The organism is Flavobacterium caeni, from assembly GCF_900101895.1.
GTDB lineage: Bacteria > Bacteroidota > Bacteroidia > Flavobacteriales > Flavobacteriaceae > Flavobacterium > Flavobacterium caeni.
The window spans coordinates 1-105139 of record NZ_FMVF01000003.1; the positions used below are offsets into that span (position 1 = coordinate 1).

Annotated in this window: 97 protein-coding genes and 1 tRNA gene; 49 read left to right on the forward strand and 49 right to left on the reverse strand. The window is 50.0% G+C overall.

Annotation, left to right across the window (positions count from 1 at the left end):
- Positions 1-476: 476 nt before the first annotated feature.
- From BLP55_RS02345 to lpdA, 6 genes are all read right to left on the reverse strand, one after another.
- The gene (locus tag BLP55_RS02345; RefSeq protein ID WP_091140731.1) at positions 477-953 is read right to left on the reverse strand and encodes a hypothetical protein; all 477 of its coding nucleotides are present in this window, start codon (positions 951-953) and stop codon (positions 477-479) included.
- On the reverse strand, positions 950-1204 hold the full coding sequence (locus BLP55_RS02350; protein WP_139149567.1) for a hypothetical protein: 255 nt from the start codon (positions 1202-1204) through the stop codon (positions 950-952). The genes BLP55_RS02345 and BLP55_RS02350 overlap by 4 nt, the downstream gene beginning before the upstream one ends.
- 189 nt (positions 1205-1393) lie before the next feature.
- Positions 1394-1786 carry an energy transducer TonB gene (locus BLP55_RS02355; RefSeq protein WP_091140733.1) on the reverse strand — a complete coding sequence of 131 codons (393 nt, stop codon included), beginning with the start codon at positions 1784-1786 and terminating at the stop codon, positions 1394-1396.
- Between the two features lie 11 nt (positions 1787-1797).
- Entirely contained in the window at positions 1798-2232 is a 435-nt protein-coding gene (locus BLP55_RS02360; protein WP_139149568.1) for a hypothetical protein, read from the reverse strand.
- Between the two features lie 165 nt (positions 2233-2397).
- A complete protein-coding gene (locus BLP55_RS02365; protein ID WP_244503401.1) occupies positions 2398-3552 on the reverse strand; it encodes a tyrosine-type recombinase/integrase in 1155 nt (384 codons plus the stop codon).
- 475 nt (positions 3553-4027) lie between these two features.
- Positions 4028-5416 carry a dihydrolipoyl dehydrogenase gene (lpdA, locus tag BLP55_RS02370; protein ID WP_091140735.1) on the reverse strand — a complete coding sequence of 463 codons (1389 nt, stop codon included), beginning with the start codon at positions 5414-5416 and terminating at the stop codon, positions 4028-4030.
- A gap of 211 nt (positions 5417-5627) precedes the next feature.
- Here lpdA and BLP55_RS02375 point away from each other — a divergent pair, with 211 nt between their 5' ends.
- Positions 5628-6281: a CPBP family intramembrane glutamic endopeptidase gene (locus tag BLP55_RS02375; RefSeq protein WP_091140736.1), complete on the forward strand. Its 654-nt coding sequence runs from the start codon at positions 5628-5630 to the stop codon at positions 6279-6281.
- Here BLP55_RS02375 and BLP55_RS02380 read toward each other — a convergent pair.
- Both BLP55_RS02380 and truA read right to left on the reverse strand, forming a co-directional pair.
- Positions 6272-8038: an ABC transporter ATP-binding protein gene (locus tag BLP55_RS02380; protein WP_091140737.1), complete on the reverse strand. Its 1767-nt coding sequence runs from the start codon at positions 8036-8038 to the stop codon at positions 6272-6274. The two genes, BLP55_RS02375 and BLP55_RS02380, sit on opposite strands and share 10 nt — an antisense overlap.
- Positions 8039-8275: 237 nt before the next feature.
- Positions 8276-9025, reverse strand: coding sequence for a tRNA pseudouridine(38-40) synthase TruA (gene truA / locus BLP55_RS02385; RefSeq protein WP_091140738.1), 750 nt, complete (start codon positions 9023-9025; stop codon positions 8276-8278).
- 190 nt (positions 9026-9215) lie between these two features.
- On the opposite strand from truA, the gene BLP55_RS02390 reads away from it, so the two are divergent.
- Positions 9216-9713, forward strand: coding sequence for a metallophosphoesterase family protein (locus BLP55_RS02390; RefSeq protein WP_091140739.1), 498 nt, complete (start codon positions 9216-9218; stop codon positions 9711-9713).
- On the opposite strand, the gene BLP55_RS02395 is transcribed toward BLP55_RS02390, so the two are convergent.
- From BLP55_RS02395 to BLP55_RS02410, 4 genes are all read right to left on the reverse strand, one after another.
- Positions 9710-11428 carry a tetratricopeptide repeat-containing sensor histidine kinase gene (locus tag BLP55_RS02395; RefSeq protein ID WP_091140740.1) on the reverse strand — a complete coding sequence of 573 codons (1719 nt, stop codon included), beginning with the start codon at positions 11426-11428 and terminating at the stop codon, positions 9710-9712. The genes BLP55_RS02390 and BLP55_RS02395 overlap by 4 nt on opposite strands.
- A 30-nt stretch (positions 11429-11458) precedes the next feature.
- Entirely contained in the window at positions 11459-11737 is a 279-nt protein-coding gene (locus BLP55_RS02400; RefSeq protein WP_091140741.1) for a hypothetical protein, read from the reverse strand.
- 11 nt (positions 11738-11748) lie between these two features.
- Entirely contained in the window at positions 11749-12405 is a 657-nt protein-coding gene (locus BLP55_RS02405; RefSeq protein ID WP_091140742.1) for a response regulator, read from the reverse strand.
- 157 nt (positions 12406-12562) lie between these two features.
- Entirely contained in the window at positions 12563-12970 is a 408-nt protein-coding gene (locus tag BLP55_RS02410; protein ID WP_091140743.1) for a DUF4293 domain-containing protein, read from the reverse strand.
- A 208-nt stretch (positions 12971-13178) separates the two neighbouring features.
- Here BLP55_RS02410 and rho point away from each other — a divergent pair, with 208 nt between their 5' ends.
- Positions 13179-14840 (forward strand): transcription termination factor Rho, encoded by a 1662-nt coding sequence (rho, locus tag BLP55_RS02415; protein WP_449403946.1) that lies wholly within the window; start codon positions 13179-13181, stop codon positions 14838-14840.
- A 71-nt stretch (positions 14841-14911) separates the two neighbouring features.
- Here the strand turns inward: rho and BLP55_RS02420 are convergent, their stop codons facing one another.
- The 5 genes from BLP55_RS02420 to BLP55_RS02440 all read right to left on the reverse strand — a co-directional run bounded on the left by BLP55_RS02420 (position 14912) and on the right by BLP55_RS02440 (position 21947).
- Entirely contained in the window at positions 14912-16009 is a 1098-nt protein-coding gene (locus BLP55_RS02420) for an endonuclease (RefSeq protein WP_091140745.1), read from the reverse strand.
- A 120-nt stretch (positions 16010-16129) separates the two neighbouring features.
- Positions 16130-17212, reverse strand: a complete 1083-nt coding sequence (locus BLP55_RS02425; protein WP_091141039.1) for an endonuclease — start codon at positions 17210-17212, stop codon at positions 16130-16132.
- Positions 17213-17222: 10 nt separating this feature from the next.
- Positions 17223-18437, reverse strand: a complete 1215-nt coding sequence (locus BLP55_RS02430; protein WP_091140746.1) for an RsmB/NOP family class I SAM-dependent RNA methyltransferase — start codon at positions 18435-18437, stop codon at positions 17223-17225.
- 96 nt (positions 18438-18533) lie between these two features.
- Positions 18534-20492: a KUP/HAK/KT family potassium transporter gene (locus BLP55_RS02435; protein ID WP_170826773.1), complete on the reverse strand. Its 1959-nt coding sequence runs from the start codon at positions 20490-20492 to the stop codon at positions 18534-18536.
- 132 nt (positions 20493-20624) lie between these two features.
- The gene (locus BLP55_RS02440; protein WP_091140748.1) at positions 20625-21947 is read right to left on the reverse strand and encodes a hypothetical protein; all 1323 of its coding nucleotides are present in this window, start codon (positions 21945-21947) and stop codon (positions 20625-20627) included.
- Positions 21948-22087: 140 nt separating this feature from the next.
- Here BLP55_RS02440 and BLP55_RS02445 point away from each other — a divergent pair, with 140 nt between their 5' ends.
- On the forward strand, positions 22088-23116 hold the full coding sequence (locus tag BLP55_RS02445) for a sialidase family protein (RefSeq protein ID WP_139149569.1): 1029 nt from the start codon (positions 22088-22090) through the stop codon (positions 23114-23116).
- A 48-nt stretch (positions 23117-23164) separates the two neighbouring features.
- Here BLP55_RS02445 and BLP55_RS02450 read toward each other — a convergent pair whose 3' ends face one another.
- From BLP55_RS02450 to BLP55_RS02465, 4 genes are read right to left on the reverse strand one after another with little or no spacing between them, the layout of a single operon-like run.
- Entirely contained in the window at positions 23165-23614 is a 450-nt protein-coding gene (locus tag BLP55_RS02450; protein WP_091140749.1) for a sensor of ECF-type sigma factor, read from the reverse strand.
- A gap of 2 nt (positions 23615-23616) precedes the next feature.
- Entirely contained in the window at positions 23617-24003 is a 387-nt protein-coding gene (locus BLP55_RS02455) for a hypothetical protein (RefSeq protein ID WP_091140750.1), read from the reverse strand.
- 30 nt (positions 24004-24033) lie between these two features.
- Positions 24034-24573 (reverse strand): RNA polymerase sigma factor, encoded by a 540-nt coding sequence (locus tag BLP55_RS02460; protein WP_244503402.1) that lies wholly within the window; start codon positions 24571-24573, stop codon positions 24034-24036.
- Positions 24574-24614: 41 nt separating this feature from the next.
- A complete protein-coding gene (locus BLP55_RS02465; RefSeq protein ID WP_091140751.1) occupies positions 24615-25724 on the reverse strand; it encodes an SRPBCC family protein in 1110 nt (369 codons plus the stop codon).
- Between the two features lie 126 nt (positions 25725-25850).
- Here BLP55_RS02465 and BLP55_RS02470 point away from each other — a divergent pair, with 126 nt between their 5' ends.
- Positions 25851-27875, forward strand: a complete 2025-nt coding sequence (locus BLP55_RS02470) for a dipeptidyl-peptidase 3 family protein (RefSeq protein ID WP_091140752.1) — start codon at positions 25851-25853, stop codon at positions 27873-27875.
- Positions 27876-27915: 40 nt separating this feature from the next.
- Here BLP55_RS02470 and BLP55_RS02475 read toward each other — a convergent pair whose 3' ends face one another.
- The gene (locus tag BLP55_RS02475) at positions 27916-28104 is read right to left on the reverse strand and encodes a hypothetical protein (RefSeq protein WP_091140753.1); all 189 of its coding nucleotides are present in this window, start codon (positions 28102-28104) and stop codon (positions 27916-27918) included.
- Between the two features lie 77 nt (positions 28105-28181).
- Between BLP55_RS02475 and BLP55_RS02480 the strand changes: the two genes are divergently transcribed.
- Positions 28182-28571 (forward strand): pyrophosphohydrolase domain-containing protein, encoded by a 390-nt coding sequence (locus BLP55_RS02480; RefSeq protein ID WP_091140754.1) that lies wholly within the window; start codon positions 28182-28184, stop codon positions 28569-28571.
- Positions 28572-28640: 69 nt separating this feature from the next.
- Here BLP55_RS02480 and BLP55_RS02485 read toward each other — a convergent pair whose 3' ends face one another.
- Entirely contained in the window at positions 28641-29708 is a 1068-nt protein-coding gene (locus BLP55_RS02485) for a branched-chain amino acid aminotransferase (protein ID WP_091140755.1), read from the reverse strand.
- Positions 29709-29969: 261 nt separating this feature from the next.
- Here BLP55_RS02485 and BLP55_RS17250 point away from each other — a divergent pair, with 261 nt between their 5' ends.
- The 5 genes from BLP55_RS17250 (at position 29970) to BLP55_RS02510 (ending at position 32541) form a co-directional block, all read left to right on the forward strand.
- Positions 29970-30608, forward strand: coding sequence for a DUF4920 domain-containing protein (locus BLP55_RS17250; protein WP_244503403.1), 639 nt, complete (start codon positions 29970-29972; stop codon positions 30606-30608).
- Positions 30608-31063 (forward strand): hypothetical protein, encoded by a 456-nt coding sequence (locus tag BLP55_RS02495; protein WP_091140756.1) that lies wholly within the window; start codon positions 30608-30610, stop codon positions 31061-31063. The genes BLP55_RS17250 and BLP55_RS02495 overlap by 1 nt, the downstream gene beginning before the upstream one ends.
- Before the next feature lie 9 nt (positions 31064-31072).
- The gene (gene mnmD / locus BLP55_RS02500; RefSeq protein WP_091140757.1) at positions 31073-31750 is read left to right on the forward strand and encodes a tRNA (5-methylaminomethyl-2-thiouridine)(34)-methyltransferase MnmC2; all 678 of its coding nucleotides are present in this window, start codon (positions 31073-31075) and stop codon (positions 31748-31750) included.
- 149 nt (positions 31751-31899) lie between these two features.
- On the forward strand, positions 31900-32097 hold the full coding sequence (locus BLP55_RS02505) for a hypothetical protein (RefSeq protein ID WP_091140758.1): 198 nt from the start codon (positions 31900-31902) through the stop codon (positions 32095-32097).
- A gap of 249 nt (positions 32098-32346) precedes the next feature.
- The gene (locus BLP55_RS02510) at positions 32347-32541 is read left to right on the forward strand and encodes a hypothetical protein (protein WP_091140759.1); all 195 of its coding nucleotides are present in this window, start codon (positions 32347-32349) and stop codon (positions 32539-32541) included.
- 44 nt (positions 32542-32585) lie between these two features.
- On the opposite strand, the gene BLP55_RS02515 is transcribed toward BLP55_RS02510, so the two are convergent.
- A complete protein-coding gene (locus BLP55_RS02515) occupies positions 32586-33533 on the reverse strand; it encodes a LysR substrate-binding domain-containing protein (protein WP_091140760.1) in 948 nt (315 codons plus the stop codon).
- Positions 33534-33638: 105 nt separating this feature from the next.
- On the opposite strand from BLP55_RS02515, the gene BLP55_RS02520 reads away from it, so the two are divergent.
- The 5 genes from BLP55_RS02520 (at position 33639) to can (ending at position 37600) form a co-directional block, all read left to right on the forward strand.
- Positions 33639-34118: a Dps family protein gene (locus tag BLP55_RS02520; protein WP_091140761.1), complete on the forward strand. Its 480-nt coding sequence runs from the start codon at positions 33639-33641 to the stop codon at positions 34116-34118.
- Positions 34119-34198: 80 nt separating this feature from the next.
- Positions 34199-34477, forward strand: coding sequence for a hypothetical protein (locus BLP55_RS02525; RefSeq protein ID WP_091140762.1), 279 nt, complete (start codon positions 34199-34201; stop codon positions 34475-34477).
- A gap of 72 nt (positions 34478-34549) precedes the next feature.
- Positions 34550-36187 (forward strand): SulP family inorganic anion transporter, encoded by a 1638-nt coding sequence (locus BLP55_RS02530; protein ID WP_091140763.1) that lies wholly within the window; start codon positions 34550-34552, stop codon positions 36185-36187.
- A gap of 16 nt (positions 36188-36203) precedes the next feature.
- Positions 36204-36887 (forward strand): carbonic anhydrase family protein, encoded by a 684-nt coding sequence (locus tag BLP55_RS02535; protein WP_091140764.1) that lies wholly within the window; start codon positions 36204-36206, stop codon positions 36885-36887.
- 77 nt (positions 36888-36964) lie between these two features.
- Positions 36965-37600 (forward strand): carbonate dehydratase, encoded by a 636-nt coding sequence (gene can, locus BLP55_RS02540; RefSeq protein ID WP_091140765.1) that lies wholly within the window; start codon positions 36965-36967, stop codon positions 37598-37600.
- 26 nt (positions 37601-37626) lie between these two features.
- Here the strand turns inward: can and BLP55_RS02545 are convergent, their stop codons facing one another.
- Entirely contained in the window at positions 37627-38820 is a 1194-nt protein-coding gene (locus BLP55_RS02545) for an LETM1-related biofilm-associated protein (protein ID WP_091140766.1), read from the reverse strand.
- 88 nt (positions 38821-38908) lie between these two features.
- Complete coding sequence (locus BLP55_RS02550; protein WP_091140767.1) at positions 38909-39445, reverse strand: superoxide dismutase family protein; 537 nt, start codon at positions 39443-39445, stop codon at positions 38909-38911.
- A gap of 152 nt (positions 39446-39597) precedes the next feature.
- On the opposite strand from BLP55_RS02550, the gene BLP55_RS02555 reads away from it, so the two are divergent.
- Entirely contained in the window at positions 39598-40800 is a 1203-nt protein-coding gene (locus BLP55_RS02555; RefSeq protein WP_091140768.1) for an NAD(P)/FAD-dependent oxidoreductase, read from the forward strand.
- Positions 40801-40975: 175 nt separating this feature from the next.
- On the forward strand, positions 40976-41134 hold the full coding sequence (locus BLP55_RS16680; RefSeq protein ID WP_139149570.1) for a lmo0937 family membrane protein: 159 nt from the start codon (positions 40976-40978) through the stop codon (positions 41132-41134).
- A 247-nt stretch (positions 41135-41381) separates the two neighbouring features.
- On the opposite strand, the gene BLP55_RS02560 is transcribed toward BLP55_RS16680, so the two are convergent.
- Positions 41382-41906, reverse strand: coding sequence for a hypothetical protein (locus BLP55_RS02560; RefSeq protein WP_091140769.1), 525 nt, complete (start codon positions 41904-41906; stop codon positions 41382-41384).
- Positions 41907-42004: 98 nt separating this feature from the next.
- Here BLP55_RS02560 and BLP55_RS02565 point away from each other — a divergent pair, with 98 nt between their 5' ends.
- Positions 42005-42439 carry an META domain-containing protein gene (locus BLP55_RS02565; protein WP_091140770.1) on the forward strand — a complete coding sequence of 145 codons (435 nt, stop codon included), beginning with the start codon at positions 42005-42007 and terminating at the stop codon, positions 42437-42439.
- Positions 42440-42495: 56 nt separating this feature from the next.
- Here the strand turns inward: BLP55_RS02565 and BLP55_RS02570 are convergent, their stop codons facing one another.
- The 6 genes from BLP55_RS02570 to BLP55_RS02595 form a co-directional block, all read right to left on the reverse strand.
- Positions 42496-44295, reverse strand: a complete 1800-nt coding sequence (locus BLP55_RS02570; RefSeq protein WP_091140771.1) for an acyl-CoA dehydrogenase family protein — start codon at positions 44293-44295, stop codon at positions 42496-42498.
- Between the two features lie 37 nt (positions 44296-44332).
- Positions 44333-44686: a four helix bundle protein gene (locus BLP55_RS02575; RefSeq protein ID WP_091140772.1), complete on the reverse strand. Its 354-nt coding sequence runs from the start codon at positions 44684-44686 to the stop codon at positions 44333-44335.
- 97 nt (positions 44687-44783) lie between these two features.
- Positions 44784-45965, reverse strand: coding sequence for an acetyl-CoA C-acyltransferase (locus BLP55_RS02580; RefSeq protein ID WP_091140773.1), 1182 nt, complete (start codon positions 45963-45965; stop codon positions 44784-44786).
- Positions 45966-46039: 74 nt separating this feature from the next.
- A complete protein-coding gene (locus BLP55_RS02585; RefSeq protein WP_091140774.1) occupies positions 46040-48430 on the reverse strand; it encodes a 3-hydroxyacyl-CoA dehydrogenase/enoyl-CoA hydratase family protein in 2391 nt (796 codons plus the stop codon).
- On the reverse strand, positions 48414-48863 hold the full coding sequence (locus tag BLP55_RS02590) for a MarR family winged helix-turn-helix transcriptional regulator (protein WP_091140775.1): 450 nt from the start codon (positions 48861-48863) through the stop codon (positions 48414-48416). The genes BLP55_RS02585 and BLP55_RS02590 overlap by 17 nt, the downstream gene beginning before the upstream one ends.
- Before the next feature lie 115 nt (positions 48864-48978).
- Complete coding sequence (locus BLP55_RS02595) at positions 48979-50757, reverse strand: AMP-dependent synthetase/ligase (protein ID WP_091140776.1); 1779 nt, start codon at positions 50755-50757, stop codon at positions 48979-48981.
- 160 nt (positions 50758-50917) lie between these two features.
- Here BLP55_RS02595 and BLP55_RS02600 point away from each other — a divergent pair, with 160 nt between their 5' ends.
- On the forward strand, positions 50918-52852 hold the full coding sequence (locus tag BLP55_RS02600) for an LTA synthase family protein (RefSeq protein ID WP_091140777.1): 1935 nt from the start codon (positions 50918-50920) through the stop codon (positions 52850-52852).
- 36 nt (positions 52853-52888) lie between these two features.
- Here the strand turns inward: BLP55_RS02600 and purL are convergent, their stop codons facing one another.
- On the reverse strand, positions 52889-56548 hold the full coding sequence (gene purL / locus BLP55_RS02605) for a phosphoribosylformylglycinamidine synthase (RefSeq protein WP_091140778.1): 3660 nt from the start codon (positions 56546-56548) through the stop codon (positions 52889-52891).
- Positions 56549-56633: 85 nt separating this feature from the next.
- Complete coding sequence (locus BLP55_RS02610; RefSeq protein WP_091140779.1) at positions 56634-58193, reverse strand: hypothetical protein; 1560 nt, start codon at positions 58191-58193, stop codon at positions 56634-56636.
- Between the two features lie 142 nt (positions 58194-58335).
- On the opposite strand from BLP55_RS02610, the gene BLP55_RS02615 reads away from it, so the two are divergent.
- The 4 genes from BLP55_RS02615 to BLP55_RS02630 all read left to right on the forward strand — a co-directional run bounded on the left by BLP55_RS02615 (position 58336) and on the right by BLP55_RS02630 (position 60665).
- The gene (locus tag BLP55_RS02615) at positions 58336-58764 is read left to right on the forward strand and encodes a hotdog fold thioesterase (RefSeq protein WP_091140780.1); all 429 of its coding nucleotides are present in this window, start codon (positions 58336-58338) and stop codon (positions 58762-58764) included.
- On the forward strand, positions 58764-59807 hold the full coding sequence (locus BLP55_RS02620; protein ID WP_091140781.1) for an isochorismate synthase: 1044 nt from the start codon (positions 58764-58766) through the stop codon (positions 59805-59807). The genes BLP55_RS02615 and BLP55_RS02620 overlap by 1 nt, the downstream gene beginning before the upstream one ends.
- A gap of 1 nt (position 59808) precedes the next feature.
- Positions 59809-60525 carry a bacillithiol biosynthesis deacetylase BshB1 gene (bshB1, locus tag BLP55_RS02625; protein ID WP_091140782.1) on the forward strand — a complete coding sequence of 239 codons (717 nt, stop codon included), beginning with the start codon at positions 59809-59811 and terminating at the stop codon, positions 60523-60525.
- A 64-nt stretch (positions 60526-60589) separates the two neighbouring features.
- A tRNA-His gene (locus BLP55_RS02630) sits at positions 60590-60665 on the forward strand.
- A 986-nt stretch (positions 60666-61651) separates the two neighbouring features.
- On the opposite strand, the gene BLP55_RS02635 is transcribed toward BLP55_RS02630, so the two are convergent.
- The 4 genes from BLP55_RS02635 to BLP55_RS02650 all read right to left on the reverse strand — a co-directional run bounded on the left by BLP55_RS02635 (position 61652) and on the right by BLP55_RS02650 (position 64816).
- Positions 61652-62668 (reverse strand): M28 family metallopeptidase, encoded by a 1017-nt coding sequence (locus BLP55_RS02635; RefSeq protein WP_091140783.1) that lies wholly within the window; start codon positions 62666-62668, stop codon positions 61652-61654.
- A gap of 51 nt (positions 62669-62719) precedes the next feature.
- Positions 62720-63712, reverse strand: a complete 993-nt coding sequence (locus BLP55_RS02640; protein ID WP_091140784.1) for a DUF3667 domain-containing protein — start codon at positions 63710-63712, stop codon at positions 62720-62722.
- A 36-nt stretch (positions 63713-63748) separates the two neighbouring features.
- Positions 63749-64510 (reverse strand): dienelactone hydrolase family protein, encoded by a 762-nt coding sequence (locus tag BLP55_RS02645; RefSeq protein WP_091140785.1) that lies wholly within the window; start codon positions 64508-64510, stop codon positions 63749-63751.
- Between the two features lie 72 nt (positions 64511-64582).
- Positions 64583-64816 (reverse strand): hypothetical protein, encoded by a 234-nt coding sequence (locus BLP55_RS02650; RefSeq protein WP_091140786.1) that lies wholly within the window; start codon positions 64814-64816, stop codon positions 64583-64585.
- Between the two features lie 240 nt (positions 64817-65056).
- On the opposite strand from BLP55_RS02650, the gene BLP55_RS02655 reads away from it, so the two are divergent.
- The 11 genes from BLP55_RS02655 to BLP55_RS02705 all read left to right on the forward strand — a co-directional run bounded on the left by BLP55_RS02655 (position 65057) and on the right by BLP55_RS02705 (position 73489).
- A complete protein-coding gene (locus BLP55_RS02655) occupies positions 65057-66241 on the forward strand; it encodes an AI-2E family transporter (protein WP_091140787.1) in 1185 nt (394 codons plus the stop codon).
- A 27-nt stretch (positions 66242-66268) separates the two neighbouring features.
- A complete protein-coding gene (locus BLP55_RS02660) occupies positions 66269-67096 on the forward strand; it encodes an MlaE family ABC transporter permease (RefSeq protein ID WP_091140788.1) in 828 nt (275 codons plus the stop codon).
- Complete coding sequence (locus tag BLP55_RS02665; protein WP_091140789.1) at positions 67093-67869, forward strand: ABC transporter ATP-binding protein; 777 nt, start codon at positions 67093-67095, stop codon at positions 67867-67869. Before BLP55_RS02660 ends, BLP55_RS02665 begins: the two co-directional genes overlap by 4 nt.
- Before the next feature lies 1 nt (position 67870).
- Complete coding sequence (locus tag BLP55_RS02670; RefSeq protein WP_170826774.1) at positions 67871-68647, forward strand: MlaD family protein; 777 nt, start codon at positions 67871-67873, stop codon at positions 68645-68647.
- 77 nt (positions 68648-68724) lie between these two features.
- Complete coding sequence (locus BLP55_RS02675; protein ID WP_091140791.1) at positions 68725-68946, forward strand: hypothetical protein; 222 nt, start codon at positions 68725-68727, stop codon at positions 68944-68946.
- Positions 68947-69127: 181 nt separating this feature from the next.
- Positions 69128-69784, forward strand: a complete 657-nt coding sequence (locus BLP55_RS02680; protein WP_244503404.1) for a porin family protein — start codon at positions 69128-69130, stop codon at positions 69782-69784.
- 194 nt (positions 69785-69978) lie between these two features.
- On the forward strand, positions 69979-70245 hold the full coding sequence (locus tag BLP55_RS02685) for a YtxH domain-containing protein (RefSeq protein ID WP_091140793.1): 267 nt from the start codon (positions 69979-69981) through the stop codon (positions 70243-70245).
- Positions 70246-70269: 24 nt separating this feature from the next.
- The gene (locus tag BLP55_RS02690; RefSeq protein ID WP_091140794.1) at positions 70270-70623 is read left to right on the forward strand and encodes a phage holin family protein; all 354 of its coding nucleotides are present in this window, start codon (positions 70270-70272) and stop codon (positions 70621-70623) included.
- On the forward strand, positions 70620-71018 hold the full coding sequence (locus BLP55_RS02695; protein WP_091140795.1) for a hypothetical protein: 399 nt from the start codon (positions 70620-70622) through the stop codon (positions 71016-71018). Before BLP55_RS02690 ends, BLP55_RS02695 begins: the two co-directional genes overlap by 4 nt.
- Before the next feature lie 57 nt (positions 71019-71075).
- Positions 71076-72908 (forward strand): BamA/TamA family outer membrane protein, encoded by a 1833-nt coding sequence (locus tag BLP55_RS02700; protein ID WP_139149571.1) that lies wholly within the window; start codon positions 71076-71078, stop codon positions 72906-72908.
- Between the two features lie 161 nt (positions 72909-73069).
- Positions 73070-73489, forward strand: a complete 420-nt coding sequence (locus tag BLP55_RS02705) for a hypothetical protein (RefSeq protein WP_091140797.1) — start codon at positions 73070-73072, stop codon at positions 73487-73489.
- A 53-nt stretch (positions 73490-73542) separates the two neighbouring features.
- Here the strand turns inward: BLP55_RS02705 and BLP55_RS02710 are convergent, their stop codons facing one another.
- Positions 73543-74679 carry a glycosyltransferase gene (locus BLP55_RS02710; protein ID WP_091140798.1) on the reverse strand — a complete coding sequence of 379 codons (1137 nt, stop codon included), beginning with the start codon at positions 74677-74679 and terminating at the stop codon, positions 73543-73545.
- Positions 74680-74711: 32 nt separating this feature from the next.
- On the opposite strand from BLP55_RS02710, the gene BLP55_RS02715 reads away from it, so the two are divergent.
- Both BLP55_RS02715 and BLP55_RS02720 read left to right on the forward strand, forming a co-directional pair.
- Positions 74712-75806 (forward strand): glycosyltransferase, encoded by a 1095-nt coding sequence (locus tag BLP55_RS02715; protein WP_244503405.1) that lies wholly within the window; start codon positions 74712-74714, stop codon positions 75804-75806.
- Positions 75803-76207 carry a sugar 3,4-ketoisomerase gene (locus BLP55_RS02720; RefSeq protein ID WP_091140799.1) on the forward strand — a complete coding sequence of 135 codons (405 nt, stop codon included), beginning with the start codon at positions 75803-75805 and terminating at the stop codon, positions 76205-76207. The genes BLP55_RS02715 and BLP55_RS02720 overlap by 4 nt, the downstream gene beginning before the upstream one ends.
- Here BLP55_RS02720 and BLP55_RS02725 read toward each other — a convergent pair.
- Positions 76193-77119, reverse strand: coding sequence for a glycosyltransferase family 2 protein (locus BLP55_RS02725; protein ID WP_091140800.1), 927 nt, complete (start codon positions 77117-77119; stop codon positions 76193-76195). The two genes, BLP55_RS02720 and BLP55_RS02725, sit on opposite strands and share 15 nt — an antisense overlap.
- Between BLP55_RS02725 and BLP55_RS02730 the strand changes: the two genes are divergently transcribed.
- Positions 77118-78317: a glycosyltransferase family protein gene (locus BLP55_RS02730; RefSeq protein WP_091140801.1), complete on the forward strand. Its 1200-nt coding sequence runs from the start codon at positions 77118-77120 to the stop codon at positions 78315-78317. The two genes, BLP55_RS02725 and BLP55_RS02730, sit on opposite strands and share 2 nt — an antisense overlap.
- Before the next feature lie 133 nt (positions 78318-78450).
- On the opposite strand, the gene BLP55_RS02735 is transcribed toward BLP55_RS02730, so the two are convergent.
- Positions 78451-79134, reverse strand: coding sequence for a cell division ATP-binding protein FtsE (locus BLP55_RS02735; protein WP_091140802.1), 684 nt, complete (start codon positions 79132-79134; stop codon positions 78451-78453).
- Positions 79135-79557: 423 nt separating this feature from the next.
- Between BLP55_RS02735 and BLP55_RS02740 the strand changes: the two genes are divergently transcribed.
- From BLP55_RS02740 to BLP55_RS02750, 3 genes are all read left to right on the forward strand, one after another.
- Positions 79558-82572 carry a tetratricopeptide repeat protein gene (locus tag BLP55_RS02740; protein WP_091140803.1) on the forward strand — a complete coding sequence of 1005 codons (3015 nt, stop codon included), beginning with the start codon at positions 79558-79560 and terminating at the stop codon, positions 82570-82572.
- A gap of 86 nt (positions 82573-82658) precedes the next feature.
- Positions 82659-84434 (forward strand): TonB-dependent receptor, encoded by a 1776-nt coding sequence (locus BLP55_RS02745; RefSeq protein ID WP_091140804.1) that lies wholly within the window; start codon positions 82659-82661, stop codon positions 84432-84434.
- Between the two features lie 196 nt (positions 84435-84630).
- Positions 84631-85080 carry a hypothetical protein gene (locus BLP55_RS02750; protein ID WP_091140805.1) on the forward strand — a complete coding sequence of 150 codons (450 nt, stop codon included), beginning with the start codon at positions 84631-84633 and terminating at the stop codon, positions 85078-85080.
- 131 nt (positions 85081-85211) lie between these two features.
- Here BLP55_RS02750 and BLP55_RS02755 read toward each other — a convergent pair whose 3' ends face one another.
- Together BLP55_RS02755 and BLP55_RS02760 are read right to left on the reverse strand one after the other, a co-directional pair.
- A complete protein-coding gene (locus BLP55_RS02755) occupies positions 85212-86723 on the reverse strand; it encodes a phosphoethanolamine transferase (RefSeq protein ID WP_091140806.1) in 1512 nt (503 codons plus the stop codon).
- Positions 86701-87726, reverse strand: a complete 1026-nt coding sequence (locus BLP55_RS02760) for an acyltransferase family protein (protein ID WP_091140807.1) — start codon at positions 87724-87726, stop codon at positions 86701-86703. Before BLP55_RS02760 ends, BLP55_RS02755 begins: the two co-directional genes overlap by 23 nt.
- Positions 87727-87964: 238 nt before the next feature.
- Between BLP55_RS02760 and asnB the strand changes: the two genes are divergently transcribed.
- The 7 genes from asnB (at position 87965) to BLP55_RS02795 (ending at position 98497) form a co-directional block, all read left to right on the forward strand.
- A complete protein-coding gene (gene asnB, locus BLP55_RS02765) occupies positions 87965-89581 on the forward strand; it encodes an asparagine synthase B (RefSeq protein ID WP_091140808.1) in 1617 nt (538 codons plus the stop codon).
- A 71-nt stretch (positions 89582-89652) separates the two neighbouring features.
- On the forward strand, positions 89653-90702 hold the full coding sequence (locus tag BLP55_RS02770) for a dipeptide epimerase (RefSeq protein ID WP_317040273.1): 1050 nt from the start codon (positions 89653-89655) through the stop codon (positions 90700-90702).
- Between the two features lie 110 nt (positions 90703-90812).
- Positions 90813-92753 (forward strand): DNA topoisomerase (ATP-hydrolyzing) subunit B, encoded by a 1941-nt coding sequence (gene gyrB, locus BLP55_RS02775; protein WP_091140809.1) that lies wholly within the window; start codon positions 90813-90815, stop codon positions 92751-92753.
- Positions 92746-93768 carry a DUF6588 family protein gene (locus BLP55_RS02780; RefSeq protein WP_091140810.1) on the forward strand — a complete coding sequence of 341 codons (1023 nt, stop codon included), beginning with the start codon at positions 92746-92748 and terminating at the stop codon, positions 93766-93768. Before gyrB ends, BLP55_RS02780 begins: the two co-directional genes overlap by 8 nt.
- 27 nt (positions 93769-93795) lie before the next feature.
- The gene (gene mdh, locus BLP55_RS02785; protein ID WP_091141045.1) at positions 93796-94731 is read left to right on the forward strand and encodes a malate dehydrogenase; all 936 of its coding nucleotides are present in this window, start codon (positions 93796-93798) and stop codon (positions 94729-94731) included.
- A 221-nt stretch (positions 94732-94952) separates the two neighbouring features.
- Positions 94953-97934, forward strand: a complete 2982-nt coding sequence (gene secDF, locus BLP55_RS02790; protein WP_091140811.1) for a protein translocase subunit SecDF — start codon at positions 94953-94955, stop codon at positions 97932-97934.
- A 32-nt stretch (positions 97935-97966) separates the two neighbouring features.
- Complete coding sequence (locus tag BLP55_RS02795; protein ID WP_091140812.1) at positions 97967-98497, forward strand: DUF4269 domain-containing protein; 531 nt, start codon at positions 97967-97969, stop codon at positions 98495-98497.
- A 48-nt stretch (positions 98498-98545) separates the two neighbouring features.
- Here BLP55_RS02795 and lgt read toward each other — a convergent pair whose 3' ends face one another.
- From lgt to folE, 5 genes are all read right to left on the reverse strand, one after another.
- Positions 98546-99481, reverse strand: coding sequence for a prolipoprotein diacylglyceryl transferase (lgt, locus tag BLP55_RS02800; RefSeq protein ID WP_091140813.1), 936 nt, complete (start codon positions 99479-99481; stop codon positions 98546-98548).
- 61 nt (positions 99482-99542) lie between these two features.
- Positions 99543-99785: a membrane protein insertion efficiency factor YidD gene (gene yidD, locus BLP55_RS02805; protein WP_091140814.1), complete on the reverse strand. Its 243-nt coding sequence runs from the start codon at positions 99783-99785 to the stop codon at positions 99543-99545.
- Positions 99785-101260: a cysteine--tRNA ligase gene (gene cysS / locus BLP55_RS02810; protein ID WP_091140815.1), complete on the reverse strand. Its 1476-nt coding sequence runs from the start codon at positions 101258-101260 to the stop codon at positions 99785-99787. The genes yidD and cysS overlap by 1 nt, the downstream gene beginning before the upstream one ends.
- 106 nt (positions 101261-101366) lie before the next feature.
- Positions 101367-101735, reverse strand: a complete 369-nt coding sequence (locus tag BLP55_RS02815; RefSeq protein WP_091140816.1) for a four helix bundle protein — start codon at positions 101733-101735, stop codon at positions 101367-101369.
- Between the two features lie 43 nt (positions 101736-101778).
- Positions 101779-102450: a GTP cyclohydrolase I FolE gene (gene folE, locus BLP55_RS02820; RefSeq protein WP_091140817.1), complete on the reverse strand. Its 672-nt coding sequence runs from the start codon at positions 102448-102450 to the stop codon at positions 101779-101781.
- 152 nt (positions 102451-102602) lie between these two features.
- On the opposite strand from folE, the gene BLP55_RS02825 reads away from it, so the two are divergent.
- On the forward strand, positions 102603-105139 hold a 2537-nt coding region (locus BLP55_RS02825; protein WP_170826775.1), incomplete at its 3' end, for a hypothetical protein.

The following is a 105139-nucleotide window of genomic DNA, read 5'->3' on the forward strand; positions in this document are numbered from 1 at the left end:
GTTCGTGAAACTAAAACGTTCCGGCTACCGAAAACCAGCGATCACGTAAATGCGCTGTTATAAGAACCTTGCAGCAAAGCAATGACAACGAATGTCTTGAAATTATTTTTCACGAAGACGTCAAAAAATGATTTCCCATAAAAGGAAATCATTTGCAAGATGTTCCGAATTTATAAGTTTTAGCGAAACTCAACGAGGCAAATTGTCAAAGCTTTTTTGGCAACGAAACTCATATAAAAACCTTCGGCATGAGAATCATATTTCAAAAAAATAAAGAAGGAAAATTGTTATTCCTAAATCAGCGGTTCGTAGCTTATGGGGAAAAACAAGGTTCTTATAACGTTTCGCCTGTAACCGTAGTCGCGGAAAAAGCGAGGCGAGTTCTCTCTGCCGAAGATAAACAATGTTCGTGAACTAGCAATTTCCGGCTACCGAAATCTTAGCGATTGCGGTTACAGGCTGTTGGCTGCTGGCCGTTATTTAGAAACCATTTTTGATATGTCGTATTTAGAAAGCAATTCCATATTTTTTTTTGAAATATTTATTCCCCATTCAGGTTTACTTTTCTGTCCTGGTTTATCATAAAGTTTATCTTTAAATAATTCGTTTGGATTTAACCAAACCGTTGAAGGAATAAAATAGACAACTGGCATCTTGTGGTTTTGCATTAACACAAGTGCTAAATATAAGTTTTCTTTTAAGCCGTCTTTCCAAGAATCTTTAGTCACGAAAATATATCCAGTTTTTTCTCGTATAGTTTTAACTTGAATATCAATATGCTTATTGTTGTCTGTTCTTATAATAAAATCAATCCCTCTATCATCTACTTCAGATGAATAAATATCTAAACCAGCAAAAGTTAGCCACATTTTCGTCCAATATTCACCAATTTTTCCTACTTGTAAATGTGTAAGATGGTCATATTTATAACTTTCAAAATCTTGCGAAATCATACCTTTTGAGTTAAATATTCATTCCAATAATCTTTAATATCAATATGGTTATCTCGCGCTGATTCATAACTATGGAACTCTTTAGAGATTGATTCGCTTATTTCGCTTTTTTCAATTTCTCCGGTAAATGGATTTTTGGAGTATTCAATCCTTGCGTTATATTCAATTATTAAAAATTCTGATTCTTGTCGAATATTTCTTATTCTTTCAAAATCAATTGTCAAACCGTTTACAGTGTTAATTCTTTCCATAATATTTCTTGGTTGTAGTTTTCCGCGATCCTCGCGGCTTGCAGCCAACGTTAGGCGCATTTGCGCAAACGCGGCGCCAGCGAACTGAGTTCTCTCTGCCGAAGATAATGTTTCTTCGTGAAACCACAACTTTCCGGCTACCGAAAACCAGCGCTTTGAGTAAATGCGCGGTTGAGCGACGTTATCTTCCTATGAGTTTATGGGAATTGAAAATAAAGACCTAACTTTTTTCCCATCCTTTTCGGCAGGAATCCATTTTGGAGACATTTTCAGTACTCGTATGGCTTCATTTCCGAATTCTGCATCAACTTCATTTTTTACAATTCTTACCTTTTTAATTGAACCATCCGATTCTACAACAAAAGATAAAAATACTTTTCCAGGAACCCTTTTCTCAGGTCGTTTAAAATTCTTGATTAAATATTCATAAAACTTACTCATTCCGCCTGGAAATTCAGCTTTTACATCAACTTGATCTGCTCGATATACTGGTTCTTCTTCTACCACAATTTCGCCTGTGGTGTTTTGTGAAAAAGCATTTTGGACAAATAATATAAATAATATGAGATAGATTTTTTTCATGTTTATATGTGTTACCAGGTTCTTCCAGTAATGTCGCTCAACGTTTCGCCTGTAACCGTAGTCGCGGAAAAAGCGAACTGAGTTCTCTCTGCCAAGATAGAACTTTCTTCGTGAACTAACAATTTCCGGTTACGAAAATCTCCGCGATTGCGGTTACAGGCTGTTAAGTAACGGCGCGAATTTATGACAAAGCTGATTTTTTTGAATTTTAAGCCGTGAAAACCGTTTTGTATTAAAAAATGACAAAGATTTTCCACAAAGTTTTCAATAGGAATGAATGTCACGTAAAACAATTGACAGAGATTTTCCACAAAGTTTTCAATAGGAATGAATGTCACGTAAAACAATTGACAAAGATTTTCCACAAAGTTTTCAATAGGAATGAATGTCACGTAAAACAATTGACAAAGATTTTCCGCAAAGTTTTCATTAGGTTTGAATGTCACGAAAGAGAATCATTTTTCCTTTTCGAGTTTTGACGATTTTCACGATATTTACGACGGTCGCGTGCGCTGTTACTTAACTATCTTATCCACGCAACTCCACCCCACCAAACACCCCAAATCAGCACGTTATGCGAATAAAATTACGTATAATAAAATACAAGTATACTAAAAATTCAGATGGTCGGGCAGGGGTTGGGTGTTTAATTCCATCGTGTCGAACGGATTGCGTATTTTTTGGACCGCCATTTCGCTCACGTGCGTATAAATCATGGTTGTTTTCGGGCTGTTGTGGCCCAGCAGATTTTGTATGTAGCGCAAATCGGTACCGTTCTCCAGAAGGTGCGTCGCAAAACTATGACGCAAGCTGTGCGGCGTGATGTGCTTGGTGATTCCGGCGCGCGTCACCGCTACTTTTACCACATTTTGAACCGATCGCGGCGAGTAGCGTTCGCCATTCGGGCCTTCGAACAAATACACCTTGGGCGTATAAACGTTGCAGTATTCGCGCATTATGGCCAGCGCCTTTTGCGAGAGCAGCGTATACCGGTCCTTGCGCCCCTTGGCCGCCTTGATGTGAATCAGCATCCGTTGGCTGTCGATATCGGCGAGTTTCAGGTTGATCGCTTCGCTGAGCCTGAATCCGCCCGAGTAAATCAAGCACAGCAGCGTTTTGTGACGCAAGTTGTAAGCAAACGAGATAATGCGGTTCACCTCGTCCAGACTCAACACCACGGGCAGTTTCTTCTCGCGCTTCGGACGCTCGATTTCGCCAATCTCGACCTCGATCCCGCGGTATTCAAAAAACTGTTTGATTGCGTTGATGGCCTGGTTCTGATAGGAAATCGATTTCCGGGGCAAAACGATGAATTCATAGTTGAACCGCGGCACAATCATGGGCGTAAGCGCGGTACAATGCCGTTTGTGCAGGTATTTGCAGAAAAACACCACCAGCGAAACATAGGTCGTCACCGTCGAATCACTGTAGCGCTTGGTCAGCATCCATTTCCTGAACCGGTCGATCTCGTCGCGCATCGCCTCGGGCAGCACCACATCGTGCATGTTGTGCGCGTCCTTTTCGGCCTTCGATTGCACACGCGAGGCATCGACGGGCGCATACCGCTGCATCACCGCCAACACCTGCGCCTTGTTGTTTTGCGAATAAGGCAAATACCAAACCTTGCGCGTCTGGCTCCATTTGGCCCCGAGGGCTTGTTGCGCAACGGTCGCCAGCGCACGGCTGCGTTCGAATGCAATGGTAAGTATGGTTTGATTGCGGTGAACCGCACGGTCCAGCACGACAGTAGGAAGTGGCGTTTGCATAAAAAATCTATTTGGCGTATACGATATAAAAATACGAATTTTTTGTATCGGTTGATTTTTTAGGAGCTGTTTCCCGCTTTACGTTGCAATCTTTTATTGCGTCCCGAAGCGTCGGGACTCCATAAAAGGATTTCCACTGCAATCGGGGCTAGGGACTCGAGAAACTATGGTGTATTGCGGTTTGATCGCCACCGCGCAAGGATTATTCTCTATTTTTTATTTTTATTATCTATTCGTCGCTTGCGGTTCGTCATTCGTCATTCGTCGTTCGTCGTTCGTCTTTCGTCTTTCGTCGTTCGTCATTCGTCATTCGTCATTCGTCATTCGACAAAAAAAAATCCGTCCGGCGCTCACCAAACATTTGAGATTAAGAGGAGAATGTCCAGTGGACATTCGGTTTTGCTAATGACAGTCAAAAAAAATCCGCTTTACTCTCGCAAAACGGATATTCTATCAAATCGTAAAGTATAATAATCTACAAGTGTATCACCTCGCCATACGCGTCGGCGGCGGCTTCCATGATGGCCTCGCTCATCGTCGGGTGCGGGTGCACCGATTTGATGATTTCATGGCCTGTGGTCTCGAGTTTGCGCGCCACGACCGCCTCGGCGATCATATCGGTCACGCCCGCGCCAATCATGTGGCAACCGAGCCATTCGCCGTATTTGGCGTCAAAGATTACCTTGACGAATCCGTCAGGCGCACCGGCAGCCTTGGCCTTGCCCGATGCCGAAAACGGGAATTTCCCGATCTTGAGCTCGTAGCCTTTTTCCTTAGCCTGTTTTTCGGTAAGCCCCACCGATGCAATTTCGGGCGACGCATACGTACAACCCGGAATGTTGCCATAATCGATCTTGTCTACGTGCAAGCCCGCGATCTTCTCGACGCAGGTGATGCCTTCGGCCGAGGCCACGTGGGCCAATGCCGGTCCTGGAACCACATCGCCAATGGCGTAATAGCCCGGGATGTTGGTCTGGTAAAAATCGTTCACCAAAATCTTGTCGCGGTCGGTGGCGATGCCGCATGCCTCGAGCCCGATGTTCTCGATGTTGGTCTTGATGCCCACGGCCGAGAGCAATACTTCGGCTTCGAGCACCTCTTCGCCCTTGGCGGTCTTGACAAACGCCTTGACGCCGCTACCGCTGGTGTCGATCCTTTCGACCGACGAATTGGTCATGATCTTGAGTCCCGCTTTTTTCATTGAGCGTTCCATTTGCTTCGAAACGTCTTCGTCTTCGAGCGGCACGATGTTCGGCAAGAATTCGACGATGGTCACTTCGGTACCGATCGAGTTGTAAAAATGTGCGAACTCGACCCCAATGGCGCCCGATCCAACCACGATCATCGATTTGGGTTGCGTCGGCAAGTTCATCGCCTGGCGGTAGCCGATCACTTTCTTGCCGTCCTGCGGCAGGTTCGGCAATTCGCGTGAACGCGCGCCGGTTGCAATGATGATGTGGTCTGCCGAATACTCGGTCACTTTGCCGTCGGCAGCGGTCACGTCGATCTTTTTGCCCGGCTTGAGTTTACCCGCACCGTCAATCACATCGATCTTGTTCTTTTTCATCAAAAACTGGATGCCCTTGCTCATGCCGTCGGCCACGCCGCGCGAGCGTTGGATCATCGCGTTAAAATCTTTGTCATAACCGTTCACGGTGATCCCGTAGTCGGAAGCGTGCTTGAGGTAATCGAAAACCTGCGCCGATTTCAAAAGCGCCTTGGTGGGGATACAACCCCAGTTGAGGCAAATGCCGCCCAGGTGTTCCTTTTCGATGATGGCCGTCTTGAAGCCCAGTTGCGAAGCCCTGATGGCCGCCACATAGCCGCCCGGTCCGCTTCCTAAAACGATGATGTCGTATTTCATTTTCTAAGTGTTTATTGATTTTGGTAGGTAGGAACCGGCCCAAGACCTGTTCCCGCATTTATTTGCGGTTACGAAATTAGGGATTTATTTGCGGATTGTAAAGTTTCTTCGTGACAAAGTTTGCCGCTTTGGATGCAGGAAAACAGACACTCGCGCATTTTGGTTTTCAACCAATGGCGGTATTGGCTTATCTTAGCGCAAACAACCAGATATGGTGTCCATCCGAACATTTCTCAATCACAAAATAGGCGCGCTGCTCTTGCTTGCGTTGGCCATGGGGTTGATCTACAATCCGCTCACCAAATTCCCGTTTACGTTTTGCGTCATCATCGCCTTTATCCTGTTGGCGACGTATGCACAAAGCCAAAGCCTCGACGAATTGCGTTTCAGGAAGCTGTCTGGCGCAGATTTCCTACGCATCCTGGTTTGTTTTGCCGCGCTCGAAGCCGTCATGGATTTTGTCGTGCAGCCCGCCATCAACCTCGCATTCAACGAACCCGCCGATTATTCCGCATTTGCCGCGCTCGAGGGCAATACGGGCAAGTACCTCAAATATTTAATTTATATGTGGATCAGCGCTGCCTTTGGCGAGGAGCTGTTGTTTCGCGCTTTTGCGTTTGCGCAACTCGAGAGGATCATCGGGAACCGAAAAGCGGTCATCGTGGTTTTGAGCGCCGTACTGTTTAGCTTGCCGCACCTTTACCAGGGCTATGCCGGGCTGGCCACGACGTTCGTGTTTGGATTGGCCTTTGGCGCGTTGTTCCAGTCTTTCAAGAACATCTGGATCAACATCATCGTGCATGGACTTATCGATACGCTGTTCTTGACCTTGGCCTATTTCGGGTATTTGTCGTTCTACGCCTGATCGCGTTGCTCGACCAAGAATTGCGACTCGTACAGGTTTTTGTAGTAACCCTCTGGTTTGTTCAACAACTCCTGGTGCGTGCCCTCTTCTACGATCAACCCTTTGTCCATCACTACAATCTTGTCGGCGTTGACCACAGTGGCCAAGCGGTGCGCGATGACAATCGACGTGCGTCCTGCGGTGATCGTTTCGGTCGCGCGCTGGATCAATTCCTCCGAATAGGTATCTACAGACGATGTTGCCTCGTCGAGGATCAGGATGCTTGGGTTGCTCACATAGGCACGTAAAAAGGCGATCAACTGGCGTTGCCCCGACGAGAGCATCACGCCGCGTTCCTTGACGTTGTAGTGGTAACCGCCGGGCAGGCTCATGATGAAATCGTGTACACCGATTTTTTGGGCGGCGGCAACCACGTCGGCCTCGGTGATGTTGGGGTTGTTGAGCGTGATGTTGGCCAGGATCGTATCGGCGAAGAGGAACACTTCCTGCAACACCACGGCAATCTGTTTGCGGATCGACGCCAGCGAATAGTCCTTGATGTCGGTGCCGTCTATCGAAATCGTCCCGCCGTTGATCTCGTAAAAACGGTTGAGCAGGTTGATGATGGTCGATTTGCCCGCGCCCGTCGACCCTACGATGGCAATGGTTTGGCCGGGTTGCACCGTCAATGAAATCCCTTTGATGACTTCTTCGTTTTCGAGATAACCAAAACGCACCTCCTTGAACGCAATCGCGCCTTTGAAAGTCGGCGCTTCGAGCGTGCCGGTGTCCTGGATGTGGCTGTTGGTGTCCAAGATCTCGAACACGCGGTTGGCCGCGATCATCCCCATCTGCATCTCGTTGAACTTATCGGCAATCTGACGCAACGGGTTAAAGAGCATGCTGATGAACATCGTATACGAAAACAAATCCCCAAACGTGGTCATCGTATCGCCGCTAAGGATGTGGTAGCCGCCATACAGCACGACAAATCCGAGCGTAAACGACGAAATGATGTCGGCGATCGGGAAAAAGATCGAGTTGTACAAAATGGTCTTGATCCACGCTTTTTTATGTTTGGCGTTGATCTCGCGGAACTTGTCGGCTTCGATGGCCTCGCGGTTAAAGAGTTGTACGATCTTCATGCCCGTGACGCGTTCCTGCACAAAGGTATTCATGGCCGCGATTTGCGTGCGTACTTCCTCGAACGCGAGCTGCATTTTCTTTTGGAACACGCGTGTGACGAACACCAAAATAGGCATGGCCAAGATCACGATCCAGGTGAGTTTCCAGTTCATGTAGAACATGAACAACAGCACCACGATCATCTTGAGCAAGTCGCTGATGATCATGAAAAGCCCCTGGCTGAAGATGCGCGCGATGGCCTCGATGTCCGATACGGCGCGTGTGACGAGTTGCCCCACGGGCGCGTTGTCGTAATACTGCATCCTAAAGGACAACATGTGCTTGAACAACTTGATCCGGATGTCCTTGATGATGTCCTGGCCGAGCCAGTTGGCCCAGAACACAAAGTAAAACTGCGACAACACCTCGAGCAGCAACACCACGCCCATGGCCGTGATGTAAAGCAACAACCCGTGCTGGTCCTTGGGTGCGATGTAGGCATCGACGGTTTGTTTGAGCAGGTAAGGGCGCAACGCCGCAAACCCCGACAAGGCGATCGCAAACGCCACCACCGCATAATAGCGCGATTGGTACGGCTTGGTGTAGGCGAGGATGCGTTTAAAGATTTGTATGTCGAAGGCTTTGGCTTTCATTTGATTGCGTTGATGCTTATTTTTTTTGGAGCTATTTCCTGCTTTCCGTTTCAATCTTTTTCGCTGCGCTTTTGGATTTGCTTCCACTGCGTTACAGCGAATCCAAAAAAAGGATTTCCACTTCAATCAGGGCTAGGGCTCCTTGCTTTGTTAGAACATATTTTTTAATCGAGGCCAACGCGCCGCCTGGCTCCTTCGCTAAAACAGTCCACTGGACTGTTTTTTTTTCGCTCGGCCCTAATCAGGGCTAGGGCTTTGGACGTAATCATAGACAATCTCGGTCAAATACAACCCGTGCGCAGGTACCGAGAAACCGGCCGCGCCGCGGTCCTTGCTTTCGAGTACGGCCTTGAAATCGGCGATAGACTTTTTACCCAAACCAACATCGATGAGCGTTCCTACGATGGCGCGTACCATGTTGCGCAAAAAGCGGTCGGCCGAGATCGTAAACACCAAACGCTCGCCGTTTTGTGTCCATTCGGCGCGGTCGATGCGGCAAATGAACGTACCTACATCGGTCTTGACCTTCGAAAAACATTCAAAATCGGTATAATCGAACAGCAAGGCGGCGGCCCGGTTCATCATCGCGACATCGAGCGGGAACAAATACTGGAAGCTAAAGTCGTTCAAAAACGGATCCTTGTAACGGTGCACATGGTATTCGTAGGTGCGCTGTTTGGCATCGAAGCGCGCATGCGCCTGGTCGTGCAACGCATAAAAACCACGTACCGCAATGCCCTTGGGCAGCACAGCGTTGACCGCATAAGCCGCTTTTTGGGTATCGAATCCGTCGTGGTCAAAGTGCGCGAATTGCTGGCGCGCGTGTACGCCCGTGTCGGTACGGCCCGCACCCGTGAGCGCGATGGGCGTGCGCAACACCGTCGAGAGCGCGGCTTCGAGCGTGCCCTGTACCGTGACGGCATCGGGTTGCTTTTGCCAGCCACAATAGGCGGCACCGTTGTAGGCGAATTCGACGAAGTAGCGCAAGTTTGGTTTTTTTGACACGCAAAGATAGGGATTTAATGGTGTAAGAAAATGTTAATAGTCGCGTGACGAATGTCGAATGTCGAATGACGAATGACGAAGGACAAGAGGTCCGGAACGAATGGTGATAAAAAATACAAAATGAAAAATAGACAATAAATGGTTTGCCTATTTTTGCACGAATCAACACGCCATGAAAAAAATCCTTTTGCTTTCCGACACGCACAGCCACCTCGACGACACCATCCTCAAATATGTCGCGCAAGCCGACGAGGTATGGCATGCGGGCGACATCGGCGATTTGCGCGTGACCGATGAATTGCAAAAACACAAGCCGTTGCGCGGTGTGTACGGCAACATCGATGGCGACAAGGCGCGGCTCGAATTTCCGCTCCACAACCGGTTCCTGTGCGAAGGCGTAGATGTTTGGATCACGCACATCGGCGGCTATCCGGGCAAATACAATCCATCCATCAGACAGGAAATGACGTCCAACCCGCCCAAGCTGTTCATTTGCGGACATTCGCACATCCTCAAGGTCATGTTCGATAAAAAACTGAATTTACTACACATGAATCCCGGCGCGGCGGGCATAAGCGGGTTCCATCAGGTGCGTACGATGCTGAGGTTTGTCATCGATGGGGCGCAAATCAAGGACCTCGAGATCATCGAGCTCGGCAAGCGCGCCTAGTCTACCACCGGAATGCGGATACGGATCGAGGTGCCGTGCCCCCGTTTGGAATCGATGACGAATTTGCCCTTCATGCCCACGATACGCGCCCTGATTTGCGTGAGTCCGAAACCTTCGCTGCTTATGGGCTTGGCGCTGTCGAATCCTTTTCCGTTGTCGGAAATTGTGATTTCGAGATGACGGTTGCTTTCGTTGACGGTCAACTTGGCTTGGCTGGCGCCGCTGTGTTTGAGGACGTTGTTGAGCAGTTCGGTAACAATGAAATAGACTTTCATTTCGTAGTCCTCGTTGTACCGTTTCTTTTCGGTGATGTTGCTTTGGTAGTCAAATTCGATCAATGAGTTCGAGTTCTTTTCGCACAAATCCTGCAGCGCATACAAAAGCCCGAATTTGGCGAGCAGGGTAGGCAACAATTCATGCGACAAATCCCGAACCTTGTCGTGGGCTTCCTTGAGGATGGCGCGGGTTTTGGAAATTTCGTCCGAGTCGATGCCTTTTGTCGCGGCAAAAGCCGACAAATGTAGCCCGGCCGACGACAGTTGCGCGCTGATGCTGTCGTGCAGTACGCTGGCGATTTTCTTGCGTTCGATCTCTTGCCCGTCGATCGTGGCGTTGAGGATGTTTTGCTGGAGCTGGCTTTCGATGTCCTTGAGTTTGTTCTTTTCCTTGAGCCGGATGTTTTGGTTGAAGAAATAGAACAAGACGGCCAACACCACGAGCAATGCAATGACAACGATAAGAATCTTTTGTCGTTTGGATTGCCGCTCGACGAGTTCTGATTGTTGTCGCCTGTAGCGGTCTTCTACCTTTTCGATTTCGTACTTGGTTTCGGCTTCCTTGGCTTGCGAGTTGAGTTTTCGCTCGAACACCAATCCCGTGTTGGTGACGTATTTGTTGAGGTAGACGTTCGCCTGTTTGTGGTCGTTGAGCTGTTCATAAACATACGAAAGGTTGAGATAACAGTCGGTGGCGTCTTCTGATAGTGTGTCGTTGCCGATTACCGCAAGTGCCTTGAAATACTGTTTCTCGCCGCTTTTGAAATCCCGTTTGGCCGTCAGATAATAGTAGCCGAGATTCATGTAGCTGCTCATCAAGTATTCTCTTTTTTTTTGTTTTTCGGCATAGAATGTGGCCGAGTCAAGGTGTTTTTTACCGCGCTCATACTGTTTGAGCGTAAAGTAGTAGGCAGAAAGGTTGCTGTGGGCACGGTAACCCTGGTCGTAATTTTTGCTGGTCTTGAAGATGGACATGATGCGCTGCGCGTAAAAATGGGCGCTATCGTATTGTCCGGCAACCAAAAAACGTTTGTAGATGTTTTGCCCCACAAAAGCCCGTAGCGTATCGCGACCATGTTTCTTGGCGACTTGGTCTGCTTTGCGATAGTATTCGAGCGATTTTTCGTTGTTGAAACCCGACTCGAAGCTGCGGCCGATGTAATTAAGTAACAAGACCCGCTCTACGTGAAGCCCATGTCGTTCGGCAACCTTCAGCCCGACAAAGAGCACATCGATCGATTTTTGCGTGTCGTTGAGCTGTGTGTAAATCTTACTCTTTTTGAGGCAGGTATGGCAGTATCCTTTATAATCTTTTTTCTTTAATCGCGCGTCGCCATCGGCGATGGCGAAAACGAGCGCTTTCGAAATCTTTTGTTGCCCCAGATAAACGTCCACCGAATCGGTTTCGGCACCTTGCGCGAAGATGCCGAAGCCAATCAAAAACAGGATGGAACATATTTTCTTAATAACCTAGGTATTTACAATTTTTATTTTGGGTTTGGTGGTGGTTATCCCGTTCAGTATCTGAACAAAATCAACGTCAAGACAGTCGTCGATTGCATTCAATTGAAGACTGCAGGCCATGTAAACGGCCGATGGTTTGTTGCAGCCGGGGTTAAGCTGTACGGTGATGTTGTAGGTTTTTGAAACCAGGGTTTGGACATAGTTGCAATTGTCTGGGATCTTAAAATCTACTTGAAAATTGGGGTAGGTAAGTACCTTTGCCCCATAGTCTTTAACGAGTGCCATGGTGTTTGTTTTTATTGGTTAATGAGATTGTGTTTGATGGCGAATTTGACCAGCCCGATCGAGTTCTTGACGTTGAGTTTCTTGACAAGGTTTTTGCGGTGCGTCTCTACCGTATTGGTGCTGATCGACAGTTCTTCGCTGATTTCCTTGCCGCTGTATTCGAGCGAGATGAGCTTGATGATCTCGAGCTCGCGTTCGGTCAACGAAAAATTAGAAGTCTCGCTGTTGGGCTTGATGTTGTTGCGCGTAAACGAACTGAAAATCTTGTCACGCACCGTCTTGCAAAAATACTCTTCGCCGTTTTCTACGGCCTGTATCGCCTCGACGATGTTTTCGCCCGCGCATTGCTTGGTCAGGTAGCCGCTGGCGCCCAGTTTCATCACTTCTTTGATGAGTTTGAGGTCGTCGTAACTCGAGAGGATGATCACCTTGAACGGGAACTCCGAACCCGACAAATCCTTGAGCACCTCGATCCCGTCCTTTTCAGGCATGTTGATGTCCATCACGAGTATGTCGGCCTTGGTCTTGGCGGCCTGCTCGACCACATTGACGCCATTGAGCGAAAAGCCCGCCACTTCAAAATTGGGGTTGGTATGGAGTACGGCCTGCATGCCGTCGATGAGCACTTGGTGGTCGTCGGCAAGGTAAATGCGGATCTTTTTTTTCATGTTCTGGCGATATAGTCCAAATTTATAACATTAAACGTTACAAACCGCTCACTAAAATCGGTGATTTTTGCTTCTAACCAAATTTAGTGAGGCGCCCATAAAAAAACCCGGAATGAACCGGGTTTTCTTCGCACTAAAATAAACTAAGTTTATAGGTTTACCGCAATCGGTCGACAGATTTTACGAGATCCTCATCCTTCTTGATGGCTTTATTCGCAAGCACAAGCAAAACGATAGAAACAATCGGGAGGAACATCCCAATGCCTTTCTCAGGAGCCGAGGCCCCTCCAGACAAGTTTAGCGAACGATACACAAATAATCCTAATAAAATTAAATTTAATATGATGTTCAGCCTGCCGATGACAAACTGATGTTGACGTTTTTTATAAGACAATATACCCAACAACGACAGCGTGGCGCTGAGTCCCAACAATACGACGTACAGCTGGTCTTGCATAAAATAGAATGCTTTTCCGGCAATGGTCCACAACGGAAAAAAGAACGGCAGCACGCCTGTGGTAAGCAGTGCGAGCGCGAGATAAACCGTTTGGATGCGTTGGATCATAGGGCTAAAATTGCCCAGCAAAAATAATTTTTTCTTTTTATAAAATGCTATTGCACGGTAAATTTTTATTCGTAATATTGCAGTACAAAACCGCAACTACCTCATTTGCGGTCCTCACCATCCGCATTACATTCCGCTATTCTACAGAATTTCCCATATCAATTAAATTCAAATAACATACATGTTTGATATTTCAGCATTAAAAACCATGAAGCTTCCCGAGCTTCAGGAAATTGCCAAATCGGCCCATGCGATCAAAGTGGCCGGAAAAAAGAAAGAAGTCCTGATCGAGGAAATCCTCAAACGCCAGGAAAGCGCACAGGGCACGGCTTCGGAGCCATCGGCAAAACCAAAAAGGGCGCGCATCGGCGCCGACAAAAAGCCTACCGAAACCGCACAAAACCTTTTTTCGGAACCGCAAACCCCAACCGCTACCGAGCCTGCAAGACCACAAGCCAATCCGGCACCCGCTTTCGACAACAAACAGCGCAAGAATAAATTCAAAAAAGGCGATTTCGACCGCCGGAACAAACCCGAAGCCGCAGAGCCAAGAGCAGAATTCCAACCAACAGTAGAAGAACCTGCCGCGGCCGTCGAAAGCAATCAGGCCGAAACCCCCGAAAGAAAGCCGCAAAGCGACCACTACAAAAACCGCAACGCGCAAGGCCACGCAAACGCCAACCAGAACGGCAACGGCAATCCGAACTACAAAAACAAAAAGAACAACAACAATTTCCGCGATGCCGATTACGAATTCGACGGCATCATCGAAAGCGAAGGCGTACTCGAAATGATGCCCGATGGCTACGGCTTTTTGCGCTCGTCCGATTACAACTACCTAGCGTCGCCCGACGATATTTACCTTTCCACGTCGCAAATCCGTTTGTTCGGGCTCAAGACCGGCGATACGGTCAAAGGCGTGGTGCGTCCGCCCAAGGAAGGCGAGAAGTTCTTTCCGCTTGTGCGCGTGCTCAAGATCAACGGACACGATCCGCAAATTGTGCGCGACCGCGTATCGTTTGAGCATTTGACGCCCGTATTCCCGCAAGAAAAATTCAGGATTGCCGAGAAGGGCAGCTCGATCTCTACGCGCATCATCGATTTGTTTTCGCCCATCGGGAAGGGGCAGCGCGGTATGATTGTCGCGCAACCCAAGACCGGTAAAACGATGCTCCTGAAGGACATCGCCAACGCCATTGCGGCCAACCATCCCGAGGTGTACCTGTTGGTGCTTTTGATCGACGAACGTCCCGAAGAGGTCACCGACATGCAGCGCTCGGTACGCGGCGAGGTCATCGCCTCGACGTTCGACCGCGAGCCGCAGGAGCACGTCAAGATTGCCAACATCGTACTCGAAAAGGCCAAACGTTTGGTCGAGTGCGGGCACGACGTCGTGATTTTGCTCGACTCGATTACGCGTCTGGCACGCGCCTACAACACCGTACAGCCTGCATCGGGCAAGGTATTGTCGGGTGGTGTCGATGCCAACGCGTTGCAAAAGCCGAAGCGTTTCTTTGGCGCGGCGCGTAATGTAGAGAACGGCGGATCGCTGTCGATCATCGCCACGGCGCTCACCGAAACCGGTTCCAAGATGGACGAAGTTATTTTCGAAGAATTCAAGGGAACGGGCAACATGGAATTGCAACTCGACCGCAAGATCGCGAACCGACGTATTTTCCCGGCCATCGACCTTACGTCGTCGAGCACGCGCCGCGACGATTTGCTCCTGCCGAAAGACGTGATCCAACGCATGTGGATCATGCGCAAATACCTGTCGGACATGAACCCGGTCGAGGCGATGGATTTCATCAACGACCGTTTCAGCAAGACGCGCAACAACGAAGAGTTCTTGATTTCGATGAACGATTAGCGTCTTGTTTAGGATGTAAAATAAAAAAGTCCCGTCTGATGGCGGGACTTTTCATTTATAAGTAGGATGAATTAATGCACGATGATTTTCTTGGTGGCCGTTTGGTTTTGCGCCGACAGCCTGACCAGGTAAAAGCCTTGCGGCAAATCTTCGAGCGTATACACGTTGCCCGAAGCTACCGGATGGCTTGCTTGTTTGACGATTTGTCCGTTGAGGTTCACCACTTCGATCGATTCAAGCGCCACCGCACTTTCGATGTTGACGCGGCCATTGGTGGCCGGGTTCGGGTACAGCACGATTCCTGCGGCAAGTTCAAAACTATCGGTAGACAGGAATACGTTCGGCCAGCGGTTTTCGGCCACAGGTCCGCCCCAGATTACGGTAGCCAGGTACGGGTTGTCGATAAACGGGTTGCGGTTGCCTTGTCCGTAGTTGTTGTTGGCGTTACCCAAATAGGTATTGCGTTGGTCTTCATAAGCCGTCACCGGATCTTCGGCGTTCCATTGCAGGAACAAATCGATCATGTTCGAATCGGTTGCGGTAGTCGTGCCTACACCGACATTTTTCGGGAGACAACGGTTGCCGTAACGCAAATACATGTACATCATCATACGCGCCACGTCGCCTTTCCATTCGTCGCCCGGATACCAGGTTTGTGAGGTCACGTCGTGCGAATTGCCCGATCCTGCCGCAAATTTCTCGCTCCCGCGGTCGCCGTTGCGTTGTACATCGGCGGCGCGAAGGTGGTGCGCATCGGCGCCCGGTCCGCTTTCGCCCAAATCAGGATTGCCCAAAGATTTGGCGTAGGTATGTTCGCGGTTCCATTGGCAGTTGCTACCTCCGCCGTCGCTTTCCTTGTTCCTTCTGCGGTGGTCGTTGTCGTCGGCAGAACCCGAAGGGCAAATGTTGTTGCTGAAACCGTACAACAACAATACATTGTTGTGCGATGCATCGGCTGGGTCAAGGTCTACGATACGGAGCGCTTCTTCGGCCTCGTTGTAGCTCAAGGTGTTGGTGTGCGTGTTGGTGATTTTGGTCGACAACGCACTTTTGAGTGCCATCCCGGTTTGGGTCCAGTTGAACCCGTTGTAGTAAGGAGCTGGGGCGCCCGCTTGGGCAAAGGCCAGACCCGATAACATCAGGCCGGCGAAAGTGTAGATTTTTCTCATGTTTCGAATTTCGGCTGACAAAGGTAGCGGGATTATTGGATTCTGCGCAAAATTTAACTATTTCGTAATAAAAAAGCCTTCCGGGTTAGGGAAGGCTTGCTTATATTTTTGGCATCCAGCCTAGTAAATCTGTACTTTTTTGACCGTCGATTGACCGCCCGAAATGAGCCTGAGAAAATAAAACCCGCTCGGCAAATCCGTTAGGGTATACGTGCGGTCGATGGCCTGCGGATGGTCGATCGATCTGATCGTTTGTCCGCTCACGGCAATCAGTTCCACCTGATCCAAGGCGATACCACTTTCGATATGCAAGGTGCGGTCGTGTGTAGGGTTGGGATAAACCGTCGCCGAAGACAGGATTTCGAAAGCCTCGACTTGCAAAGGCGGCGAACCCCAAATGGCCGTTACCCAAGCGTTGTTGTCTATGTACGGGTTGCGGTTTTCCTGACGCGCAAAGATCGCGTTGTTTCGGGCGATTTCACGCGCGCTTACCGGATCCTGCGCGTTCCAGGTTAGTAAAATATTCTTGAACGGATTGGTAAAAACCTGCGTGCTCGTGCCGTTGAACATCACATAGCTGTAGCCCGATACCACGTTTTCATACCGCGTCGCGAAATAGAGCAGCATACGTGCGATGTCGCCTTTGAATTCGTCGATTGGTTCGAAAACGGTTCCCGTATAGCCCGCAGAATAACCCGAATTCAGATTCGAACCTCTTTTGGTGCCGTTACTTCCCGTAAAATTGGCCACATTGACCTTCCCGAACGGCAAATCGCCGCGCACGGCATTGACGTGTTTGTCCGAAGGCACGACAAAATGTGCATCTGAATACATGGGCGTCGCCGCATTGAACACCGACTGCGGAACCAAGTGCTCGCGGTTGTAACGCTGACATTCGATCGTACCGAGTGTACCGTCGTCCTGGTTTACCCCATAGGTGAATTCACACTCGGGACCGTTTGGGTTTTCGGTATACATGTCGAGCATTGTCCCGTTGTTTTCGTAATAGAAATCCTTGTCGGACGTCGTATAGGTCACATACAATCCCGCATAGCCGCGGTCGTCATGGCCTTTGATGATGTTGTACAACTGGGTCTTGAGCACGTAGCCGGTACCCGTTGCCGAGTTGTAGTAGCCCGCCGGTGGCTGCGCGAAAACGCCAAGGCTGAGCATGAGGATCACAATGGAGTATATTTTTTTCATCACGGTAGCGTTAAGATTTTCGTTCGAGCTGCGCCATGTAAAATCCGTCAAAGCCGGACTCCGAGGCAAGCAGCTTGGTTTCTTTGACAAAGGTAAAGTTTTTCCCCGCTTCGGTGGTTAAGAAACGTTGAATTTGTTCCTGATTTTCAGACGGCAACACCGAACAAGTGGCATACACGAGCTTGCCGCCGGGTTTGACGATCTTCGAGTAGCTTTCGAGCACTTCGGCCTGTACTTTTCTAATGTTGTCGATGAATTCGGGTTGGAGCTTCCATTTCGAATCGGGATTGCGTTTGAGCACGCCCAGCCCGCTACACGGCGCATCGATGAGCACGCGATCGGCTTTTTCGTGCAATTTCTTGATTACCTTGGTCGAATCGATGATGCGGTATTCGATGTTGAACGCGGCATTGCGTTTGGCGCGCAACTTCAATTGCTTGAGTTTGCTTTCGTACAAATCCATCGCAATGAGCTGGCCTTTGTTTTCCATCAGCGAGGCGATGTGCAAGGTCTTGCCGCCCGCACCCGCACACGTATCCACCACGCGCATGCCGGGCTTGACGTCGAGATAGGTCGCCACGAGTTGCGAGTTGGCATCCTGCACCTCAAAAAGTCCTTGTTTGAAAGCATCGGTCAGGAATACGTTGGCGCGTTCCTTGAGCACGAGCGCATCGGGTTGTTCCTTTAGAAATTCGGTTTCGATGTTCTGGTCCATCAAAATGGCGCGCAGTTTTTCCCTGGTCGTTTTGAGCGTATTGACGCGTAACACGACTTTGGCGGGCTGGTTTTGTGCGGCAATTTCGGTGGCCCATACTTTTTCGCCCAATTCCTTCACGCCCAGTTCGTCCATCCAATCGGGGATCGACTCCTTGACCGCACGGATCTTGCTCAGTTCGTCGAAACGTCCTTTGATCTTGCGCTCTGGCGTGCCTTCAAGCTGACGCCAATCGGGAATAGGGTAGCCGCGCAAAACGGCCCAAACGGCAAACATGCGCCACAAATCGTCGCGGTCGTACGGTTCCTTGACGCTGGCGATTTCGGCGTACAGCCTTTTCCAGCGCACGATTTCATAGATCGTTTCGGCTACGAATTTGCGATCGGCGCTGCCCCAACGCTTGTCTTTCTTGAGCGCGCGCGCCACGACTTTGTCGGCATATTCGCCTTCGTTAAAAATAGCATGCAGGGAATCTATGGTGGTGTAAACCAGGTTGCGGTGTAATCTCATTGTTGTCAATTATGCGGCAAAGGTATGATTTAATGCGCAAAGTTTTGCGTTTCGGTTTGTCATAAAAAAACACCGCCGCGGCAGTGTTTGTGATTTTTAGTCGATGCGTGTAAGCCCAATTTTTTCGGGTGGATGCAGTACCATCGGGAACTTTTCGATCTTGACCGACGACGAGTCGAGCCCGAATGCCTTTTCCTCGGACAAACTCAATTTTTTGATCATGAAGTAGGTGTTCATGATGATTTTCTCGTCCCATCGCATGTCGCTGTCGTTCGAGAGGAATTTTTCCGACAATACGAATTTGAAATCGCCTATGATGTTGTTTTTCGAAAGCGATTCGTAGCGGCTCGTCACGTCGACCTCGCCATTTTTTACCATGTCGCGCAACACTTCCTTGAACATCAAATTGATTTTGGTCGGTTCGCGGAACCCAAGGTTGAAATCGATACGGAACAGGTCGTCCTTGATGATTTCGGTTACGCGGTACTCCGTCTTATAAGGCTCGCTGAGGATGTTCACATGCACAAACCAGTAAATGTCGGCGCGTTTCGGACGTTTTTGCAGTATCGAAACCATGACTTTTTCTTCGATTTCGTCGGCGCGGTTCGCATTGGTCATGTATACTAGGTGTGTGGCGTATTTGGGGATCGACAAATCGACGCTGAGCTCGGCCAATACCTTTTTGTAATCGTCGATTTTGACCATCTTGGTGTAGCTCTTGCTGATTTTCTTGGCGCGGAACCAGGTTGCCATCAGAATGATCAATACCGATGTGATGGCAATCGTAAAGTTGCCGCCGTCGTGGAATTTCTTCATGTTGGCCACCAGGAAGCAAATTTCAATCACCGCATAAATCAAGATGATGGCGGTAATGAGCATCCAATTGACGCGCTTGATGATGAAGTAATAGTTGAGCAACGATGTGGTCATGATCATACACAAGATGATGGCCAACCCATAGGCGGCTTCCATACGCGCCGATACCTGGAAATACAAAACCACGAGCGTACAACCCAAAAACAACAGCCAGTTGATCGACGGGATGTACAGTTGTCCCTTGAGTTCGGTCGGGTACTTGATTTTGACCTTAGGCCAGAAGTTGAGTCGCATCGCCTCATTGATCATCGTAAACGAACCGCTGATGACGGCCTGCGACGCAATGACCGCCGCCGTGGTTGCAATCACGATACCGAACGGATAAAACCATTTGGCCATGATCAAATAGAACGGGTTTCCGAACTCGCCGCCCAGGCTCATCAAGGTTTCGCCTTCGTGCATGATCAAGTAGGCCGCTTGTCCAAAATAGTTCAGAATCAAAGTCGATTTGACAAAGATCCAACTGATACGGATGTTCTTGCGTCCGCAATGCCCCATGTCGGAGTACAACGCTTCGGCGCCCGTCGTACAAAGGAAAACTGCGCCGAGCACGAAAAATCCCTCGGGATGGATCGACAGCAAATGATAAGCATAGTAGGGGTTGATGGCCTTGAAAACCTCGGGATGGTCGACTATCTGCAGCACGCCCAAAATGCCGAGCATGCTGAACCATATGAGCATCATCGGAGCAAAAAACTTACCAACCAGTTTGGTCCCGAATTGTTGGATATAGAACAAAGCGAACAAAATTCCGATAACGATCGGCACGGTATTGAGTTCGGGATAAAACGATCGGAGCCCTTCTACGGCAGATGAAACCGAAATAGGAGGCGTGATGATGCCGTCGGCCAACAACGCACTGCCGCCAATGACGGCCGGAACAATCAGCCACCGCACTTTCGTTCGTTTGACCAACGCGTACAATGCAAAAATGCCCCCCTCGCCGTGGTTGTCTGCACTCAAGGTGACCAATACGTATTTGACGGTAGTTTGCAGTGTGAGCGTCCAAAGGATACAGGAAACGCCACCGAGTACGATGTCGGCGTCAATTGGGTGTGCACCCACAATCGCCTTCATTACATAGAGCGGAGAAGTACCGATGTCACCGTAAATAATCCCCAAGGTAATCAACAATCCCGCAAAGGTCAATTTACTGTGTAAACCGCGATGTGCACTCATAGTAATGTGTTAAAGAAAATACAAAGTTATGATTATTAATACGGAATCTCCCAAACATCGACGTGTTTTTTGTACCGTGAGGCATAAAAAAAGCACCATCGGTGTGGTGCTTTTTAACGCTTGGTGAACCGTTTATCGGCGTGAATCGCTGTTGCGCTCAGAACGTGCGGCGCCTTGGCTGGCCCTGTTTTCGCCACGACTTGCGCGTTGGCTTTCCATGCTGGGCGCTTGGCTACGCGTGGCCGATTCCATACGTTGCGGACGCGGTGCAGACTCGATGCGTTGGCTGCGCGTTGGTGCGCTCTCAGTTCTTGTGGGTCTTGGTGTCGACATGGCGCGTGTACTCGTGTTTTCCCTTGGCGTCGATGATTGGGACCTTACGGCTTGGTTGTCGCGTGTACGGGTAGACGAAGCCGCGTCGAATGTCCGGGTGTTTTCCCTTGGCGTCGATGTTGCACGGGTCGATTGGTTGTCACGGGTTCGCGTGGCTTGGTCGAACGTTCTTGTGTTGCTTTCGCGCGGCGTGTTGCGCACGCTGGTGCTTTGGTAGTCCCGTGTGCGGGTCGCGCCGTTCGCACGTGGCGTGGTTTCGGTTCGGGTATTCGAGCGTACCGCGCCATTGTTCCGAACGCCGGCTTCGGTGCGTACGCTATTCCGTACGGCTGAATTTCTGGTGTTACTGGCCATCAACCCGTTCTTGACACTCAAATCGCGGGTGTTTCGGCGTTGGTCGAGTTCGTAGCGGTTGGCCACGTTGTCATGGCGTTTCTGAAACGAACGGCTCGGGTACTGGCGCGCATAGCCGTCTGAACGTCGGGTGCTATACATGGCCACGGCACGGTCACTTCGGCGGACGTTCACATAGTTGTAATGGTGGTGTACGTTGATGTGTACGTGTACGTTGCGTCTGTATCGGAACACCGGATAAGGATGCCATGCATAAAAGTAGCGCGGATAGTATCCCCAATACCATGTTGAGCAATACGGACGGTAGTTGCCTACCCAAAACGTCGTGAAAATCACCGGACGGTGCACATAGACCGGCTCGTAAATGTAGTTCGGACCATACATGTACACGTCGCCAACTACTTGTACCTGTACATTGTTGTTGGCATCGCGCTCGACTTCGATGGTGGCCACGTCCTGATAAACGTCGCGTGCGAGTACCGATTGCACGATAATCAAGTGCGTACCGCGGTCCACCGATTCAATGACGCGCAGGTAATCCACTTGGTTGTCGTTGTTCAAATCAAGGTTTGAGATTTGCAGATCGGGGTCGTTGAGTTTGCGCTCGAAATCTTCGAGGTTGTCGGCATCGCCAAATATAGAGGCTACAGCACGCAAATCGAGGTTGTCGCTTATTTCGCTGCTTGTGGCATTGACGGTAGTGATGTCCTGCGCGACAGCGGCGGTTGCGAGCAGCGAAGCCATCAGGGTAGAGAAGATCGTTTTCATAACTTAAGATTTAAATTTGTAATTGGTTGGCGGTTGCCAGGCGTTTTCCAATTACTGTGCCAACGGAATATTATTTCAGCAAGGCCAAGCCGATGCAGACGGTTAATATTGTATCTTAGCCCTTGAAAAACAAGCATTTTATGAAAAAAAGTACTTTGTGGTTGTCGTGTTTTTTAACTTTTTTTTCAGTTTTTGCGCATGCACAAACGATACATATCGATACGTTGCTTGAAGATAAAATCAGCATCCGTGCCATTGCCATAGATGGCAAATCGGTATGGTATGGTGCCGATAAGGGCAGATTTGGAAAAATCGATTTTGAGAAACGCACGCGTGACAAAAGGCAGGTGTTCCTCGATACGATGAAAATCGAATTCCGCAACATCGCGCAAACAAGCAAAGCCGTATTCGTGTTGAAAATCGGCAACCCCGCCTTGCTTTACAAGATCGACAAAAGCACGATGGCCGAAACATTGGTCTACAGCGAACAACATCCCAATGTGTTCTACGACAGTATGCAATTCTGGGACGACCTCGAGGGTATGGCCATGGGCGATCCCATCGATGGTTGTTTCTCAATATTGACCACCCGGGACGGCGGCAACACCTGGCAAAAAAAATCGTGCAAGGATTTGCCCGTATTGGCCCAAGGCGAGGCGGCATTTGCGGCGAGCAACACCAATCTGGTTGTCAACGGAAATCAAGCCTGGATGGTATCGGGCGGCAAAAAGGCGCGCGTGTTCCATTCTCCCGACCGCGGAAAGACGTGGTCGACTGCCGAGACGCCCATCGAACAAGGTCAGGCCATGACGGGCATTTATACTGCCGATTTTTACGACGAAAAGCGCGGCGTAGTCGCGGGCGGCAACTACGACCAACAGCAACAAAACACGCAGAACAAAGCCATGACCCGTGACGGCGGCAAGACGTGGCAACTTGTGGCCAACGGCGCTGGGTTCGGTTATGCATCGTGTATCCAGTATGTGCCCGATTCAAAGGGCATGAAGTTGGTTTGCGTGGGCGGAACCGGCGTGTATTTTTCGGACGATGCAGGGCAAACCTGGAAACAGCTTTCGACCGATCGGGATTTTTATACGCTTCGTTTTATCGACGGCTGTACGGCCATCGCGGCAGGTAAGAACAAATTGGTTCGGCTTACCTTCAAATAAAAAAACCGCCCCTTGCGGTGACGGCTTCATTAACTAACTAAGTAAGCATTATTTTTTGAACTTTTCGCGGTATTGCCTGAGCAATTTGCGGTTAAAGTCTTCCTCTGCCTTTTTGAGTTTGAGGATTTTCACGGCGGGTAAGATGCCCTTGAGATTCGCCACAAACTTCTTTTGGTTTTGGTACATTTCGTCTTCGGTGCTTTCCATTTGACTCAGGAACGATGCGGCTTCTTTTTCGGACATCTTGTCGATCGTGGCTTCGTCCAACCGTTTGAGGAACGACCGCATTTTATCCTGACGCAGCTCGGTTTGTTTGGCTTCGAATGCATTGAACACCGGCCAGAATTTTTCGGCTTCGGTAGGCGTAAGCTTGAGTTCCTCGGTGATGAACGCTACCTTAAGCGCCTTGATTTGTTCGCGTTTTTCGCCAAAACGCCCGCCTTGGGCGATGGCCGAAAAGCCAAACAAAAGGATAGGGAGTAGATAAGTTAATCGCATGGTCAGTATATTAGGTTTTCGATGTTTGTATGGGATAGGGTTTCTTCGAGGACTTCCTGGTCGAACTGGTGTTCGGCTTGCAGTTGATCGAGGTCTTCGGTTTCGAGCAATTCGACGAGCAAATCTTGTGTCAGCGGTTGTGCAGCCAGATAATTCTCTATGGCGACCGATGTCGAGACCGTAGGCGTGGCAACCGCATTGAAATAGGTGATGCCTAAACCAACAACCACCGCGGCTGCGGTAGCATAGAACCACGGTTTTCTGTACAGCGGAATGACTTTTGGTTTGGCTATTTTGGTACTGACTTGTTGTTGAAACGCGTCAAAATACCCCTCGGGAATCCTGAATCCTGGATCGATTTGATGTTCGTCTAGCTTAAATGGTTTCATGGCCGTTGGACGTTTTGGTTTACAAAGGGTTTAATTTTTGTTCATGTAATCTTCGATTTTTTTTACCGCGTGGTGGTAGGATGCCTTGAGCGCACCCACCGATGTGCCCAGGATTTCAGACATGTCCTCGTATTTGATTTCCTCGAAATATTTCATGTTGAACACCAAGCGTTGCTTGTCTGGCAATGTAGCTATGGCATTTTGCAATTTGAGTTGGATTTCATTGCCGTCGAAATACTGATCGGCCTTGAGGTTGTCGACTTTTTTATTGTAGAGCTCTTCGCTGGTGATCCTGCCGCGTTTGGCGCGTTGGTTCAACAGCGTGATGGCCTCGTTGGTGGCTATACGGTACATCCAGGAAAACAACTTGCTTTCGCCTTTGAATCCCTTCAGGTGCTGAAACACCTTGACAAAGGTATTCTGCAGCACATCGTCGGCATCGTCATGGTCGATGACCATCGCGCGGATATGGCTGTACAGCGGCCTTTGGTATTGGGCCATCAGTTTTTGGAACGCCTGGTTTTGTGTGCGCGGGTCGAGCAGTTGTGCTATGAATTCCTTTTCTTCCAAAGAAAAAAATTTGGGCTTGGAATACCGATTATGTGAAAGGTTTAATCGGCTTCAGGCGATGGCACTTCGGCGGCAGGTTCAACCACAGCAGGCTCCACCGGTTTCCATACCCGTGGCTTGGGTACGGCGACGGTTTTGGGTTTTACCGGGATGTAAATTTGCGTGACCCATTTGGACGGATGCAATTCATGTTCGACATGGGTGGTGTACAATTCTACATAGGGCCCGGTCTCGCTTTGGGCGATGTGTTTTTCAGCCATGTACGCAAACCCCTTGTCCCAGGCCTGTTGCAGGTGAGAGTAGTCGCCCGTCAGCGTGGTTTTGACCGCTTCAAAGCCCGTCAGCTTGCCCGCAATCAGGTCGCTGTCTTGGCCCAGGAAAATTTGTTTGTCGACGGGAATACACACCGACATATCGGTGATGCCTTTGGCGCGGTCGTACGTATGGTAAATGACAAACGGTTTGCCGTAGATCGTCATCTTGTTTTTCTTGAAAAAATGGATGAGCTGCGGCAACAGGATGCGGATGTTCTTTGGTACGTTGACTATTTTGCTGGTGATGCGTTTCGACAAATAAAAAGCCGATGTCTTGTTCACCACGCCATCGACTTTGATGTCGAACGTATTGAGTTCATAATTGACCGACTTGTTCAAATTGGCCAAACTGCGCTCGTACATCGTCCCGATCACTTGGTCTACGCCGCCGTTGAACGCGCTGTACACTTTAAACCCAAATCCCATGTGGCCCTTGGATCGCCAAGTGACTTTGGTGCCGCCCGTGGTGTCCTTGAACGTCCAGTACACCTCCGAAACGGTGCCGCTATGCGTCATTTTTTGACGGATGCTCGTGTTGTCGGCCACCTCTGTCGTGACCACCTTGCCGCTGCCGTCCTTGCCCACCCAAGCATACGAGCCGCCTTTGCCCACGGTGTGTTGCGGGTAGGTGAACTGCATATCGGGATCGTCGACTTTCCAGGAACCGAAATTTTCCCAGTTGCGCAAGTCGTTTACGTAGTTGAAGACAGTGGTTCTTGGTGATTTGATGATCATGCTGCGTTCGACTTCAAAATCGCCTTTTTGCGTGGCTACAAATACCGATAACGCAAAAAAGCCGAGCAAAAGCAACAAGAAAATGTACTTAAGGATTCTCATGCCAATTCATTTGGTGCAGTAAAGTTACGCATTAAATCGGTAGGTTGCTTATACAATCTTTGTGGCAAATTCCAGAATTTTAGGGTCGAGATTGTTATATTTGTCATTCAACCAAATGCAGGAACAATGAATCTTAAAACTTTGACCGGAATTGCGCTTTCGGCGGCCGTGCTGGCCTCGTGCAGTAAAAAGGAAGCGACAACCGAAACCAAAACAGCCGAAAAATTTGAATACAAGGTAGAAGAGTTTGCCGACATCCAGGTGTTGCGCTACCAAATCGCGGGCTGGGAAAATCTCACGCTCAAGGAGCAGGAATTGGTGTACTACCTCACCCAGGCAGGAATGGCGGGCCGCGACATCCATTGGGATCAGAATTACAAACACAACCTCAAGATCCGCAGGGCGCTCGAGCAAATTTACACCACTTATGGCGGCGACAAATCATCCGAAAACTGGAAACAGTTCGAGATTTACGTCAAAAGGGTGTGGTTTTCGAACGGCATCCACCACCACTATTCTTCGGATAAAATTAAACCCGGATTCGACATCGCTTATTTCAAGCAGCTTTTGGCCGATACAAAGACAACACTTGCGCCAGAAATTGTCGAAGTCTTGTTCAACGATGTAGACGCCAAGAAAGTAAACCTCGACGAATCGAAAGGACTCATCGCGGGATCGGCCGTCAATTTTTACGACAAAGGCATCACCGACGCCGAAGCCGAAGCATTTTACAAAGCCAAACACAGTCCGAATCCCGAACAACCGGTTTCGTTTGGGTTGAACTCCAAACTTGTGCGCAACGCCTCGGGGCAGCTCGAGGAGAAAGTCTGGAAAAGCGGCGGCATGTATGGTGCGGCCATCGATAAAATCGTGTATTGGCTCGAAAAAGCCAAGGGCGTGGCCGAAAACAAAAAGCAAGCCGATGCGCTCGCGCTGTTGATCCAATATTATAAGACAGGCGACCTAAAGACCTGGGACGATTACAACATTGCGTGGTTGCAGGCCACCGAGGGCAACATCGACTACATCCAAGGATTTGTGGAAGTTTACAACGACCCGATTGGGTACCGTGGTTCGTATGAAAGTGTGGTACAGATCAAGGACTTCGACATGTCGGCCAAGATGGAAAAGATTTCACACGAAGCGCAATGGTTCGAAGACCATTCGCCTTTGCAACCCGAACACAAACGCAAGGACGTGGTGGGCGTATCGTATAAAACGGTCATCGTCGCGGGCGAGTCGGGCGATTCGTCGCCGAGCACGCCTATTGGGGTCAATTTGCCGAATGCCGACTGGATTCGATCGGATTACGGTTCCAAATCGGTTTCGCTGGGCAATATCGTCGATTCCTACAACAACGTGGGGGGCACGAGCAAGCTCAAGGAATTTGCGAACGATCAGGAAGAAATCGACCTCGATGTCAAGTATGGCGAACTCGCCGATAAATTGCATACGGCCTTGCATGAAGTGGTAGGGCATGCATCGGGCAAGATCAACAAAGGCGTTGGGACACCTAAGGAAACGCTCAAAGGTTATGCTTCGACGCTCGAGGAAGGTCGCGCCGATTTGGTAGGCTTGTATTATTTGTACGATCCGAAACTGCAAGAACTCGGGTTGGTAGAAGATTGGAAAAAGACCGGAATGGCCGCCTACAACGACTACATCCGCAACGGGCTCATGACCCAGCTCATCCGCATCGAACCGGGCGCTAACATAGAGGAAGCGCACATGCGCAACCGCCAATGGGTAAGTGCGTGGGTGTTCGAGAAAGGACAAAAGGAAAACGTGATCGAGAAACTCACGCGCGACGGCAAAACCTATTACAACATCACCAATTATGAAAAACTGCGCGCGTTGTTCGGCGATTTGCTCAAGGAAACCCAACGCATCAAATCGGAAGGCGATTTCAAGGCCGCCAAGGCGCTCGTTGAAAACTATGGTGTGAAGGTCGACCAGAAATTGCACGCCGAAGTGCTCAAGCGCAACGAACAATTCAAGTCGCCGCCTTACAGCGGTTTTGTCAACCCGGTGCTGGTGCCGAAAGTCGAGAACGGCAAAATCGTATCGATTGCCGTGACCCAGCCCAAGACCTTTGCCGAACAGATGTTGTACTATTCCAAAAATTACAACTTCCTGCCCGACGAAAACTAAAAGGAAAATACCAGAACCGCGACGAAAGTTGCGGTTTTTTTTATCGTTTCATCGTGAATTTGATCACGAACAACAGGGCGATGAAAATCAGGAACCCGATCAAAACCTGCCAACTTCCTTTGTAGAACCGTTGGTGCAAACCGGCATCCTTGCGGTAAACATAGATGCTGGCCCCGATGAAAACCAAGAGGAAAAGTCCGGCGAAAATCAATTGTCCCTGTGTAAACATTGTGTATAAAATTTGCACAAAGTTACACATTCGCGTAGGAAATTCGGCTACTTTGCGACGGATAAAACATCGACATTATGCAAAAACAAATCGGTTCGGTCAAGGAATTCCATACGGCATTCGGGCTGGGGGTGAGCGAGTCGCCAAAAGGCGATCTGGGCGAAAGCAAGAACATGCTGCGCTACAATTTGATGAAGGAGGAAAACGAGGAATACCTCGAAGCGGTGCAAAACAACGACCTTGTAGAGGTGGCCGATGCGTTGGGCGACATGATGTACATTTTGTGCGGGACCATTATCGAACACGGGCTGCAGCACATCATAGAAGACGTGTTCGACGAAATCCAACGTTCGAACATGAGCAAATTGGGCGAGGACGGCAAACCCATTTACCGCGAGGACGGCAAGGTGATGAAAGGGCCTAATTATTTCAAACCCGACTTTTCGAAGATAATTAGCAATGTATAATTAATAATGAAAAAGCCGAACGTTCATGTTCGGCTTTTCTGTTTTTATGTGGTACGTGACAATTATTAATTAAATCTTCACTGTCCAGCCAAACGTATCTTCGGCCAATTTGTATTGTATCTTGGTCAGTTTGTCTTTGAGTTGCAAAGCAAATGAATCGGCCATTTTTGGCAACTCATAATAGGTGTCCTGGTACGAAAACCCGACGATAGGATTTACCACCGCAGCAGTGCCCGCGCCAAAGATTTCCTTGAGACTGCCATCTTTCATACCTTCGATCAGTTCCGAAACCAAAACCGAACGTTCTTCGACCTTGATGCCTTCGCGCTTGGCCAACGCGATCAAACTCTTGCGCGTGACCCCGTCGAGGATGCGTTCGCTGGTAGGCGCAGTGAGCAACGTATCGTTGATGCGGAAAAAAACGTTCATCGTTCCGGCTTCCTCGAGCTTGGTGTGCGTGGCGTCGTCGGTCCAGATCACTTGCTGGAATCCTTTTTCGTTGGCGAGTTTGGTCGGGTAAAATTGCGCAGAATAGTTGCCCGCCGCCTTGGCCGCACCGATACCGCCGTTGGCCGCACGGCTGTAATGTTCGGCAATCAGCACTTTTACTTCGCCCGAATAATAAGCCTTGGCAGGCGATAGGATGATCATGAACCTGAATTGGGTCGACGGCGCCGCCACGACACCGCTCCCTATCGCAATCATGAACGGACGAATATACAAGGTATTGCCCAAACCGAACTTGACCCATTCGCGTTCGAGGTCGATGAGTTGGTGTAAGCCGCTCATGAAAATATCCTCAGGGATTTCGGGCATCGCCATCCTGACGGCCGATTTGTTCAAACGGTCGAGGTTTTGGTCGGGACGAAACAGCCACACGTCGCCGGCTTCGTCCTTGTAGGCCTTCATGCCTTCGAAAATGGCCTGCCCGTAGTGGAACACCTTGGCCGACGGATCGAGCAGGAAAGGCTCGTAAGGCTTGATTTGCGGCTTATGCCATTTGCCTTCGCGAAAGTCACATACGAACATATGGTCGGTAAAAGTCGCGCCGAACGCGAGGTTGTCAAAATCGACCGAGGCGATCTTGGATTGGGCAACTTTTACGATATCGATTTCGTTGGTGGTCTTTACACTCATAAATTGGACAAATTACTGGTTTTTAAATTACTGACAATCAATTGGTTAAAATAAAAATAATCACAGCTTGATCTTCGGGCTAAAATAATAAAAAAATCGGCGAATTTTTGGCCGTTGCGCCGCATTTATTTTTTGTTTTGGGTTATTCTTTTCGGGCGCCGCCAAATCTTACCGAAATCGCAATAATTTGTAAGAAAGTGTATAGTAGTTTGAAAAAACGCGCTATTTTTGCGACTGTTCTAAACCGTAAAAATCAAACCGATGAAAAAAATAATGGTATTGGGTTGCAGCCTGTTGGTGCTGGCCGCGTGCAAGAAAGAATCAGAGGAAGTGAAGGTCGACGAAACCAAGGTCGAAACACCCGTCGATTCGATCGCCATTAAAGATACCGTAGCGGCCCATCAGATCGAGGCGGTGCCCGTAGCAACAGAAGCGACCGTTGTCGCCGAAACCAAAACCGAACCTGCCGCGAAAACCGAAGCCGCCAAACCCGCGCTCAAGTATGCCGCGTTCGGAAGCAAAATAACGGCCGACAAGGCGCTCAGCAAGGAGCAAATGACGCAAAAATATGCATCGCTCAAAAAAGGCGATACGATAGACGTGAAGTTCAAATCGAAGATCATGTCGGTATGCAAAAAGAAAGGATGCTGGATGAAAATGGATTTGGCCGACAACAAAGAGTCGTTCATCCGCTTTAAGGACTATGGCTTTTTTGTTCCGCTCAATGCCGACAATTCCGATGCCGTGGTAAGCGGCAAGGCGTTTCTCGACGTGATTTCGGTAGATGAGCTCAAGCATTACGCCAAGGACGGCGGCAAATCGCAGGAGGAGATCGACAAAATCACCCAGCCCAAAATCACCTATGCCTTCCAGGCCGACGGGGTGTTGATCCAGGAATAATGCGGAGCCTACTGTGCGTTGCGATCGCGGTTCTGGCCGTGGCATGCCAATCCAAGAAAGCCGAGAAGACCGAGGCGGCCGAGGCTTGCGTCAAGGACACGGCTTCGACAGGCAAGAAATTCGAGATGTATGAAATGTCGGAGATGTCGCTTTTGATGGAACAAATGTACGTCGACAACCAACGGCTCAAGGCGCGCATCGAACAGGGCGATACGATCGGGTCGTTCCCGAATCATTTTTTAAAGATCCACCAGGCGGTCATGACCGACCAGGCCGAAAACGATGCCTTTTTCAAGGAACAGGCGGCCAATTTCATCGGCGCGCAGGAACTGATTTACAAAGATCCGGCAAACGCCAAGACGCATTTCAACAAAGGCGTGGATGCCTGTTTGTCGTGCCATCAGGTGAAATGCGCGGGACCGATCCCAAGGATCAAGAAGCTGTACATCAATTAAACTTTTATATTGAGGAGGGAAATCCTGAAGACTTCGGACGGATCCACGACGATCCATTTGCCCGACTGGGACGAATCGTACCATTCCAAACACGGCGCGATCCAGGAGGCGCAGCATGTGTTTATCCGGAACGGGCTGTCGTTATTTGAAGCAAAGCCTGTCGCTATTTTGGAGATCGGCTTTGGAACGGGACTCAATGCGTTCATCACGTTTCTCGAGAGTCGGCAAAAGAAACAACCGATCGAGTATGTAGGGGTAGAGGCCTATCCCGTAGCGGCCGATGAGGTGTTGCTGATGAATTATCCCGAACAGCTGAAGGCCGACGATCAAATGCAGGTTTTTGCGCAGATGCACCAGCATCCTTGGGAAGTACCGGTTGTATTCGAAACTTCGGACGGTACAAATTTTACACTCACCAAACGAAAACAGTTTTTTCACGAAATAAACGACAACCAGCGTTTCGATTTGGTCTATTTCGATGCGTTCGGGTACCGTGTGCAACCCGAGCTGTGGTCGCAGGAGATTTTCGAAAAGATGTTTGCGGCGCTCAAGCCAGGCGGTATTTTGGTTACTTATGCGGCACGCGGCGTCATCAAAAGGAACATGATGGCCGCAGGCTTTACGGTCGAGAAGCTGGCCGGGCCGCCGGGCAAACGCGAAATGTTCCGGGCGACAAAAGGGCGCTAGCACCATGGTTCCGAAACCGACGGGCGTTTCGTGAAAATTAACATCTGTTGCGTTGTGGCATCCGCGTTTGCCAATTAACGTTTCTTTTGTAATTCCGATTTTATTTTTGGCTACATTTGAAAGAACCAATTTTACGAAAACTATTATCCATGAAAAGAACCATGTTTGCGTACACCAAAACGATCCTTGAAAGGGTGAGTTTCGATCCGAACCTGTTCTGCAAGGAATTGGAAAAAGCGCTGAAGATTTTATTGCCTTATGAAGTCGAACAACTTACCGAATGGCTGCTCAATTTCACGGTCGAGAAACCCGAACTAAGGCAATGCTTGATTTACATTAACAAATAAAACTAAAGGGACTTAAACGGTCCCTTTTTTATTGTCTATCGAAATGATCCCGTGCTTTGTCATGGGATTTTGTCATTTTGATTGTTTCGCAATCGTTATAACTTGTAAGTTTATACTTTAAAATATTAATAAAAAGTGTATTTCAACGATTTTTTTTGCTTTTTATCGTCGAAAAGTTTTGTTCGTACAGTTATTTTGTGATACATTTACCAAACGTTCTTACTAAGATAACCCCTAAATCTTAACACTATGCCAAGAATGATTTACGATTATACGAAATCGGTACTGGAGCGCGTGAGTTTCGATCCGGTACTGTTCTGTAAGGAACTGCGTAAAGCGTTAAAGAACCTGTTGCCTTACGAATTGGAACAACTCAAAAAATGGCTTGTCAACTTCACGAACGAAAAGCCAGAACTACAGCCTTACATCAACATCGTCGGCTAGACGGTTGATGAACCGAAAAAAAGGAGCACGAGCGCTCCTTTTTTTTATGCCTTGTTTTTGGCCAGCGGGCTGATAATCTCGACATTCTGGAACGCGATGGCGCCCCTGACCACGCCCGTGATCGTTTGGCGCAATGCATCGATGATGTGGATCTTGAGTTCGGTTTTCGGGAAAATGAGGCTCACTTCGCGCGCAGGTTTGGGCTCGGCAAAATGGCGCAGCTTGGCGCGGTCTTTTTCCTTGAGTTCGAGCGTATGCAAATAGGGGAGCAGCGTTGTGCCGAGCCCTTCGTCGGCCAATTTGATCAAAGTCTCGAAACTCCCGCTCTCGATACGGAACGCATTGGCATCGGACTTTCCGGCCGTACGGCAAAGGTTCAGGATGCCGTCCCTGAAACAATGCCCGTCCTGGAGCAAAAGGATTTCGTCTACATTGAGGTCGGCCACGGCGATTTCAGTCTTGCCAAAACTGGCATGGCCTTCGGGAATGTACGCCACAAACGGTTCGTAATAAAGCACTACTTCCTTGATTTTTTCTTCGAGCAACGGCGTCGCGGCAATCGCGGCATCGAGGTGTCCGTTCTTGAGCCGCGTGATGATTTCGTCGGTGTTGAGTTCTTCGATGATGAGCTTGACCTTCGGATATTTTTTGATGAAATTGTTCAAAAACATCGGCAACAATGTAGGCATGACCGTTGGGATGATGCCGAGCTTGAATTCGCCGCCTATGTAGCCTTTTTGCTGTTCGACGATGTCCTTGATGCGGTCGGCTTCGTTGACAATGTTCTTGGCCTGGTTGACTATTTTTTGGCCGATGTCGGTGAGTTGGATTGGTTTTTTGCTGCGGTCGAAAATCAACACGTTGAGTTCGTCTTCGATCTTTTGGATTTGCATGCTCAGCGTGGGCTGCGTGACAAAGCATTTTTCTGCGGCCAGCGTAAAATTTTTGTGTTCGGCCACGGCCAGGACGTATTGCAATTGGGTGATGGTCATTATAGGTAGTTTTTGTGTAAAATTAGTAAATCTATAAGTTTTTGCTATGGTAATTCGGTCAAAAATTCGTAATTTTAAGATGATTAAAACACATAAACCAACACCATGAAAACCAATATTTTAGGGCTTCCGGTCAAAGAATCGGAGGCCATCGTAGCCCAACTCAACACACTTTTGTCAAATTTCCAGGTCTATTATCAAAACCTGCGTGGCATCCATTGGAACATCCGTGGCAAGCGCTTTTTTGAATTGCACGTCAAGTTCGAGGAATTGTACAACGATGCGCAACTCAAGATCGATCTCATCGCCGAACGTATCCTGACCATCGGTGGCAAGCCGCTCCACACCTTCGAAGACTATCTGGAACACAACCAGATCAAGATCGGCAAAAACATCTCGAAAGACGAGCAGGCCGTACGACTCATTGTCGAGTCGCTGACCGCGCTGTTGCCTATAGAGCGTCAGATTTTGGCCGATTCGGGCGCCATCGACGACGAAGGTACCAATTCGATGGTAGGCGACTTTATCGCCGAACAAGAAAAAACCATTTGGATGATGAACGCTTGGCTCGAAGAGTCGCTGTAAGCATCGGCCCGGGTGTTAATTTTTGTATAAATTTCCGCAAGCGCTTTTGAAATGTAGGGTTAACGCTTATTTTTGTGACAATGAAATTTGTCGCCAAGATATTACTGTTCGTTTTCGTTGCCTTTCTCGCGACGCCCACCGTGGTGAGCATGATCGAGAAAAGTTGCGATACGTCTATTTTCTACAGCATGTCTGAAGAAGAATTGACGCACAAAGACGTCAAGGCCGAACTCAAGATCGCGAGCTTCGAATTCATTAACCTTGCAGGCCTTTCTTCGGGCCTTATCCATTCTGAAAACCTATCGAAACACGACAATGTTTCGGGTAGGATCCTGATACCGCCTCCCGAACAAGTTTAGTACATTGTGGCCTTTTTTCAAGGCCTGATGCCGCTTGCGGCACACATTCGTATTCAACTTTAGTAAGGTATCATGACAAAAAAAATCAATCTTTTTGCCAACCTCAAAACCGATTTTGCTTCGGGCTTGGTGGTTTTCTTGGTGGCGTTGCCGTTGTGTTTAGGTATTGCGATGGCTTCGGGCGCACCATTATTTTCGGGAATTATTACAGGTATCGTTGGCGGTATCGTCGTAGGCTATCTCAGTACTTCGCATCTTAGCGTGTCGGGGCCTGCTGCCGGTTTGACGGCGATTATGCTCACAGGACTCACCGACTTGGGCGCGTTCGAAGCGGTGTTGACCGCCGGTTTGATCGCAGGCGCCATACAGTTGGCGTTGGGGTTCTTGAAGGCGGGCAGTATCTCGAATTATTTCCCAACCAATGTGATAGAGGGGATGCTGGCCGGTATCGGGATCATCATCATCTTAAAGCAATTGCCGCATGCCGTGGGCTATGACGCCGATTTCGAAGGCGACCAAGCCTTTATGCAACAGGACGGCGGTAACTCACTTTCTACGCTGCTTAGCGCGTTCGATTACGTGCAAATGGGGTCGATCGTGGTGACGTTGGTGTCGCTTGCCATCCTGATTTCGTGGGACCGAGTCCCTGCGCTCAAAAAACTTAAGCTTGTACCGGGGGCGCTTGTCGCCGTAATCTTGGGTGTTGTGCTCAACGAAGTTTTTATATCGAGCGGTTCGTCGCTGGCCATTGGGCAACAACATTTGGTGAACCTACCTGTCCCGAAAAGCTTTGACGAGTTCACGGCCATTCTTGCCGCACCGGATTTGTCGGCCATCTACAACAGCAAGGTTTGGGTGTTGGGCGCAACGATCGCCATTGTGGCATCGATTGAGACGCTTTTGTGTATCGAGGCCGCCGACCGCATGGACGCGCAAAAACGCTATACGAATACCAATGTAGAACTCAAGGCGCAAGGCATCGGTAACATTGTGGCCAGTTTGCTGGGCGGATTGCCGATGACTTCGGTGGTCGTACGGACGTCGGCCAACAACAATGCCGGCGCAAAATCGAAGATGTCGACCATCATCCACGGTGCATTGTTGGCGCTTTGTGCGATCACGATACCGGTTTTACTCAATAAAATTCCGCTTGCGACGTTGGCAGCCGTATTGTTGATGGTGGGTTACAAACTGGCCAAGCCATCTACCGTCAAACATTTTTGGGAAAAAGGAAAATACCAGTTTATTCCGTTCATCGCGACGGTGATTGGCGTGGTATTCACCGATTTGCTCAAAGGCGTGGCATTGGGTATCGCAATCAGCATCATCTTTGTCTTGAAGGGCAACCTCAAACGTGCCTACAATTTCCGCAGGGAACAGTACGCCGATGGCGATGTCATCCACATCGACTTGGCGCAAGAGGTATCGTTTCTGAACAAAGCCGCGATCAAGAACACGCTCAACGATTTGCCCGAGAATTCGAAAGTGATCATCAACGCAAGCGATACGGTGTACATTGCGCACGACATCCTGGATTTGATCCGCGAGTTCAAGGCCACACGCGCCAAGGAAGAGAACATCAAACTCAAACTCAAAGGGTTCAAGAAAGCCTACGAACTCGAGAATACCGAAGATCCGCTCAACAAGGTAACGTTTGAGCACACCGACGGTCAAAAGAAGCCCAAGAAAGTGGGCGAAATCACTGAATAAATAGACCATAGCATCAATGAAAACACTCAATAAAGAACTACAAGCATCCATTACCCCAAGAACGGCCTTGGAATTGTTGAAGGCCGGAAACAAACGTTTTGTAAGCAACCTTCAGGAAAACCGCGATTTGCTCAAGCAGGTCAACGACACGCGCGACGGGCAATGGCCTTTTGCGATCATCCTGAGTTGCATCGACAGCCGTACGTCGGCCGAATTGATTTTCGACCAAGGACTTGGCGATGTTTTCTCGGCGCGTATTGCGGGGAACATTGTCAACACCGATATTTTGGGCAGCATGGAGTTTGCCTGTAAAGTGGCGGGTTCCAAACTGATCGTCGTACTCGGACACTCCAAGTGCGGTGCTGTCAAGGGCGCGTGCGATCACGTAGAAATGGGCAACCTGACCGAATTACTTTCGAAGATACAACCCGCGGTTTACGAAGAGAAAGCCACCAAGGAGAATCGTTCGGCTTCGAACCCGACGTTTGTCGAGAATGTGTCTGAAATCAATGTGAAACGCAGCGTGAACAGTGTTATCGAGCGCAGCTTTATCCTTGAGCAGATGATTGAAAATGGCTCGATCGGAATTGTCGGGGCCATGCACAACATCGAAACCGGCGAGGTGACGTTTTACGACGACGCGTTGTACATCAACGATGCCGAAAGCGTCGATTTTTCGCTGGCCAAACTCCGACACTAAGAAACCAATGTCAAATACAAAACCACCCGTCTTTACAAGGCCGGTGGTTTTTTTAACGAATCGATTGCCAACTTACCATGAGTGATTTTTACAAAAAAATACTAGACAACAATAAAAAATGGGTCGAATCGTCGCTTGAAAAAGACCCCAACTATTTCGCCGAGCTCGCCAAAGGCCAAACCCCGCCTTTGCTGTGGATCGGTTGTTCGGACAGCCGCGTGCCGGCCAACGAAATCATCGGCGCCAAGCCCGGCGAGGTTTTCGTACACCGCAACATCGCCAATATGGTAGTACATTCCGACATGAACATGCTCAGCGTGCTCGACTATGCCGTCAATGTGCTCAAGGTCAAACACATGATCGTTTGTGGGCATTATGGCTGTGGTGGCGTCAAGGCGGCCATGGGCAACCAGTCGATCGGGATCATCGACAACTGGATCCGCCATATTAAGGACGTGTACCGTTTGCACCGTGCCAAACTCGAGGCGATACCCAACGAGAATGATAGGTTTAACAAATTCGTCGAGATCAACGTCAAGGAACAGGTGTTGGATTTGGCCAAAACGTCTATCGTGCAAGGCGCGTGGCGTTCAGGACAGGAACTGACATTGCACGGATGGGTTTACGGGCTCAATTCGGGATTCGTGACCGATTTAGAGGTCAACCTGAGTTCGAACCAAGATTTGGACGAAATATACCAACTCGCCCTTTAACAAGAAGCCGCAACACGCGGCTTTTTTTATTCTTCGTCGAGGTTTTCGTTGAACGCCGACGGCAACATTTGCGGGATAAATTTGATCAGGATTGGCAGTAGCAAACTGCCTCCCGGAATCAGGAATATGGTCAGTGAAGGGATGCTTTTGCAGATGTCTAGCAATTGTTTCTTGATTTTTTTCTTTTCGTCTTTGTCCAGATCGCGTTGGGTAGAGTGGGCCAGCAGTACCATCAACTCCTTGCTTTCGGAGATTTCCTTGGCCAACCGTTTCTTGTTGCGCGTGATGAGCGTGATGACCAGCTGCGTCGTCTGGTCGTAAAAATGCTTGACCGGATTCGAATAGTTGAAATAGGGAATTTCCTTGAGGTACTTGGAGATGAATGCATGCGTATCGGATATGCTCTTGGTCACAAAAGCATCGGGTACGTCCATGGTCGCGGCCAGCGTGTGCAAAAAGTAGGCTTCGTCTTTTTCGACCATGCCGTCGCTCCATAAGGCGAGCCCCGCGATGTCGATCAGGTAATACTTTTCGAGCGGATGCTGGTAGTATTCGAGCTGCAGGGCATCGAGGTTCTGGATGTTGGCTTTCGAGAACTTGGTGTACCGAACCGAGGCCTCGAACAACTTGACAAGCAGTTTGTCGTGTGGCGATTTGTTGGTTTTGGTTTGCAGCGCGAGGGTCACGACGCTGATGATCGTCTCTTCGATTTTTTTGAGGTATTTGTCCGATACCTCGCCCTGGGTCAAATACTGCTGGAACGCGAGCACATCTACAAACAGCAAGGCATTGGTCACAATGTGCGAGAAGTTCTTACTGATGATGTTGTCGTTGGTGTGCACGCGCTCGTCGATGATTTTTTCGAGGTGGTGCGCCACCGATTGGCCGGGGATCATCTTGCGGAACAGGCTAAAACCCTGCGGGTTCATTTTGTCGTAAAACGATGCCGCCTTTTCGATAAATTGCTTCGGATGTACGTCCTGCGTGGTCAGCGTATACATTTGGTACAACGCGTTGAGCATCGCGACTTTCGAAACTTCGTCGTGCAACCAGCCCTTGGTGTTGATTGTGCGCGGCGTAGAAAAGCTTACGACATGGCCGTAAATGAAACCCGTCAGGCGAATGTTTTGGTAAAACGAATCGGTATCCGAAATGGCCTCGACGACCTGTTGCTCGAGGAAGAATTTGTCGATCCAGCCATTTGCCGAAGGGTTGATCATCGTTTCGGTTTTAGCTGCAAAGCTAGCCTTTTTTCGGCACGCGGAATCAATTTGGTGTCAAATCTTGGTTGCGATACCGCTAAGTCATTTACTTGATGAGGCCGGCGCAGGCGACACGTCCGCCCGCATTTCCGGTAGGTTGGGTCACGTAGTCGTCGGCTTTTTCATGTACGATGAGTCCCTTGCCCAAAATGTCTTTGCTTGGGTCGCCACAACCGATGCACCATTCCGAGGTGGCCATCGTGATGATGCCGTTGCCGTCTACATCGGCGGGGAAGTTGCCGATGTCACCCTTGTGGTATTCCTGATCGCCCCATTTGCCGTGTTTCTTGAACGTAGGGTTCCAGTGTCCACCCGTAGACGTGGCGTCGGCCGCCGAGCAATCAGATTTTTCGTGTATGTGGATGGCGTGTACCCCCGGTGAAAGTCCGCTGATCTTGGCGGTAAAGGTCACCTTGCCGTCTTTTTCGACAAATTCTGCCGTGCCCGTCACTTTGCTGTCGCTTTTGGGTTCGAGCGTGACGGTCAATTTTTTCTCTGGAGCGGCGGGTTGTTTGTCGGTGCTGGTCTTGCATCCGAGGAAAAGGGAAGCTGCGATGGCGGTAGAGAAGATGATCTTATTCATGATTGTTTTGTGTAAGGTTTCTTTCAAAGATAGCGATTTGTCCGTCGGCCAGAACTTAAAATAACCTTAAAATTGGCGCTACTTGAAATTATGTAACGACTCGCGCACAATTGTATAAGCGCGACGGATTAACTTTATGGGAAAATGTGACCATGAATCTCAAGACAGGATTTCCGTTTTGGCTCATCAAAGATGGACTGCCGTTCCAGTATCCGAAGCTAGACCGCGACGTTGATACCGAGGTCATTGTCCTTGGCGCGGGGATTACGGGCGCTTTGGTTCGGCATTACCTTGTGGAAGCGGGCATCCCATGTGTTGCTGTAGACGCGCGCACGATCGGCCTTGGAAGTACATGCGCCAGTACGTCGTTGCTGCAGTATGAGATCGACACGCCGTTGTCGAAACTGATAGATTTGGTCGGTAAAGACCACGCCGAGCGTGCCTATCGGCTTTGTGGAGAAGCGGTACGCGAACTCGGTGTCCTAGCGAATCTACTCGAGATGAAGGAATTCGAATTCAAAAAGAGCCTCTACTACGCGACGTACAAAAAAGACGTCACATGGCTCAAGGCCGAATTCGAGGCGCGCAAAGCGGCGGGATTTGAGGTACGGTGGCTGTCGGCCGAGGCGGTGCAAGACCAATATGGTTTTCTCGCGCACGGTGCCATTCTTTCGGAACTCGCGGCGCAAACCAATGCTTACGAAATGACACACCGGCTGCTGCAGTTTCACGGCGATGCTCTTTCACCGGTATACGACAGGACGCCGATTACGCAAATCAAACATCAAAAAAGTGGAGTAGCACTGCGCAGCGAGAACGGGTTTGTGCTCAGGGCCAAGAAGCTGGTTTATGCAACTGGTTATGAGGTGGTTGAATTCCTCGACAAAGACATCGTGAAATTGTTGTCGACCTATGCCGTAGCGAGCGAGCAGTACGACACGGCAAGGTTCTGGAAGGACAATGTGTTGATCTGGAACACAGCCAATCCGTATCTGTACCTCCGGACAACAAGCGACCAGCGCGTCATTGTAGGCGGACGCGACGAGATGTTTTACAATCCAAAGAAAAGAGATGCTTTGTTGCCCAAGAAAACCCAACAACTTTCCAACGATTGCGGCAGGTTGTTTCCGTCGATCGATTTCAAACCCGAATTCAGTTGGACGGGTACCTTTGGCTCCACCAAAGACGGGTTGCCGTACATTGGTCCCTACAAAAAGTTTCCCAACAGCTATTTTGCCTTGGGGTTTGGCGGCAACGGCATTACGTTTAGCGTTACCGCGGCGCAAATCATACGTGACTTGATCTTGGGAAAAGACAATCCCGATGTTTCGATTTTCTCGTTTGGGCGCCATTGAGCAGGGTTTCTCATAATTCTATAACATTTCCTCAATATTTTGTAAGGGAACCGCTGGCCTAAATCGACAACTTTGCTAAACCAATGATTCGAAAACAGTTGCTATGAAAAGGACATTTGATGTCTGGCTGCGGGTCATGGAAGTCAAAATTTAAAACAAACCAAAAATTAAAACCATGGGAAATTTGTTATACACCATAGCCGTCATCCTGGTCGTCATTTGGGCCATCGGATTTTTGGGAGGTTATGCCGCAGGTAACCTGATTCATATCCTACTCGTGATTGCGATCATCGCAGTAATACTCAGAATCATCCAGGGCCGAAGGCCGCTGTGATTTTATGATAATGTTTGTTTGGTTCGCAATATCAACACTTATTCGTCGACTGTCAAATATGGGGTTATAATTGTTAAAGTCACGATAAAAGATATTGCAAAAGACGGCCGCTACTCGAACAGGCGGCCGTTTTTAATTTTATTGAGCTTGTTTTTCGGTTTTTTATTGGCTGTGAAATGGTCTTTTCGCAGCCAATAAAAAACCGAAAAACAAGCTCATTTCTTTGCAGTTGAAATTGTCGGTAACATTACTTTGATTTCTCGCCGACAAAATAATCGGTTTGCGATTTGAACAACACGTTGAATGTCGTCAAGCTGCCGTAAATCCGCGTGATGTATTGCTGGAGTTCGACCTTTTCGTTGTCGCCCAAATTGCTCGCGTTGACTTTTTGTTCCATCACGCGCAAACGGTCGCGCACCATGATGATTTTGTTGAAAAACGTATCGATCGGCACTTCCTTGCCTTGGACGCCGTGTTGGCCGGGTTCCATGATCATTTTTCCGCCTTTCCATTTGTCGGCAATGGGCACCACTTCGGTCACGTCCGACCAGCGTTTGAGGATGTTGGTCAAGCTGCGTTCGACATCGTAAAAACTGATGGTGTCGACTTCGTTTTCGGCCGCTTCGATGACCTCGAAGGTGTCGTTGAGCGGAATGGTTTCCAATCCATTGTCGATAAATGTCACCCAATAATCTTTGGATGAAACGTTGGTCACGACGCCCTTGCCGTATGCTGGATGTTGGATGCGAGAACCGATGCCGAGTAATTTCATAAGTAAGAATTTAATTTTTTACTAAAATAGAAATCTTAACAAAAACGACCAAGCTTGGTCAAAATTTCTTAAATTTAAGAATCAAAAAAATCAAAATCTTGAAGAATCTAACGATCATCGGAGTGTTTCTGGTGGTGCTCATGGCGTGCGGGTCCAAGAAAACCGCCGTCGTGGCCGGAAACGATCCCAAATTGCTCAACGGCGCATGGGAACTGACTTATGTGGCGGGTAACCAAGCCGCCGATCAATTGTACAGCCGTAAAAAGCCGGTGCTCAACTTCAATACCGAGGAAAGCAAGGTTAACGGGAATACAGGTTGCAACAGTTTTACGGGTGGTATTTTGAGCGTGGGCGTAGGCGAAATCAGATTCGACGACCAAATGGCGATGACCAAGATGTTTTGCGAAGGGCAGGGCGAGAACGTTTTTCTCGAGAACCTACGGAAAGTCAAAACATTTTCGCTGACCGACAACAACCAGACTTTAAGTTTGACCGATGGCAGTATTGAAGTCATGCGGCTGATCAAAAAATAAAAAACCGCGCCGTTTGACCCACAGCGCGGTTTTTCGAATTAACTCAACTATAACTACTAAAAACAATATTGGTTTTCGGCGACCAGTTTGGTCGTGATGGTTTCGCGCAATCCCACGATGTTGGGCATGTTGGTATACTTGGTAAACCTTCTGAGCCCCATGAGCATCATACGCTGTTCATCGCCTTCGGCAAAAGAGATGATACTTTCCTTACCCTTTTGCGTAACGATATCGACGGCCTTGTACAAATACAGTTGGGCCATCGCAATTTGTTCCTTAACGGCTGCTTCGCCCGATTTTTTGGCCATTTTTTCGGTACGCAGTATGGTCGATTCGGCGATGTAGATTTCAATCAGCATGTCGGCCGCCGCCATCAACAACTGTTGGTGTGCGTCGAGGTCCGGACCGTATTTTTGTACGGCCGCGCCCGCAACCATCAAAAACGCTTTCTTGAGTTTGGCGATCATTTCCTTCTCTTCCGAGAACAGCACCGAATAATCTGGGATATTGAAGTCGGGGATGCCCATCAGTTCTTCCTGGACTTTCATCGCCGGACCGAGCAAATCGACGTGGCCTTTCATCGCCTTTTTGATCAACATGCCCACCGACAACATGCGGTTGATTTCGTTCGTTCCTTCGTAAATCCTCGAAATACGCGCATCGCGCCACGCGCTTTCCATGGGCGTGTCTTCAGAAAAGCCCATACCGCCGTAAATCTGGATGCCTTCGTCGGTACAGTTTTGTACATCTTCGGATACGGCCACTTTCAAGATCGAACATTCGATGGCGTATTCCTCGACGCCTTTAAGTTCAGCCTCCTGATGCGACGCGCCAGCGGCTTCGCGTGCCTTGATGCGGTTTTCGATATCCTTGGCCGCCCGGTAGGTTGCGCTTTCGCCCGCATAACAACTGGTGGCCATTTCGGCCAGTTTGTAGCGTATTGCGCCAAAACTCGAAATCGGTGTGTTGAACTGGATGCGTTCGTTGGCATAATTGGTAGCGCCCGATGTCACGCGTCGTTGTGCGTCCAAACAAGCTGCGGCCAGTTTGATACGACCCACATTCAGCGCGTTCATCGCAATCTTGAAGCCGTTGCCGCGTTCCGAGAGCATGTTTTCGACGGGAACCTTGGTCTCGTTGAAAAACACCTGACGCGTAGAAGAGGCCCTGATACCCAGTTTGTGCTCTTCCTCGTTCATCGAGATGCCGTTTGCCGGATCGTTCTCGACAATGAATCCGGTAATGTTTTTATCGTCTTCGATTCGAGCGAAAACAATGAACACGCTGCAGAAGCCCGCGTTCGAGATCCACATTTTTTGCCCCGTGATCGAGTAATATTTTCCGTCGTCGGACAATACGGCCTTGGTTTTTCCAGAATTGGCGTCGGATCCTGCACCCGGTTCGGTTAAGCAGTACGCGCCAAACCATTCGCCCGAAGCGAGTTTCGGAACGTACTTTTGTTTCTGCTCTTCTGTGCCATACAACGTAATCGGCATGGTCCCGATACCGGTGTGCGCGCCAAACGCCGTAGAGAACGATCCCGTTGCGCCCGAAATATAGTCGCATACCAAAACCGTGTCCACAAAGCCCATGCCCATACCGCCGTAGTTTTCGGGTACGGCCACGCTCAGGAAACCGAGGTCGCCGGCCTTACGCATACATTCTTCGGTAAACGCGTAGTCTTTTTTCTCGAACCGGTCCTTGTTGGGCCAGATTTCCTTGTCTACGAATTCCTTGACGGAATCGCGCATCATGATTTGCTCCTCGGTAAAATCCTCGGGCGTGTAAATGTCCTCACATTGGGTTTCCTTGACAAGGAATTGACCACCGCGGGTCACGTCTTTTTCGGTTACCATTTTTTGTTATTTTAAATGTTGAATTTTAAATGTTGAATTATTTGGTACGAGCTTCCGAAGAAGTTTTTACAATTTTTGAGATGATGTTTATAATATGTTCAATGTCTTTTAAATATTCGTTCATTTCAAGCTTGCTCAATTCAGACCTTTCCAATAGACGAAGCCAGTACTTAGTTTCTCTTGCTTCCTTCGACGCAATCGACATTTTGTTTACAAAGTCTCTTTTTGATTGCGCAGCAATAGCTTCTTCTACATTTGCTCCAATGCTTGTTGCCGATCTTAATAGTTGTCTTGATAGAACATATTCATTTTCGGATTTTAGTTTTAAATAAAGTGCAATTATAGTTAGCGAAAATTCGAATGTTTTTGTGGCGATGATATTTTGTTTCATGATGCAGATTTGATATGCTAATTACAACAATTAGAACTATCATCATTACAGATTATCCGTAATATCTGCCCTACATTCAAAATTTAAAATTCATCATTTATAATAATTCATATATCCCCGCACATCCCTGCCCGGTTCCCACGCACATGGTCACCATGCCGTATTTGTTGCCGCGACGCTTCATTTCGTCGAACAACTGCACAGACAATTTGGCGCCAGTGCAACCCAGTGGGTGTCCGAGCGAAATCGCACCGCCGTTGACGTTGACGATGTCGGGGTTCAATCCCAACTCGCGGATAACGGCCAACGATTGCGACGCAAACGCTTCGTTGAGTTCGATGAGCTCGATTTGGTTCAGGTTCATCCCTGCTTGTTTGAGCGCTTTCGGGATGGCCTTGATTGGCCCGATGCCCATGATTCTGGGTTCGACGCCCGCCGAGGCAAAATTGACCAGGCGCGCGATGGGGGTAAGGTTCAATTCTTTGACCAGTTCCTCGCTCATGACCATCACGAATGCCGCGCCATCGCTCATTTGCGAAGAGTTGCCGGCCGTGACGCTTCCGTCGGTGGCAAAAACAGGTTTGAGTTTGGCGAGCGCTTCGAGGTTGGTATCGGCGCGCGGGCCTTCGTCTTTGGCGACGGTATACGATTTGGTTTCTTTTTTTCCGGCTTCGTTGACAAACGTTTGTTCGACCGAAATCGGCACAATCTGGCTGTCGAACTTGCCTTCGGCCTGCGCTTTCAACGCCTTCAGGTGCGACTGCAACGCAAATTGGTCCTGGTCTTCGCGCGAGACGTTGAACTCCTTGGCGACGGCTTCAGCCGTGAGACCCATGCCCCAGTAATAATCTTCGTGTCCGGCCTTGGTGACCTTGTAGTCGGGGACGGGTTTGTATCCACCCATCGGGATGTAACTCATGCTTTCGGCACCGCCCGCGATGATACAGTCGGCCATTCCCGATTGGATTTTGGCCGTGGCCATCCCGATGGTTTCGAGTCCCGATGCGCAATAACGGTTTACGGTCACGCCCGGTACGTCGACGATGCTGAGTCCCATCAACGAGATCAAACGCGCCACGTTGAGCCCTTGTTCGGCTTCGGGCATGGCGTTGCCCACCATGACGTCGTCAATGCGTTTTTTGTCAAAATCGGGCAGTTCGCTCATCATGTATTGGATGGTCTCGGCGGCCAGTTCGTCGGGACGTTTGAACCGGAAGACGCCTTTTGGCGCTTTGCCGACGGCCGTACGGTATGCTTTTACGATGTATGCTGTTTTCATATTTTTTGGTTTTAAAAGAATCGAGAAGCAGATTTGAGTTAGTTGAATCGGTCAGGATCTGCTTCCGTCATCTCTTAATTTCTTAGTGGTTTGCCTTTGGTTAACATGAATTGGATGCGTTCGAGCGTTTTGCGTTCGGTACACAGCGACAAAAATGCCTCGCGTTCGAGGTCGAGCAAGTATTGTTCGGATACGAATGTCGGTTCAGACAAATCGCCGCCCGCCATCACATAGGCGAGTTTGTTTGCGATTTTCTTGTCGTGGTCGGATATGAAATGACCCGCCGTCATTTGATCGGTCCCCACATAAAACATCCCGAGGGCCTGTTTGCCCAATACCTTGATGTCCTTGCGTTGGATGGGTTGGGTGTAGCCCGCTTCGGCCAGCAACAATGCTTGTTTTTTGGCTTCGGCGATTTGACGGTCGCGGTTCACCACGACAATGTCCTTGCCCGGTTGCAGGATGCCGGTGTCGAAGGCTTCATAGGCCGACGTCGATACCTTGGCCATCGCCACGGCTAGGAAATACTCCTGCAATACGTTGAGCTCGACATCGTTTTTGTGGAACTGGTCGGCGGCACGCAACGTCATTTCTTTCGATCCGCCGCCGCCCGGGATCACACCTACGCCAAACTCGACGAGTCCGATGTAGCTTTCGGCCGCGGCCACTACCTTGTCGGCATGCAAACTGATCTCGCAACCGCCGCCCAGCGTCATGCCGTGTGGCGCGACAACCACGGGGATCGACGAGTAACGGCAGCGCATCACCGTGTTCTGGAATGCCTTGATCGCCATGTTGAGTTCGTCGTATTCCTGTTCGACGGCCATCATGAATATCATGCCGATGTTGGCACCCACCGAAAAGTTGGCGCCTTGGTTGCCGATCACAAGCCCTTCGTATTCTTTTTCGGCCAAATCGATCGCTTTATTGATGCCCATCAACACGTCGCCGCTGATCACGTTCATTTTAGATTGGAACTCGAGGTTCAGGATGCCATCGCCCAAATGCGTGATCGAAGCACCCGCATTGTTCCAGATTTTTTTGTTTTCGCGGATGTTGTTCAGGATGATGAACGCGTCCTGGCCCGGCACTTTTTGTTGCGATTTTGATGCGATGTCGTAGTAATGCGACGCCCCGTCCTTGACCGTGTAAAACGTTTTGTTACCCGAGGCGAGCATGTCGTTTACCCACGGGGCGGCCGTCAATCCTTCGGCCTGGAGCAGTTCGATGCCTTTTTCGACACCCACGGCGTCCCAAATTTCGAACGGGCCGTTTTCCCAGCCGAATCCGGCTTTCATCGCGTCGTCTATTTTGTAAAGATCATCGGTGATTTCGGGTACGCGGTTCGATACATAGGCGAACATCGCCCCGAAACTCTTGCGGTAGAATTCGCCCGCCTTGTCCTTGCCGCCAACGAGTACCTTGAAACGGTCGATGGGTTTGTCGATGGTCTTGGTGAGCTCCAAGGTCGCGAATGACGCCTTTTTGTTCGGTCTGTATTCGAGCGTATTCAAGTCCAAAGACAAAATATCCTTGTCGACTTTTTTGTAAAAACCTTGTCCGGTTTTGGAACCAAGCCATTTGTTTTCGAGCATTTTGCCGATGAAATCCGGAAGTTTGAACAATTCGTGCGCTTCGTCGTTCGGGACGCCTTCGTACAATCCGTTGGCCACATGGACGAGCGTATCCAATCCTACGACATCGACGGTTCTAAATGTCGCAGACTTTGGTCGACCGATGACGGGGCCGGTCAGTTTGTCGACTTCCTCAATCGTCAAATCCATTTGCTTGACCAGGTGGAACAGGCTTTGGATGCCGAAAATCCCGATGCGGTTACCGATGAACGCCGGCGTGTCTTTGGCCACAACAGACGTTTTGCCCAAGTATTGTTCGCCGTAATTGTTCAGGAAATCCAATACTTCACGCGAGGTTTTTGGCCCCGGAATGATCTCGAACAGTTTAAGGTAACGCGCCGGATTAAAAAAGTGCGTCCCGCAAAAATGTTGTTGGAAATCTTCGCTTCGGCCTTCGCTCATAAAGTGGATCGGGATGCCCGAGGTGTTCGAGGTAATCAACGTACCCGGTTTGCGGTATTTCTCGATTTGCTCGAACACCGATTTTTTGATGTCCAACCGTTCGACGACCACTTCGATGATCCAATCGGCATCGGCAATCTTGGCCAAATCATCGGTGGTATTGCCCGTGGCGATTCGACTGGCGAATTTTTGGTGGTAAATAGGCGAGGGCTTCGATTTCAAGGCGTTCGCCAAGTGGTCATTGACGATGCGGTTGCGAACGGCCTTGCTCTCTAAGGTAAGCCCTTTTTTGGTTTCGGCTTCGGTCAGCTCTTTCGGGACGATGTCCAGCAGCAATACCTCGACGCCGATGTTGGCAAAATGGCATGCGATGCCCGAGCCCATGATGCCCGAGCCAATCACCGCTACTTTCTTAATGGTTCTTTTCATTGTCGTTGAATATGTTTTTGTCGAGTATGAGTTCGTTGATGATCTCGGCCACTTCGATAAAATGGGCGAGTTGTTCGTCGGTGACGCGCGCCTTGACTTTGTCGTTGAACTGGCGCACGGTGGTTTTTGACAAGTCGCGTTTTTCCTTGCCGAATTCGGTCAGATGGATCAGTACCCCGCGACCGTCATCGGGATTGGGTTGACGCGTGATGAGGCCTTTGTCTTCCATCGATTTGAGCGTACGCGTAAGGCTCGTCGCTTCCATGCCCATACGCGGGCCGAGTGCCGTGCTTGGCGTGCCTTCTTTGTCGATGCTGAGCAACGCAAAACCGGTGGCCATGGTCGCGCCGTACTTCTGCGCTTGTTCGTTGTACATGCGGGAAACCGCTTGCCACGTGGCGCGCAGGATGTAATCGATCGTTTTTTCTTTCATGTAGGAAACGCTAGATAAATCCAAAGATAATAAAAAATACTATGCATGCATAATAAATTTTCATAAAAATTTGGAACTGTCGAAAAAAAGAAACTCCCCAAGTAGGGGAGTCTGTTTATGCGGTCTTGTAGATCTTGTCGTACAGCGCTCTGTATTTCTCGAGGATCTGTTTGCGTTTGAGTTTGAGCGTGGGTGTGAGTTCGCCGCCCGGGATCGACCATATTTCGGGGGTCAATTCGAATTTCTTGACCTTTTCCCAATTGCCGAATTTTTCGTTCATCTGGTCAATCTCCTGTTGGATGCGGTCGATGACTTGCGGGTTGCCCGCGATCGAATTGGGGTTGTCGCAACCGCCAACATCATGCAACCTGGCCCATTCCTTGACGAATTCGAAGTTGGGCTGGATCAAGGCCGCCGGCATTTTTTCGCCTTCGCCCACCACCATGACCTGTTCGATGAACCGCGACTGTTTCATCGCATTCTCGAGCAACTGCGGCGCCACATATTTGCCGCCCGAAGTTTTGAAGATTTCCTTTTTGCGGTCGGTGATTTTGAGGAATCCCTCGGGGTCGATCTCGCCGATGTCGCCCGTATGGAAGTAGCCGTCTGTGATCACTTCGGCCGTTTTTTCGGGATCTTTGTAGTAGCCCATCATGATGTTCGGGCCTTTGGCAAGGATTTCGCCGTCCTGCGCGATCTTGACTTCGACGTTTTCGATCGGCTTGCCCACGGTACCTACCTTGAACATACGGTTGCGCATGTCGTTGACGGCAATCACCGGCGAGGTTTCGGTAAGCCCGTAGCCCTCGACCACCGGCAAATCGGCGGCGGCAAACATGCGTGCGAGCCGCGGTTGCAGCGCCGCGCTGCCCGATACCATCAGGTTCAAATTGCCGCCCAACGCTTCCTTCCATTTGCTGAAAATCAACTTGCGCGCGATGGACAACTGGAATTCGTACCACCAGCCGTTGGCGCCATACGGTTCGAAGCGTTCGCCCAAATCGATGGCCCAAAAGAACAGTTTCTTTTTGATTCCCGTGAGTTCGGTGCCTTTGGCGTAGATTTTCTCGTATACTTTTTCGAGCAATCGCGGCACGACCGTCATCACATGCGGTTTGACTTCCTTGACATTTTCGCTGATCTTTTCGATCGATTCGGCAAAATAAATGCCCACACCATAATACTGGTACAGGTAGGTGACCATGCGTTCATAGATGTGGCAGATCGGCAAAAAGCTCATGGCGCGCGATTTTCCCGCTTCGAACGGAATGCGTTTCTCGCTGCCGAGTACGTTGGCCACGATGTTTTCGTGCGACAGCATCACGCCTTTTGGTTTTCCGGTGGTGCCCGACGTGTAAATGATGGTTGCCAGATCTTTGGTCGTAATCGCTGCTTTTCGCGCGTCGACTTCGGGCTGGTTGCTGTTGTCCTGGCCCAATGCGAGCAGTTCTTTCCAGTTCTTGCATCCGTCGATTTCGTCGAACGAGTACACATCTTTCAATAGTGGTAATTGCGCGCGGATCGCCTTGACCTTGGCGAGCACCTCGACATCCGAAACAAAACAATACATGGCACCCGAATGGTCAAGGATGTATTGGTAATCTTCTTCAGAAATGGTCGGGTAAATCGGCACGTTCTGCGCGGCGGTTTGCAAAATGCCCACGTCCATGATGTGCCATTCGGTGCGGTTGCTCGACGAAATGACCGCAATCTTGTCGTCTTTTTGGATGCCCATTCGCAACAAGGCGCGCGAAATAGCGTTGGCCTTGGCGAGGTATTCGTCGCTCGAAGTCTTGACCCATTGGCCGTTGTATTTGGTCACGAGCGCATCGGGAATGTTGTAGTATTTTTGCTGGTGATAGGGAAAATCAAACAGACGTGTAATCTCTGGCATAGCGGTTTTATTTGGATGCAAATTAGCAAAAATATCGTTATAGTTTTGTTTAATTGTCGATTCGGTCATTCTGTCGGTCATTTTGCAGATGACATACGTTTAGGGCGACGGTCGATCTTTTTGTTACATTTGCGCAACCAAAAATTTACGTTCGCTTCACATGAAGAAAATCGATTTCCTCAAGCCATTGTTGCATTTTTTGCTGATTGGCCTTTGTATTACGACGGTTAGCCGATTGTTTTTGTTTTTCAATTTTAAGCAACGCGTCATGCAGGTCGATGATTTCTGGCGTATTTTCACGATTGGTTTGCGGATGGATCTCATCATCCTTTGCTATCTTTCTTTTTTGCCCGCGCTTTTGATTTGCGTCTTACCCGATGCTTGGCTGCAAAGAATCCGAAAGTTTTTTACCGTTTACTTCATCACATTTTTGGGGTTGTTTTTGTTCATGGAGTTGGCCACGCGCGATTTCATCAACCAGTACGACACGCGTCCGAACAAGTTGTTCCTCGACTATTTGATTTACCCCACCGAGGTTGCGGGAACACTCGTCAAAAGTTACCTCGGGTCGATCATCGCCACGACGGTTTTGATGATCGCGGCCATTTTTTTGTTGGTCAGGTTTGCACCCAGGTTGTTCCATCCGAGACCTGCCGCGTATAAAGCCAGATTGCTGTTGTTTTTACCCGTGGCTTTTTTGTTGTTTTTTGGCGCGCGTTCGAGCCTGACTTCCAAACGCCCGATCAATGCGAGCAATGCCGTGTTTTCGACCGATCAGCTCACCAATTCGCTTGGGCTGAATTCGTTGTATACGGTAGCTTTTGCGGCCTATTCGATCAAGAACGAAGACGATGCGGCCAAAATGTACGGCAAGATGGAAATCCATGAAGCCCTTGCACGCGTCCGCAAATACATGCACGTGCCCGATGCCGAATTTACCGACGCCAATTTACCGCTGAACCACATCCAAAAAGCCGATACGCTGCGCAAAAAACCATACAACCTGGTGATTTTCCTGCAGGAAAGTCTGGGTGCCGAATATGTGGGCAGCCTCGGTGGAATGCCGCTTACGCCCCATTACGACCGACTGACCCAAGAAGGTCTATCTTTTACGAATCTATACTGTACCGGAACGAGAAGCGTACGCGGCATCGAAGCGGTGGTTACCGGATTTTTGCCGTCGCCGTCGGAGAGCGTCGTCAAGCTCAGCAATTCGCAATCGGGGTTTTATACGCTGGCCGGCGCACTCGCACAAAAGGGCTACGACACCAGTTTTATCTACGGCGGCATGGCCAATTTCGACAACATGGCCGGATTTTTTAACGGCAACGGATTCGCGAACATCATCGACGAGCCCGATTTCGACAAATCCAAGGCCGCGATGCACGGCACCTGGGGTTATTCCGATGAAGATTTGGTGGTCAAGGCCAACGATTATTTTAAAAGCCAGGGCGACAAACCGTTCTTTTCGCTGATGTTTTCTACGTCGAACCACGAGCCGTTCGAATTCCCCGACGGACGCATCCAGTTGTACGAAAAACCGAAACAAACGGTTCACAACGCGATGAAATACGCCGATTTTGCGATCGGAAAATTCTTTGAATTGGCCAAAAAGGAAAAGTATTTCGAGAACACCATCTTCATCGTCATCGCCGACCACAACACGCGTACGTACGGCCAGCACCTGGTGCCCATCAACAAATTTCACATTCCCGCGCTTATCATCGGGCCGGGTGTGGCCAAGGGAAAAACCTACGACAAGCTCGCCAGCCAGATCGACATTCCGCCCACATTGCTCAACCTGATCGGATTGGACATCGCGTCGCCCATGCCGGGCCGTGACCTGTTCAAACTACCCGAAGAAACAAAAGGCCGCGCGATCATGCAGTTTCACAACAACAACGCGTTTCGCGTAGGGAATCAGGTTGTCATTTTGCAACCCGACAAACAGCCGTTGCAATTCGAGCTCAAGACCGATACCGAACTCGTACCCACGCAACTCGATCCCGAACTCGCAAAGGATGCGTTGGCGCATGTGACCGTCGCATCGTATTTGTACAAAGAGCGCAAATACCGACTCAAGTCGCAGAAATAAAAAGAAAACCTCCCGTTGAAAGGAGGTTTCTATTTTTTAAGATTGGCGTTCAATCCACTGGCGTGCATTGACAAAAGCTTCCAGCCAAGGCGTGACTTCGTCGTGTCGTCCGTTAGGATAATGCGCCCAGTTCCACTGGAACGTCGAACGTTCGATGTGCGGCATCGTCACCAAGTGGCGCCCGGTTTTGTCGCACAGCATCGCAATGTCAAAATGCGAGCCGTTCGGGTTGGCCGGATAGCCGTCATACGCATACTTTCCGACGATGTGGTAGCGGTCTTCGGCATACGGCAAATCGAAACGACCTTCTCCGTGCGAAATCCAAACCCCAAGTGTTGCACCCGCCAAAGTCGAGAGCATCACCGAGTTGTTTTCCTGTATCTTGACCGACGTAAATCCGCTTTCGTGTTTGGCCGACTGGTTGTGTTTCATCTTGCCGTGGATGTCGTGCTCGGGGTTGATGACTTCGAGCTCCATGAACAACTGACAGCCGTTGCAAATGCCCACCGACAACGTGTCTTCGCGCTTGAAGAAATTGTCGAGCGCCGTCTTGGCTTTGTCGTTGTACAAAAACGCGCCCGCCCAACCTTTGGCCGAACCGAGTACGTCCGAATTCGAGAAACCGCCCACGGCACCGATGAATTGGATGTCTTCGAGCGTCTCGCGCCCCGAGATCAAATCGGTCATGTGGACGTCCTTGACGTCAAAACCCGCGAGGTACATGGCGTTGGCCATTTCGCGTTCGGAATTCGAGCCTTTTTCGCGGATAATGGCGGCTTTCGGACGCGGTTTGGACGCGTCGATGGCTGGTTTTTTTCCGTCAAAATGACTCGGGAAAACATATTGCAGCGGTTGGTTCTTGTAATTGTCGAAACGCTCCTTGGCTTTTTGTTCGCCCGATTGTTTGCGGTCGAGCAGGTAAGAGGTTTTGAACCAAACGTCGCGCAGTTCGGCAACGTTCAATGTCAGATTCGTTTCGTTATTCTTGATCGTAACAGTATTGCTTTCGGTCGCTTTTCCGATGTTGAAAAACGCGATGTCATTTTGTTCGAACACGCTTTCGACCGATGCTTCGGCCTGGAACACGATGCCGATGTTTTCCGAGAACAGCAACGCCGTAGAATCGCTTTCGCCGATGGCCGTCAAATCCAAATCGGCACCCAGATTCACGTCGGCAAAACACATTTCCAAAAGCGTGGTAATCAAACCGCCGCTGCCGATGTCGTGTCCGGCGTGGATTTTTCCGTCCAATATGAGTTGTTGGACGACGTTGAACGTCTTTTTGAATTCGGCTGCATCGACAATCGTCGGCGCTTGCTCGCCAATTTTATTCAGGATTTGCGCAAACGACGAACCGCCCAATTGGTGCGCATCGCCCGACAAATTGATGTAGTAAATGTTGCCGCCGTTTTTCTTCAAGACCGGTTCGGCGACTTTGCCGATGTCGGTGCAATTGCCCGCCGCCGAAATAATCACGGTTCCTGGCGCAATCACATCGCCATCGGGGTATTTTTGTTTCATCGACAACGAGTCCTTTCCCGTCGGGATGTTGATGCCGAGTTCGATCGCAAAATCGGAACAGCCTTGTACGGCTTCATACAGACGCGCGTCTTCGCCTTCGTTCTTGCACGGCCACATCCAGTTCGCCGAAAGCGAAACGCCTTTGAGACCGTCTTTGATGGGAGCCCAAATGAGGTTTGACAAACTTTCGCCCATCGCATTGCGGCTGCCCGCGACAGGGTCGATCAGCGCGGCAATCGGCGCATGACCGATGGACGTTGCGACGCCTTCCTTACCGAGGTAATCGAGCGCCATCACGCCAACATTGTTGAGCGGCAATTGCAACGGTCCGGCGCACTGTTGTTTGGCGACTTTCCCGCCTACGCAACGGTCGACTTTGTTGGTCAGCCAGTCTTTGCAGGCGACGGCCTCAAGCTGCAAGACCTGTTCAAGATAGGTTGGTATATTGTTCTGTGTGTATTGTAAATCCTGGTATTCACGGTCGATTGATTGGTCGTCCATGATGGTTTTGGGCGATGAACCGAACATATCTGCCAGTGCAAAATCCATCGGTTTCTGGCCATTGGTTTGCGATTCGAACGTAAAGCGATGGCTGCCGTTGACATCACCCACTTCGTACATGGGCGAACGTTCGCGCTCTGCGATTCGGTGTAAAGTGTCGATATCGTTTTGCCCAATCACCAAGCCCATGCGCTCCTGCGATTCGTTGCCGATGATTTCCTTGGCCGACAACGTAGGGTCGCCGACAGGCAATTTGTCAAGGTCGATCAATCCGCCGGTTTCCTCGACGAGTTCAGACAAACAGTTCAAATGGCCACCTGCACCGTGATCGTGGATGGAAACAATGGGGTTGTGCGCGCTTTCGACCAATCCACGGATGGCGTTGGCCGCGCGCTTTTGCATTTCGGGATTCGAGCGTTGTACCGCATTGAGTTCGATGCCCGAGCTGAACGCGCCCGTATCGGCCGACGAAACTGCCGCACCGCCCATGCCGATTCTATAATTTTCACCGCCAAGGATGACGATTTTGTCGCCCGCTGCCGGTTTCTTTTTGATCGATTGGTCCAGTTTTCCGTAACCGATGCCGCCCGCCTGCATAATGACTTTGTCGTAGCCGAGCTTGCGTCCGTCTTCTTGATGTTCAAAAGTAAGCACCGAACCCGTGATGAGCGGTTGGCCGAATTTATTGCCAAAATCCGACGCCCCGTTCGAGGCCTTGATCAAAATATCGATCGGGGTCTGGTAGAGCCATTTGCGCTCGGGCATGGCTTTTTCCCACGGGCGTTCTTGTGCCAGACGCGAATAGGCCGTCATGTACACTGCGGTTCCGGCGAGTGGGAGCGAGCCCTGTCCGCCCGCCAATCGGTCGCGGATTTCACCGCCAGAGCCTGTGGCCGCGCCGTTGAAAGGTTCTACAGTGGTCGGAAAGTTATGCGTTTCGGCTTTAAGTGAAATCACCGATTCGAAGTCCGAAGTTTGGTAAAAATCGGGTTTGTCGGCAGACTTTGGTGCGAACTGTTGCACGCGCGGGCCTTTGATGAACGCAACGTTGTCTTTGTAGGCCGATACGATTTCGTTCGGGTTTTCGGCCGACGTTTTTTTGATGAGCTTGAACAGCGACGTTGGCATTTCCTCGCCATCGATGACGAACGTACCGTTAAAGATCTTGTGTCGGCAGTGCTCAGAGTTGACTTGCGAGAAGCCAAAAACTTCCGAATCGGTTAATTTGCGTCCGAGTTTGGTCGAAAGATTATTCAGATAATCGACTTCTTCGTCGCTGAGCGAAAGCCCTTCCTGTTGGTTGTAGGCCGCGATGTCTTCGATTTCGAGAATCGGTTCAGGCTTTATGTTGATGGTATAAATGTCTTGGTCCAGTTCGGCGTATTTCTGCGACAGCATCGGATCGAAATCTTTGAAATCAGCCGCGACTTTGTGGAATTCCTCGATGCGGATGATGCCGTTTATGCCCATGTTTTGCGTGATCTCGACCGCGTTGGTGCTCCACGGCGTGATCATGGCGGCGCGTGGGCCAACAAAAAAATCCGTCAGTACGGATTTCTCTATTTTATCGGTGTCGCCAAAAAGCCAGTTGAGTTTAGAAATGTTTTCGCCCGAAAGCGCGTCTTGCGTCTGTACGGCAAAAACGGTGCTTTCCTTTCCGAAGAAATGAATCATGGTGGTAGTTGTTGTTGTGAGCCGCAAATTTAGTTCAAAAAAGGGCAAACTGCAAGCGGTTTTTTCAACAAATCGATGTCAAGAATTAAGGCTCGAATGCGTTGAATGCACCCAGCGCCAACCCCGGAATCGTCGCACGCGGGGTGCCGAAATAGTCGGTCGAGCCCGACGTGATAAAATCGGTGTTGCCCGCCGTGGCCGCCGCCGATGTCGTAAAGATGTACAACTGGTTGCGGTTCGGGTTGTTGAATTCCGGATCTATGTTCTTGCGGTTGCCGTTCTGCTCGTCGCGGATGAACGCGTATTGCGGATCGTTTTCGATGCCCGTGCCCGAGTCGTTGAACTTGATGAAATTGTAGGCGATGTCGTTGGTATTCACGGTCGTACCGTCTTTCAAATTGAGTACAAATCCCACGCGGTTGCTGTTGTAAATGATCGAATTCTTGACCGAAAGCGTCAGCGGATAATCGGTTTGCACCTGCGTATTAGGGTCTTCGTAATAGTTGTCGAACAAAACGGTCAGTTGCGAGGTGCTCGGCCAGTTGTTGTTGAGCGAGCAATGCAACAAATTGTAATCGCCGCCCTCGATACCCGCAAAACCGGCCTGTCCGATGTTGCTCGCCAGTAGGTTTTCGGCCGAAATGTTCGCATGAACGCCCAGGATCCCAAAATTCACCATGTTGACCACCTGCGAATTGGTGATCGATACTTGCGGTTTGTAGTTCTGCGCGCCATCGCCCGGCAGCTGGATGCCATAAAAGCCGTTTTTGAGGATCAAATGGTCAATGGAATTGCCCGATGTCGAAAGGATGATGACCCCGCGCCATTGTCCCGGCGTACCGGCAAAAGCTGGTTCGAGCCTGTCGCCTTCGAACGTGACTTCGTTGTCATCCACCAGATTGCCTTCGCTGTCGTAAACCGATGGATTGCCGTCGATGACGATGTGCGCATTTTGGTCTACGATGATGCCCGCGCCGTCGTGAAAATGCACTTTCGTGCCTTCCTGTATGGTGAGTGTCTGGCCCGCAGGAACGTGTGCAAAACCATAAACCACCCAGGGTTTGTCATTGGTCCAGGTAAGTTCCTCGGGCGTCGTGAGCGTATGGCCTTCGATGTCGCTGGCTTGCGTTTGGCCCGCCAATGTAATCACTTCCTTGACGCCATTGAGGTCGCGGTTCGGGAAAATGAAATGCGCATCCTGGATCAGCGTGACCAGGTTGACGGCCTGTTCGGTCGTACCCGCGCCAAATAAAATGCGGTCGTTGTAGGTGAAGTCGGCTTCAGTTTCGGTAATGTCGACGGTAGTTTCTATAAAGATAAACAAACTGTCCTTGGCCAAGATCTCTACATTGGGGAAATATTTGCCGTTGCCATCAAGGCCCGTCATGCCGTCGACCATGAGGCGGTACTTGGAGGCATCGCCTTTTTCGAGTCGGATGGCCGGGATCGAAATGTCGTCGTTGCTGGTATTGTACACCTTGAGCATGTAGGTGCTCGAGCTGATGCCAGTAAAAATCGTATCGAGATACACGGTTTGCTTTGAAAAAGCCAGCCCGCCGTTGCTCGGGACGGTGTCGAAATCTTTGCGGCAAGAAGAAAGTAACGCGGTGGTACCGATGATCAACAGAAGGACGATTTTACGCATTGGTTTTTGAATTTGGGTAAAAGTAGCTATTAATTTGGAAATTTGGAAATGTATGCTTGTCCAGATAACGTTTGCACGCGACATTTATTCTTTGGCTTTTTGTTTTGTGCAATAAGACGTACTTTTACTGAAAATTCAAACCATGACTTTCGACAAGGAAAAAGTGCTTGCCCTATGCAACGCCTTCTCAAAAAATACCCTCATGCAAACGCTCGACATCGTCTTTACGGATGCGGGCCCCGACCATTTGGTTGCGCAGATGCCCGTCAATTCGCGAATCCACCAACCCATGGGGCTGCTGCACGGCGGCGCGTCGGTGGCTTTGGCCGAAAGCGTGGGCAGCGCGGCTTCGATGTTGTATGTAGACGGTGCAACGCATGAAGTGCGCGGCATCGAAATCGCGGCGAATCATTTGCGCGCCAAACGCGAAGGGATGGTCACGGGCACGGCGCGTATCGTGCACAAGGGAAAAACGATCCATTTGTGGGAAATCAAGATCACCGACGAGGCCGGACAACTTGTGTGTTTGTGTAAGCTCACCAACATCGTCCTGCCCAAAAGCCAACCGTGATGCAGGATTTGTTCGATAGGATTAGCGGTCATTATAAGCAACGGCTTCCGCTGGCGTGTTACCGAAAACCGGGCGCAAATAAGCTGACGGCGGTTTTTCAACATGATGCCGCGCTACACACCGCCGATTTCAACACGGCGGGATTTGTGTTTGCACCGTTTGATGGGACGCCTTTGTTGTTGCCGTATGGCCAAAGCGAGATACACGCGGCCGACTGGCAAGCTACCGACAGCGATGGATTGCACGTGATTGAAACGACCGCCAATCCTGAAGACTTTGAGCGGCTGGTGGGCCAAGGCATCGCTGCCATCCAAGACGGGCAATTCCAGAAAGTGGTGTTGTCGCGAAAAGAAGCCGTTGCAGTACCCGATTTCGAATTGGTTTCGGTGTTCCAAAAGTTGGCTTCGGCCTATCTGTCGGCATTTGTCTATTGCTTTTACCACCCCAAAGTAGGGTTATGGCTGGGGGCGACACCCGAGAAATTGCTCAAGATCGAAACCAACAAGTTCGAGACGATGGCTTTGGCCGGGACGCAACGGTTCGACGGGACCGAGCATGTCGATTGGGCGCAAAAGGAACGCGAAGAACAGCAGTTCGTGACCGATTTTATCATGGAAAACCTCGAGAACGTCACGACCGATATCGCGTTCTCGGATCCATATACCTACCGCGCCGGCAATCTGTTGCACCTCAAGACCGATATTTCGGGAACGTTGGACGGGGCGTCCAATACCGGCCGATTGGTCGAATTGTTGCATCCGACGCCGGCCGTCTGCGGGCTGCCCAAGGAAGCGGCGCGCCGGTTTATTCTCGAACACGAAGGCTACGACCGGAAATTCTACTCGGGTTATTTGGGCGAATTGTACGCCGACTTTTATTCCGACGGAATTTTGACCGACCTTTACGTCAACCTGCGTTGCATGGAGGTCGATGGCGAAACCGCCTATTTGTATGTGGGCTGCGGCATCACACGTGAAAGCGATCCGCAAAAAGAATTTGTAGAAACGGTCAACAAATCGATGACCATCAAAAAAGTATTGTAACATGAAATTAGACATTCTGGCCTTTGGCGCGCATCCCGACGATGTTGAACTGGGCTGCGGCGGCACACTGGCCAAGGAAATCGCCAACGGCAAAAAAGTAGGCATCGTCGATTTGACGCGTGGGGAACTCGGTACGCGCGGATCGGCCGAGATACGCGATAGAGAATCGGCTGCGGCGGCCCAAATCTTGGGCGTGTCGGTACGCGAAAACCTTAACATGCGCGACGGTTTTTTCATCAACGACGAAAAGCACCAGCGCGAAGTCATCAAAATGATCCGCAAATACCAACCCGAAGTGGTGCTGTGCAACGCCATCGACGACCGCCACATCGACCACGGACGCGGCAGCAAATTGGTGTCGGATGCGTGTTTTTTGTCGGGATTGCGCAGGATCGAAACACAACTGGACGGCGCGTCGCAAGAGGCCTACCGCCCGAAGGTCGTGTACCATTACATCCAGTGGAAAAACATCGAGCCCGATTTTGTGGTCGATATTTCGGGTTATAACGAAAAGCGGATCGAAGCGATCATGGCCTATGCCTCACAATTTTACGACGCAAGCAGCGCCGAACCCGAGACGCCGATTGCCACCAAAAACTTCCTGGACAGCCTTGATTACAGGGCACGCGACCTGGGCAGGCTGATTGGTGTAGACCATGCCGAAGGCTTTACGGCCGAAAGGTATTTGGCCGTCAATCGCTTAACCGATTTGAAATAATTTTTGGCCGTTTTTCTTTGCGTTAGAAAAGTTTTACAGTATATTTGCCCCCGTTAAATAACACGGTGATTGTAGCTCAGTTGGTTAGAGCACCAGATTGTGGTTCTGGGGGTCGCCGGTTCGAACCCGGTCATTCACCCATAACGGGGGTTTCTCTGAAATCCCCGTTTTTTTATTGTATTCGAGAAGCCCTTTTGTCTTTAAAATCAAGGCTTTCGAGATGAAAAGAGGGTCTAAAAAAGCGGTTCGATAAATCTCCCCGTTATAGGTTAATTCTTGACCGAACCCGATTTTTATGAAATTTTGCTTGTTTTGCAAGCTCGCTGCATTGAGTATTTCTCTAATGTTTTTTAGCTTCGAAAATCTTGCAAAATAGGTGTTCCAATAGTCAGTTTCTTTGGTTTGGCTGAACTTTATTTGCGCCTCGACAGCCTCTATATCGGCGCCAATTTTCTTGTGCCAATGCAAAAAAGTACTTGTTCGATAAGTATTTATCCTCGAGTTTTTCTTTTTTTGAAGCCAGATCTGATTTGCTTTGAAGCAGGGCCGGTCGGGTATCGGTTTAGTCGGAGCCCCGATTACGTCGACGCTGTTTTGAATGTAAGCGGCAGTTCCCTATATTTGTACCCGCACGCACCGAGGACTCGGATAGGCTAACCCCCTTTGCCGTACTCTGCCGGTGCATTTAAGGTAGTAACCGATTGCGGATTTACTGCCTTTTTTTATTACACCATCTGAGCTACGCGGAGTGTTCAGGCCAGTCTAAAATAAAGTGAATTGGTTCGGTTGAACCCCCGTCATGCAGCCTAAAAAGCCTCGAGGAAACTCGGGGCTTTTTGTTTGACGAAATCCTAAATTCGGTCGGTGGCCGGAAAACCTAAGGTACCCGGTCATCATTCTTGAAGTCATCATCGCCAAGGATACAACCGATACGGTGCCATCGGCAGATTTCAGGTTGTCGACAGCAAAAAGTCGATTTTTGTAATCTGGGCCAAAAAGAATGGGCCCACCCAAAGGCAAGCCCGTTCTAACCTAATCCAAACCGAAACATTTTATGATGTGACAAAGTTAGGCCATCGGATGCCTGCGGCGATTAAGTTACCGTTAAGCTAACAACAATTGTAGCCTATTTTTTGTCGACCACGATACGTTCGTTGCGGTTGGCGAGTTCCCAGATTGTCGCAAAAGCCAGTTTGGCGCGTTTGGCCAGGGCGTCGTATTCGATCTTGTCGGCGTCGTCCCCGGGCTGGTGGTAGTCGGCGTGGATACCGCTAAAAAAGAATACCGACGGGATGCCGTTCTTGGCAAAGTTGTAATGGTCCGACCTGAAATAAAACCGGTTCGGATCGTCGGGCGCATCGTAGCGGTATTCGATCTTGAGCTGCGTGTATTTCTGGTTGACGTCCTCGATGATTTGTTGCAGTTGGCTCGACAACCTGTTCGACCCGATGCTGTACATATAGTCGCTCGAGTCTTCGTGCTCGGGATCGTGTCGTCCGATCATGTCGATGTTGACGTTGGCGATGGTATTGGCCAGCGGGAAAATCGGGTTTTCGGAATAATAACGCGAGCCGTGCAAGCCGTGTTCTTCGCCCGTCACGTGCAGGATCAGTACCGAACGCTTGGGGCCGCGGCCTTCTTTTTTGGCGATTTGCAACGCCTGTGCGATCTCGAGCAACGTGACCGTTCCCGAACCGTCGTCGTCGGCGCCATTGTACACCTGGCCGTTTTTCATCCCCACATGGTCGTAGTGGGCAGACAGCACGACGATTTCCTCCGGATGTACAGATCCTTCGATAAACGCCCAAATGTTCTCGGAATCGGGAAGGGTTTGGCCGTACTTGCCGTTCATGAATTCCGCGGGTACGTGCTGGTAGTAGTCTTTCGCGCCTTTGGGCTGACGGATGCGGTCTTTTTTGTATTGTTCGATCAGGTAGGTGCCCGCCTTTTTTTGTCCGATCGAGCCTGTTTCGCGTCCTTCCATTTCATCCGAGGCGATCACGAGCATGTGCTGCTTGAGTTCGGCTGCCGTAATGGTGTTGAGGTATTTGGTGGGATCCGAATTGTCGGTGGCCACGGCAGGCTTGGTGTTTTTACACGAAACGGCCAACACGGCCGATACCAGCAGGCAAAATGTTCTCATGGGTTTGGAATTTGCTCAAACATAAGTATTTCCTACCGATAAACTGTTACATCACTCCAAATTAAGTGCGGTGTACAGCATCAGCCCGAGCATAAAGAACCCGAGAAAAGTCATGTTGATGATGAACAGCAAAAGGCCCTTGGCACGCGAAATCCATCGGCTTTCTCCAAAAAAGCGGCGGTGCGAGCGAAAGAAATAAAAGAACCACCAGCACATCATGCCAATGACCAGGTACGCTACCGAGTCGTTGAGCGATTCACTGATCGCATACGTGACGCTGTCGGTCACCACATACAGCGACAAGGTAAGCAGCAGGAACGAAAAATAATGCAGCGTGAAAATGCCCGAATCAAAATAATAATGTCTTTTCTTGTCGTGGAAGAGCCACAGGAAAAGCGCAAAAAACGGCATGTACAAAAACAAAGCCTTCGGGATGTTGTGGATGATGCTCTTGCCAAACCGCGAACCGAATTCCTCGCGCGTATTTTCGCCATTGACCTTGGCCAGTCGGCGTTGGAGCCAATGCGAGATACCAGTGGCGCGTTTGGCTTTGGGTAACGACTGTTGTACCGAGTCGAATTTTTGTACCGATTCGTATTCTCCGATTTGCAGTCCGTTGTCGAGTTTTTGCTTTTTGAGTGAATCGGTGAGGGCTTTCACTTCGGGCGAATCGGGACCCTTGAAATGTACGTTGGGTTTGTTTGTAGACGATGTCGTCTCGGAATCGCTTTGCGGCAAAACCCCGATCAGGAAAAAAGTCACGAAGCTGATAAAGATGTACAACCGTACCGGCGCCAGATACGACATGCGTTTGCCCGACATGTATTCCTTGGTGAGCGCCCCGGGACGAAACAACAGGTTGCGGATGGTTTTCCAGAACGAATTCTCGTAATGCGTCAGGTCTTCGAAGAAATGGACAAAGAGATGGTGGAAGGTTTTGCGCGTGTCGCTGTTTTCCTGACCGCAATTCGGGCAGTACCGTTTTTCTACCACATGCCGGCAATTGAGGCATGTCATGTCTTTCCTGAGTTGATGGTTCCCCATAGAAGCGCGCTTATTTTGAAGCCTTAAAAATAGGAATTATTCCAACATTTCTTTGAGGAAATCCATAAAATGTTCCCACGACCTTTTGTCGGCTTTTTCGTTGTAGGCGGCGCCTTTGCTGTTGTCGTTTCCGGCCGCCGGTTCGGTAAAGGCATGTACCGCGTTGGCATAGTACACCATTTGCCAGTCGGCCTTGGCTTGTTTCATTTCTTGCTGGAACGACGCGATTTCCTCTGGCGAAACATGCGGATCGTCGGCGCCATGACATACCAGGATCTTGGTTTTGATCGGTGCGATTTTACGCGTGGCATCGCGGCCCAATCCGCCGTGGAACGAAACCACGCCTTGCACCGGGAGTCCGGCGCGTGCCGCTTCTAACGCACCCGTACCGCCAAAACAATAGCCGATCACGACAATCTTTTCCTTGTTGGCACCCGAAGCCACCAGTTGGTTGAGCGCGAGTTGGATGCGCTTTTGGTAGGCCACGACATCGGTTTTGTATTGTCCGGCCATTTTACCAGCCTCGGCATTGTCCTTGGGATAGTGCCCTTCGCCATAGATGTCGGCGATGAACGCAAAATAGCCCAAATCGGCCAGTTTCTTGGCAACTTCTTTTTCGTGATCGCCTATGCCGCGCCAGGCCGGTAGGATCAAAACGCCGGGCGCTTGTTTGACGCGTTGTTTGGGGATGGCCGCCATGCCGTTGAGTTTTTGTGCCCCGTCGTTGTAGGCGACCGGCTTGAGTTGGGCCTGTGCAGTAAGGCCAAGTAAAGTGAGGAATAAGAAGAGGTGTTTCATCGTATGGAATTTCGTGGCCTAAAGTTAATCAAAACAGCGCAAAAAAAAGCCGTACTTTCATACGGCTTGGGTTTATTTCTTTTTTTCGATTTCCTGTTTGTTCTTGGCCCTTTCTTTCATGGCTTTGCGCTTGGCCTCTTGTTTTTCCTTGGCTTCCTGCGCCTTTTGTTTGTGGAAATCGCTTTCGGCTGTTTTGGCCGGTTGGCCTTGTTCCTGTTTCGGATTTTGTTGCTCGTCCTTCTTGGTTTGCGACCAGGCCATCAATCCGACGGCAAGGAACAACGCGGTTAAAATGGTCTTTTTCATAGTGTTGCTATTTAAAAAGTATTTCATCTTTTGCTAAAATAAGATTTGCGTGGCGTCTGTTAGCACATTTGATGCCAATTAACCATTCTTTAACGAAATGACAAAACGGGTTGGGCGTTCAAATACAAACTTGGTTCCTTTGCGGTAGCCCGATCCATCCATTTTGTTAATGGAAATCTTATAAAAATTTGAAAGGCTCGTGTAACCGGTTTTGGCCAGGGAAATGGCAACTTTGGAATTATGAACCAGACCTTGCGATTTCCATTCTACGCCAAACTGGCCTTTACGTTGTTGAGCTTGATATGCATCTTGGCTTTGTTTTATGCGGCCCAAGACATATTGATCCCTATTTTGCTGGCCGTGCTTTTCGCCATCATGCTCAGGCCGATGGTTGTATTTCTTACCCAAAAACTCAAACTCCCGCATGTGATTTCAGCCATCATTGCGGTGCTTTTGTTTTGTTTGGTTTTCGCGGGAATCTTTTACTTCATATCGGTGCAAATTGGCGATATGGCCAACGACTGGGGCAAGATCAAACGCAACCTCGAGACGCATTTCAACAACCTGCAACAACTCGTGTACGAGAATTTCAATTTGAACAGACGCGAACAAGAGAAAATCATCGACGATGCGACCAAAGATACCGTGGCCACCGGAAAAGAACTGGTGGGCGTGACGTTGCTTTCGTTTACCGACATCTTCATGAACCTGATCTTGATCCCGATATACACGTTCCTGTTTTTGCTTTACCGCAACCACTTCATCAAATTCCTGTGCAAGTTGTTCAGCCCCGAGCACCACGTGAAGTTGCGCGACATTCTGGGAAACATCAAAGTTTCGGTACAAAGTTACATTGTGGGGTTGCTGATTGAGATGGTCGTGGTATCGGTGCTTACGGCGCTCGGGTTCATGCTCATCGGGCTCAAGTATTGGATATTGCTCGGCGTGATCACGGGCGTGCTGAACCTGATTCCCTACATCGGGATTACTATTGCGGGTGTGCTGAGCATCGTGGCGTCGCTGACGGGTTCTACCGATTTGTCCATAATCATCGGGATCATCGTGGTCAACATTATCGTCCAACTCGTCGACAACAACCTGCTCGTGCCCATGATCGTCAGTTCTAAAGTGCAGATCAACGCGCTGGTCTCGATCGTGGGCATCATCATAGGCGGCGCGCTGGGCGGTTTCTCGGGCATGTTCCTGGCCATACCAATTATCGCGATCCTCAAGGTGATTTTCGACCGTATCGCGCCACTCGAGCCGTGGGGCTATTTGATGGGCGACGATTTGCCCAAGACGTTCGAATGGCACCGCATCAGGTTTCCGCTGTATTCCGATACATCGACCGATACGCTCAATGTCGATTCGCCCGTAGAGGTCAAGATTTTTACCGAAACCACGACCGAGTCCAATAAAGAATAACAATAGGTAATAAATAATAAATAATCCATGCAACAATACAAACGCGTCAAAAACTACGCCCGCGGCCGCAGCATTGCGCTCACCGACACTTCGGTAGAGCATACCGTCAGTTTCAAGAAATTCCTGGTGAACCTGGCCGATGTGTTCCTGTTTGTCACGCAAGTGTTCCGCAATACGTTTGCGCGCGGGTTCGAGTTCCGCGAGTTCCTGAAGCAGTGTTTCCAGATCGGGAACAAGTCGCTCGGGTTGATCTCGATCACGGGCATCATCATCGGGCTTGTATTGACGATACAGTCGCGTCCGGTGCTTGTCGATTTTGGCGCGGTGAACATGTTACCGAGCATGGTCACGATTTCGTTGATCCGCGAGATGGGGCCCGTGATCACCGCATTGATTTGCGCAGGGAAGATTGGTTCGAGCATGGGGGCCGAATTGGGCTCGATGCGTGTCACCGAGCAAATCGATGCAATGGAAGTCTCGTCGACCAACCCGATCAAATTTCTCGTGGTGCCTCGCGTGTTGGCCTGTACGCTGATGATTCCGTTGCTCACGCTGTATGCCGATGCGCTCGGTATTTTTGGCGGATGGCTCGCGGCCAACATCAAGGGCGACATCAGCGCGGTATTGTTCCTGACGCAGGCGTTCCGTGACGTCGAGTTCATCGATTTGATCCCCGCCGTTATCAAGAGTTTCTTTTTTGGGATGGTGATCGCGCTCGTGGGCTGCTACAAAGGATACCACGCCTCTGCGGGTACCGAAAGCGTGGGCGTGGCGGCAAACACGGCCGTCGTGATGGCTTCGCTGCTCGTGATTTTTGTCGATTTGATTGCCGTACAAATCACCGATCTGTTATGAAAAAAGAAACACCAAATACCGAATCGGTTGTAGCGATCCGCAACCTCAAGAAAGGCTTCGGCCCCAAGGAGGTGCTCAAGGATGTGTCGCTCGACTTGAAAAAGCAAGAGAATTTGGTCGTGCTCGGCAAATCGGGAACTGGCAAATCGGTGCTCATCAAATGCATCGTACGGTTGCTGCGGGCCGATGCAGGCGAGATCAGCGTATTTGGCGAGGAAATCAACGGGCTCGACAAACCGGCGCTCGACGACATCCGCAAACGCATCGGTTTTTTGTTCCAGAGCGCGGCTTTGTATGATTCGATGACGGTACGCGAAAACCTCGAGTTCCCGTTACGCCGCATCAGGAAAGGGCTTAGCGAGCAGGAGATCGACCAGAAAGTACACGACGCGCTCGAGAATGTCGGGCTGGTCGAGGCCATCGACAAAATGCCGAGCGAACTCTCGGGCGGTATGCGCAAACGGATCGGGCTCGCGCGTACGATCATCGTGGACCCCGAGATCATCTTGTATGACGAACCCACCACGGGACTTGATCCGGTGACGTCGAACGAGATCAGCATTTTGATCAACGAGATCCAGCAAAAATACAAGGCATCGTCCATCATCATCACCCACGACATGGAATGTGTGCGTACCGTGGCCGACCGCATCATCATGCTCAAGGAAGGCGCGGTGTACAAGGAGGGCAGTTTCAAGGAATTTCAGGGCGGCGATGACGATTACATCAATTCGTTTTTCAAACCGCAGAACACAGAACTTAACAAGAATTAATATGGAAAGATCACAAAATTTCAAGGTGCGTTTGGGACTGTTCATCGCCGTAGGGATTGCGATTTTCGTGCTCGCGATTTTTATCATCGGCAAACAAAAGAACCTGTTCGATCCGGTGATCAAGGTTTCGTCGCGGTTCTCGAACGTCAGCGGTTTGCAGGTGGGCAGCACAGTGCGGTTTTCGGGCATCAATGTGGGTACGGTCGACAACATCCGCATCGTCAACGATTCGACGGTACGGGTCGATATGCTGATCAAAAAGGATGTGCAAAAATTCATCCGTGCCGATTCCGAAGCTGGCATCGGATCCGAGGGGCTTATCGGCGACAAAATCCTCGTGCTTTCGCAGGGCAGTGCCGATTCGCCCATCGTCAAGGACGGACAAACCATCCCTTCGAGCGAGCCGGTAGAAACCGACCAGATCATGGCGGGGCTGCAGGTCACCGTCGACAATGTGGCGCTGGCTACGGGCGAGATCAATGAGATACTCGGCAAGGTCAATTCGGGCGAAGGTACGCTGGGACGTTTGATCGAAGATCCTGCCATGGCCGAGAACATCGACAAAACCATCGTGAACCTCAAGAACAGCACCAAGGGGCTCGACGAAAACATGAAGGCGGCCAAGGAAAATTTCCTGTTGCGCGGGTACTTTAAGCGCAAAGCCAAGGCCGAGGAAAAAGCCAAGAAAGAAGCCGAAAAACAAAAAAAGAAACAAGCCGAGCAAGCGGCCGAAGCGGCTGAAAAACAAGCCGAGCAAAAGGAAAACCAAGGCAAGTAGCCAAAGGAATCACAAAAAGGCAAAACAAAAAATATTGTTTGGCGAATTTGCGTTATCTTTGATTAAATTTTAATGCCATGAATAAGCGCGAAGAGTTGCAAGAACAAATTGCAAAGATGACCATGGCCATTCAGGAAAATTACCCCGAACTGGCCCAATACCTCAAGGACATACCACAAAACGCCAGCGAAGAACAACTTGCCACTTATTATGAAGGATTGTTGAACCAATTCAGGAGCCATGTAGCCGAACACCAGCTGCAAAACGCCAACAGAAAGTCCAAGGACCATCATTTGTAAGAGGTTACGAACCAACGAAAGAAGACGCTTTTTTAGGCGTCTTTTTTTATGGATATAATCTTACAGGATTTACATCTGCGAATCATATAATTTATCGTGAAAGTTTTGTAAGGCGAACGTTGGCGCGGCTTCGCATCTTTGTAAAGTAGCTTAGCGCTCACCTTTAAACCAAAATCGAAATATGAAAAAATTGCATTGCACCTTATCTGCCTTACTGATGTGCGCGGGGGCGGCCTTCGCCCAAGACCCCATCAAACCTAATGCCCAGGACGACAACCGCGACCAGTTTGGTTTTGGTCTTAAAGCCGGGGTCAATTTCGCCAACGTTTACGACGAACAAGGCGAAGATTTTGTAGCCGACGGCAAAACCGGCTTCTTTGGCGGGGTTTTCGTCAAAGTGCCGTTGGGAACGTTGATTGGTTTGCAACCCGAGGTCAATTATTCGCAAAAGGGGTTTACCGCGCGCGGCACGTTCCTGGGCGGGAGTTACAATTTTGAACGGACGACGAGTTACCTCGACATTCCTTTGTTGCTGCAAATCAAACCGCACAAATGTCTGACGCTTTTGGCCGGTCCGCAGTTTTCGTACCTGCTAGAAACCAAGGACGATTTTAACGACGGCACGATCACGCTCGTGCAAGAAGAAGAGATTAGCGGCGATAACTACAAAAAGAACATCATCGGCGCGGTGGTGGGTGTAGAGGCGCATTGGGGCGGGTTGTTGCTCACGGCGCGCGGCGGATTCGATTTTACACAAACCGATGCCGACGGCAACTCGACGACACCGCGTTACAAAAACCAGGTTTTCCAACTCGGCCTGGGGTATACGTTTTATTAGGATTGGGAGAAATTGCTATGAGAAAGTCGAATGTCGAAAGTCAAAAGTCGAAAGACAAGACCAAGACAAACGATAACGGAAAGAAAGAATAATGACGAACACAAAAAACTAAGTACGAGGCCGATGATTTATCGTTCGACGTTCGACATTCGACATTCGACAAAAACACGATTATTCATTTAAATATTTAAGTCATGAACACAGGAAAAGTAGCACTAGGCGTATTGGCAGGTGTAGCCACCGGAGCCATTTTGGGAATATTGTTTGCCCCCGACAAAGGGTCGGTGACACGCAAAAAAATTGCCGACAAAGGCAAAGATTCGCTCGACGGATTGAAAACCCGTTACAACTCGGTCATCGACAACCTGTCGCATAGGCTCGAGCACATCAAACAAAACGGCCATGGCGCGATCGACGATGCCTATGAACTGGCCGAAGACGTCAAGAATTCAGTGAAATAATACCGGTTTATACGCCATTCAGTCATGAAAGATAAGGCAACAATAGTAGAGACCCTCGTCGAGAAAGCCGAGGAATATGCCAAGACCAGCGTCGAGCTTTACAAACTCAAAGCCATCGACAAAGGAACCGATATATTCGCGGCGGTGTTCTCGCAAGCGATCGTACTGCTGATTGTTGCCTTGTTTTTTTTGTTGATCACGCTCGGACTTTGCTACTACATGGGCGAAATCCTCGGCAAGACGCATTTTGGTTTTTTTGTTGTCGCCGGGCTGTACTTCCTGATTGGGGGCGTGTTGTATTTGTTCCGCAACAGGTTGCTCGATGTACCGCTCAACGATTTCATCATCCGTCAAATCTTTAAGGAAAAGAAAAGATGAAAGCCATTACCAACAACCAATCGCTCAACGAAGCCATCATTCTGCTCGAACAAAAGCGCCAATCCGATTTGTACCTGCTCAAGGAACAATTCGATTTTGCCAAGCAGCAGCTCAATCCGGTACACATGATCAAGGAAGAATTCAACGACGCCATCTCATCGCCCGATTTAAAGGGCAAACTGGTCAAAGGTGCCGTGGGATTACTTTCGGGCTTTTTGGCCAAGCGGTTTGTCGTTGGTTCGGGTGCGGGCTTGGTGGCCAAGATCGCGGGACCGGTTGTTCAGGCGGGCGTGACGGGTTTGGTGATGAAAAAAATCCCGAACAGCACGGGCTCGCTCAAGGACGATGGCATTTCATTGCTGCAAAAAGGGCTCGACAAAATCAAAATCAAATAAGTACCGTGGGATGCACTCGGCGGATTTCAGTATTTTAGCGTAATAATCCGGTGTGCGATGTCCAAACGTTTTCTAGTCTTCCTATTGATTTTCGGTTGCCTCCAGCCGATGTTGGGACAAACCAAGAAAGACCCCAAAACTGCCAAGGATTCGGTCAAGATGTACCGCAACATCGAAAATTATTCGCAAAAACGCGGATTTACCAGATTTCTTCACAAGCTCGTCTTCAAACCCGTGACGGCCAAACCCAAGGTCAAGAAGAGCAATTTCCAAAAGATAAAAAAACGCGGATACGCCGCAGCCGAAGGTAAAATCATACGCGATATCAACGTGGCGACGCTCGATCCGTTTGGCTATTCCGAGATCGATTCGACACGAAAACCCAACCGATGGGTGTTCAAGGCCGGCAACGCGCTCCACAACAAGACCAATGCCTGGGCCATCAAGGACCTGTTGCTCATCAAGCGCAACAAGCCGCTCGATTCATTGCTTTTGCTCGAATCGGCGCGTTTGATCAGAAGCCAGCGCTATGTGCGTGCGGTAGACATTTACACCAAGGCGCCGCATGCCGATTCCGATTCGGTGGACGTTTACATCCGCGTACTGGATTCCTGGAGCTTGATTCCCGATTTTGCCTTTAGCGGATCGCGCGTTGATCTTGAACTCAACGAAAGGAATTTCATGGGCACGGGACACCAGTTCCGCAACAGCTACAAAAAAGAAGTGGGTACCGACCGCTTTGGCTACAGTACCTTGTACCACGTGCCCAACATCCTCAACACCTATGTACAAACCAGTGTCAGCTACCAGATCGACCTGGACGACAACTACAGCAAATTTGCGAGCATCGAACGGCCGTTCTTTTCGCCCTATGCGCGATGGGCAGCAGGAATCTACTTCGACCAGCAATACCGGCGTGTGCCCATGGTCGATTCGTTGGGGATCGAAACTTTCGACACGTACAAATACAACACCCAGGACTACTGGGCGGGCCATGCGTACCAAATCTTTAAAGGAAGTTCCGAGAAAAGTAGGACCACCAACCTGATCACATCGTTGCGGTTCCTGCAAACCGATTATGTGATGGCGCCTGCGTCGGATTCGGTGGGGTTCTTTTCGGACGAACGGTTTTACATGGCCAGCGTAGGGATTTCGTCGCGTCAGTTCGTGCAGGACAAGTTTTTGTTCAATTATGCCGTGGTCGAAGACGTCCCGACGGGTATCGTGTATGGCATTACCGCCGGTTTCCAGGAAAAGAATAGCCGTACGCGGTTTTACCTGGGCGGACGATTTTCGTATGGCAAGTATTTCAAATTTGGCTATCTCGGGACAGACATCGAGTACGGCAGTTTCCATTATCAGGGCAATGAAGAACAAACGGCCATGGTGTACAAGCTCATCTATTTTACGAACCTCTTCGAGACCACGCGGTGGAAGTTCCGTTATTTTGTCAAACCCGAGCTCATCATCGGCAACCGCCGCGAGCCCACCGACGCCGACAGGTTGTCGCTCAACGAAGAACGCGGCATCCACGGATTCAACGCGCCCGTATTCGGGACCAAGAAGTTGCTTGTGACCTTGCAATCGCAGGGGTATTCGCCGTGGAAGTTTTGGGGCTTTCGGATGAACCCGTATTTGAGCGCCACGTTTGGGATGTTGGGCGATGCCGAACACGGTTTGCGCAAGAGCCGGTTGTATTCGCAGTTCGGGGCGGGCATCATCATCAGCAACGATTATTTGGTGTTCAGTTCGTTTCAGTTGTCTTTTTCGTATTATCCGACCATTCCGTTCGAAGGAACCAACATCATCAAGACCAACGCCTACAACACCGAAGACTTTAAACTTCAGGACTTTGACATTTCAAAGCCGCGTACGGTGCCTTATCAATAGCGCCGTCTTTACTCGTGGGTGTTATTTTTCCCACATTTTGTTACACGATTTAGAGGTACGAAACGTATAAATCTTGGTGTAAAATCTATAAATCCAACGGGTCATCGCAGACGTAATTTTACTTTATCAAAAAGAATAAAATTGCCAAAAACCGATTGACCATGAAAACAATTACAAAACTGATTTTAGGAATGCTGCTGTGCTCCTTCAATTTTGTCCAGGCCCAAGTAGAGCTGGACGCCGTAGACATCAACACCAACAAAACATACGAAGAAGTACGTTATTATTATTTCCCGAACATGCAGGCCTACTACGATACCAAGGTGGGCATGTATTTGTATCAAGAAAACGGCCATTGGGTAGAATCTGAACAGCTCGATATGAAGTCGCGCGGCTACTCGCTCAAAAACGGCCAATATGTAATGCTCAAGGATTACCTGGGCGATGAGCCGTTCGAAATGTTGGACGAACACAAAAAGTTGTACCCGGCCAACTATTCAAGCCGACCGCAAAAACCTACACAGGGGCAGGACACAGGGGCCATGGTCTACCAATCGCAACCATTGGCAACTGTAGATTAAACAGAGGATAAGTTAAGGGTTAATAGGAAATCGGGGCTTCGGCCCTGATTTTTTTATGCGTTGGTCCAAACGTCTACATATTGTTGGGCCACGGCCACATAATGGTGCTCGCGTTCGATGAAAGCGCGTGCGCGACTGCCCATAGCCGTAATCTCGTTCGGGTTTTCGATGAGGTGCGCGAGTTGTTCGGCGATCGCTTCGGCGTTGGGCACCGCATTGACGTTGACTGGCTCCTCGATGCCATAACGTTGCACAAACGATGCTTCGGCACCCGTGAAAACCACTTTGCCCTTGGCCATCGCCTCGAGCGCATTATAGCCTTGGTCCATCGCATAGGTCTGGTCGAGCACGATATGCGCGCGATCGTAGGCGTTGATGTACTGGGCATACGGGACGCTTCTGACGGTGATGATCTCGACGCGGTCCCGATAGCGGTCGGCGATAACCGCAAGCGCGGCCTCGAAAATATCGTTTCCTTTCTTGAGGTAATTCTCGTTGTTGATGCCGTGAAAAATGATGATTTTTTGGTCGACCGATAGCGGCGCGCACGCCATCTTGTGTGTGTTGATCGGATTCGGGATCAGCCCAAGGTATTTTTCACGGCCGAGCAAAGCGGGCTCATAATCCAAATCCGAAGCAATTACGCCCGCGACGTTGGTATGGATGAATTGGTGCAGTTGCCTGAAATCGTCGGCCATGAACTTGAACGCGCTGTCGAAATCCTTGGCCGCCAATTTGCCTTCGAAATACGGCCAAAGCGGCGATTTGAATTCGCGGTGGGCTAGGGCATAGGGCACATAGTAGCCGTCGTAGCCGCACGAAAGCAATACTACTTTTTGGTTGTGGGCAAACAAGTAACCGAGTATTTTTTGCTCGAAATCGGGTTGGCAATAAAAGCTGTTCTCGTTGATGAGCTGCACCACGTCGAATCCCGAAAGCTGCGACTTGTAACGCAAGAATTGACGGTACGTGAGCCACGAACTGATGTCGAAGCCGGTCAAGCGGTGCACGCCCACCTTGATTTTTTTGCGCCATCCCGAATCCCACTTTTTTTCGATAGGGAAATCCACCGGATAGTCCTTGAAGCCGTCCTTTGGCCCGCAAATCACGACACGGTGTCCCAAGGCAACAAGCCCTTCCTTGAGCGAATTGTGCAGCCGGCTGTATTCTCCTATCAGTAAAATGTCCATATATCGTTATATTTGACAAATATATTTACAAATTGGACAAAGTACAGTATCGGTCGCGCAAAATAGCCATCGTGTCGCATACGCTTTCGGGTGGCGGCGCCGAGCGTTTTTCGGCGGTCTTGGGACGAATGCTCGATGGGCTCGGGTATGAGATCCACCATATTGTGGTCAACGATGCCGTAGATTATGCGTTTGCAGGAACTTTGTTCAATCTCGGGAAAGCCAGCGCCGGACAGAACATCGTAAGCCGTAAGATAGGCAAGGGGCGCCTGCTCAAACGTTACCTCGACGACGCACAAATCGATACGGTCATCGACAACCGTTCGCGCAACATCTGGCTGCGCGAGTGGCTCACCAAGCGTATTTACGGCGACCGTAAAAAGATTTATGTGGTGCACAGCTTCAAAATAGACGACTATTTTCCGCCGTTTCGATGGTTGGCCCGTTGGCTGTATGCCGATGCAGATGCGATCGTAGGTGTGTCGCAACGGATCGCCGACGAAATCCAATCCAAATATGGTCTTACCAATACCCAAGTAATCTACAATCCGGTTGAGGTGACGCCAACCGATGCCCAAAACCAAAATCCAAACCCTGACAAATACCTGCTTTTTCTGGGACGGTTCGACGACAAGGTCAAGAATTTTGGACTGATGCTCGAAGCGTTTGCGTTGTCGGGTGTTCACCAACAGGGGTATCGATTATTACTGATGGGTAGCGGCCCCGACGAAGGCCTGCTCAAACATCAAATCCAACGGCTGCAATTGCAAGACAGCATACAGATTGTGCCGTTTCAAAGCAATCCGTACACTTTTTTGCAAAACGCACGGTTTACGTTGCTCACGAGCCGTCACGAAGGGTTTCCGATGTCGCTCATCGAATCGCTGGCGTTGGGCGTTCCCGTGGTTTCGGTTGACTGCCCATCGGGGCCGTCGGAGATTGTCCAGCATGAGGTCAACGGGCTGCTCGTTCCCAATTTTGACGTGGCCGCGTTGTCCGATGCTATCAAACGGCTTGCGACAGACGCTAATTTATATGATATTTGCAAGACCAATGCCATGGCCAGCGTCGCACACCTGTCGGTGGAATCCATCGGCCAACAATGGCAAACAATGCTCGAAAAATGACCCGAATCGACGATACCAAACTGATTGACATCCCCAAAATCCACGACGCCAAAGGCAATCTTTCGGTCGTCGAAGGAAAAACGATCCCTTTTGACATCAAACGCGTCCACTATTTGTACGATGTGCCCAGCCATGCCGAGCGTTTGGGGCACGCGCACCGCACCCAACACAAATTGCTCGTGGCCCTCAGCGGCAGTTTCGAGGTGGTATTGAAAGACGGCCAATCCGAAAAGGTCGTGACGCTCAACCGCCCGAATTCGGGGCTGTACATCCCCAACGGCATTTGGCGCGAGATGCGCAACTTTTCATCGGGTTCGGTGTGCTTGGTGATTGCATCGGATGATTTCGACGAGTGCGATTACATCAGGGATTTTGCCGAATTCCAATCATTTAAAGACTGAATTTCCCAGACCCCAATCGGCGAGCAGGCTTTTGAGTTTGACCAACAACTGCAACTGGAACCGCGTAAGGTGCAACAGGATTTTTTTCTTGGTGTTGAGGTTCTTGAAGTCGATACCGTCGTAAGCTTTGCGAAAACTGGCCTGATCGCCCGCCAACTTGCTCTTGATGGCCACCGAAAAACGGTTGAGGTCGAGGAACTTTTTGAGCCCGGGGTGTTGTTGTTCCAATTCGGTGTACTTGAGAAAACTGCTTTGTTCAAAGAAATACTGGCCACCGCGCGACACACTTTTGCCATCGTAGACATAGCGCGCCAGGATCTTCCAGTCGAAAACGACCTTGAAATCAAGCCCCACGCGCATCCACAAATCGGTGTCTTCGGCATATTTGACGTTGGTGTCAAACACACCCGATTGCTTAAAAACGTCTTGGTGGAGCACGGCCGCCGAAGTCCAGATGACGGCTTCTTTGTCGCTCGCCTCAAAAAAATCGACCACTTCTACATAGCCCGTCTTCTCGATCGCGTAGCTGGCAGGGAATACGGTGCGTTGGGTTTCGATCTCGATGGCCGCCGTAAAGACCTTTTGCTCTGGAAAACGCGTGATGTTGCGGTGTATGGTTTGCAGAAAATCGGGATACCAATAGTCGTCGGCGTCCAAAAAGGCGACGTAATCGGCCGAAGCCAACGTAATCCCTAAGTTTCGCGCGGCCGCCACGCCCTTGTTTTCGCGCAGGTAATACTGGATGCGCGGGTCGTCGAACTGTTGCACGACGGCTTCGCTTTGGTCGGTGGATCCGTCGTTGACGATGATGATTTCTATATCGGCGAACGTCTGCGCCAACACACTTTGCAGCGTCTTGCCTACAAATTGCGCTTTGTTGTACAGCGGAATGACGACCGAAAAGAAAGCCATGGGGAACGAAATTGTCTCCAAAGATAAGATTTTAGCGCGTTTGCGGCCCAAAAGTCCTATTTTTGTTTCGATGCCGTCGCAGCCGCTCCATATCGTCAGTTTCGACAATCCGTATCCGCCGGTGTATGGAGGTGTGATCGACGTTTTTTTTAAACTCAAGGCGCTGCACGCGATTGGTTTCGAGATTTACCTGCATTGTTTTGTCGACCAACTTCCTGTGGATACGACCGAGCTCGAAAAATACACCACCCGATTGTATTGGTACCCGCGTAGCAAAAACGTGCTGAAGTTATTGGCTTCAACGCCATTTTCGGTGGGTTCTCGCTACCATGAATCGATTGTGGGCAACATTGCCTCGGTCGACGCACCTGTGTTGTTCGAAGGATTGCAACCCACCTTTGTCTTGCGCAAGCATGCACTTGCGGGACAAAAGAAGTTCCTTCGGCTCATGAACATCGAATCCGATTACTATGGCGGATTGTCGGGCAGCGAGCGTAATTTGATCAAGAAAGTGTTGTACGGCTTCGAGTCGCGCAAGTATGTGCGGTACCAAAAAACCATGGCCGATTTTGAGAACGTGTTTACGCTGTCGGTCCATGAAACCGATTATGTGGCGCAGCGGTACGGCAATGCGGTGTATGTTCCTGTTTTTCACGGCAACACTCGTGTCGCGTCGCTTTCGGAATTTGGCGACTACGCGTTTTACAATGGCGATTTGCGTTTGGCCGACAACCAACGTGCGGCGTTGTTCCTGATCGATGTGTTCCGCGCGCTTCCTGATATTAAGCTCGTCATTGCGTCGGACCACGGCAAACGCCTGATAGAAAGGGCCATTGGCGACGCGTCGAATATCGAGCACACTACCATCCGCGATGCCAAACACTTTGACGAATTGATGGCGGGCGCTCATGTGTGCGTGATGCTGTCGTTCCAGCAATCGGGAACCAAGCTCAAGGCGGTCAATGCGCTGTACAAGAGCCGCCATTGCCTTATCAATGCGAACATGATCGACGACCCTGGCGTACGTGGTTTGTGTACGATGGCATCCACCAAAAGCGAATTTATCGGTGCCGTCAAACGGTTAAGCGAGGTGCCTTACCGGGATTCGGAAAATCGGCAAAAAGTACTCGACGCGGTTTTAAACGATCAAAAAAATGCGCAAAAGTTGGCCGAAATGATTGTTAAAAAAGGTGCGTGATGATTGTTTGAGATCGTTGCTGGACCAAGTTAAATAAATACTTCCTTGCTTTAATTCAAACGCACTGGTTTTTAAAGAATTGAACTTGTAATTAATCAAGTAACTTTAAGTAAGTAAAAAGCCAAAATAACACCTATACCGTGCGCTGCACCACCTCAAAAATTTTGTGGTCTTCGAACTTGAGCGTCTTGGCCGGAAACTTCATCAGCGACGCATAATCGTGCGTAACCATGATGACCGTTTTGCCATTTTCGTTGATCTTGCGCAACACGTTCAGGACCTCGACGCTGGTTTGCGGATCGAGGTTTCCGGTAGGTTCGTCGGCCAGGATGAACTCGGGGTCGTTGAGTAGCGCTCGGGCGATGGCCACGCGTTGTTGTTCGCCGCCTGAGAGTTGGTGCGGCATTTTGTTCGAGATGGCTTGCAGGCCTACGCGCTCGAGCACTTCGTCGATCTTGGCGTCCATCTCTTTTTCGTTTTTCCAGCCCGTCGCCTTGAGTACAAAAAGCATGTTTTCCTTTACGTTGCGGTCGGGCAACAATTTGAAGTCCTGGAACACGATGCCGATCTTTCTGCGCAGGTAGGGGATTTCGCTTTCCTTGAGCTTGGCCAGGTCGAACTCGACGATGTGGCCTTCGCCTTCGGTAAGCGGTAAATCGGCGTAGAGTGTCTTGAGAAAACTCGATTTTCCTGTTCCCGTTTTTCCGATGATGTAGATGAATTCGCCGTGGTTCACCTCGAGGTTGACGTTCGACAAAATCACTTTTTTGTCTTGGTAAATCGAAACGTTTTTAAGGGAAAGGACAGGTTGAGACATTGGATTCTTGGTTTTTCTGCGGTAAAAATAGTAAGATAACACGCGGCTTGCAAATAAAATTTCAAAACACAGGATCGGCTTCGCGTGGTTTTATGTCGGGCGGGAATTTGCAGCTGTTTGGGCGGCGATGCACAACATTTAACAAAATGTACAGAAAATCTGCTTGCGCGGTATTTTTCAAATCATTAGGGGATACCTTCATAGCCCCCTTCCCTAGAGCTAAGATACTTTTTTAACGCTTACTTCCATTACATAAAAACTACACATTTTCAACTTGAAAAGCCATAAGAATTCTGGACGGAACCAATCGATGAAATGCGCGTTGAACGCCCAGATGTTAAAAAAAATGTTCATAATAAAACGCCAGAACGGTTCGTTATAGAAAGCAGAACAGATAATTTTGAAAAGATAAAATCTACAAAAATGCTCAAAATCCCAAGGCTTTTCCTGTTACTTTGCTGCTTGGTGTCGGTGTCGGTTTTTGCCCAAAAATCGGCCATCTACACCCACGAACTCGAAGATTTCAACAGGGCCGTCAACCTATACAAAGAGGGCCAATACCAATCGGCCCAGATTATTTTCGACAAGGTCAAGCTCGACAACGTCTCGACCGACGTCAAGGCCGATTGCGCCTACTACAGCGCCAATTGCGGTATACGTCTGAACCAGTCGGGTGCCGACGAGGCGATGGAGAATTTCGTCCGCGATTACCCAACAAGTCCTAAACAAAACCAGGCGTTCATCGAAGTTGCGCACTACTATTTCGAACAAGGCAAGTATCCGCAGGCGCTCGAATGGTTCGACAAGGTAGATGAAGGCACACTGAGCTATACCGAACAGGACAAATTCAACTTCCAAAAAGGCTATGCGTTTTTCAGTGCGGGCAAGAAAAAAGAAGCCACGCCGTATTTCAACAAAGTCCTGAACTCGAAGGAGTACGGCTCGCAGGCCAAGTACTATCTGGGTTTTATGTCGTATGAAGCCGACGATTACAAACAGGCCAGCAAGTATTTCGACGAGGTGTCGGGCGAAGAAAAATACAAGGAAAAACTGTCGTATTTCGAAGCCGATATGAACTTCAAGCTCGGCAAATTCGACCAGGCGATCCAATCGGGCGAAAAGGCGATGGCCAAATCGAGCGCACTCGAGAAATCGGAACTCAACAAAATCATCGGGGAGAGCTATTTTAACCTCAAGCAGTACGACAAGGCCATCCCATACCTGAACCAGTACAAGGGCAAGAAAGGCAAGTGGAACAACACCGATTACTACCAGCTCGGCTATGCCTACTACAAGCAAAACGATTACGAGAACGCGATCACGCAGTTCAACAAAATTATTGGCGGGGCCGATTTTGTCGCGCAGAACGCCTATTACCACTTGGGCGAAAGCTACCTCAAGACCGACAAAAAGCAACAGGCGCTCAACGCGTTCAAGAATGCTTCGGAGATGGAATTCGACGCCAAGATACAGGAAGATGCCAGCCTGAATTACGCCAAACTGAGCTACGAGATCGGGAACTCTTACCAGCCGGTACCCGATGTACTGTCGGCCTTTTTGAACAAATACCCGAATTCGCCGAGCAAGGTAGAAGTCGAAACGTTGCTCATCAACTCGTACATCACCTCGAAAAACTACAAGGGTGCGCTCGATTTGCTCGAAAAGAACAAGAGTTTCGCCAACAAAGAAGCTTACCAAAAAGTCACGTTTTACCGCGGGCTCGAATTGTATACCGATGGCAATTATGCCGAGGCGCTCGCGATGTTCAAAAAGTCGCTGGGCGAGCCGCGCAACCCAAAATTTGTTGCAAGGGCCAACTTCTGGAAGGGCGAAACCGAGTATGTGCTCGACAATTTCAACGAGGCGCTGTTGAGCTTCAAACAGTTCGAAAATTCGGCCGAGGCGGCGTCTACGCCCGAAGGCAAGAACCTCAATTACAACATCGCCTATGCCTATTTCAAGCTCAAGGAGTACGAACAGGCGGGCAATTATTTCCAAAAACACATCGATGCGGTCAAGGACGACAAAGTGCGTTTGAACGATGCCTACCTCAGGCTGGGCGACAGCCGTTTCGTGTCGGCCAAGTACTGGCCTGCGATGGACGCCTACAACAAGGCCATCGAAATGCGCGGGATCGATGCCGATTATGCGGCGTTCCAAAAAGGCATCAGCTATGGATTTGTGCAGCGCAACGACAAAAAAATTGACGATTTGACCAAGTTCATCACGCAGTTCCCCAAATCGCAATACCGCGACGACGCGTTGTTTGAGCTCGGCAATACGTATGTGACCGAGAAAAAGACCAACCAAGCCATATCGACCTACGACCAACTGATTTCGGAATACAAAGGCGGATCGTATGCGGTCAAGGCCATACTGCGCCAAGGTTTGATCTATTACAATGCCGAGAACGACGCGCAGGCGCTCACCAAGTTCAAGAAGATTGCCGCCGAATATCCCAACAGCCCCGAGGCCGTCGAAGCCGTGGCCACAGCGCGTTTGATATACGTAGACAACGGCAAGGTCGATGAGTATGCCACTTGGGTGCGTACGCTCGATTTTGTAGAGGTATCCGACGCCGATCTCGATAACGACACGTGGGAAGCCGCCGAAAAACAATACCTGCAAGGCAACACCAAGCAAGCCATTTCTACCTTGGGCGGCTATGTGAACAAGTTTCCTAGCGGTATCCACGCGCTCAAGGCCAATTTCTACCTCGCGCAATCGTACTACACCGATGGCTTGCCCGATCGATCGATTGCGCACTACGAATTCGTCGCCGACAAGCCGCGCAACGAATTCACCGAGCCGTCGCTCGCGCGTTTGGCCGAAATCTACATCAAGAAAGACGATCCGGCCAAGACCATCGACGTGCTCAAGCGTCTGGAAACCGGCGCCGATTTCCCGCAAAACGTCACGTTCGCGCAGGCCAACCTGATGAAAACCTATTACGAAGAGAAAGACTATCCGAATGCGGTAATTTATGCCGACAAGGTATTGGCCAACCCTAAGATGGACGACAAGGTCAAATCCGATGCGCAAATCATCGTGGCGCGTTCGGCATGGAATTCAGGCGACGAAGCCAAAGCCCTTACGGCCTATACCAAACTGCTGGCCATCGCCAAAGGCGAGCTCGCCGCCGAAGCGTTGTATTACGATGCCTATTTCAAGAACAAGGACGGCAAGTACGAAGCGTCGAACACCGCCGTCCAAAAATTAACCAAGGACTATTCGGGGTATAAATTTTTCGGGGCCAAGGGCTTGGTGGTCATGGCCAAGAATTTTTACGGGCTCAAGGACAGTTTCCAGGCCACCTACATACTCGAAAGCGTGATCAAGAATTTTGGTGCCTATCCCGATACGGTGGCCGAAGCGCAAAAAGAGCTCGACGCCATCCGTATGGCCGAATCGCAAACCAATTCTTCGATACAGAATTAGAACCAAGAATCAAGAATCAAGAATCAGGAGTCAAGATGAAAAGTGGAACATAGGCAGCAAGAAGTCGTGACTCTAAACCACATCATATGAAATTAAACATCCCCTATATCACCCTCGCGACACTCGTTTTTTCCATGGCCGCTACGGCGCAAAAGAAAGACGAAAACATCGGTACCGAAGTCGTCAACGTCGTCAAACCTTATACGCCTACCATTTCCGATGCGTTCAAGGTCAAAGAGACGCCCACGCTCGACGACGACGAAACCAGCAAGAAAGAACCCATCAAATACGATATTTTTTCGTTCCCCGTGGCCTCGACGTTTACCCCATCCAAGGGCCGCGCGGCAGGCGTAGACAAGACCAAGCAGGAACGCATCTTCAAGAATTACGTCACCACCGGATTCGGCAATTATGCAACGGCGTTCGCCGAGTTGTACGTGACCGAAGAAGTAGGCGAGGCCGATTATGTGGCCGGGATGGTCAAACACCTGTCGTCCAACGGCGGGATCAAAGGGCTCGAGGTCGAAGACAAGTTTTTGACGAGCTCGATCGATTTGACCTACGGCTCCAAGCAGGACGGTTACGCCTGGAACGCCGATGCGGGCTTCCAATACCGCCGCAATTACTGGTATGGCGTGGCGCCCGATTACGGCTATCCGACCTTGACCTGGGAGGAGCGCACGTTTGCCGTGAATTCAATCGACGACTGGCAAACCTATTACAACGGCCATGTGGGCGGGCGACTCACGTTTAACGAATCGATGTTCAGCGGCGTCGAGTTGCACTACAACCGCTTTTGGGATGCCTACGATGTGGCCGAGAACCGTTTCTACCTCAAACCCAAGATGCAGTTCGAGATCGACAACAGCACCGTCACGGCCGAGTTCATCGCCGATTATGTAGGCGGCGATGTGGGTACCGATTTTACCGGACTCTCGCCGTTGAAGTATGCCGTGGCCAACTTTGGCGTACACCCGAGTTTTACGATGGTGCGCGACGATTGGTCGTTCGAGATCGGCGGGTCGATTTTTTACAGCGCCGACATGGAACACTCCGACGACAAGGTGTTGTTTTACCCGAACGCGACCGCATCGCTCAAGGTCGTCGGCGATTTGATGGTGTTTTACGTAGGGGCCGATGGCGGACTGCAACAAAATACGATGCGCGATTTGACCACGGCCAATCCGTTCATGTCGCCGTCGCTGATTCGTACCAACCTGAGTACCGAACACGGCATCAAGCCCACCGACCGCCAGTTCGACGGTTTCGCGGGACTCAAGGGCAAGCTTTCGAACTATGTGAGCTACAACGTGCGCGGGTCGTTCATGGGCGAACGCGACAAAATCTTGTTCCGCCACAACACCTACGACGAAACGATCCTCGTGCAAAAACCGTATGAATTCGGCAACTCGTTCGGCATCGTCTACGACAACGTACGTACGCTGACGTTCTTTGGCGAAGTCAAGGCCGATTTCAACAAAAATGTGTCGCTTGGCATCAATGGATCGTTCCACAAATACACCACCAAATTCGAGCAGGAAGCCTGGAATTTGCCCGAGATCGAAGTAGGGGCCAACCTCGACGTCACGATTACGCCGCAGTGGTACGCGGGCGCCAACCTGTTTTTCGTGGGCGAACGCAAGGATTTCGACGTGAAGCTCAACGACCCGCTCGTGAGCGGCATCAAGACGCTCAACGCCTATTTCGACGCCAACGCGCATGTGGGCTACAAGTTCAGCGAGCGCCTGTCGTTCTGGCTGCGTTGCAACAACATCGCCAACCAGGCCTATGAAAAATGGCTCAACTACACGGTGCAGTCGTTCCAGGCGATGATCGGGGGCAGTTACAAATTTGATTTTTAGGAGCTTTATCCCGCTTTCCGCTGCAAACGAAGTTCACTGAACTCCAATAATAAAATATTAGCTCAGTGAAGTAATCTTTTACAACCTCCGTCCCGAAGCGTCGGGACTGCGATTGCAAAAGGATTTCCGCTACAATCGGGGCTAGGGGTCCTCTACAAAATCGAACGCCCTACCTAATAGGGACGTAACCTTTATGATGACCTTCAAACAACAAATCCACACACGCTACCAGCAACTGCTGCAGGACCGCATCGATGCGTTCCGCGACATGATTGCCGCGCTTACCCTCGACGCGCAAAACGATGCCAAGGGTTCGGCGGGCGACAAACACGAAACCGCGCTGTCGATGATGCACCTCGAGCAGGAGAAACTCAACCACAAACTTTCGGAAATCTACGCGCAGCAGGCCGTGTTGGCCAAGATCGATCCGCTCGCGGTAACCCACCACATTGCCTTGGGCAGCCTGGTCGAGACCAACGGGATGTTGCTGTTTGTGTCGGCGGCGTTGCCCAAGATTTCGGTAGACGGCAAAACGGTCATCGCCGTATCGCCGCAGTCGCCGCTTGGTGCCCGGTTGATGGGGCAGGAGGTTGGGTTTGCGTTCGAGATCAACGGTACGGCCTATGTGGTGGCCGCCATCACTTGATGTTGTGACATAATGGTATTTTTTGTGAAAGTGTCACACTTTTTTTGTGACATAATAGCATTTTATATAAAAATGTCACACCTTTTTTTGTGACATAATAGCATTTTATGTAAAAATGTCACAACCGTTGGTCATCGAAAGACATTCTTGGCGTGGTCATAGGGGATACCTTCGATACCGTACAAGCCTAAAACACTTGGGAACAGAAAGTCCAAATCGATTTTCTGGTTGCGCATCGCCTGTAACTTTTGAACTACTTGTGGATGCGCTGCGGCAAACCCATCCGAATACCACACCAGTAAAGCGGGATTGCTCACGCCCTTGCCGGGTTGTGCGTGCAGCCATCGGCCGTCTTCGCCCAGCATTTCGCCGTGGTCCGACAAGTAAATCAGCAAAGTCTCTGAAGGCTCTTTTTCTAATCGGGCGATGGTTTTGTCGAGAAAATAGTCGAGGTACAAAATCGTATTGTCGTACGAATTGACCATTTCCTGCATGGAATTCGCGCCAATGAGTTTGCTTTTGATCACCGGTTGGAATTTCCTGAACGCATCGGGATAGCGCGTCTCGTACCACCAATGGCTGCCCATCATGTGCAGGACGTGGAACTGGCGCCTGCCCGCACGGTAGGATTTTTCGAACTCGGGCAGCAATTCCTGGTCGTAGCCTTTACGGAAACTCAGTTCGGAATGGAACGGATCGAGGATTTTTTGCGTCGCGCATTGGTCGATGAAACTTTCGTAGCTGATCTCGGGCGTTTGGTTGCCTATCCAATGCACAGGGATTTGCGCTTGCCGCAGCACGTCAAACAAACTGTATTTGGGTTGGCTGTAATCGTCGTCGAAAGCCGCATCGGTAAACAGTTGCTGCAAGCTCTCGGCCGTGTAGGTCATGGGCGTATAGGTATCGGCAAAACTGACGATATTATGCCGTTTGGCCAACAACGGATTGGTCTGTCGCGCATAGCCGTTGAGTTGCATGTGGTCGGCACGGACGGTTTCGCCCAACACAAATACCACGTTGATCGGTTGTTTGTTCGAGGCGAGCGTGCCATCGATTTTTTGGAAGGCCAATGGTGCGCGCGCCGCATATTCGTCGACCGCCACGGCCACATTGTAAGGAAGCCGACGCGTGAAAATACCGTACTTAAAGTGTTCGGCCAAATAAAAGCAAACGATGCCGACCAAGGCCAAGGCCATCAACGGCGAACGCAACGGCTCGGGATGCGTTATTTTTCGGTGTCCTTTCACCAGCCAAACGACCCAGCCGACCGATAATAGAAAATGGATCGCGAAAGGTAAACTGATCAAATCGGCCGCCACATCGGGCTTGGTTTCGAATGCCGCGCGAACGATGCCGTGCGCAATCGCAATGTCCTGCGTGTACACCCAGAACGCGGCCACCGACAACAGCAAAAATACGGGCGGGAACACCAGCACGAACAGCCATCGGCGCAGCGCCATCAGGTATAAAAATCCGAAGACCGAAAACTGCAACAACAAAAAATGACCAAAATAAGCCACGTAAGCCTTGAGGTCGTTCAACGGATAATGGACAAACGACGCATAGGTAATCCACAGGCCAAACACAACGTTGAGCAACAGGTGGAAACGGAGTTGCGGTTTATATTTTTTTAGGACCTCCATTCAAGACGGGCAAGTATCGGTTGATAAGCAAGAATACCGGGACCATCATCGCAATCTGGACGATGGCATACGCGAAGCGTTCGGTTTCAGAAAAATTGAAATCGGTTTGGCCCAGCCCCAGCATCAGCACGAACTTGATGGCGGTCATCGCAAGTAATTGCAACGCGAGTATCGTGAGCGAGAACTGCCCGATGAACCCGAGGAACTTGAATACGGGGAACAATTTAAAGAAGCACAAAACCATCAGGCTTCCCGTGACGCCGGCCAACACAAACAGCGCCGGGTTTCCGTAAATCGCCCTGTACATGTCGATCTTAAGGTTCAACCCATAAAGCAACGTGTGGAGCAGCGCGCAAACGATCAGGACCACAAACGTCAGGTTTTTGGACAACGCGGCCAACCATCGGAAACAGTAAAAACCGAGCGCGTAGAAAAACAAGGCCACCAGGGCGATGTCTGCGCTCCACGGCAACCGGACCGAAGAAAGATGCGCATAGATGAAACCAAGTATGACCAATACGCTAATCGATACGATTTGGCCCACGGTGTTCTTAAAGGCAAGCACCCACGACATCACAACCGACGTGACAAAGAGCATCGGCAAGAACCACATCGGGATGCCCCAATCCATATAGGCGCGGTCGCCCTGCGCCGTCACTACGCCGATGAAGTTTTTGGTGGGCGAAAGACCCAGTGTGGCGCTGTCGCCATAGTGGCGTGTCACAAAAAACCAAACGGCAAACAAGAACAGGCTCCAAAGGAAGTAGGGTAGGATAAGCGCTTTGAACCGCTTCTTGGTTTGCACCCACGCGCTGGTTTTGCCATGAAAAAATCCGGCGGCCATGATGAACAACGGCATGTGAAAGCTGTAGATGTATTTTTCGCAAAACGGGAAGTTGTGGCCATAGACGACCAGAAAAATGGTGAATCCCTTGACCTGGTCTACCCAGTCGATCCTGCGGTGTGCGGTGGTGTGGGGTTCTGTTTTTGCCGTAAGCGACATCTGATTGGATTGCGGTGGTTTTACAAAAATAGTTTTTTTCGGATGCGTACCGAAACATTGGCGTTTTTTGGTTCCGATTTACGATTTGTAAGCGTTGCGCGGCCTATCGACTTTTTCAGGTTTAAAATTTACCGTAATTGTTTTGTTTATGTTATAATTTGAAACTAAAATTAATGATTCGTTTTTATAATGAAAGTACAACATGCATCTTTGCTTCACTTAAATAACAAAACAGCATATGTGCGGAATATTGGCCATCATCGGAAAAGGAAAAGACGAACAACTGGTAAAAACACTTTCTAAACGCATGTCGCACCGCGGCCCTGACGAAAGCGATTTGCTGATCACCCCAAAAGGACATATCTTGAGCCACGAACGCTTGTCGATCATCGACCTGCATTCTGGGCGCCAGCCGATACAAGGCACGAAAACCGCCTACATGGTACACAACGGCGAAATCTACAACCACCAGCACCTGCGCGATACGGTCTTGAAAGACCATACGTTCCGCACCAAGTCGGATTCCGAGGTCATCGTACACCTGTATGAAAAATTCGGGTACGATTTCCTGGACCAGCTCGACGGCGATTTTGCGTTTGTCGTGATCGATGGCGACGATTTCATCGCAGGCCGCGACCCCATGGGTGTCAAACCGCTGTATTATGGTATCGACGAACGCGGACGTACGTATTTTTCGTCCGAGATGAAACCCATCGCCGACCAATGCAAAACATTTGCGACCTTTCCGCCGGGGCATTTCTACACGCCCAAGACCGGATTCGTCAAATACTACCGGCCCGCGTACGAAGACCACGAGAACGCGGTCAACGAACTCGACCTCGGGCTCATCCGCGAGACCTTGACCGAGGCCACGCGCAAACGTCTGATGAGCGACGTGCCCATTGGGGTGCTGCTCTCGGGCGGACTCGATTCGTCCTTGACATCAAGTATAGCGGCCCGTTTGCTGGCAGCCGAAGGAAAGAAGTTACATTCCTTCTCGATTGGGTTAGATCAACAAGCCCCAGACGCCATTGCCGCCCGTAAAGTGGCCGCTTTTTTAGGAACCGAGCACCACGAGGTGCATTTTACGATCGAACAGGGCATCGGGGTGCTGGAAAAATTGATCTGGCACCTGGAAACCTACGACGTCACGTCGGTACGGGCCAGTACGCCCATGTATTTCCTGTCGAAGGCAATCACCGACTTGGGCATCAAGGTGGTGTTGTCGGGTGAAGGTGCCGACGAAGTTTTTGGCGGCTACCTGTATTTCCGCAATGCGCCGAGCACCGAAGATTTCCAAAAAGAAACCATCGAACGCGTCCAGAAATTGTTCACCGCCGACTTGTTGCGCGCCGACAAATCGACCATGGCGCATGGGCTCGAAGCCCGGGTACCGTTCCTCGACAAGGCGTTCCTTGACGTGGCCATGACCATCAAGGCCGAGGAGAAGCAACCCAAGACCTACGACGGCATCGAAAAATACATCCTGCGCAAGGCTTTCGATACGCCCGAGCAACCGTATTTGCCGCAGGAAGTGCTGTGGCGCCAAAAGGAACAATTTTCGGACGGTGTAGGCTACAATTGGATCGATACGCTTATCGAATACTGCGCGTCCAAGGTCACCGATGCGCAATTGGAAGCAGCGGCCGAGCGTTTTCCGTACAACACCCCGGCCACCAAGGAGGCGTATTTTTACCGCGACATCTTCCACAAGCATTACCCGCAAACGGCGGCGGCGCAAACCGTGCGCAAGTGGATCCCGAAGTGGCAGGAAAACCAAGACCCGAGCGGACGCGCCAATGCCGCGCACGTGAAGGCCGATACAGAAATCGCCAAAACGGGCATTACAGTTTAGAGTTATTAGGTTTGTTATATATTGTTTGTAATTTTGGAACGCTGGTTTGAACAACCGGCGTTTCGATTTTTATGGCCCTGACGTTGTCTTTCCGGTTTTTCGAGTTGCCGCTGGCGCATCCGTTTACGATTTCGCGGTATACCGTGGTCGTGCAAAAGACGGTGGTCGCGTGTATTTCCGATGGTGAATTTTCGGGTTATGGCGAGGCGACGGTCAATCCGTATTACCATTCTACGGTCGAGCGGCTCACGGCCAGTTTTGCGAAAGTGATGCCGATGATCAACGGATTATCCGACCCAAGCCTGCAAGTCGAACCGGCGAAGCAATGTCATCCGACGGAATTCTGGGCACAAATCGCACCGCATCTGCAAGAAGACTATTTTGCGTTGTGTGCCATCGACATGGCCTATTGGGATTTTTATGCGCGCAAACAAGGGCAAACCGTCCGCAGCCTGTTTACGACACAAACACAAACGCCGCTTACGTCGTATACCATCGCCATCGATTCGCCCGATGTGATGCGGCAAAAAATCCTCGAAAAGCCGTGGCCCATCTACAAAATCAAACTCGGTACGCGCGATGATTTAAAAATCGTCGAAACCTTGCGCAAGACCACCGATGCCGTTTTTCGCGTCGATGCCAATGCGGCGTGGACGGCAGATCAAGCCATCGTCTATTCCAAAATCCTCAAGGACTTTGACGTCGAATTCATCGAACAGCCGCTCAAAGCCGATGATGCAGAAGGTATGAAACGCGTCAAGGCCGAATCTTCCTTGCCGGTCATCGCCGACGAAAGCTGCCAGCGCGAAGCCGATGTCGAAATTTGCGCAGGGCAATTCCATGGCATCAACATCAAACTCATGAAGTGTGGCGGGATTACACCGGCGCTGCGCATGATCGAAAACGCCAAAACGCAAGGGCTTTTGCTTATGGCGGGTTGCATGACCGAATCGACCGTGGGTATTTCGGGGCTGGCCCAGATAGCGCCATTGCTCGATTTTATCGATGCCGACGGCGCCTTGCTTTTGCGCGAAGACATCGCCCGAGGGGTTTGGTTCGAAGACGGCAAAATCCACTACCCGGACCAAAGTGGAACCGGCGTGGAATTGTTCGGTTTTTAGTCAACAAAATGTTGATAACTTCCTAGGTCGTGCGGGCAATTTACGCCCATTATCGCGTGTGTTTTCCTATATTTGCCTGTTATACAAAAAATACACTTTTTAAGCATATTATGAGCGACGAAATCAAGAAGAATAATTATTCTGCAGACAGTATTCAGGCATTAGAAGGAATGGAGCACGTAAGGATGCGTCCTTCCATGTATATCGGTGATGTAGGTGTAAGAGGTTTGCACCACTTGGTTTATGAAGTCGTAGACAACTCGATCGACGAGGCGATGGGCGGATGGTGCGACACCATCTCGGTGACCATCAACGAGGACGGATCGGTAACCGTAGAAGACAACGGCCGTGGTATTCCGGTCGACATGCATAAGAAAGAAGGCGTTTCGGCGCTCGAGGTCGTCATGACCAAAATTGGTGCGGGCGGTAAGTTCGACAAGGATTCCTATAAAGTTTCGGGCGGTTTGCACGGGGTAGGGGTTTCGGTTGTGAACGCCTTGTCCGAAAGGATGAAATCGACCGTATTCCGCGAAGGCAAAATCTACGAGCAGGAGTACGAACGCGGCAAGGCCATGTATCCGGTCAAGACCGTAGGTGATACCGAAAAACGCGGTACGCGCCAAACCTTTTATCCCGATCACAAAATTTTCCAACAAACCTTGGAGTTCTCTTACGACACGCTTTCGGCGCGTATGCGTGAATTGTCGTTTTTGAACAAAGGCATCACGATCACGTTTACCGACAAGCGCGAAATCCTTGAAGATGGCAACCCGCGTGCAGAGACGTTTTTCTCGAACGAAGGTTTGAAAGAATACATCCGTTACCTCGATGGCAACCGCGAACCGCTGATTGCGGGCGTGATCAGCATGGAGAACGAAAAGGGCGAAGTCCCGGTAGAAGTGGCGCTGATTTACAACACCAGTTATTCAGAGAACATTTTCTCGTACGTCAACAACATCAACACGCACGAAGGCGGTACGCACTTACAGGGTTTCCGTTCGGGGCTCACGCGTACGCTCAAAAAATACGCCGATGCTTCGGGCTTGCTCGACAAACTCAAGTTCGAGATCACGGGCGACGATTTCCGCGAAGGACTTACGGCCATCATCTCGGTCAAGGTCGCCGAGCCGCAATTCGAAGGCCAGACCAAGACCAAATTGGGCAACCGCGAAGTCGTTTCGCCGGTTTCGCAAGCGGTGGGCGAGATGCTCGAGAATTATTTGGAGGAAAATCCGAACGATGCCAGAACCATTGTGCAAAAGGTAATCTTGGCCGCTCAGGCACGTCACGCCGCGAAAAAAGCGCGCGAGATGGTACAACGCAAAACCGTCATGGGCGGTGGCGGGTTGCCGGGTAAATTGTCTGACTGTTCAGAGCAGGATCCGGCCAAGTGCGAGATTTACCTTGTCGAGGGTGACTCGGCGGGCGGTACGGCCAAGCAAGGCCGCGACCGTGCGTTCCAGGCGATTTTGCCGTTGCGCGGTAAGATTTTGAACGTCGAGAAGGCGATGCACCACAAGGTGTTCGAAAACGAAGAAATCCGCAACATCTTTACCGCTTTTGGCGTCACGATCGGTACGGCCGAAGATTCCAAGGCGCTCAACCTCGAGAAGTTGCGTTACCACAAAATCATCATCATGTGTGATGCCGATGTCGACGGTAGTCACATCGCCACGCTGATCCTTACGTTCTTCTTCCGCTTCATGCGCGAACTCATCGAAGAAGGGCACGTGTACATTGCGGCGCCGCCGTTGTACCTCGTCAAAAAAGGAAACAAAAAAGAATATGCATGGAACGATGTGCAGCGCGACCAGGCCAACGAACGCATGGGCGGCGGTGCCAACATCCAGCGTTACAAAGGTTTGGGTGAGATGAACGCCGAACAGCTTTGGGAAACCACGATGGATCCGGGTGCGCGTACGTTGCGTCAGGTTTCGATCGAGAGTTTGGCCGAAGCCGACCGCATTTTCTCGATGCTCATGGGCGACGAAGTACCACCAAGACGCGAATTCATCGAAAAGAACGCTGTGTACGCCAACATCGATGCGTAAACGGCTGGCGCAAATGCTGCTTTTTGGGAGTTGCCTGTTGGGTAATAAAGCGGCATCGCAATCACTCGAGACGATTTTGGACGTGAACAACTTCCTGAACGACGCGTTGTGGTATGCCGATACGTTCATCACGCCGGCGACCGATGCGGCCGTATACCAGGCTTCGTCGGTGTGGGTCACTACGCCGCAAAAAAAGAAGCTTTGGGATTTTGGGATCAACGTGCATTTCAATTCGTTTTTCGTGCCGAACGGCAACCGCGATTTCAACATCAAGAATTCCGATTTTTCGTTTTTCGAGATCCAGGGCGGCGACAACGTGAACGTGCCGACGGCTTTGGGCGATGACAAGCAGGTCTATCTGGTGGGTTACATCAACGACGGACAAAACGACAACGAAGTGCGCATCAAAACCCCCGAAGGCATCGACATGGGCAGTGTGGTGTATCCGTATCTGCAGGCCTCGCTCGGTTTGTGGTATGGTACGGAAATCATCGGAAAGTACTCGTACAAAGTCGAACTCAAACGCGGCCATTACCAAGTGTACGGCGGCGGGATCAAACACAATCTGAGCCAGTATTTTCCGAAACTCGAAGCGCAAAACTTGGCGTTGTCGGCGTTTGCGGGCTATTCGAACGAGGAAATCAGCTTTGGGTTTTTGAGTGCCGACACCGAGCAGTACGAAGCGCTCGGACTGAACGAGATCACGGGTTTGGTCGATACGTTCCAGTTCCAGCTCAACGGCGCCAAACGATGGGGCAAGTTCGAGGCGATGGCGGGGCTTATCACCAACGTGAGCGACATCCGCTACGAAGTGGGCGGGCAGGACGGCACGCCGTTCTTTATCGTTCCCGTCAAAGATTATGTCAACGACCGTTTGTCGGAAATTTACAAGACACGCACCAATGTGATCGGCGAATTGTCTGGGCGCTACCAGTTTGGGCATTTTTTCCTGCAGGGTGCGGTGGCTTTGGGGAAATTCGTCAACACCAACGTGTCGCTGCAATATGAATTATAATTGTTTTACACCTTTAAATATACCAACATGAAAGTTACAATAGTAGGAGCAGGAAATGTGGGCGCAACTTGTGCCGATGTGATTGCATACCGCGGCATCGCCAGCGAAGTGGTTTTGCTCGACATCAAGGAAGGATTTGCCGAAGGCAAGGCGATGGACATCTCGCAATGCAAGACCAACACGGGTTGGAACACCAACGTGACGGGCGTGACCAATGATTATGCGAAAACTGCCGACAGCGATGTGGTCGTGATCACTTCGGGCATCCCTAGAAAGCCGGGCATGACGCGTGAGGAATTGATCGGCATCAACGCAGGCATCGTGAAATCGGTGGCCGAGAACATCTTGAAGTATTCGCCGAACACCATCATTGTCGTGGTATCGAACCCGATGGACACGATGACCTACCTGACCTTGAAAGCGACGGGCTTGCCCAAGAACCGCATCATCGGCATGGGCGGCGCGCTCGACAGCTCGCGTTTCAAATACTACCTGTCTAAGGCGCTCGACAAACCGGCCAACGACGTTTCGGCCATGGTAATCGGCGGACACGGCGATACGACAATGATTCCACTCACAAGACTGGCGGCTTACAACGGTATTCCGGTTTCTGAATTCTTGTCGCAGGAAGCGCTTGACAAAGTGGCGGCCGATACGATGGTAGGCGGCGCGACCCTGACCGGATTGCTCGGGACGTCGGCGTGGTATGCGCCGGGCGCATCGGTGGCGTACTTGGTCGATTCGATCCTGAACGACCAAAAGAAAATGATCGCCTGCTCGGTGTTTTTGGAAGGCGAGTACGGACAAAGCGACATTTGTATCGGGGTGCCGTGTATCATCGGCAAGAACGGTGTCGAGCAAATCGTTGACATCCAACTCGACGAAAAAGAGAAGGGTTTGTTCGCCAAATCGGCCGACGCGGTACGCAATATGAACGCCGACCTCAAATCGGTTTTGGCTTAAGTTTTTACACCTTATTATAAGGACTGCTTTGCGGCAGTCCTTTTTTTGAGATAAATCGGTAATAAAATTGGTTAATCTTAAGGTAAATTATATATTTGCTCGTTTTAAAAAAATGGGGTAGTGTCCGGTTTTTGAAGATTCGCAAGGATTTTGAAAATTTACTTTCGTTTTTACATTAAAATGACCTAACACAAACAGAAATTAATTAATTATTAGTAATAATGCAGAATAGAGGACTCGTTAAGTTTTTCGCAATTTTATTTGCATTGGTAAGTATTTACCAGCTGTCTTTTACGTTCGTGGCGCACAATGTCGAAAGTGATGCCAAGGCGTTCGCCAAGGGAGATTCCCAAAAAGAGGTCAAATACCTCGACTCCATCGGCAAGGAGGAAGTCATGAATTTGGGCATCACCCAATTCACGTACAACGAAGTAAAAGACAAGAAAATCAACAAAGGGCTCGACCTCGAGGGCGGTATCAACGTACAGCTCCAGATTTCGGTCAAGGACATCCTGAAAGGGTTGGCCAACAACAGCAAAAATCCGGTCTTCAACCAAGCATTGGACGCGGCTACCAAAAACAGACAAGGTAACGAAGATTACCTCGACGTGTTTTTCCGCGAATTCGACAAAGCCTCTGCCGGATCGGTTAAATTGGCTTCTCCAGAAATTTTCGCCAACCGCAACCTGCAAGGCGAAGGTGGGGTAGACATCAAGATGACCGATGCCGAAGTGCAAAAGGTGATCCGCAAGAAAGTAGGCGAGTCGGTCGATTCGGCTTTCGAAGTATTGCGCAAGCGTATCGACAAATTTGGCGTGACGCAACCCAACATCCAAAAGATTGGAACTTCGGGCAGGATCCTCGTGGAATTGCCGGGCGCGAAAGACGTAGACCGTATCAAGAAACTCTTGCAGTCTACTGCACAACTCGAGTTTTGGGAAACCTATAAAGTAGAAGAAATCGGGAACTTCCTGATGGCTGCCGACGCGGCGCTCAAAGCCACCGAAAAAGAAGTCACCACCACCGAAGCGGCGCCATCGGCTACCGATTCGATCTCTAACCTTTTGGCCGACAAAGCCAAGGATACCACGGCTTCGGCTACGGCCAACAACCCATTGTTGGGCAAATTCGTCGCACCGGGCGGCGGTGCCGTGTTGGGTATCGTCAATGTAAAAGATACGGCCAAGATAAACGGCTGGCTCAAACGCAACGACATCAAGAATTTGTTGCAGGGTGAACAGCGTTTCGCCAAATTCGTTTGGGGCAAGCCAATGTCTGCCACCGATACCAAAACCAAAAAAGAAATCGAGACCGTAGAATTCTACGCGCTCAAAGGAAACAAAGACAACCGTGCGGCCATGAGCGGCGGTGTCGTGACCGATGCGAGCGACTCGTTCGACCAAATGGGCAAGCCTTGCGTGAACATGCAAATGAACGCCAAGGGTGCCAAGGAATGGGAAGCGCTTACGGGCAAAGCCTATTCGCAAAAAAGCAACATCGCGATCGTTCTCGATAATGTGGTGTATTCTGCACCGGGTGTGACTTCAGGTCCTATCTCGGGCGGACGTTCAGAAATTTCGGGTGCTTTCGACGTGACCGAGACCAAGGATTTGGCCAACGTATTGCGTGCGGGTAAATTGCCTGCAGCCGCCGAGATCGTTCAATCGGAAGTGGTAGGCCCATCATTAGGTCAGGAAGCGATCGACAACGGAACCATGTCTGCGCTCGTGGGCTTGATCATCGTGGCGTTGTGGATGCTCGTGTACTACGGCAAGGCAGGTTGGTTCGCCAATGTGGCGGTTATCGTCAACTTGTTGTTCATCTTTGGTGTCATGGCAAGTTTCGGATTTGTCTTGACGTTGCCGGGTATCGCAGGTATCGTACTCACCATGGGTACGGCCGTCGACGCGAACATCATTATTTATGAACGCGCCAAGGAAGAATTGCGCGCGGGCAAAACCATCGAAGAGGCCATTAAGGCGTCTTATGGATGGAAAGGCGCGATGCGTTCGATTGTCGATGCCAACGTGACGCACGTATTGACCGGTGCGGTGTTGTTCATCTTTGGAACGGGACCTATCCAAGGTTTTGCGTTGACGCTCTTGATTGGTATCGCGACGTCGTTGTTTACGTCGATCTTTATTTCAAGAATTTTGTTGGAATGGAGCCTCAGCAAAGGCAGCAAACTGACCTTTACGACCAACTTCTCGAAGAATTTCTTCACCAATTTCCACTACGATTTCTTGGGTGCGAAAAAGTACACGTACATTTTCTCGAGCCTGGTGGTTGTGGTTTGCGTGGTGTCGTTGTTCATCAACGGACTCAACTACGGTGTAGATTTCAAGGGCGGACGTACGTTCCAGGTTCGTTTCGAGCAAGCGGCCAACCCAGATGCCATCCGTGAAGAATTGGAAGGTGTGTTCGGTAGCGCCGAGGTCAAGATCTTTGGCGCCGACAACCAGCTCAAGATCACGACCAAATATAAGGTAGAAGACCACGACGAAAAAGTCGACCACGAGGTCAACCAAATGTTATTCAACGCGCTCAAGAAGCACTTCCCGAGCATGACCTACGAGAACTTCGTTAACATTTATGACGGCAAGAAAGTAGGGGTGCTCAACGCTTACAAAGTAACGCCTACCGTGGCGGCCGACATCCAAACCAACTCGTATTGGGCGGTACTCGGTGCCATCATCATCGTAGGACTTTACCTGGTCATTTCGTTCCGCAAATGGCAGTATTCTTTGGGTGCGATCGCGGCAATTGCGCACGACGTCATCTTTGTACTCGGTGCCTATTCGTTGTTGTGGAAATACATGCCGTTTGGTATGGAAATCGACCAGCACTTCATTGCGGCCATCTTGACCGTTATCGGGTACTCGATGAACGATACGGTAATCGTATTCGACAGGGTTCGTGAGTACTTGAGTGGTAAGGCCAAAGGTAACTTCAACCAAATCGTGAACCAGTCGGTCAACTCGACCATGTCAAGAACCATCAACACGTCGCTCACGATGATTTTGGTACTCTTGATCATGTTCATCTTTGGTGGCGAATCGATCCGTGGCTTCATCTTTGCGATGTTGATCGGTATCGTGGTAGGAACCTACTCGTCGTTGTTCATCGCGACACCGGTATTGTGCGATACGATTCCGGATTCGGAACACAAACGCATCGAGGAGGAACACAACAAAGAAGCATAAAAACACAAGGCCCGAGCAATCGGGCTTTTTTTATGGCTATCGATTTTACAAAAATAGACTATCTCGCCCACGGCAGTCTGGTTCAGCAAGGCGCTTACAGGCTGTTGCTGCGGCATAAACTGTTCGATAGATTGGCGCCGTTCGATCCGGTACTGGCTGGAACGTTCCCGCTCGACCTCGTGGTCAAGGGAAGCGATTTGGACGTGTTGTGTTGTTTTGACGATGCCGCGCGATTCGCATCCGAAGTGGTTTTAAGGTTCGGGCATGAAGCCGGTTTTTCGATCCAATCGACGTTGATTGACGCACAACAAACCGTGGTTGCCAATTTTTCGCTCGAGTCTTATCCGATAGAAATCTTCGGACAATCCGTTCCCGTGACGGACCAACAGGCTTTTCGTCATTTGCTGATCGAGTACGCCTTACTTGTGCGGCACGGCGAATCTTTCAAGGAACGAGTGCTACAGCGCAAGCGGAAGGGAATCAAGACCGAGCCGGCGCTTGCGCAGTTGTTGGGACTCGAAGGCGATCCTCATCAAGCCTTATTCGACTACCAGTTGCCATAAAAAAACGCCAGTATTACTGGCGTTCGTAGTTTTTATGTATTAGGTAAATCAGTTTTCAACACCCGGAACCGGTTTCTCGGCGGCCCACATCATGTAAAAACCAATCAAGATGAACGGGATGCTGAGCCATTGGCCTGTAGAGAACAACCCGAGCGCGCTTTCGAATCCGCCTTGGCTTTCCTTGACGTATTCCACTACAAACCGAACCGTCCACAACAACACGAGGAACAGGCCGAACAAATACCCTACGCGCTCGCGTACGTTGGTGCGCCAATACAGGAAGTACAGTACCGCAAACACCACCACGTAGCAAACCGCTTCGTACAGTTGCGCCGCATGCCTGGCCGGAACCTGTTCGAGCAAATGCGCAAATTTAGGATCGCTGACAATGGCATGGTAGGCGTCGTTTGGAGTAGAAAGACCTGTTTCGCGCATGGCATCGCGTTGCGTAAATTCGTCGCGGACAAACTTGACACCGAGCGGCGATGTCGTTTTATGCCCCACAATCTCCGAATTGAAAAAATTGCCCAAACGAACGAATATCGCCCCGCTGGCCACCGGGATCACCACGCGGTCCAATACCCAAAGTATCGGGCGTTTCATGACATTTTTGCTGAAATAATACATCGCAATGATGATCGCGATTGCGGCACCGTGGCTCGCCAATCCCTGAAAGCCCGTAAATTCAAACTGCGGCTCGAAACGGAAAGGCAACAGGATTTCGGTGAGGTGGTCCTTGTAATAGTCCCAATCATAAAAGAACACGTGTCCGAGCCGTGCGCCGAGCAAGGTTGCCAGTACGGTCCAGATGAACAGCGAATCGAGCTTCTCGAGCGGTTCGCCTTCGCGTTCAAAAATCTTTTTCATGATGTACCAGCCCAACCCGAACGCCACGACAAACATGAGGCTGTAGAATCGGATTTGGAAAAAGCCCAGATTGATCCCTTCGGTCGGATTCCAGACATAGCTTAAAAAATGTGTCATTACTTGGAACTTAGTTTTCGTAAAAATAAAGATATAAATTGTATGCGAATCTTAAAAATCGTTAATGTTTGCAACGCTTGGGCGGAACGGGATCATAGCCTTGGCCGCCCCAAGGATGGCAACTCAGTATGCGTTTGGCCGCCAGATAACCACCATAAAACAGGCCGTGCGTTTGGAGCGCCTCAATGGCATACGTAGAGCAAGTGGGTTCATACCGGCACGCCGCAGGGAGCAAGGGCGAGAGTACGATCTTGTAAAAACGAATCAGTAAAATAAACGGCGCTATGACAATCCGCTTGAGCATCAGTAAGTGAACGTCGTGCCTTCTTTGCTGTCCTTGAGTTGGATGCCCAGCGCAAGCAGTTGGTCGCGGATCTGGTCGGACAAAGCAAAGTCCTTGTCTGCGCGCGCCTGGTTGCGCATCCCGATCAGCAAGTGCACCAGCCCTTCGACCTTGTCGTTGTTGTTGGCCGATTCTTTTTCGTCCTTGAGCCCGAGCACGTCGAACAAGAATGCGCGCAATGTCTTGGCAAAATCGTCCAAATCTGTAGCGGTGATGGTCTCCGACCCGATTTTCAACAGGTTGATGAATTTGACGCCTTCGAACAATTGCGCCACCAGGATGGGCGTGTTGAAATCGTCGTTCATCGCGTCGTAGCACGATTGTTTCCATTGCGCGATATCGATCGACGACGAACCCGAAGGCTTGATCTCGGCCATGCCGTCCATGGCTTCGACGAGTCGGTTGTAGCCTTTTTCGGCCGCCAAGATCGCTTCGTCAGAAAAGTCGAGGATCGAGCTGTAATGCGCCTGCATCATAAAGAAACGCGCCACGTTGGCCGAAAATCCCTTGCTCAAAAACGGACTGTCGCCCGTAAAGATCTCGCCCGGCAAAATATTGTTTCCCGTCGATTTGGCCATTTTCTTGCCGTTGAGCGTGAGCATGTTGGTATGCAACCAGTAATTGACCGGCGTATTGCCCGTGCACGCCTCGTTTTGTGCGATCTCACATTCGTGGTGCGGGAATTTCAAATCCATCCCGCCGCCGTGAATGTCAAAATGTTGCCCGAGGTATTTGGTGCTCATGGCCGTACATTCCAAATGCCAGCCCGGGAAACCATCGCTCCACGGCGAAGGCCAGCGCATGATGTGCTCGGGTTCGGCTTTTTTCCAAAGTGCAAAATCCTGCGGATTGCGTTTGTCCGACTGGCCGTCGGTATCGCGTGTATTGGCCAGCATTTCATCGATGTTGCGTCCGCTCAAAACCCCGTAATGCTTGGTTTCGTTGTATTTTACGACGTCAAAATACACCGATCCGTTCGACTCATAAGCCAATCCGTTTTCGATGATTTTTTTGACGATTTCGATTTGTTCTATGATGTGTCCGGTAGCCGTCGGTTCGATGCTGGGCGGCAAAAAGTTGAGCTTGCCCAAAATCTCGTGGAAATCGACGGTGTAACGTTGCACGATTTCCATCGGTTCGAGTTGCTCTAAACGCGCTTTCTTGGCGATTTTGTCTTCGCCGTCGTCAACATCGTCTACAATATGCCCCACATCGGTAATGTTCCGCACATAGCGCACCTTGTAACCCAAATGCAACAAATAACGGTAAATCATGTCAAACGACATGAACGTGCGCACATTGCCCAAATGCACGTTGCTGTACACGGTAGGCCCGCACACATACATCCCTACATTGCCTTCGTGGATGGGCGTAAAATCTTCCTTTTTCCCGGAGAGGGAATTGTATACTTTGAGCGGATTGGATTTGTAAAGCATGTGGATGCGTGGATTAGTAGATTCGTTTAATCGTTTAATCGTTTATTCGTTTAATCGTTTAATCGTTTAATCGTTTAATCGTTGATCTGGTTATTCGTTTATTTGGTTATTCGAGTTGGTTAAGATAGTACTTTTTGAGGTTGTTTATTTGATTGCAGATTTTTTCGATCTTGTTTCTGCAATCGATGTAATTTTCTTCAGAAATATAGCTCAAATCTCGCGCAATAATGAGGTGATTCAAGGTTTCCATTGCAGAGGAATAAGAAATAGTCAGGAAGTGAGATTTGTCTTTCTGCGTATTTCGCGATGTCCCTTCTGCTATGTTGGTTGAAATCGACGTCGCGCTCCTTTTGATTTGAGAAACAATTCCATACGTTTCCTTTACGGGAAATTCATCCGTCAATTGGTAAATGTCCAATACAAAAGCCTTGGAATTTTGCCATACATCTAATTTTTCAAACGAAAAAACATACATGATTTCTTTCGACTAAACGATTAAACGAATCAACGATTAAACCCTAAAATTTTGTTTCCAATCGGATGTATTGCAAAAATTCCTTACGCACTTGTTCTTCCTTGAATTTGCCACCGAATTCGCTGGTCACCGTAGAGCTTTCGATGTCGCGGATCCCGCGTGAATTCACGCACAAATGTTTGGCGTCGATTACGCAGGCCACATCTTCGGTACCCAAGGCGCGTTGCAATTCCTGTACGATTTGCATCGTGAGACGTTCCTGAACTTGCGGTCTTTTTGCATAATAATCGACAATGCGGTTCATTTTCGACAGCCCGATCACGCGGCCGTTCGAAATATAGCCCACATGCGCGCGCCCAATGATGGGCAACAAATGGTGTTCGCAGGTAGAGTAGACGGTAATGTTCTTTTCGACGAGCATCTCGCCGTATTGGTAATGGTTCTCGAACGTAGAAGGATTCGGTCTTTTGTTGGGGTGTAGCCCGCCAAAAAGTTCCTTGACGAACATCTTGGCCACGCGGTTGGGTGTTCCCTTGAGGCTGTCGTCGGTAAGGTCCATGCCCAAAGTGGTCAAAATACTTTCGACATCTTTTTTGATCAGTTCGATTTTTTTGTCATCCGGGAGATCAAAAGCGTCTGCTCGTAAGGGATTGCTTGCATTTGATGAGAAGTGGTCGTCTCCAAAATCATCTTGGAATGCATCGGAATTCATCATGGAAGGTAGGGTAATTTTAGGTATAGCTGTTTATGGCAAAGATAGCAATTTTAAACGAAGTCAGAATACTTGTTAAATATTAATTTAAAATTAAAATCCCGAGAATTCTTTATTAAAAATTTGTAAATTTCGCATCCAAAAAAAACCGAGTTATGAAAAGAAATTACCTGTTACTATGCCTGCTTGCGCTTTGTCCGTTTGCCGTTTTTGCACAGGTTGCCCCGTTGGTCCAAGTCGAGGTCCCGCCACCGGCAACCATTTGCGACCCCACCGGAACAACAGCGCTGACGGCCAATTTCAACGTGCCCCAACAAACGACTTCCTACACGCCTTATCCAGAGGACACGGTCTTTAACCCGTCGTTCCCCACCACAGGCGGTACGTTGCTCGATGCCACGCAAGACGACGTGTGGTCGCCGGTGGTCACGTTGCCGTTTTCGTTTGCATTTTACGGTAATTTCTACAACCAACTCATCGTCGGCTCGAACGGCTTGATCAGTTTCGACATCAGCGACGCCAACGGCTATTGTCCGTGGGCGTTTACGGCGTCTGTCCCGAGTCCGGCCATTCCAACCAATGCCATTTTCGGGATCTATCAAGATACCAATATCGCGATGCCGCCGGTGACCAACCCGGCCGTACAGAACGTCAACTACTACGTGCTCGATACGGGGGTCAACCAGGCACCGAACCGCGTGTTTGTCGTGAACTTTAACTCGCTTCCACAATTCAGCTGCAACAACGGTGTGGGCTTGCAAACCAGCCAGATCGTACTCCACGAGGGGTCGAACATCGTCGACTTTTTCGTGTTCGACCGTACATGCTGCCCTGGATGGAACAGCGGCTCGGGTGTAATCGGGATGCAGAACGCCTCGGGAACCGTGGGCCACTTGGCAGGTGCCGATCCGGCCAACAACACCGGCTGCTGGAGCATGTTCGACACACACTATCAAATTGCTCCGAGCGCGGCCCAGGTACCGCACACCTTGCAATGGTATGAAGGCGGAACACCTGTGAATAACGGCATCCCTACAGGGGGAACACCAATTTTCGCGGTTAACGACAACCCGATCAACGTAGGGCCGGGCACCTATACCGCCGTGGTGACCTACACCAACCCAGACGGAACGACCTATACAGTTTCGGATACCCAAACCGTTTCGGTATTGCAATTGGATGTGGCCGACCCGCTCGACATCGCCCTTTGTGATCCTACACAAACGCCGCCATACACCGTCAACATCAACCAAAACAATTACATCGCGGCCGGTTCACCAACCGATCCCGATCCGACGCACTATGCATTTTCGTACTATGAGACCGAAATCGGAGCCATCAACGGAAGCCCTGCCAACGACATCAACACGCCCAATGCATTCATTACCAGCGGACCGTTCCCGAAATCGATTTGGGTACGTATCGAGGAATTGGTATCTACAGGATGTGTCAACGTACGCGAATTCTTTATTACCGAGGGCCCTTCGGGAACCATCGCCTATCCGGGCGACCCTACAGGCTTGACCACGCCAATGCCGGGCCAGTATTGCAGTAACCTGACGGGGCAGCATCCGGTAACCGAAACCGCATTGACATCGGGGGGCACCTACTCGGCTTCACCTGCAGGTCTTACCATAGACCCTACGACAGGTGCAATTACACCAACTACCAGTACCGTCGGCGTTTATACCGTAACCTATACGATTGCGGCCAACCCACCTTGTCCGGCGTTCACAACAACGGCCACGGTCGAAATCGTCGCGTGCGCCTGTACCGTTACTGTATCCACACCCGAAGACCAGACGCTTTGCGTGGGCGATGCCGTAACGGCAATCAACTACACCACGGCAGGTGCGACAAGCGCTAGTGTTTCAGGAAATTTCCCTCCTGGTTTGGCCTGGGCCTTTGATCCTGCCACCGAGTCGGTAGATGTAACAGGTACCGCTACAACAGCCGGGGTTTATACCTATACGGTACAGTTGAACGTAACCGCTTCAGATTTTTGTTCCGAGACGACCACCATTACCGTTACCGCGAGCTCGAACGTTACTTTGAACGCGGGCAGCAACGACAACCAAACCATTTGTGTCGATTCGTTGATTGCCGATATCTATTATACGATTGATGCCACCGCTACAGGGGTTGCCGTAAACAACCTTCCGGCAGGGGTAACCTATACCGTAGTGGGGAACTTGCTTACCATCAGCGGTACGCCAACGGCGGTTCCGGCCAGCCCGACCTACGACATCACGTTCACGGGCTGTAATGCAGCGCCGGTTTTGGGTAACATCAATGTATTGGCAGCGCCTACTGTTGCTTTGGTTTCTGGTGACGATGCGCAAACGCCGTGCGTCAACGCGGCCATCACCAATATTGTATACAGTTTTGGCGGAAGCGCCACTGGATTGAACGTCTCAGGCTTGCCTCCGGGCGTGACTTTTGCAGCCGGTCCTGGTGCCAATGAAATAACGATCAGCGGAACACCGAATACGGCGGGTAACTACAGCTACCAAGTAGAGACAATCAGTACTTGTCCAACCAATCCGGTTTTGATTGGCACTATCAATGTAGATGCCCTGCCGACGATCACCGGCGACACGGCGCTTTGCCTTGGCGGCATGACCACGTTGACCGGCTCGGGCACGGCATCGACCACCACGCCATGGACGTCGTCGAACCCTGCGATCGCCTC

Coding starts and splice junctions, on each gene's coding strand:
- BLP55_RS02745 (WP_091140804.1), top strand. CDS start 82,659: ATGAAATTAAACATCCCCTATATCACCCTCGCGACACTCGTTTTTTCC.
- BLP55_RS02735 (WP_091140802.1), bottom strand. CDS start 79,134: ATGTCTCAACCTGTCCTTTCCCTTAAAAACGTTTCGATTTACCAAGAC.
- BLP55_RS02405 (WP_091140742.1), bottom strand. CDS start 12,405: ATGAAAAAAAAGATCCGCATTTACCTTGCCGACGACCACCAAGTGCTC.
- BLP55_RS02375 (WP_091140736.1), top strand. CDS start 5,628: ATGGTGTCCATCCGAACATTTCTCAATCACAAAATAGGCGCGCTGCTC.
- BLP55_RS02520 (WP_091140761.1), top strand. CDS start 33,639: ATGAAAACCAATATTTTAGGGCTTCCGGTCAAAGAATCGGAGGCCATC.
- BLP55_RS02665 (WP_091140789.1), top strand. CDS start 67,093: ATGAAAAAAGAAACACCAAATACCGAATCGGTTGTAGCGATCCGCAAC.
- BLP55_RS02505 (WP_091140758.1), top strand. CDS start 31,900: ATGAAAAGAACCATGTTTGCGTACACCAAAACGATCCTTGAAAGGGTG.
- BLP55_RS02545 (WP_091140766.1), bottom strand. CDS start 38,820: ATGATCAACCCTTCGGCAAATGGCTGGATCGACAAATTCTTCCTCGAG.
- BLP55_RS02650 (WP_091140786.1), bottom strand. CDS start 64,816: ATGAAAAAGACCATTTTAACCGCGTTGTTCCTTGCCGTCGGATTGATG.
- secDF (WP_091140811.1), top strand. CDS start 94,953: ATGCAGAATAGAGGACTCGTTAAGTTTTTCGCAATTTTATTTGCATTG.
- BLP55_RS02635 (WP_091140783.1), bottom strand. CDS start 62,668: ATGAGAACATTTTGCCTGCTGGTATCGGCCGTGTTGGCCGTTTCGTGT.
- BLP55_RS02455 (WP_091140750.1), bottom strand. CDS start 24,003: ATGAAACCATTTAAGCTAGACGAACATCAAATCGATCCAGGATTCAGG.
- BLP55_RS02655 (WP_091140787.1), top strand. CDS start 65,057: ATGAACCAGACCTTGCGATTTCCATTCTACGCCAAACTGGCCTTTACG.
- BLP55_RS02750 (WP_091140805.1), top strand. CDS start 84,631: ATGACCTTCAAACAACAAATCCACACACGCTACCAGCAACTGCTGCAG.
- BLP55_RS02410 (WP_091140743.1), bottom strand. CDS start 12,970: ATGATCCAACGCATCCAAACGGTTTATCTCGCGCTCGCACTGCTTACC.
- BLP55_RS02795 (WP_091140812.1), top strand. CDS start 97,967: ATGGCTATCGATTTTACAAAAATAGACTATCTCGCCCACGGCAGTCTG.
- BLP55_RS02515 (WP_091140760.1), bottom strand. CDS start 33,533: ATGACCATCACCCAATTGCAATACGTCCTGGCCGTGGCCGAACACAAA.
- purL (WP_091140778.1), bottom strand. CDS start 56,548: ATGATTCATTTCTTCGGAAAGGAAAGCACCGTTTTTGCCGTACAGACG.
- BLP55_RS02705 (WP_091140797.1), top strand. CDS start 73,070: ATGAAAACAATTACAAAACTGATTTTAGGAATGCTGCTGTGCTCCTTC.
- lgt (WP_091140813.1), bottom strand. CDS start 99,481: ATGACACATTTTTTAAGCTATGTCTGGAATCCGACCGAAGGGATCAAT.
- BLP55_RS02685 (WP_091140793.1), top strand. CDS start 69,979: ATGAACACAGGAAAAGTAGCACTAGGCGTATTGGCAGGTGTAGCCACC.
- BLP55_RS02350 (WP_139149567.1), bottom strand. CDS start 1,204: ATGGAAAGAATTAACACTGTAAACGGTTTGACAATTGATTTTGAAAGA.
- BLP55_RS02660 (WP_091140788.1), top strand. CDS start 66,269: ATGCAACAATACAAACGCGTCAAAAACTACGCCCGCGGCCGCAGCATT.
- BLP55_RS02695 (WP_091140795.1), top strand. CDS start 70,620: ATGAAAGCCATTACCAACAACCAATCGCTCAACGAAGCCATCATTCTG.
- BLP55_RS02600 (WP_091140777.1), top strand. CDS start 50,918: ATGAAGAAAATCGATTTCCTCAAGCCATTGTTGCATTTTTTGCTGATT.
- BLP55_RS02400 (WP_091140741.1), bottom strand. CDS start 11,737: ATGGCACTCGTTAAAGACTATGGGGCAAAGGTACTTACCTACCCCAAT.
- can (WP_091140765.1), top strand. CDS start 36,965: ATGAGTGATTTTTACAAAAAAATACTAGACAACAATAAAAAATGGGTC.
- BLP55_RS16680 (WP_139149570.1), top strand. CDS start 40,976: ATGGGAAATTTGTTATACACCATAGCCGTCATCCTGGTCGTCATTTGG.
- BLP55_RS02680 (WP_244503404.1), top strand. CDS start 69,128: ATGAAAAAATTGCATTGCACCTTATCTGCCTTACTGATGTGCGCGGGG.
- BLP55_RS02430 (WP_091140746.1), bottom strand. CDS start 18,437: ATGAGATTACACCGCAACCTGGTTTACACCACCATAGATTCCCTGCAT.
- BLP55_RS02440 (WP_091140748.1), bottom strand. CDS start 21,947: ATGAAAACGATCTTCTCTACCCTGATGGCTTCGCTGCTCGCAACCGCC.
- BLP55_RS02700 (WP_139149571.1), top strand. CDS start 71,076: ATGTCCAAACGTTTTCTAGTCTTCCTATTGATTTTCGGTTGCCTCCAG.
- BLP55_RS02720 (WP_091140799.1), top strand. CDS start 75,803: ATGACCCGAATCGACGATACCAAACTGATTGACATCCCCAAAATCCAC.
- BLP55_RS02495 (WP_091140756.1), top strand. CDS start 30,608: ATGCGGAGCCTACTGTGCGTTGCGATCGCGGTTCTGGCCGTGGCATGC.
- BLP55_RS02530 (WP_091140763.1), top strand. CDS start 34,550: ATGACAAAAAAAATCAATCTTTTTGCCAACCTCAAAACCGATTTTGCT.
- BLP55_RS02445 (WP_139149569.1), top strand. CDS start 22,088: ATGAAAAAAAGTACTTTGTGGTTGTCGTGTTTTTTAACTTTTTTTTCA.
- BLP55_RS02475 (WP_091140753.1), bottom strand. CDS start 28,104: ATGTTTACACAGGGACAATTGATTTTCGCCGGACTTTTCCTCTTGGTT.
- mdh (WP_091141045.1), top strand. CDS start 93,796: ATGAAAGTTACAATAGTAGGAGCAGGAAATGTGGGCGCAACTTGTGCC.
- asnB (WP_091140808.1), top strand. CDS start 87,965: ATGTGCGGAATATTGGCCATCATCGGAAAAGGAAAAGACGAACAACTG.
- BLP55_RS02580 (WP_091140773.1), bottom strand. CDS start 45,965: ATGAAAACAGCATACATCGTAAAAGCATACCGTACGGCCGTCGGCAAA.
- BLP55_RS02640 (WP_091140784.1), bottom strand. CDS start 63,712: ATGGGGAACCATCAACTCAGGAAAGACATGACATGCCTCAATTGCCGG.
- BLP55_RS02675 (WP_091140791.1), top strand. CDS start 68,725: ATGAATAAGCGCGAAGAGTTGCAAGAACAAATTGCAAAGATGACCATG.
- BLP55_RS02450 (WP_091140749.1), bottom strand. CDS start 23,614: ATGCGATTAACTTATCTACTCCCTATCCTTTTGTTTGGCTTTTCGGCC.
- BLP55_RS02615 (WP_091140780.1), top strand. CDS start 58,336: ATGACTTTCGACAAGGAAAAAGTGCTTGCCCTATGCAACGCCTTCTCA.
- BLP55_RS02595 (WP_091140776.1), bottom strand. CDS start 50,757: ATGCCAGAGATTACACGTCTGTTTGATTTTCCCTATCACCAGCAAAAA.
- BLP55_RS02555 (WP_091140768.1), top strand. CDS start 39,598: ATGAATCTCAAGACAGGATTTCCGTTTTGGCTCATCAAAGATGGACTG.
- BLP55_RS02585 (WP_091140774.1), bottom strand. CDS start 48,430: ATGAAAAGAACCATTAAGAAAGTAGCGGTGATTGGCTCGGGCATCATG.
- BLP55_RS02610 (WP_091140779.1), bottom strand. CDS start 58,193: ATGCGTAAAATCGTCCTTCTGTTGATCATCGGTACCACCGCGTTACTT.
- BLP55_RS02425 (WP_091141039.1), bottom strand. CDS start 17,212: ATGAAAAAAATATACTCCATTGTGATCCTCATGCTCAGCCTTGGCGTT.
- BLP55_RS17250 (WP_244503403.1), top strand. CDS start 29,970: ATGAAAAAAATAATGGTATTGGGTTGCAGCCTGTTGGTGCTGGCCGCG.
- BLP55_RS02740 (WP_091140803.1), top strand. CDS start 79,558: ATGCTCAAAATCCCAAGGCTTTTCCTGTTACTTTGCTGCTTGGTGTCG.
- BLP55_RS02365 (WP_244503401.1), bottom strand. CDS start 3,552: ATGCAAACGCCACTTCCTACTGTCGTGCTGGACCGTGCGGTTCACCGC.
- gyrB (WP_091140809.1), top strand. CDS start 90,813: ATGAGCGACGAAATCAAGAAGAATAATTATTCTGCAGACAGTATTCAG.
- BLP55_RS02670 (WP_170826774.1), top strand. CDS start 67,871: ATGGAAAGATCACAAAATTTCAAGGTGCGTTTGGGACTGTTCATCGCC.
- rho (WP_449403946.1), top strand. CDS start 13,179: ATGAAGCTTCCCGAGCTTCAGGAAATTGCCAAATCGGCCCATGCGATC.
- BLP55_RS02485 (WP_091140755.1), bottom strand. CDS start 29,708: ATGAGTGTAAAGACCACCAACGAAATCGATATCGTAAAAGTTGCCCAA.
- BLP55_RS02570 (WP_091140771.1), bottom strand. CDS start 44,295: ATGGTAACCGAAAAAGACGTGACCCGCGGTGGTCAATTCCTTGTCAAG.
- BLP55_RS02780 (WP_091140810.1), top strand. CDS start 92,746: ATGCGTAAACGGCTGGCGCAAATGCTGCTTTTTGGGAGTTGCCTGTTG.
- BLP55_RS02725 (WP_091140800.1), bottom strand. CDS start 77,119: ATGGCTTTCTTTTCGGTCGTCATTCCGCTGTACAACAAAGCGCAATTT.
- BLP55_RS02465 (WP_091140751.1), bottom strand. CDS start 25,724: ATGAGAATCCTTAAGTACATTTTCTTGTTGCTTTTGCTCGGCTTTTTT.
- BLP55_RS02620 (WP_091140781.1), top strand. CDS start 58,764: ATGCAGGATTTGTTCGATAGGATTAGCGGTCATTATAAGCAACGGCTT.
- BLP55_RS02645 (WP_091140785.1), bottom strand. CDS start 64,510: ATGAAACACCTCTTCTTATTCCTCACTTTACTTGGCCTTACTGCACAG.
- BLP55_RS02575 (WP_091140772.1), bottom strand. CDS start 44,686: ATGAAACAAAATATCATCGCCACAAAAACATTCGAATTTTCGCTAACT.
- BLP55_RS02470 (WP_091140752.1), top strand. CDS start 25,851: ATGAATCTTAAAACTTTGACCGGAATTGCGCTTTCGGCGGCCGTGCTG.
- BLP55_RS02755 (WP_091140806.1), bottom strand. CDS start 86,723: ATGGAGGTCCTAAAAAAATATAAACCGCAACTCCGTTTCCACCTGTTG.
- lpdA (WP_091140735.1), bottom strand. CDS start 5,416: ATGAAATACGACATCATCGTTTTAGGAAGCGGACCGGGCGGCTATGTG.
- BLP55_RS02390 (WP_091140739.1), top strand. CDS start 9,216: ATGAAAAAAATCCTTTTGCTTTCCGACACGCACAGCCACCTCGACGAC.
- folE (WP_091140817.1), bottom strand. CDS start 102,450: ATGATGAATTCCGATGCATTCCAAGATGATTTTGGAGACGACCACTTC.
- BLP55_RS02535 (WP_091140764.1), top strand. CDS start 36,204: ATGAAAACACTCAATAAAGAACTACAAGCATCCATTACCCCAAGAACG.
- BLP55_RS02550 (WP_091140767.1), bottom strand. CDS start 39,445: ATGAATAAGATCATCTTCTCTACCGCCATCGCAGCTTCCCTTTTCCTC.
- BLP55_RS02420 (WP_091140745.1), bottom strand. CDS start 16,009: ATGAGAAAAATCTACACTTTCGCCGGCCTGATGTTATCGGGTCTGGCC.
- cysS (WP_091140815.1), bottom strand. CDS start 101,260: ATGCTTTACAAATCCAATCCGCTCAAAGTATACAATTCCCTCTCCGGG.
- BLP55_RS02435 (WP_170826773.1), bottom strand. CDS start 20,492: ATGAGTGCACATCGCGGTTTACACAGTAAATTGACCTTTGCGGGATTG.
- BLP55_RS02355 (WP_091140733.1), bottom strand. CDS start 1,786: ATGAAAAAAATCTATCTCATATTATTTATATTATTTGTCCAAAATGCT.
- BLP55_RS02525 (WP_091140762.1), top strand. CDS start 34,199: ATGAAATTTGTCGCCAAGATATTACTGTTCGTTTTCGTTGCCTTTCTC.
- BLP55_RS02345 (WP_091140731.1), bottom strand. CDS start 953: ATGATTTCGCAAGATTTTGAAAGTTATAAATATGACCATCTTACACAT.
- BLP55_RS02730 (WP_091140801.1), top strand. CDS start 77,118: ATGGGGAACGAAATTGTCTCCAAAGATAAGATTTTAGCGCGTTTGCGG.
- yidD (WP_091140814.1), bottom strand. CDS start 99,785: ATGCTCAAGCGGATTGTCATAGCGCCGTTTATTTTACTGATTCGTTTT.
- bshB1 (WP_091140782.1), top strand. CDS start 59,809: ATGAAATTAGACATTCTGGCCTTTGGCGCGCATCCCGACGATGTTGAA.
- BLP55_RS02380 (WP_091140737.1), bottom strand. CDS start 8,038: ATGAAAGCCAAAGCCTTCGACATACAAATCTTTAAACGCATCCTCGCC.
- BLP55_RS02815 (WP_091140816.1), bottom strand. CDS start 101,735: ATGTATGTTTTTTCGTTTGAAAAATTAGATGTATGGCAAAATTCCAAG.
- BLP55_RS02560 (WP_091140769.1), bottom strand. CDS start 41,906: ATGAAATTACTCGGCATCGGTTCTCGCATCCAACATCCAGCATACGGC.
- BLP55_RS02760 (WP_091140807.1), bottom strand. CDS start 87,726: ATGTCGCTTACGGCAAAAACAGAACCCCACACCACCGCACACCGCAGG.
- BLP55_RS02480 (WP_091140754.1), top strand. CDS start 28,182: ATGCAAAAACAAATCGGTTCGGTCAAGGAATTCCATACGGCATTCGGG.
- BLP55_RS02710 (WP_091140798.1), bottom strand. CDS start 74,679: ATGGACATTTTACTGATAGGAGAATACAGCCGGCTGCACAATTCGCTC.
- BLP55_RS02770 (WP_317040273.1), top strand. CDS start 89,653: ATGGCCCTGACGTTGTCTTTCCGGTTTTTCGAGTTGCCGCTGGCGCAT.
- BLP55_RS02690 (WP_091140794.1), top strand. CDS start 70,270: ATGAAAGATAAGGCAACAATAGTAGAGACCCTCGTCGAGAAAGCCGAG.
- BLP55_RS02510 (WP_091140759.1), top strand. CDS start 32,347: ATGCCAAGAATGATTTACGATTATACGAAATCGGTACTGGAGCGCGTG.
- BLP55_RS02590 (WP_091140775.1), bottom strand. CDS start 48,863: ATGAAAGAAAAAACGATCGATTACATCCTGCGCGCCACGTGGCAAGCG.